At 43.9% G+C, this 115343-nt stretch carries 107 protein-coding genes, 1 rRNA gene and 1 riboswitch (1 of these 109 running past the window's edge); of the genes, 42 read left to right on the top strand and 66 right to left on the bottom strand.

The window, feature by feature from the left end:
- Positions 1 to 2296 carry the 3' portion of a DNA polymerase I gene (gene polA, locus E2K74_RS09580; RefSeq protein WP_151207287.1) on the top strand. It extends 470 nt beyond the left edge of the window, so only the last 2296 of its 2766 coding nucleotides appear in the window; the start codon falls outside the window, past its left edge; it ends in the stop codon at positions 2294 to 2296.
- A 189-nt stretch (positions 2297 to 2485) separates the two neighbouring features.
- On the opposite strand, the gene trpB is transcribed toward polA, so the two are convergent.
- Both trpB and E2K74_RS09570 read right to left on the bottom strand, forming a co-directional pair.
- The gene (trpB, locus tag E2K74_RS09575) at positions 2486 to 3715 is read right to left on the bottom strand and encodes a tryptophan synthase subunit beta (RefSeq protein WP_151207285.1); all 1230 of its coding nucleotides are present in this window, start codon (positions 3713 to 3715) and stop codon (positions 2486 to 2488) included.
- The gene (locus E2K74_RS09570) at positions 3699 to 4340 is read right to left on the bottom strand and encodes a phosphoribosylanthranilate isomerase (protein ID WP_151207283.1); all 642 of its coding nucleotides are present in this window, start codon (positions 4338 to 4340) and stop codon (positions 3699 to 3701) included. Before E2K74_RS09570 ends, trpB begins: the two co-directional genes overlap by 17 nt.
- Positions 4341 to 4484: 144 nt before the next feature.
- Positions 4485 to 4693, top strand: a riboswitch (cobalamin riboswitch).
- A 37-nt stretch (positions 4694 to 4730) separates the two neighbouring features.
- Here E2K74_RS09570 and E2K74_RS09565 point away from each other — a divergent pair.
- The 5 genes from E2K74_RS09565 (at position 4731) to E2K74_RS09545 (ending at position 11538) form a co-directional block, all read left to right on the top strand.
- Complete coding sequence (locus E2K74_RS09565) at positions 4731 to 6581, top strand: TonB-dependent receptor plug domain-containing protein (RefSeq protein WP_151204214.1); 1851 nt, start codon at positions 4731 to 4733, stop codon at positions 6579 to 6581.
- Between the two features lie 95 nt (positions 6582 to 6676).
- On the top strand, positions 6677 to 7261 hold the full coding sequence (locus tag E2K74_RS09560) for a cob(I)yrinic acid a,c-diamide adenosyltransferase (RefSeq protein ID WP_151204215.1): 585 nt from the start codon (positions 6677 to 6679) through the stop codon (positions 7259 to 7261).
- A gap of 141 nt (positions 7262 to 7402) precedes the next feature.
- Positions 7403 to 8116, top strand: a complete 714-nt coding sequence (locus E2K74_RS09555; RefSeq protein ID WP_151204216.1) for a glycerophosphodiester phosphodiesterase — start codon at positions 7403 to 7405, stop codon at positions 8114 to 8116.
- Between the two features lie 397 nt (positions 8117 to 8513).
- Positions 8514 to 9680 (top strand): acyl-CoA desaturase, encoded by a 1167-nt coding sequence (locus E2K74_RS09550; protein ID WP_151204217.1) that lies wholly within the window; start codon positions 8514 to 8516, stop codon positions 9678 to 9680.
- Positions 9681 to 10092: 412 nt separating this feature from the next.
- Positions 10093 to 11538, top strand: a complete 1446-nt coding sequence (locus tag E2K74_RS09545) for a protein adenylyltransferase SelO (RefSeq protein WP_151204218.1) — start codon at positions 10093 to 10095, stop codon at positions 11536 to 11538.
- A gap of 307 nt (positions 11539 to 11845) precedes the next feature.
- Here E2K74_RS09545 and E2K74_RS09540 read toward each other — a convergent pair whose 3' ends face one another.
- The 3 genes from E2K74_RS09540 to baeS all read right to left on the bottom strand — a co-directional run bounded on the left by E2K74_RS09540 (position 11846) and on the right by baeS (position 14793).
- The gene (locus E2K74_RS09540; RefSeq protein ID WP_151204219.1) at positions 11846 to 12352 is read right to left on the bottom strand and encodes a GNAT family N-acetyltransferase; all 507 of its coding nucleotides are present in this window, start codon (positions 12350 to 12352) and stop codon (positions 11846 to 11848) included.
- Between the two features lie 82 nt (positions 12353 to 12434).
- On the bottom strand, positions 12435 to 13121 hold the full coding sequence (locus E2K74_RS09535; RefSeq protein WP_151204220.1) for a response regulator: 687 nt from the start codon (positions 13119 to 13121) through the stop codon (positions 12435 to 12437).
- A 13-nt stretch (positions 13122 to 13134) separates the two neighbouring features.
- Positions 13135 to 14793: a sensor histidine kinase efflux regulator BaeS gene (gene baeS, locus E2K74_RS09530; protein ID WP_151204221.1), complete on the bottom strand. Its 1659-nt coding sequence runs from the start codon at positions 14791 to 14793 to the stop codon at positions 13135 to 13137.
- A 137-nt stretch (positions 14794 to 14930) separates the two neighbouring features.
- On the opposite strand from baeS, the gene E2K74_RS09525 reads away from it, so the two are divergent.
- The 3 genes from E2K74_RS09525 to E2K74_RS09515 all read left to right on the top strand — a co-directional run bounded on the left by E2K74_RS09525 (position 14931) and on the right by E2K74_RS09515 (position 19624).
- Positions 14931 to 15563, top strand: a complete 633-nt coding sequence (locus E2K74_RS09525; RefSeq protein ID WP_151204222.1) for a hypothetical protein — start codon at positions 14931 to 14933, stop codon at positions 15561 to 15563.
- A 292-nt stretch (positions 15564 to 15855) separates the two neighbouring features.
- The gene (locus tag E2K74_RS09520; protein ID WP_151204223.1) at positions 15856 to 17658 is read left to right on the top strand and encodes an acyl-CoA dehydrogenase C-terminal domain-containing protein; all 1803 of its coding nucleotides are present in this window, start codon (positions 15856 to 15858) and stop codon (positions 17656 to 17658) included.
- Positions 17659 to 17842: 184 nt separating this feature from the next.
- Positions 17843 to 19624, top strand: a complete 1782-nt coding sequence (locus E2K74_RS09515) for an acyl-CoA dehydrogenase C-terminal domain-containing protein (RefSeq protein WP_151204224.1) — start codon at positions 17843 to 17845, stop codon at positions 19622 to 19624.
- A gap of 45 nt (positions 19625 to 19669) precedes the next feature.
- On the opposite strand, the gene E2K74_RS09510 is transcribed toward E2K74_RS09515, so the two are convergent.
- Positions 19670 to 19876 carry a hypothetical protein gene (locus E2K74_RS09510; RefSeq protein WP_151204225.1) on the bottom strand — a complete coding sequence of 69 codons (207 nt, stop codon included), beginning with the start codon at positions 19874 to 19876 and terminating at the stop codon, positions 19670 to 19672.
- Between the two features lie 347 nt (positions 19877 to 20223).
- Positions 20224 to 20667 (bottom strand): RcnB family protein, encoded by a 444-nt coding sequence (locus E2K74_RS09505; RefSeq protein ID WP_151204226.1) that lies wholly within the window; start codon positions 20665 to 20667, stop codon positions 20224 to 20226.
- Positions 20668 to 20856: 189 nt separating this feature from the next.
- On the opposite strand from E2K74_RS09505, the gene E2K74_RS09500 reads away from it, so the two are divergent.
- Complete coding sequence (locus E2K74_RS09500; protein ID WP_151204227.1) at positions 20857 to 21309, top strand: hypothetical protein; 453 nt, start codon at positions 20857 to 20859, stop codon at positions 21307 to 21309.
- Positions 21310 to 21358: 49 nt separating this feature from the next.
- On the opposite strand, the gene E2K74_RS09495 is transcribed toward E2K74_RS09500, so the two are convergent.
- Both E2K74_RS09495 and znuD read right to left on the bottom strand, forming a co-directional pair.
- Positions 21359 to 22822, bottom strand: a complete 1464-nt coding sequence (locus E2K74_RS09495; RefSeq protein ID WP_151204228.1) for a phospholipase D family protein — start codon at positions 22820 to 22822, stop codon at positions 21359 to 21361.
- Between the two features lie 106 nt (positions 22823 to 22928).
- On the bottom strand, positions 22929 to 25010 hold the full coding sequence (gene znuD / locus E2K74_RS09490) for a zinc piracy TonB-dependent receptor ZnuD (protein WP_151207282.1): 2082 nt from the start codon (positions 25008 to 25010) through the stop codon (positions 22929 to 22931).
- Between the two features lie 142 nt (positions 25011 to 25152).
- On the opposite strand from znuD, the gene E2K74_RS09485 reads away from it, so the two are divergent.
- The 5 genes from E2K74_RS09485 to E2K74_RS09465 all read left to right on the top strand — a co-directional run bounded on the left by E2K74_RS09485 (position 25153) and on the right by E2K74_RS09465 (position 30458).
- The gene (locus tag E2K74_RS09485) at positions 25153 to 25917 is read left to right on the top strand and encodes a DUF4184 family protein (protein WP_151205066.1); all 765 of its coding nucleotides are present in this window, start codon (positions 25153 to 25155) and stop codon (positions 25915 to 25917) included.
- 171 nt (positions 25918 to 26088) lie between these two features.
- Entirely contained in the window at positions 26089 to 27873 is a 1785-nt protein-coding gene (aspS, locus tag E2K74_RS09480) for an aspartate--tRNA ligase (protein ID WP_151205067.1), read from the top strand.
- Positions 27874 to 27986: 113 nt separating this feature from the next.
- Positions 27987 to 28208, top strand: coding sequence for a hypothetical protein (locus E2K74_RS09475; RefSeq protein ID WP_151205068.1), 222 nt, complete (start codon positions 27987 to 27989; stop codon positions 28206 to 28208).
- A gap of 18 nt (positions 28209 to 28226) precedes the next feature.
- Positions 28227 to 29093 (top strand): lysophospholipid acyltransferase family protein, encoded by an 867-nt coding sequence (locus E2K74_RS09470; protein WP_151205069.1) that lies wholly within the window; start codon positions 28227 to 28229, stop codon positions 29091 to 29093.
- A gap of 426 nt (positions 29094 to 29519) precedes the next feature.
- Positions 29520 to 30458 carry a polysaccharide pyruvyl transferase family protein gene (locus E2K74_RS09465; RefSeq protein WP_151205070.1) on the top strand — a complete coding sequence of 313 codons (939 nt, stop codon included), beginning with the start codon at positions 29520 to 29522 and terminating at the stop codon, positions 30456 to 30458.
- Positions 30459 to 30480: 22 nt separating this feature from the next.
- Here the strand turns inward: E2K74_RS09465 and E2K74_RS09460 are convergent, their stop codons facing one another.
- The 6 genes from E2K74_RS09460 to E2K74_RS09435 are packed head-to-tail and all read right to left on the bottom strand — an operon-like array spanning position 30481 to position 35434.
- Entirely contained in the window at positions 30481 to 31257 is a 777-nt protein-coding gene (locus E2K74_RS09460) for a glycosyltransferase family 25 protein (protein ID WP_151205071.1), read from the bottom strand.
- 47 nt (positions 31258 to 31304) lie between these two features.
- Positions 31305 to 32069, bottom strand: coding sequence for a glycosyltransferase family 25 protein (locus tag E2K74_RS09455; protein WP_151205072.1), 765 nt, complete (start codon positions 32067 to 32069; stop codon positions 31305 to 31307).
- Positions 32070 to 32091: 22 nt separating this feature from the next.
- Positions 32092 to 32862 carry a glycosyltransferase family 25 protein gene (locus tag E2K74_RS09450; RefSeq protein ID WP_151207280.1) on the bottom strand — a complete coding sequence of 257 codons (771 nt, stop codon included), beginning with the start codon at positions 32860 to 32862 and terminating at the stop codon, positions 32092 to 32094.
- A gap of 11 nt (positions 32863 to 32873) precedes the next feature.
- Positions 32874 to 33638, bottom strand: coding sequence for a glycosyltransferase family 25 protein (locus tag E2K74_RS09445; RefSeq protein ID WP_151205074.1), 765 nt, complete (start codon positions 33636 to 33638; stop codon positions 32874 to 32876).
- A gap of 9 nt (positions 33639 to 33647) precedes the next feature.
- The gene (locus tag E2K74_RS09440) at positions 33648 to 34619 is read right to left on the bottom strand and encodes a Stealth CR1 domain-containing protein (protein WP_151205075.1); all 972 of its coding nucleotides are present in this window, start codon (positions 34617 to 34619) and stop codon (positions 33648 to 33650) included.
- 41 nt (positions 34620 to 34660) lie between these two features.
- Entirely contained in the window at positions 34661 to 35434 is a 774-nt protein-coding gene (locus tag E2K74_RS09435) for a glycosyltransferase (protein WP_151205079.1), read from the bottom strand.
- 181 nt (positions 35435 to 35615) lie between these two features.
- On the opposite strand from E2K74_RS09435, the gene E2K74_RS09430 reads away from it, so the two are divergent.
- Positions 35616 to 36785: a nucleotide sugar dehydrogenase gene (locus E2K74_RS09430; RefSeq protein ID WP_151205076.1), complete on the top strand. Its 1170-nt coding sequence runs from the start codon at positions 35616 to 35618 to the stop codon at positions 36783 to 36785.
- A complete protein-coding gene (locus tag E2K74_RS09425; protein WP_151205077.1) occupies positions 36782 to 37804 on the top strand; it encodes an NAD-dependent epimerase in 1023 nt (340 codons plus the stop codon). The genes E2K74_RS09430 and E2K74_RS09425 overlap by 4 nt, the downstream gene beginning before the upstream one ends.
- A 58-nt stretch (positions 37805 to 37862) precedes the next feature.
- Here E2K74_RS09425 and E2K74_RS09420 read toward each other — a convergent pair whose 3' ends face one another.
- The 12 genes from E2K74_RS09420 to mazG all read right to left on the bottom strand — a co-directional run bounded on the left by E2K74_RS09420 (position 37863) and on the right by mazG (position 50201).
- Complete coding sequence (locus E2K74_RS09420) at positions 37863 to 38789, bottom strand: branched-chain amino acid transaminase (protein ID WP_151205078.1); 927 nt, start codon at positions 38787 to 38789, stop codon at positions 37863 to 37865.
- 24 nt (positions 38790 to 38813) lie between these two features.
- Positions 38814 to 41564: a bifunctional [glutamate--ammonia ligase]-adenylyl-L-tyrosine phosphorylase/[glutamate--ammonia-ligase] adenylyltransferase gene (gene glnE, locus E2K74_RS09415; protein ID WP_151207278.1), complete on the bottom strand. Its 2751-nt coding sequence runs from the start codon at positions 41562 to 41564 to the stop codon at positions 38814 to 38816.
- An 88-nt stretch (positions 41565 to 41652) separates the two neighbouring features.
- On the bottom strand, positions 41653 to 42915 hold the full coding sequence (locus E2K74_RS09410; RefSeq protein ID WP_151205371.1) for a sensor histidine kinase: 1263 nt from the start codon (positions 42913 to 42915) through the stop codon (positions 41653 to 41655).
- A gap of 609 nt (positions 42916 to 43524) precedes the next feature.
- On the bottom strand, positions 43525 to 44058 hold the full coding sequence (gene yjgA, locus E2K74_RS09405; RefSeq protein WP_151205372.1) for a ribosome biogenesis factor YjgA: 534 nt from the start codon (positions 44056 to 44058) through the stop codon (positions 43525 to 43527).
- A gap of 2 nt (positions 44059 to 44060) precedes the next feature.
- Positions 44061 to 44330, bottom strand: coding sequence for an HPr family phosphocarrier protein (locus E2K74_RS09400; RefSeq protein WP_151205377.1), 270 nt, complete (start codon positions 44328 to 44330; stop codon positions 44061 to 44063).
- Positions 44327 to 45178, bottom strand: coding sequence for an RNase adapter RapZ (gene rapZ, locus E2K74_RS09395; RefSeq protein ID WP_151205373.1), 852 nt, complete (start codon positions 45176 to 45178; stop codon positions 44327 to 44329). The genes E2K74_RS09400 and rapZ overlap by 4 nt, the downstream gene beginning before the upstream one ends.
- A gap of 19 nt (positions 45179 to 45197) precedes the next feature.
- Entirely contained in the window at positions 45198 to 46046 is an 849-nt protein-coding gene (gene panC, locus E2K74_RS09390; protein WP_151205374.1) for a pantoate--beta-alanine ligase, read from the bottom strand.
- A gap of 1 nt (position 46047) precedes the next feature.
- Positions 46048 to 46857, bottom strand: coding sequence for a 3-methyl-2-oxobutanoate hydroxymethyltransferase (gene panB, locus E2K74_RS09385; protein ID WP_151205375.1), 810 nt, complete (start codon positions 46855 to 46857; stop codon positions 46048 to 46050).
- 52 nt (positions 46858 to 46909) lie between these two features.
- Complete coding sequence (folK, locus tag E2K74_RS09380; RefSeq protein ID WP_151207277.1) at positions 46910 to 47395, bottom strand: 2-amino-4-hydroxy-6-hydroxymethyldihydropteridine diphosphokinase; 486 nt, start codon at positions 47393 to 47395, stop codon at positions 46910 to 46912.
- On the bottom strand, positions 47392 to 48855 hold the full coding sequence (gene pcnB, locus E2K74_RS09375; RefSeq protein WP_151207275.1) for a polynucleotide adenylyltransferase PcnB: 1464 nt from the start codon (positions 48853 to 48855) through the stop codon (positions 47392 to 47394). The genes folK and pcnB overlap by 4 nt, the downstream gene beginning before the upstream one ends.
- 136 nt (positions 48856 to 48991) lie before the next feature.
- Positions 48992 to 49429: a ComEA family DNA-binding protein gene (locus E2K74_RS09370; RefSeq protein ID WP_151204119.1), complete on the bottom strand. Its 438-nt coding sequence runs from the start codon at positions 49427 to 49429 to the stop codon at positions 48992 to 48994.
- Positions 49389 to 50201, bottom strand: coding sequence for a nucleoside triphosphate pyrophosphohydrolase (gene mazG, locus E2K74_RS09365; RefSeq protein ID WP_151204118.1), 813 nt, complete (start codon positions 50199 to 50201; stop codon positions 49389 to 49391). The genes E2K74_RS09370 and mazG overlap by 41 nt, the downstream gene beginning before the upstream one ends.
- A 90-nt stretch (positions 50202 to 50291) precedes the next feature.
- Between mazG and E2K74_RS09360 the strand changes: the two genes are divergently transcribed.
- Positions 50292 to 51062 carry an SDR family oxidoreductase gene (locus E2K74_RS09360; RefSeq protein ID WP_151204117.1) on the top strand — a complete coding sequence of 257 codons (771 nt, stop codon included), beginning with the start codon at positions 50292 to 50294 and terminating at the stop codon, positions 51060 to 51062.
- 19 nt (positions 51063 to 51081) lie between these two features.
- Here the strand turns inward: E2K74_RS09360 and E2K74_RS09355 are convergent, their stop codons facing one another.
- Positions 51082 to 51729, bottom strand: coding sequence for a 4'-phosphopantetheinyl transferase family protein (locus E2K74_RS09355; protein ID WP_151204116.1), 648 nt, complete (start codon positions 51727 to 51729; stop codon positions 51082 to 51084).
- A gap of 234 nt (positions 51730 to 51963) precedes the next feature.
- Here E2K74_RS09355 and E2K74_RS09350 point away from each other — a divergent pair, with 234 nt between their 5' ends.
- Positions 51964 to 52521: a hypothetical protein gene (locus E2K74_RS09350; RefSeq protein WP_151204115.1), complete on the top strand. Its 558-nt coding sequence runs from the start codon at positions 51964 to 51966 to the stop codon at positions 52519 to 52521.
- 57 nt (positions 52522 to 52578) lie between these two features.
- Here the strand turns inward: E2K74_RS09350 and der are convergent, their stop codons facing one another.
- From der to E2K74_RS09255, 19 genes are all read right to left on the bottom strand, one after another.
- Positions 52579 to 53991 carry a ribosome biogenesis GTPase Der gene (der, locus tag E2K74_RS09345; protein WP_151204114.1) on the bottom strand — a complete coding sequence of 471 codons (1413 nt, stop codon included), beginning with the start codon at positions 53989 to 53991 and terminating at the stop codon, positions 52579 to 52581.
- A gap of 166 nt (positions 53992 to 54157) precedes the next feature.
- Entirely contained in the window at positions 54158 to 55306 is a 1149-nt protein-coding gene (gene bamB, locus E2K74_RS09340) for an outer membrane protein assembly factor BamB (protein WP_151204113.1), read from the bottom strand.
- The gene (locus tag E2K74_RS09335) at positions 55303 to 56001 is read right to left on the bottom strand and encodes a YfgM family protein (protein WP_151204112.1); all 699 of its coding nucleotides are present in this window, start codon (positions 55999 to 56001) and stop codon (positions 55303 to 55305) included. The genes bamB and E2K74_RS09335 overlap by 4 nt, the downstream gene beginning before the upstream one ends.
- Before the next feature lie 30 nt (positions 56002 to 56031).
- The gene (gene hisS, locus E2K74_RS09330) at positions 56032 to 57327 is read right to left on the bottom strand and encodes a histidine--tRNA ligase (RefSeq protein WP_151204111.1); all 1296 of its coding nucleotides are present in this window, start codon (positions 57325 to 57327) and stop codon (positions 56032 to 56034) included.
- Between the two features lie 3 nt (positions 57328 to 57330).
- A complete protein-coding gene (gene ispG / locus E2K74_RS09325) occupies positions 57331 to 58452 on the bottom strand; it encodes a flavodoxin-dependent (E)-4-hydroxy-3-methylbut-2-enyl-diphosphate synthase (protein WP_151204110.1) in 1122 nt (373 codons plus the stop codon).
- Between the two features lie 21 nt (positions 58453 to 58473).
- Complete coding sequence (locus E2K74_RS09320; RefSeq protein WP_151204109.1) at positions 58474 to 59265, bottom strand: helix-turn-helix domain-containing protein; 792 nt, start codon at positions 59263 to 59265, stop codon at positions 58474 to 58476.
- Positions 59256 to 60029: a type IV pilus biogenesis/stability protein PilW gene (gene pilW, locus E2K74_RS09315; protein ID WP_373688388.1), complete on the bottom strand. Its 774-nt coding sequence runs from the start codon at positions 60027 to 60029 to the stop codon at positions 59256 to 59258. The genes E2K74_RS09320 and pilW overlap by 10 nt, the downstream gene beginning before the upstream one ends.
- Before the next feature lie 41 nt (positions 60030 to 60070).
- Positions 60071 to 61306 carry a 23S rRNA (adenine(2503)-C(2))-methyltransferase RlmN gene (gene rlmN, locus E2K74_RS09310; protein WP_151204107.1) on the bottom strand — a complete coding sequence of 412 codons (1236 nt, stop codon included), beginning with the start codon at positions 61304 to 61306 and terminating at the stop codon, positions 60071 to 60073.
- Positions 61307 to 61428: 122 nt separating this feature from the next.
- Positions 61429 to 61860, bottom strand: coding sequence for a nucleoside-diphosphate kinase (ndk, locus tag E2K74_RS09305; protein ID WP_035265623.1), 432 nt, complete (start codon positions 61858 to 61860; stop codon positions 61429 to 61431).
- Between the two features lie 110 nt (positions 61861 to 61970).
- On the bottom strand, positions 61971 to 62171 hold the full coding sequence (gene iscX / locus E2K74_RS09300) for a Fe-S cluster assembly protein IscX (protein WP_151204106.1): 201 nt from the start codon (positions 62169 to 62171) through the stop codon (positions 61971 to 61973).
- An 89-nt stretch (positions 62172 to 62260) separates the two neighbouring features.
- Positions 62261 to 62812 carry a phosphatase PAP2 family protein gene (locus E2K74_RS09295; protein WP_151204105.1) on the bottom strand — a complete coding sequence of 184 codons (552 nt, stop codon included), beginning with the start codon at positions 62810 to 62812 and terminating at the stop codon, positions 62261 to 62263.
- A gap of 18 nt (positions 62813 to 62830) precedes the next feature.
- The gene (locus tag E2K74_RS09290; protein ID WP_151204104.1) at positions 62831 to 64111 is read right to left on the bottom strand and encodes a glycosyltransferase family 4 protein; all 1281 of its coding nucleotides are present in this window, start codon (positions 64109 to 64111) and stop codon (positions 62831 to 62833) included.
- A 245-nt stretch (positions 64112 to 64356) separates the two neighbouring features.
- The gene (locus E2K74_RS09285; RefSeq protein WP_151204103.1) at positions 64357 to 64770 is read right to left on the bottom strand and encodes a hypothetical protein; all 414 of its coding nucleotides are present in this window, start codon (positions 64768 to 64770) and stop codon (positions 64357 to 64359) included.
- Positions 64771 to 64782: 12 nt separating this feature from the next.
- On the bottom strand, positions 64783 to 67110 hold the full coding sequence (locus E2K74_RS09280) for a fimbria/pilus outer membrane usher protein (RefSeq protein WP_151204102.1): 2328 nt from the start codon (positions 67108 to 67110) through the stop codon (positions 64783 to 64785).
- A 41-nt stretch (positions 67111 to 67151) separates the two neighbouring features.
- The gene (locus E2K74_RS09275; RefSeq protein WP_151204101.1) at positions 67152 to 67853 is read right to left on the bottom strand and encodes a molecular chaperone; all 702 of its coding nucleotides are present in this window, start codon (positions 67851 to 67853) and stop codon (positions 67152 to 67154) included.
- A 99-nt stretch (positions 67854 to 67952) separates the two neighbouring features.
- Complete coding sequence (locus E2K74_RS09270) at positions 67953 to 68477, bottom strand: DUF4402 domain-containing protein (protein WP_151204100.1); 525 nt, start codon at positions 68475 to 68477, stop codon at positions 67953 to 67955.
- A gap of 868 nt (positions 68478 to 69345) precedes the next feature.
- Positions 69346 to 70362 carry a ketol-acid reductoisomerase gene (gene ilvC / locus E2K74_RS09265; protein WP_151204099.1) on the bottom strand — a complete coding sequence of 339 codons (1017 nt, stop codon included), beginning with the start codon at positions 70360 to 70362 and terminating at the stop codon, positions 69346 to 69348.
- Positions 70363 to 70469: 107 nt separating this feature from the next.
- A complete protein-coding gene (gene ilvN, locus E2K74_RS09260) occupies positions 70470 to 70961 on the bottom strand; it encodes an acetolactate synthase small subunit (protein ID WP_151204098.1) in 492 nt (163 codons plus the stop codon).
- Positions 70958 to 72685, bottom strand: coding sequence for an acetolactate synthase 3 large subunit (locus tag E2K74_RS09255; RefSeq protein WP_151204097.1), 1728 nt, complete (start codon positions 72683 to 72685; stop codon positions 70958 to 70960). The genes ilvN and E2K74_RS09255 overlap by 4 nt, the downstream gene beginning before the upstream one ends.
- A gap of 660 nt (positions 72686 to 73345) precedes the next feature.
- Here E2K74_RS09255 and E2K74_RS09250 point away from each other — a divergent pair.
- The 4 genes from E2K74_RS09250 (at position 73346) to holA (ending at position 78171) form a co-directional block, all read left to right on the top strand.
- The gene (locus tag E2K74_RS09250) at positions 73346 to 73693 is read left to right on the top strand and encodes a DUF4124 domain-containing protein (RefSeq protein WP_151204096.1); all 348 of its coding nucleotides are present in this window, start codon (positions 73346 to 73348) and stop codon (positions 73691 to 73693) included.
- 121 nt (positions 73694 to 73814) lie between these two features.
- A complete protein-coding gene (gene leuS / locus E2K74_RS09245; RefSeq protein WP_151204095.1) occupies positions 73815 to 76436 on the top strand; it encodes a leucine--tRNA ligase in 2622 nt (873 codons plus the stop codon).
- A 193-nt stretch (positions 76437 to 76629) separates the two neighbouring features.
- The gene (gene lptE, locus E2K74_RS09240; protein ID WP_151204094.1) at positions 76630 to 77163 is read left to right on the top strand and encodes an LPS assembly lipoprotein LptE; all 534 of its coding nucleotides are present in this window, start codon (positions 76630 to 76632) and stop codon (positions 77161 to 77163) included.
- 9 nt (positions 77164 to 77172) lie between these two features.
- Complete coding sequence (gene holA, locus E2K74_RS09235; protein ID WP_151204093.1) at positions 77173 to 78171, top strand: DNA polymerase III subunit delta; 999 nt, start codon at positions 77173 to 77175, stop codon at positions 78169 to 78171.
- On the opposite strand, the gene E2K74_RS09230 is transcribed toward holA, so the two are convergent.
- On the bottom strand, positions 78168 to 78617 hold the full coding sequence (locus tag E2K74_RS09230; RefSeq protein ID WP_151204092.1) for a bacteriohemerythrin: 450 nt from the start codon (positions 78615 to 78617) through the stop codon (positions 78168 to 78170). The two genes, holA and E2K74_RS09230, sit on opposite strands and share 4 nt — an antisense overlap.
- A gap of 178 nt (positions 78618 to 78795) precedes the next feature.
- Positions 78796 to 79547 (bottom strand): IS5 family transposase gene (locus E2K74_RS09225; protein WP_413773101.1). Its coding sequence is split into 2 segments (ribosomal slippage): positions 78796 to 79313 and positions 79313 to 79547, totalling 753 coding nucleotides; the frame shifts between segments, so codons are not numbered across the junction.
- Positions 79548 to 80043: 496 nt separating this feature from the next.
- On the opposite strand from E2K74_RS09225, the gene E2K74_RS09220 reads away from it, so the two are divergent.
- From E2K74_RS09220 to E2K74_RS09210, 3 genes are read left to right on the top strand one after another with little or no spacing between them, the layout of a single operon-like run.
- Positions 80044 to 81387 carry an efflux RND transporter periplasmic adaptor subunit gene (locus E2K74_RS09220; protein WP_151207273.1) on the top strand — a complete coding sequence of 448 codons (1344 nt, stop codon included), beginning with the start codon at positions 80044 to 80046 and terminating at the stop codon, positions 81385 to 81387.
- A gap of 2 nt (positions 81388 to 81389) precedes the next feature.
- Positions 81390 to 83366, top strand: coding sequence for a MacB family efflux pump subunit (locus E2K74_RS09215; RefSeq protein ID WP_151207271.1), 1977 nt, complete (start codon positions 81390 to 81392; stop codon positions 83364 to 83366).
- A 10-nt stretch (positions 83367 to 83376) separates the two neighbouring features.
- Entirely contained in the window at positions 83377 to 84801 is a 1425-nt protein-coding gene (locus E2K74_RS09210; protein WP_151207269.1) for an efflux transporter outer membrane subunit, read from the top strand.
- A 55-nt stretch (positions 84802 to 84856) separates the two neighbouring features.
- Here E2K74_RS09210 and E2K74_RS09205 read toward each other — a convergent pair whose 3' ends face one another.
- The 3 genes from E2K74_RS09205 to orn all read right to left on the bottom strand — a co-directional run bounded on the left by E2K74_RS09205 (position 84857) and on the right by orn (position 88561).
- The gene (locus E2K74_RS09205; protein WP_151207267.1) at positions 84857 to 86674 is read right to left on the bottom strand and encodes a tetratricopeptide repeat protein; all 1818 of its coding nucleotides are present in this window, start codon (positions 86672 to 86674) and stop codon (positions 84857 to 84859) included.
- A 98-nt stretch (positions 86675 to 86772) separates the two neighbouring features.
- Positions 86773 to 87543, bottom strand: coding sequence for a ThiF family adenylyltransferase (locus E2K74_RS09200; RefSeq protein ID WP_151204315.1), 771 nt, complete (start codon positions 87541 to 87543; stop codon positions 86773 to 86775).
- A gap of 460 nt (positions 87544 to 88003) precedes the next feature.
- Entirely contained in the window at positions 88004 to 88561 is a 558-nt protein-coding gene (gene orn, locus E2K74_RS09195) for an oligoribonuclease (protein WP_151204316.1), read from the bottom strand.
- 122 nt (positions 88562 to 88683) lie between these two features.
- Here orn and rsgA point away from each other — a divergent pair, with 122 nt between their 5' ends.
- The 4 genes from rsgA (at position 88684) to secB (ending at position 91015) form a co-directional block, all read left to right on the top strand.
- A complete protein-coding gene (gene rsgA, locus E2K74_RS09190) occupies positions 88684 to 89742 on the top strand; it encodes a ribosome small subunit-dependent GTPase A (protein WP_151204317.1) in 1059 nt (352 codons plus the stop codon).
- A 93-nt stretch (positions 89743 to 89835) separates the two neighbouring features.
- Entirely contained in the window at positions 89836 to 90243 is a 408-nt protein-coding gene (locus E2K74_RS09185; RefSeq protein ID WP_151204318.1) for a rhodanese-like domain-containing protein, read from the top strand.
- Between the two features lie 21 nt (positions 90244 to 90264).
- A complete protein-coding gene (gene grxC, locus E2K74_RS09180; protein WP_151204319.1) occupies positions 90265 to 90519 on the top strand; it encodes a glutaredoxin 3 in 255 nt (84 codons plus the stop codon).
- Positions 90520 to 90556: 37 nt separating this feature from the next.
- Positions 90557 to 91015 (top strand): protein-export chaperone SecB, encoded by a 459-nt coding sequence (gene secB / locus E2K74_RS09175; RefSeq protein WP_151204320.1) that lies wholly within the window; start codon positions 90557 to 90559, stop codon positions 91013 to 91015.
- 177 nt (positions 91016 to 91192) lie between these two features.
- Here secB and E2K74_RS09170 read toward each other — a convergent pair whose 3' ends face one another.
- From E2K74_RS09170 to E2K74_RS09150, 5 genes are all read right to left on the bottom strand, one after another.
- On the bottom strand, positions 91193 to 91999 hold the full coding sequence (locus tag E2K74_RS09170) for an enoyl-ACP reductase (RefSeq protein WP_151204321.1): 807 nt from the start codon (positions 91997 to 91999) through the stop codon (positions 91193 to 91195).
- Between the two features lie 127 nt (positions 92000 to 92126).
- Positions 92127 to 92948, bottom strand: coding sequence for a TatD family hydrolase (locus E2K74_RS09165; protein ID WP_151204322.1), 822 nt, complete (start codon positions 92946 to 92948; stop codon positions 92127 to 92129).
- Positions 92948 to 93937, bottom strand: a complete 990-nt coding sequence (locus tag E2K74_RS09160; RefSeq protein ID WP_151204323.1) for an RsiV family protein — start codon at positions 93935 to 93937, stop codon at positions 92948 to 92950. Before E2K74_RS09160 ends, E2K74_RS09165 begins: the two co-directional genes overlap by 1 nt.
- A gap of 67 nt (positions 93938 to 94004) precedes the next feature.
- Positions 94005 to 94829, bottom strand: coding sequence for a hypothetical protein (locus E2K74_RS09155; protein WP_151204336.1), 825 nt, complete (start codon positions 94827 to 94829; stop codon positions 94005 to 94007).
- A gap of 88 nt (positions 94830 to 94917) precedes the next feature.
- Positions 94918 to 96507: a peptide chain release factor 3 gene (locus tag E2K74_RS09150; RefSeq protein ID WP_151204324.1), complete on the bottom strand. Its 1590-nt coding sequence runs from the start codon at positions 96505 to 96507 to the stop codon at positions 94918 to 94920.
- A gap of 908 nt (positions 96508 to 97415) precedes the next feature.
- On the opposite strand from E2K74_RS09150, the gene dusA reads away from it, so the two are divergent.
- Entirely contained in the window at positions 97416 to 98438 is a 1023-nt protein-coding gene (gene dusA, locus E2K74_RS09145; protein ID WP_151207265.1) for a tRNA dihydrouridine(20/20a) synthase DusA, read from the top strand.
- Positions 98439 to 98482: 44 nt separating this feature from the next.
- On the opposite strand, the gene E2K74_RS09140 is transcribed toward dusA, so the two are convergent.
- Both E2K74_RS09140 and coaBC read right to left on the bottom strand, forming a co-directional pair.
- Entirely contained in the window at positions 98483 to 98986 is a 504-nt protein-coding gene (locus E2K74_RS09140; RefSeq protein ID WP_151205454.1) for a hypothetical protein, read from the bottom strand.
- 265 nt (positions 98987 to 99251) lie between these two features.
- A complete protein-coding gene (gene coaBC / locus E2K74_RS09135) occupies positions 99252 to 100526 on the bottom strand; it encodes a bifunctional phosphopantothenoylcysteine decarboxylase/phosphopantothenate--cysteine ligase CoaBC (RefSeq protein WP_151207263.1) in 1275 nt (424 codons plus the stop codon).
- A 113-nt stretch (positions 100527 to 100639) separates the two neighbouring features.
- On the opposite strand from coaBC, the gene radC reads away from it, so the two are divergent.
- Together radC and E2K74_RS09125 are read left to right on the top strand one after the other, a co-directional pair.
- Positions 100640 to 101341, top strand: coding sequence for a RadC family protein (gene radC / locus E2K74_RS09130; RefSeq protein WP_151205671.1), 702 nt, complete (start codon positions 100640 to 100642; stop codon positions 101339 to 101341).
- A 65-nt stretch (positions 101342 to 101406) separates the two neighbouring features.
- Positions 101407 to 102318, top strand: a complete 912-nt coding sequence (locus E2K74_RS09125; protein WP_151207261.1) for a bestrophin family protein — start codon at positions 101407 to 101409, stop codon at positions 102316 to 102318.
- A gap of 72 nt (positions 102319 to 102390) precedes the next feature.
- On the opposite strand, the gene E2K74_RS09120 is transcribed toward E2K74_RS09125, so the two are convergent.
- Positions 102391 to 103242: a PHP domain-containing protein gene (locus E2K74_RS09120; protein ID WP_151205177.1), complete on the bottom strand. Its 852-nt coding sequence runs from the start codon at positions 103240 to 103242 to the stop codon at positions 102391 to 102393.
- Positions 103243 to 103287: 45 nt separating this feature from the next.
- On the opposite strand from E2K74_RS09120, the gene E2K74_RS09115 reads away from it, so the two are divergent.
- The 4 genes from E2K74_RS09115 to mnmC are packed head-to-tail and all read left to right on the top strand — an operon-like array spanning position 103288 to position 106676.
- The gene (locus tag E2K74_RS09115; RefSeq protein ID WP_151205176.1) at positions 103288 to 103899 is read left to right on the top strand and encodes an inner membrane-spanning protein YciB; all 612 of its coding nucleotides are present in this window, start codon (positions 103288 to 103290) and stop codon (positions 103897 to 103899) included.
- A 27-nt stretch (positions 103900 to 103926) separates the two neighbouring features.
- Entirely contained in the window at positions 103927 to 104229 is a 303-nt protein-coding gene (locus E2K74_RS09110) for a YciI family protein (RefSeq protein WP_151205175.1), read from the top strand.
- A 5-nt stretch (positions 104230 to 104234) separates the two neighbouring features.
- On the top strand, positions 104235 to 104738 hold the full coding sequence (locus E2K74_RS09105) for a hypothetical protein (RefSeq protein ID WP_151205174.1): 504 nt from the start codon (positions 104235 to 104237) through the stop codon (positions 104736 to 104738).
- 39 nt (positions 104739 to 104777) lie between these two features.
- Positions 104778 to 106676, top strand: a complete 1899-nt coding sequence (mnmC, locus tag E2K74_RS09100) for an FAD-dependent 5-carboxymethylaminomethyl-2-thiouridine(34) oxidoreductase MnmC (protein ID WP_151205173.1) — start codon at positions 104778 to 104780, stop codon at positions 106674 to 106676.
- A gap of 165 nt (positions 106677 to 106841) precedes the next feature.
- Here mnmC and E2K74_RS09095 read toward each other — a convergent pair whose 3' ends face one another.
- Positions 106842 to 107156 (bottom strand): rhodanese-like domain-containing protein, encoded by a 315-nt coding sequence (locus tag E2K74_RS09095; RefSeq protein WP_151205172.1) that lies wholly within the window; start codon positions 107154 to 107156, stop codon positions 106842 to 106844.
- 91 nt (positions 107157 to 107247) lie between these two features.
- Here E2K74_RS09095 and E2K74_RS09090 point away from each other — a divergent pair, with 91 nt between their 5' ends.
- Together E2K74_RS09090 and E2K74_RS09085 are read left to right on the top strand one after the other, a co-directional pair.
- A complete protein-coding gene (locus E2K74_RS09090; protein ID WP_151205171.1) occupies positions 107248 to 107736 on the top strand; it encodes a YajQ family cyclic di-GMP-binding protein in 489 nt (162 codons plus the stop codon).
- Positions 107737 to 107764: 28 nt separating this feature from the next.
- On the top strand, positions 107765 to 108268 hold the full coding sequence (locus E2K74_RS09085) for a DUF4442 domain-containing protein (RefSeq protein WP_151205170.1): 504 nt from the start codon (positions 107765 to 107767) through the stop codon (positions 108266 to 108268).
- Positions 108269 to 108325: 57 nt separating this feature from the next.
- On the opposite strand, the gene E2K74_RS09080 is transcribed toward E2K74_RS09085, so the two are convergent.
- The 3 genes from E2K74_RS09080 to E2K74_RS09070 all read right to left on the bottom strand — a co-directional run bounded on the left by E2K74_RS09080 (position 108326) and on the right by E2K74_RS09070 (position 110097).
- Complete coding sequence (locus E2K74_RS09080; RefSeq protein WP_218955325.1) at positions 108326 to 108694, bottom strand: acyl-CoA thioesterase; 369 nt, start codon at positions 108692 to 108694, stop codon at positions 108326 to 108328.
- Between the two features lie 74 nt (positions 108695 to 108768).
- Positions 108769 to 109200, bottom strand: coding sequence for a thioredoxin TrxC (trxC, locus tag E2K74_RS09075; protein WP_151205168.1), 432 nt, complete (start codon positions 109198 to 109200; stop codon positions 108769 to 108771).
- Positions 109201 to 110097 (bottom strand): alpha/beta hydrolase, encoded by an 897-nt coding sequence (locus E2K74_RS09070; protein ID WP_151205167.1) that lies wholly within the window; start codon positions 110095 to 110097, stop codon positions 109201 to 109203.
- 125 nt (positions 110098 to 110222) lie between these two features.
- Between E2K74_RS09070 and E2K74_RS09065 the strand changes: the two genes are divergently transcribed.
- Both E2K74_RS09065 and E2K74_RS09060 read left to right on the top strand, forming a co-directional pair.
- Complete coding sequence (locus tag E2K74_RS09065; RefSeq protein ID WP_151205166.1) at positions 110223 to 110558, top strand: TIGR01244 family sulfur transferase; 336 nt, start codon at positions 110223 to 110225, stop codon at positions 110556 to 110558.
- Positions 110551 to 110973 (top strand): beta-lactamase hydrolase domain-containing protein, encoded by a 423-nt coding sequence (locus tag E2K74_RS09060; protein ID WP_151205165.1) that lies wholly within the window; start codon positions 110551 to 110553, stop codon positions 110971 to 110973. The genes E2K74_RS09065 and E2K74_RS09060 overlap by 8 nt, the downstream gene beginning before the upstream one ends.
- Before the next feature lie 152 nt (positions 110974 to 111125).
- Here the strand turns inward: E2K74_RS09060 and E2K74_RS09055 are convergent, their stop codons facing one another.
- Complete coding sequence (locus tag E2K74_RS09055; protein WP_151205164.1) at positions 111126 to 113129, bottom strand: Ig-like domain-containing protein; 2004 nt, start codon at positions 113127 to 113129, stop codon at positions 111126 to 111128.
- Between the two features lie 152 nt (positions 113130 to 113281).
- Between E2K74_RS09055 and E2K74_RS09050 the strand changes: the two genes are divergently transcribed.
- The gene (locus tag E2K74_RS09050; RefSeq protein WP_151205163.1) at positions 113282 to 114661 is read left to right on the top strand and encodes a dihydrolipoyl dehydrogenase; all 1380 of its coding nucleotides are present in this window, start codon (positions 113282 to 113284) and stop codon (positions 114659 to 114661) included.
- A 567-nt stretch (positions 114662 to 115228) separates the two neighbouring features.
- Here E2K74_RS09050 and rrf read toward each other — a convergent pair.
- Positions 115229 to 115343 (bottom strand): 5S ribosomal RNA (gene rrf / locus E2K74_RS09045).

Raw genomic sequence — 115343 nt, 5'->3', positions numbered from 1 at the left:
CGATGGGGTTTTTGAAAAGTTTGGCGTGTGGCCCAACCAGATCATTGACTATCTGACCCTGATGGGTGATGCCTCGGATGGTATTAAAGGTGTACCGGGAGTGGGTGCCAAAACTGCTGCCAAACTGCTGACTGAATATGGCTGCATCGGTAGCATTCTGGAAAATGTCGACAAGATCAAAGGGAAAGTCGGCCAGAATATTAAAGACAATGTCGAGGGCATCACTCTGGATCATCAACTGGCCAGTATTATTTGCGATCTGGATTTGAGTTTTGGCTATGAGGACCTGAAGCTGCAAGAACCGAATGTTGAAGCTTTACGCAATCTGTATACCGAGCTGGAATTCCGTAATCAGTTACAGTCGCTGGATCATCCTCATAACCCGAATAACCGCAATTATAAACAGGCGGCCCAATCTATAACTGCTAAAGCCGCCTCTGAGCCTGAAGAGGTGGATGACCAGCAAGCAACGCTCAGTAGTGAGAATGACCAGCTCGGTAAGGCGACCTATCATACAGTTTTAAATCAGGACGACTGGGACCAGCTATTGGAGCGTCTCAGCACAGAAAAACGCTTTGCTTTTGATACCGAAACCACCAGTCTGGATTATCGCGTGGCGCGAATTGTCGGTTTCTCAGTGGCTTTTGATGCAGAAAATGCCTATTACATCCCGCTGGCACATGATTATGAAGGTGTACCTGAACAGCTCAATCGTGAAGATATTCTGGCGCAGCTCAAACCGATTCTGGAAGATGAGGCGATTCAGAAAATTGGCCATCATCTGAAATACGATGCACATATACTGGAGAATCACGGTATTCATTTAGCAGGCTGGTATTTTGATACCATGCTCGCCTCTTATGTCCTTAACTCGGTTGCAACCCGGCATGGCATGGATGATGTCGCACGTCTTTATTTAAGCCATTTAACCACCACCTATGAACAGGTGGCCGGTAAAGGTGCCAAACAGAAAACCTTTAACCAGATTGAGATTGAGACTGCAACGCACTATGCCGCAGAAGATGCGCATGTAACGTATCGACTTTATGAAGTTTTAAGTGCAAAACTGCAAGCCTATCCGGAACTGGTCAATCTTCTGCACAATATTGAAATGCCGGTAGCACGCGTCCTGACCAGCATGGAAGAAAACGGGATTCAGCTTGACCTCGGCTTTCTGGATCAGTTGAGCTGCGATTTTTCTAAAACCATGCAAGCCTTAGAAAACCAGATCACAGAAATGGCCGGTGAAGCGTTTAATGTCAGCTCTCCGAAACAGGTCGGTGAAGTTTTATTTGAAAAACTGGGTTTAAAAGGCGGTAAAAAGACCGCGACCGGACAATACAGCACCAGTGAAAGCGTTTTAGAAAAACTGGAACATCCGATTGCCGAACTGATTCTGGAGTATCGCGGCCTATCCAAACTAAAAAGCACTTATACCGACGGCCTGTTAAAGCAGGTCAATAATAGCTCACATCGCGTCCATACCAGTTATCATCAGGCACTCACTGCGACTGGCCGTTTATCTTCAACCGATCCGAACCTGCAAAACATTCCGATTCGTACCGAAATCGGCCGTCAAATCCGTAAAGCCTTTATTGCACCCGAAGGTCGCGTCCTGCTGGCAGCCGACTATTCACAAATCGAGTTACGCCTGATGGCACATCTGTCTCAGGATGATGCGCTGGTCGATGCCTTTATTCATGGACAGGACGTACACCGCCGTACTGCTGCCGAAGTTCTAGGTATTCCACTCGAAGAGGTCAGCAGTGACCAGCGTCGTCAGGCCAAGGCTGTTAACTTCGGCCTGTTATATGGCATGTCTGAATTTGGCCTGACGCGCCAGCTCGGCTTTACCCGTCAGGAATCACAGGAATATATCAAACAGTATTTCCGCCGTTACCCGGGAATTTATGAATATATGCAGCGCACCCGTCAGGTTGCTCTGGAACAAGGCTTTGTTGAAACCATTCTTGGACGCCGTTTATATACTCCGGACATTGATGCGCGTAACATGATGGTACGCAAGGCCGCAGAACGTGCTGCTATTAATGCGCCTTTACAGGGCTCGGCAGCCGATATTATTAAAATAGCCATGGTCGAAGTTGACAAAATGCTGCCTAAAGATCAGGCTAAAATGCTGCTACAAGTGCATGACGAACTGGTATTTGAGGTCGATGAAGCCATTGCTGATGAGCTGGCCCCAAAACTGGCTGAGGTCATGCAATCGGTGATTGAAATCTCTGTGCCACTGGTAGTTGAAGTCGGTAAGGGCAAAAACTGGGATGAAGCACATTAATCCGTCATTTTTCTCCTGGTGAAAGCGGAGAAGCATTACAAGCAAGAAGCGGCTATTGATAGCCGCTTCTTGCTTTACTTTATACTGTCTTTAATGAAACAGCACCTGCAATTTTCAGGTGCTGTTTCAAGTTGACTAGAGTCTATGCTGTCCTTCTCAGAGAAGGACTCAAGACAGTTCAAAATCCGATTACATTTCTACCATTTCTACACCATCAATACGCGCGACCGTCATCAAGTCCTTATCTCCACGGCCCGAGACCGTCGCAATAATGATCTGATCTTTCTCCATCGCTGGAGCAAGTTTGGTCACATAAGCCATTGCATGCGAGCTTTCCAGCGCAGGAATAATACCTTCAATTTTGGTCAAATCACGGAAACCCTGTAAAGCTTCCTGATCATTAATCGGCATATAATTGACACGGTGCATATCTTTCAGGAAGCTATGCTCAGGCCCCACGCCCGGATAATCCAGCCCCGCAGAAATTGAATGGGTTTCAATAATCTGACCTTGATCATCAGACATTAAATAAGTCCGGTTACCATGCAATACTCCGACATGACCTGCATTTAAAGGTGCAGAATGCTTGCCGGATTCAATGCCATAGCCTGCTGCTTCAACACCATACATTTTCACGTCTTGATCGTTTAAGAACGGATAGAATAGGCCCATCGCATTTGAACCACCACCCACACAGGCCACCAGTGCATCCGGTAAACGGCCAGCCTGTTCCTGAATCTGACGGCGTGCTTCACGACCGATAATCGACTGGAAATCACGAACCAGTTGCGGATATGGATGTGGACCTGCAACCGTACCAATCACATAATAAGTTGAATCCACATTGGTCACCCAATCGCGCATGGCTTCATTCATGGCATCTTTCAGGGTTTTAGAGCCGCTTTCAACCGGTACTACAGTCGCACCGAGCAGACGCATCCGATAGACGTTCATCGCCTGACGTTTCACGTCTTCTGCACCCATAAAAACCACACATTCAAGGCCCAAACGTGCAGCAATTGTTGCGGTTGCCACCCCATGCTGGCCCGCACCTGTTTCGGCAATAATTCGTTTTTTACCAGACAGTTTTGCCAGCAGCGCCTGACCAATTGTGTTATTAACTTTATGCGAACCTGTATGGTTTAAGTCTTCACGTTTCAAGTAAATTTGCGCACCACCCAACTCTTTCGACCATCGTTCAGCATGATAAAGCGGACTTGGACGACCTACGTAGTAAGCGAGGTCACGGTCGAATTCTGCCAAAAACTGTTCGTCATTTTTCATACGGAAATACAGCTTCTCCAGGTCTTCCAGAGCTGCCATAAGAGTTTCTGACACAAAACGCCCGCCATGAATACCGAAATGCCCGCGTTCATCCGGGAATTGGGTATAGTCAATCACATTATTTTGCTGATCCACGTAGGACTCCTTGCATAAAGCGTTCGATGAGTTGTTGGTCTTTAATACCTTTTGCGGACTCGACACCGCCGCTCACGTCCACCGCATACGCATGTGTGGTGAGAATTGCCTGTTCGATATTGTCAGGATTTAACCCCCCTGCCAAGATCAAAGGAATATTGAGTTGGGGAAATGTGTTCCAGTCAAAGCTGTGCCCGGTGCCACCTTTTAAGTCTGGATGCCATGCGTCTAACAGCACGGCACTGGCCCCTGCCTTCTGGTAGCGTTGAATTTCTGCAACGATATCCAGCTCCGGTTTGACCTGAATGGCCTTGTACCAACGCCGACTTACAGCCTGTGCCATACTTTGGCACTGTTCAGGTGTTTCGTCACCATGAAATTGCAGGATATCCAGCGGCACGGTTTTTAAAAGAAGCTGAATTTCTTCAAGCGTACTGTTCACAAATAGCCCAACCACCTGTACATAGGCGGGTACGGCCTGGATGAGAGCTTCTGCCTGTATCACTGTCACACTGCGCGGACTCGGCGGATAGAACACAAATCCGATTGCATCGGCACCGGCCCGAACAACGGCGTGTACATCTTCAACACGGGTAATTCCGCAAATTTTGGCACGGGTTCGCATCGTTTTTTGGCTCTACATCTACCCATGTCATAGCCGATCTATGAGATTGGGGCGAATCATTGTAATGCAAATTTTTAAACTTGCGTAAAGTTCATACGGATTATTCTCAATTCAGATTGTTTAAATCTGTGTCCAACTTTATACTGCGCACAACTTGCAACAAGTCAAAGCCTTTCGCTTTAGGGAAGCTGGTGTAAATCCAGCACTGCCCCCGCAACGGTAAAAAATGAAAAGCTTATCTTTATAAATCCTGTTGATTTACGCCACTGCATATTCGATGTGGGAAGGTGGATAAGTAAGTAGCGAAATACTGCATTTAAGTCCGGATACCTGCTTGTTGTGTTCTTTAACTCAATCATTCACGGGGAGTGAATGTATGGAGCACATATCATGTCTATTCAATTTCAACCTACTGCCTTGGTAGGTGCAATCGCGCTTGCGTTGGGTTTTACTTCATCTGTGTATGCTACCGAGCAAAAATTTGCACAAGCATCTTTGGATACCATTGTGGTGACGGCAACCCGTTCGGAAGAAAAAATTGAAAATGTACCGGCGCGGATTAATATCATTGATCCTGAAATCATAGAGCAATCACCTATCGCACAATTGGCCGATTTACTCCGCTCCGAAGCAGCAATCAATGTCGTACAGCTTGGCGGTTATGGTCAGCAAACCTCAATCTTCATGCGCGGTACAGATTCAGACCACACTCTGGTCATGCGTGATGGCGTCCGCCTCAATAACGAAGCCAATGGTCTTGCCTCTTTAAACTTTCTAGATACTACCGACATTAAGCAAATTGAAGTACTCAAAGGCCCTGCTTCTGTCCTGTATGGCACGAATGCCATTGGGGGCGTGGTTCAGATTATTTCTCAAACTCCGACAAAACCTGCTGCATTTATAACAACTGAAGCCGGTGAACATCATACCTATAAAAGCCTGATCGGGGCAGATTTTGCACAAGATGATTTCTTTGCACAGCTGCGTGGCCAACGCCTTGAAAGTGATGGAACTCACATTACTGATCATGCCGATGCGACTCCATCTAATTATGATCAAAAAGGTTTTTCTGCCAAAGCAGGAGTGGCCAAAGACCACTATGGTTTCAGCGTGGACTATAATGAAAATGAAGGGACTTCGGTTTATCAAGCTTTTGACTGGAACAGCGCGGGTTACGTCGACAAGGCTCAAGCCTTCAAAAACAACATTACGACTTTAAAAGCATATACCCAACTTAAGCCGACCTTAAGGGCCGATGCACGTATTTCGCGTTTTGAAGACTATCTGGAACAGCTAAACAGTTTTGAAATAACGGAATATACGTCTAACGAATATGAACTCATGCTTAAACAGCAGCTAGGTTCGCGTCAAAACATTACACTTGGCACCACCCATAAAACCCTGGAAACCAAAACCAATAAAGCTGTATCCTCTTTCGATCAGGCTTTGGACACCACAGGTTATTATATTCAGCATCAATATCAATCTGATCGTTTAAGCACCCAAGCTGGCTATCGTATCGAAGATCATGAAAAATATGGTTCCCATAATGTGGCTCAGGCCGGCGCACGTTATCACCTGACTCCGGCTTTCAGTCTCTATAGCAATATAGGGACAGCCTTTAAGGCACCTACTGTTAATGACCTCTATTACGGCTCTTCAGCAAATCCCGATCTAAAGCCTGAAGAAAGCACCTCTTATGAGCTAGGTTTTGACCATCAAATCAATACAGCATGGAACTGGGGAGCTTCTGTCTATCATACCGATATTGATCAACTGATTGACTATGCCTCTACTGCACCGTGGGGCCTCGACAACATTGCAGAAGCTCGTATGCAAGGTGCTGAAGCCTTCCTCAACTGGAAGCAGAATGATTACTTTGCAAAAACCAGCTATCACTATGTAAAGGCAAGTAACGAGATAAGCGATACCGATTTACTTCGTCGTCCACGCCAGACTCTAACTATATCGGCTGGTATTCAAAATGAATTATACGGCCTTAGTGCAGCTCTAATTGCCAAGTCTAAAGCCAAAGACTGGGATACTGCTCAGCATACACCGGGCTATGCCACAGTCGACTTGCATGGTTACTGGAATATCAACCCTAACCTCAAGCTCTTTAGCAACATCCAAAATATTGGTGATGTGGAATATAAGGCAGCTTATGATGGCAGTCTGGATGGGGTATATTACATCAACGGTGGCCGACTCGCCTCTGCTGGTGTTACTTTCAAATATTAAGTTCACAACAGTTTAAATAAATACTTTTGAGAATCATGTCATGCCTATGGCATGATTCTTTTTATTTACCGCATTTAATTATTTTAGGATCTATCATGGGCCACCGTTTAAGTAAAATCTATACCCGCACCGGCGATTCAGGCACCACAGGACTGGGCGATGGCTCACGTGTGGCTAAAGATGATTTACGCATCACTGCACTGGGTGATGTGGATGAGCTGAATGCAATTATTGGGGTATTACGCGCACAAATTTCCGTAAGTTCAATCGAAGATAAAGCCACTTGGGATAAATCCCTGAGTCTGATCCAGCACTGGCTGTTCGATCTGGGAGGTGAAGTCTGCATTCCCAACTTTAATCTGGTACAACCCGTTGCCATTGAATTTCTAGAAAATGATATTGACCGCATGAATGAAGCCTTACCGATGCTGAAAGACTTTATTTTGCCTGCGGGTAGTTTGGTCTGCAGTTTTGCCCATCAGGCTCGTGCAGTATGTCGCCGTGCAGAACGCAGCGTAATGTCGGTTCACTCCCGTGACCAGAATATTCAAGCGGCTTCGCTACAGTTACTGAATCGTCTCTCTGACTGGCTGTTTGTGGCCTCACGTACCTGGCAGCGTGCTGAAGGCGGTTTAGAGGTTCTGTGGCAGAAAAACATCAATGACAGCATCGAAAAGTAAAATTATATTTCAGTTTAGCATCTAAAAATACGCGTCAGATGTAGCTTGAATTTACACAGCATCTGACGACAATAGGGCTTATCATTTTTTGTCATATCGCACACCTATAATGAATTCACCTTCTCAATTTATGAGCAGTCTATGCGCATAATTGGTCATCGTGGTGCGCGTGGCGAAGCACCGGAAAACACGCTTGGCGGTTTTCAGTACATTCAGGATATTGGAATTAGCGCGGTCGAGTTTGATGTACGCCAACTAAAGGACAATGCACTGATCATCATGCATGATGATGACTTTGTGCGCACCACCGGTTTACAAAAACCGCTCTATGAATGTAGCCGTCAGGATCTGTCCTTATATAACCAGGCCGTTAGCTGGTCGGAATGGCATAAGGTTGAAGCCACGCCTCTGCTGGATCAGACCTTAACGATCATTCAGAATTTTGATCATATTGAAGTCGAAGTCAAAAGTGTGGCCTCTGAAGCGGACGCTGAAAAAATCACCACTGAACTCGAACAGCAATTGCAAGGCTTTGAACAGTCTGTCGTCATCACCAGTTTTGACCTCAAAATTCATCAAGCCCTGCAACAACAAAAATCCCGTTTAAAACGCGGCCTTTTAGTCGAAACGGATGTGAAATATCTGGCGATTGATCAGGCACTGCAACTGGGCTGCTGCCAGATTGGCTGGATGGATGAATTAGCCAGCAAAGACATCATTCGGACCACTCAGGCTGCAGCACTTAGCATTAGCGTGTGGACAGTCAATGATGTGACCCGTGCCAAAGAGTTACGCGACTGGGGCATTCAAGGCCTGATTACTGATTATCCCAAATTAATGATGCAGCAACTTTAAAGTGTAATATTACGCTGCTTTTTGATTCAGGTTTATCCATCTTATTTTTTAGAATAAAAATTTCCAAAAATCGGGTTATATTTTCTTTTTCCCCTGTTTTATATCTGTGAATTCAGGATCAAAAGCCAATATTCACTTAAAGTGTTTTAACCCCATAGACAGATTAATAATATTCATAAAGATTAAATATTTAATAGAAAACAACATGCTTTCTTGATGAGAAAAATAACCTCCAAGACCCTCATTATCCTGTTACCGGCCAGTACAATACAATTGTACAATAATGCTAGTGATGGTGCAGGGGGCGTGCTAAGATGAACCAGTTTGCTGCTGTTAAATCAGGCAGTAGTCTCTGCTTTTTGTTATACCTTCCCAGGTTCCAGGAGTGCTGTTGGAGATGAATGCTCCCCTACCTCAAGCCCCAATTAATTGGGTCGCAGTCTTTGCTTTGGTGGTTTTGCCCATTGTCGCTGTGATCGCAATTCCCTTATATGCGTATCACCATGATTTCAGCCTTGCCGCTTGGATCAGCATGTTTGTTCTACTGGGCGTGAGTAGCCTGGGTATTACAGCGGGATACCATCGCCTTTGGGCACATCGTGCTTATGAGGCCACCTTGCCTTTAAAAATCATTCTGATGATTATGGGAACCTTTGCCGTACAGAACAGTATTTTGTACTGGGGTTCTGGTCATCGTACCCATCACCGCCATGTGGATGATGTGGAAAAAGATCCCTATTCTATTAACAACGGTTTCTGGTATGCACACCTAGGCTGGATGCTTCGCGATTATCCTGCCGCGGAACCGAATTATAAAAATGCACCTGATTTGCTGAATGATAAAGTGGTGATGTTCCAGCACAAATATTATGTCCCTCTGGTAATTGCAGTCCATGCTGCCATCCTACTGCCAATTGGCTGGGCTGTGGGGGATGTCTGGGGCGTATTGCTACTGGGTGGTCTGGTGCGGCTGATTCTAAGCCATCACGTAACGTTCTTTATCAACTCGTTGTGCCACATGTGGGGTTCACGCCCATATACCGATGAAAATACGGCGCGTGACAACTTCTGGCTGGCAATTGCGACCTGGGGTGAAGGTTATCATAACTATCATCACATTTTCCAGTACGATTACCGTAATGGCGTGAAATGGTGGCAGTATGATCCAACCAAATGGCTGATCTGGAGCTGTTCAAAACTGGGACTGGCAAAAAATCTGCGCCGTATTCCGAGTTTTAATATCAAAAAAGCAGAACTGGCGATGCGGTTCAAATATGCCGAGCAGGATCTGGCAGTATATGGTCATAACGTGACTGAAGACATGGCCAATGTCAAAAGCAAAATTGCTCTGGAATATGAAGCATTTACCCACACCTTAAATGACTGGGCCAAATTAAAAGAACAGGAAATCCAGATCAAAAGGGCTGCTATGGCAGAGAAAATTCACCAGATGGATGACAAGCTGAAAGTTGAATTCCAGCTGGTGGAACAGCGTCTTTCCCACCATCGTGAGACCCTGAATCTGTTGGTGCGTAATTTAAAGAAAGCGCCGGTGTCACAGTAATTTTATTAACTGTCCTGTTTAGGCGATACAATTCGATGAAGGAGTTTAGAAATAAGCTCCTTCGTTTTTTTTAAGGATCATTCTCCGATTTTAAACCTGGAATTTTAAATTAAGCTGAGTATGGCAAATATGGCATGCGCATTACAGATTTGCGCTTAGAGCTGGAAAATTGTAAGTTTTAAATATTGCGGGGGCTAAAGTAATTCTCGACAAACTTTTAAAAACGATCCTAGCATCATAACTTTTCAAACAAAAGTTTTACCAACTCTACACTGAGCAGCATTTCCCACTTCCCTGCTTTCAAAGAAGCTTTTTTGATTCAACTTTCTCTTACGCATACTTGCTTTTTACAACAGTTTTAAACAGGGTTCTTTGTTATATTGATCTTAATTATTTCATTATCCTGTGCCTTATGCATTTTAATTCCCGTTATCCTCAGCTCCCTGCCCGCCTCTATCACCAGCAAATGCCTTTGCCACTTAAAGGAGCAAAAGCAGGACACTTTAATGCTGCACTCGCAGAACAGTTGCAATGGTCTGAAGAGGATAAAGCACAATGGGTCGAGATTTGTAGTGGTCAAAAAACTTTTGCCGAATTTGAACCCTTGGCCATGGTCTATGCCGGACACCAGTTCGGCCAGTGGGCCGGACAGTTAGGCGATGGACGAGGTTTGCTGATCGCACAGATTTTAGATCAGCAGGGCCAGACCATTGACCTGCATTTAAAGGGAGCAGGAACCACTCCTTATTCACGTATGGGAGATGGCCGCGCTGTACTGCGTTCAGTGATTCGGGAATATCTGGCAGGACATGCTTTAAATTGTTTAGGGGTTGCATCGAGTAATGCCGTCGGTTTTACCTCTTCGGCTCAAGGCGTGCAGCGGGAAAAACTGGAGCCTGGTGCCATGTTACTGCGGACTTCAGATTGCCATATCCGTTTCGGGCATTTCGAATGGATCAATCAATATCAGCCTGAGTTACTGCCTGAATTTACCCAGAAATGTATCGAATGGCATTATCCTGAATGTCTGCAAGCTGAACAGCCGATTCTGGCTTTTGCCACCCAGGTTATCCAGCGTACGGCTCTGATGATTGCCCAATGGCAACTGCTTGGATTCGCACATGGAGTAATGAACACCGATAACATGAATATTACCGGTTCCACCCTGGACTTTGGTCCGTATGGATTTATGGAGCGTTTCCGCCCTAACTGGATTAACAACCATTCAGATTATCAGGGGCGTTATACCTATCAGCAACAGCCAAGCATTGGCCACTGGAATCTGTGGATGTGGCTGAATAATCTGGTTGCGCTGTGTCCTGAAAACTATGACAAAGAACAATGGAAACAGGACCTGGCCGAATGTCTGGAACATTATGAGCCGACCTTCCTTGAGTATTATCGGAATGGCTTAAACCAGAAAATGGGCCTGCCTCGTTTTCATAAAGACAGCTTTGACTGTGCCATGGCATTTTTACGAATTTTGCAAAGTGAGCAACTGGATTACACCCAAAGCTTCATTCGCCTGCAAAATAGGGAATATGATGCAATCAAGGATGATTGTCTGGATCGCCGTCAATTTGAAAGCTTTTTAAGTCTATATAACACGATCCGTGAACATCAAAACCTTGCAGAATTGGATGGTGCAATGGCGCTGGCCAATCCGCATTATATTCTGCGTAACCATATGGCACAGAAAGCCATTGAACTGGCGGAGCGGGATGACTTTTCCGAAGTCGATCGGCTATTTAAACTCTTAAGCCAGCCTTATTTAAAACAGCCAGACCTAGAACAAGCAGAAGATTTAGCCCCCTTACCAAGTGATGTACCAGAAGTCATGGTCAGCTGTTCATCTTAATTTCTTCACAACCCGACTCAAAGCTGTGGATAATTCAAGCATTCTCCACAGCTTTCTTTTGACTTATTTCTAGCGAATGGCTGACGTACCCTTGCCTAAAAACCACTGTGTCTTTAAGTAGAAAATGAGATTGGAACAATAGAAACTATTCTATTAACCGGTGAATGGTATTGAGCAACGGCTTATGTAATGGTTCCATAGAGTATGGAAAAACCATTTTAAAGGAACTTACAGATGAGCAAAGCGTCGCATGCCAGCGCCATGGAGCAAAAAAGACCGAAAGGACATACTCAAACTCAATTGATACTTATTGTGTAGCATTAAATGCTTCGTCATAGAATACCTCCCCTTGTGGAAAATACCCAATAAAACTGATCGCCTGAAAATATTCGGCTGGCACATCTGCCAACCTCAAATCTTTAATCGCTTTAAATCCAAAATGTGCATAATACGCTGGATCACCCAATAGCACACATCCCTGAGCATTGCGGTTTTTTAATTGCTTCAAAGCCGCATTTATCAATGCTGAGCCAATACCGAAGCCTTGACGAGATGGTACAACTGAAATTGGGCCTAAGCCATACCAGCCCTGATCTCCTGAGGATAATCGTACAGGCGAAATCGCCACATGTCCCACAATTTGACAATCATCTGTGGCGACCAATGAAACAGTGAGCTTATTTCTTTTACGCAGTGTATTCACAATAAAATGTTCAGTGTGGCTTGAATACTCTACATGTTCAAAGGCCGCCTGAGTCAGCTCTGCAATCTTTTGAATATCTTCAGCCTGTTCTAGTCGGATTATGAGGGTCATCAATGCATCTCAACTTTTTTCTGCTCATCATAAAAAAGCGAATACCCCCAGTCTATTCGCTTTTCTTTAACAGGCTTGAAGATTAGTCCTCAGGATATTCAAAACGGTAACCCACCCCGTACACCGCCTGAATCCACTCATGACGGTTACCGGTTTCCGCAGCATCCGAAATTTTACGGCGCAGGTTTTTAATATGGCTGTCAATCACCCGGTCTGCGACATCAAAACTGTCCGGATTAATATGATCCAGCAACTGTGCGCGTGAATAGACCTGACCGACATGTTCCAGGAACAGTTCCAGTAAACGGAACTCGGTTGGGGTCAGATTCAAGGCTTTTTGCTGGTACCAGATACGCTGCTGTGATTTATCCATACGGAACAGGTCATTACTTTCCGGCTCCACCTTACGGTCCAGACGGCGAAGTACAGCCTGTACACGCGCCACGAGTTCTTTCGGGCTAAATGGCTTACAGATATAGTCATCTGCGCCCATATTCAGGCCCAGTACCCGGTCAATTTCTTCAGTCCGCGCGGTCACCATAATAATAGGCAGATCCGATTGCTCACGCACCTTACGACAAATCGTCAGGCCATCCATACGCGGCACCATCAGATCCAGAATCATCAGGTTGGGTTTACGCTGGATAAAACTGTTATATGCTTCCTGTCCATCATGAAACATACTGACCTCAAAACCAGCAGCTTCCAGATAGTCTCGCACCAGCTGTGCAAGTTCGATTTCATCTTCAACCAGCATGATATGTTTCATGAATTTATTTCCTTTAAGATTTCATTTGTTTAGGAAAGCTGAGCTTGCAGCGCAAACCACCCAGCGGTGAATGTGCAAAGCTAAGGCTGCCGCCCATTGCTTGAGTAATTTTACATGATAGCGCCAGACCGAGCCCTGTTCCGCCAGTGGCCCGGGTACGCGAATCATCAACCCGATAGAAACGCTCTCCAATCCGGGCCAGTTGCTCATCTGTCAGACCAAATGGACTGTCATCAATATATAAAGTCCACGAGCTGTCATCCTGCTCCGTATGGATATGCACCTGCCCACCGGCTTCAGTATAGCGAATACTGTTACTGAGCAGATTGCCCACAATCTGTTTAAAGCGATCCAAATCCAGTTCCAGTTCTGCCCCCTCGCCTTCGACAGTCACACTCAGCTTGGCCTGTTCAAATTTTGGCTGGAAGCTCATCAGTTCCTGCTGTACCACTTCCCAAGGATTGACCGTGGCACAATAAAATTGCAACTGCTGTGAATCAGCCTGTGCCAGAGCAGCCAGATCTTGAGTCAGCTTTTTCAGGCTCGTCACCTGACCTAGCATCGAGGCAAAATGTTCCGGTGTTGGTTTACGGATTCCATCCTGCATGGCTTCAATCTGAGCCTGCAAGACCGCAAGCGGTGTTTTCAGCTCATGCGAGGTATCTGCCACCCATTGACGGCGCGATGTTTCATGCTGATCCAGAATCACTGCTAACTGGTTCAATTCACTGGATAAATCACCGAGTTCATCATTACGTTTTACTTTGACCTGATGCTGATAATTACCTCGGGTCAGTTCACGGGTACCATTAAGTAAACGCTGGATCGGTTTTTTAAAATAAGTCGCCAACAACAACGCTGCAATCAGACTGGCAAGAATACTTAAACCATAAACTAAAAATAGGTAACGCTTCTGATTACTAAAGAAATTAATACTTAAAGCATCATCCTGATCTAAAACCGGCTTTAAGCCCAAATAACCCACAATCTGCTTATTTACCATAATCGGACGATAGGAAATCTGCTCATCTGAAGCTTCTCCCACCACAAAACGGCGCTTTGCATCATAAAGAGACAGACGCGAACTGAGCCCCAGACGGTCCGGCATTTGAATGAACTGTTTCTTGCCTGCTGGCCGCCCTGCCGATTGCTCCCCCTTATTTTTATGATCGGTTCGGAACGCGCCTTGATTCGAGCTGAGTGGAAATCTCAAACCTTCAAAGGGCTGAAATTGAGAAGGCATATTTGAGGCCAGTATGCGCAACTCTTCCTGATTGACGGGTCGCGGTGCCAAGCTGGGCTCGACCATACTGGACGGCGTAACACTGGCCAGAGTCTGTTCCTGAAAATAACGCTGCTGCAAGGCAATATCATATTGGCGGCGTAACCACCAGCGTGATAAGCGGTCATAATCATCTGGCGCTGCTTCCCCTTCAATTTGCAAAATCTGCGCCTGAATGGCATTGCCCCAGTCCTGATAAACCATATAAACATCTGCAAGGTTTTCAATCACATGATCCAGTTTCTGCATTTCCACATCCGCCACATAGCGGGTGAAGTTGCGTTGCATATTCAGATGCAATACGCCCAGACTCACCGTCGTGATGAGCAGCGTCGTCAACAGCACAGTTAAAAACAGGCGTAAGGCAATCGGAATACGACGAATTTTCAAAGCAAGAATCTCGATTTTTCTTCTGTATTCATCATTGTAACGAACACGGGATTAAAAAACCCTCCATTGTTTCTTCATCTTTATTATTTAATCTTTAAACATTCTAAAAATCAGCTTCTAATAAATGGGGTAGCGAGATGAAAGCAATGACAAAAGTAGGTTTAATCGGTGCCAGCATTGTGTCTATGGGCTTACTCAGCGCCTGTCAATCGACCAGCCAGGTGCCAGACAGCAAAGAACATCCACACATGATGAAACATCATGAGCAGCATGCAGCTAAAAAAGCCCATCAGCTTTCTCCTGAGCAGCGTGAACACTACCGGGCCATGCGCACCGAACGGATGCAGCTGGGCAAACAGATGCAGCAGGCTTGTGAGGGTAAGACCATCGGTAGCACGGTACAAGTGAAAGCCGGCGATAAAACTATTGAAGGCCAGTGTAATATCTTTTTTAAGGCTGACCGCAAAGAGATGAAACAACGTGGTGAATTCCGTGGTATGCGCGGTGAACACCGCCCGATGCAGGGGAATTTCCGTGGCGGTATGAACGGCGCTGACGTATTAACCGATACAAAACGTGCCGAACTGGTCAAACAGTATGATCAATATCTGGCAGAACGCCAGGCTTTACAGACTGCTTTTGCTCGGGCCTGTCAGGGCCAAGCCCCAGGCAAGGCGGTACAGGTTAAAATCGCTGACCAAACCATTAATGGTCAGTGCATGGTGCGCTTTCAACCTAAAGCACCTGTAGCAACAGCTGCATCTCAATAAAAACATGATTCACTAATCAGGCACCTCCGGGTGCTTTTTTATTGGCTGGCATTGTTATGCGTTGACCTTTCCTGCCTCATAAAAACTTACAAAAAGTCTTTACCCTCAATACTTTTGATCATTGATATATACTAATCTTTGACTTTACAGTCACCAAGAAATTCCCTTGAAATGCTTGTACCGCGAGGGAAGATGTTGCAGGATTAGACTCATGCCGATACGTGTCAATGAAGATACGTTGTATTTAATTTAGGATTATAACGCTGGTTAAACCAGTATTGAGGAAACCGATATGCCACAATACAAAGCGCCTTTACGTGATATGCAGTTCGTATTGCATGAACTATTAAATGCTGAAGAACACTATGCAAAACTTCCAGCATTCCAGGACAACGTAAGCCGTGAGTTGGTTGATCAGTATTTAGAAGCTGCGGCTGACTTCTGTGAAAATGAATTATCGCCTTTAAACCAGGTGGGTGACCGCGAAGGCTGTAGCTGGAACGACGGTGTAGTAACGACCCCGACCGGTTTTAAAGAAGCGTATCAAAAATATATCGAGTTAGGCTTCCCTTCTCTTTCTGCCGAAGAACAATATGGCGGCCAAGGCTTGCCAAACTCCCTGGGTATCAGTATTTCTGAAATGGTCGGTACAGCGAACTGGGCATGGGGCATGTACCCTGGCCTGTCTCACGGTGCGGTCCGTACTCTGGAACACCATGGTTCAGACGAACAAAAGAATACCTATCTGCCTAAACTGGTTTCAGGTGAGTGGACAGGAACCATGTGTCTGACCGAATCTCATGCAGGTTCTGATTTAGGTATTATCCGTACCAAAGCTGAACCTCAAGCAGATGGTAGCTATGCAATTTCTGGCGAGAAAATCTTTATCTCTGCTGGTGAGCATGACATGGCTGAGAACATCATCCATATCGTACTGGCTCGTCTTCCTGGCGCACCTAAAGGCACCAAAGGTATCTCGCTGTTTATCGTACCGAAATTCAGTCTCAATGCGGATGGCAGCATAGGCGATCGTAATGGCGTACGTTGTGGTTCCATCGAACATAAAATGGGTATTCATGGCAATGCAACCTGTGTGATCAACTTTGATAATGCCAAAGGCTTCCTGATTGGTCCTGAAAACCGCGGTCTGAACTGCATGTTCACTTTCATGAATACAGCGCGTATCGGTACAGCCATACAAGGCGTTTCGGCTTCTGAAGGTTCTTTCCAAGGCGCACTTGCGTATGCAAAAGACCGTCTAGCGATGCGCTCACTTTCTGGCCCTAAAGCACCTGAAAAAGAGGCAGATCCAATTATCGTACATCCGGCTGTACGTAACATGCTGTTCACGCAAAAGGCATTTGCTGAAGGTGGTCGTGCGCTGGTTTACCTGCTGGCTCAATATGCTGATGTGGTTGAACACGGCACTGAAGAAGCTGACCGTAAGTTTGCCGACAACATCTTGTCACTTCTGACGCCAATTGCGAAAGCGTTCCTGACTGAAACCGGTTCAGAAGCAGCAAAACATGGCGTACAGGTCTTCGGTGGTCACGGCTTTATTTCTGAGCATGGCATGGAGCAGATCGTACGTGATACACGTATTGCCTGCCTGTACGAAGGTACAACTGAAATTCAGGCACTTGACCTGTTAGGCCGTAAAGTTTTGGGTACTCAAGGTGCAATGTTGAAAGACTTCACCAAGATCATCCACAAATTTACCGAAGCCAACAAAGACAACAGTGCACTGACCGAGTTTATTGAACCGCTTGCGGCATTAAACAAAGAATGGGGTGACTTAACGATGCAAATCGGTATGCGCGCCATGCAAAACCCTGAAGAAGTGGGTGCAGCAGCAGTCGATTACCTGTACTTCTCGGGTTATGTAACGCTGGCTTACCTATGGGCACGTATGGCACTGGTTGCGCAGGAAACTCTGGCTGCTGGTACGACAGAAGTTGATTTCTACAATGCCAAAATCACGACTGCCCGCTTCTACTTCAAGAAGATTCTGCCACGCGTTCGTTCACATGTAGATGTGATCGCAACTGGTGTAGAGCCACTGATGGCTTTAGATGCAGAACACTTTGCATTTTAAAGTAATATCTAGCCGATATTAAAAAAGCTGTACTCATGAGTACAGAAATAGCGAAAGGACGGTCATAGCTTTGGCGGTCCTTTTTCTTTATAAAGGATCAACATTTAAATAATTGTTCTCTAAAAACTTGTGCTTTCAAGCTTTAGAAACAACCTACCGAATTGAAAAATAAACAGGTGACACTATGCCAATTTATAACGCGCCGCTTGCTGATATGAAGTTCATCTTAAATGATGTGTTTAATGCAGAACAATTCTGGCAAGCCAATGAAAATCTTGCCCATGTCGATGCAGCAACCGCTGAAGCCATTCTGGAAGAAATGGCAAAGTTTGCGCAAAACGTGATGTTGCCACTGAACCGTAGCGGGGATGAAGAAGGCGCGAAATATGAAAATGGCAATGTGACCACCCCTGCCGGCTTTAAAGAGGCTTTTAAACAGTATGCAGAAGGTGGCTGGATTGGCTTAGGGGCTGATGCTGAATGGGGCGGTCAGGAAATGCCGAAAATGCTGACCGTACTTTCTGATGAAATGCTGTTTGCGACCAACCCGTCTTTCATGCTGTATCCGCTGCTTTCTGTCGGTGCAGGTATGGCCTTAAACAGCTACGGCTCTCAAGCCCAGAAAGAAACCTATCTGCCTAAGATTTATTCAGGCGAATGGTCAGGCACCATGTGCCTAACTGAACCGCATGCAGGTACAGATTTGGGAATTATTAAAACCAAAGCTGAACGCAATGAAGATGGCAGTTATAACATTACTGGGACCAAAATTTTCATTACTGGCGGTGACCATGACCTGGCGGAAAACATTATCCACCTCGTATTGGCAAAAACACCGGATGCACCTGCAGGTTCACGCGGTATTTCTCTGTTCATCGTGCCAAAATTCCTGGTCAATAAAGATGGTACCTTAGCTGAACGCAATCCGGTCGGTCCAGGTTCAATCGAACACAAGATGGGGATTAAAGCGTCTGCGACCTGCGTGATGAACTTTGACGGTGCCAAAGGCTATCTGGTCGGCAAAGAAAATGAAGGCCTGGCTGCCATGTTCGTCATGATGAACTATGAACGTCTGTCCATGGGCATTCAGGGTCTGGGCGCTTCTGAATTTGCTTATCAAAATGCGGCCCAATATGCCACAGACCGCCTGCAAGGCCGCAGCGCATCTGGTGCACAATCTCCAAGCAAACCGGCTGACAGTATTCTGGTACATGGTGATGTACGCCGTATGCTGCTGAATGCACGTGCCAACAATGAAGCTTCACGTGCATTCGCGGTATATGTAGGTCAACAGCTGGACATTACCAAGTTCTCGACCGATCCGGAAGCTGTGAAAAAGGCCAATGACCGTGTTGCGCTATTAACACCAATCGCAAAAGCATATCTGACGGATACTGCTTTCCAGGCCACGCTCGATGCACAGATGGTCTTCGGTGGTCATGGCTATATTCGAGAATGGGGCATGGAACAATGTATCCGTGACCTGCGTATTGCGCAAATTTATGAGGGCACCAATGGCGTTCAGTCTCAAGATTTAATTGGCCGTAAAACCATTAAGTGTAACGGTGAATTCATTGCAGAGTATATTCAGGAAATCCGTGACTTTACCAATGGTTTAGATGCGGATCTTAATTTTATTAAAGATGCCACACTGGATGCAGCGACTGAAGTTGAATCTGTGACCCACTATGTTTTAGCAGCTGCGCGTGAAAATACCGAATTTTCTAACTCCGCTGCTGTGGATTACCTGCACGCTGTTGGCTTGCTGAGCTTCGCTTATATGTTTGCCCGTATTGCCAATGCCGCCAAAGATAAACAGGGCGAGTTCTACCAGAATAAACTTGCACTGGCACATTATTTTGCACAACGCATTCTGCCGGAACTGGCATTACGCATTACCAAAGTAAAAACCGGTGCCGATATCATCATGAATTTCTCTGAAGATTATTTCACAACCCAAGCTTAAAAGAGCACTTAAAAAACGCCTGCATCTGCAGGCGTTTTTTTATGATTAAACTTTCTGAATTAAAATGGTATCTGGCTGCTGCTGAGTTTTACGATTAAGATGTTTGCTCACAATTTTAATTTCCCCATCCGATTCCAGGGACTCACACAATTCCAGCACCTTCTGCATCTCATCCGCTTTGATGCCTGTGCCCAGAATGAGTTTTTTACCTGCTGCAAGTTGACTAATTTTTGTTTGAATTTTATCTAGCACTTTTTTCTCCTATTTATTCAAGATACCGCTCCTACACTATAGCAATTTAGTTTAAAAAAAGCGCAAAAGTTCAAATAATTTTTTATTCAGTTCCTCTATTTTGTGCATGCTCTGTGTTTGCTATTTTCTGCCTCACCTTTACTTTCTATACGCCAATCGAAGGAAAGATGAAATTACCCAGTCACGCGAATCAACGCCCGCCTCCCAGCTAGTTGGCTCCTCGGCTGAGGCGAGCTTTGATTTTATTGATGCAAGATCAAATTTAAAAAAGAATTTTTATATCCGATTTAACTCTGAGCTTTTAATTTGTCCCTCTAGTTTCCTCTTCAATCAAAAGAGATTTCAGCTTAGCGATTGGGTACCAGCACATAGCGCCCATTTTCATAAATCCAGTAAGTTCCCGCAGGAGGTGCCGGCAGTCCCAAACGCTGCCAATCCGTGATCAGGGTATAATTGGAGCTTTCAATTCGGGCCACATTCGGGTCGCCATTGACCCAGCGATAACTATTATTATTCTGATAGATGGTGGTCGGTGCCTGATAACGGATGTTCAGGCCACTTTGGTTGTGGACTGGCGGATAGCCCCAGTGCGGCGGACGTTGCGGATTGTGCGCATTCGGTGGCACAGGTCTATGTGAATGGTGCGGATAATCTGGACGTGACGAAGGATGGTAGGGCTTGTTATATCGATCACTGCTGCCATAACCGGTCCAGGCATTTCCGGCAATAGACAGGCCAGACATAGCAGAACACAGACCTGCCAATACAGCGCTAAATAAAACTTTTTGCATGTACATTCCCCCCGACACCCTCTTGTTTACACTTTAAACAAAAGATCGGGAGAAAATATGAATATTCCGGATTTTTCTACAGTTTTTTGTAAGGCTTCGCGCCTGGCCTCGATTCAACCTGGAGCTTTTCTCAGTGGGGTGTCTGGGTTATGCTAGAATCCATTTTTTAATGGTTTCGAGTTAAATACTGTGTCTGACTTAAGTTTCGATCGTTTGTATGAATATTTTTGTAAAGTCCCGAGTGTTCAAAAAGAACTGATTGAGAGTTATGGCACGGATGGCCAACAGGCCTGGTGGTTTAAATTCCAGATCAATGTCGATCATCCTTTGGCATGGCAAACAGTCCAGGAACTGGGGCATGTCCTGAACTATATTTCCAAAAACGAGCGCTTGCCGACCCAGTTTCTTCCGGTTTCCCCGCCCCCTTATATGAATGGTGTGGCTAAAGATTTTTTGTCATGGGTGATCCAGTGTAATCATGCTGACTTTCCACCCGATGTGGTGTGTGACTGGCTTGAAGCACGTTTGCCCAATCCGGTAGAGAATGAAGAGCAATGGAAGATTAAAACTGATATTAAAGAACTCGATATGATGTCAGATAAAGATTTGGATCAGCTGATTCCGCCAAATCCAGAAAACTAATCTCTTCCTCCTAGCCTTCCCCCTTTCAGGAGAGGGCTAGGAGAAAGCATCAAAATGTCGACCAGCCACTCCACTCCATAAAGCGATACAGCCAGTATTTCAACCCTGAATCATCTGCATATTGCGAATAATCCACACTCTCCTGACGGCCATCCAGATTGAACCAGGCTGTATTAAAGTATTGCAGGGCCTCTTGGAAAACTGCTGCGTCTTTTTGTCCCAGCACACGTATATTGGTTTCCAGATTATAGTTTTTCAGATTACGCGCGGTGAAATTGGCAGAACCCAAAATCATTTCAGCCTGCTGGATATTGGATTTGATTAAAATCTTGCTATGACATTGCTCACCTTGTGTATTGCACCAGCGTACATTGATTCCTGCCTTATGCAGTTCCGAAGCCACCTGACGGTTGGGAATGCCATTTTTTTCACGGCCAAAAGCATCTTTGTTGGGATCCAGCAATACACGCAATTTGACCCCGCGCTCATGAGCAGCGATCAAACTCTTAATGATCTTGCGCTCAGACAGATAGAACATTGCCAGGTCAAGCTGATCATCGGCTTTAGCAGTCTGAATCTGGTTTAAAACGGCATCATAAATCGCCTTTTCAGTCAGCACCTGCACCTGTGGCTGGGTCTTATCAGCTTCAAATTCTCCTGCTATAACCGCAGGCATGCTGGCTTTTGACATCATGCCAACCGTTTGCTCGGTAGCCAGAATATCCAGCGCAGGCCGCCCCCAAACCAGCAAGCCGATATTGGAATGTTTTGAACTGCCATCATGCGGATTCATCGAAGTGACTAAAGCTTTCCAGCCCTGATCTGTATCTACCACCAGGGTTTTACGATGATTGGCCTTAAAATTAAACAGGTCAAAATAACTGCGCAGGGTAATTTTTTCTGTTCCAAACGGATTCGGCAACCAGCCTTTGTCCGGATTATTGCCGACCCCCTGGCAACATAAGTACCAGAAGCCTGACCAGCTTGGATTTGAAGCCCTTAACGGAGTCAGATCCGTTTCAATGACATCGACTCCCTGCTGGCGCAGCTGACGGTAGTGGTCAGCCGACACGCCGCCATAGACCGTATTAATCGGATCGGTAATAAACCTGATTTCGACTTCAGGATGTAATAGCCGCTTATTCACCAGGGCCTGAGTCAGCTCGGTACTGAGCGCCTGATGCTGCTCTTTGGACATGCCAGTTTGCTGATTAAAAAGAAACATATCCAGTACGATCAGAGATTTGGCTTCTTCAATCATCTTCAGCATTTCATTGAAAATCTGCTGATCCAGATGCTGCTTGCCCTGGGCATCCAGATAGGTCTGATCCGCCAGAAACTTCACTTCAGCATGGCGCAGCTTGCCCGTATAGTTAAGCCCTGCTGGCAAGGGTTTATAGCTTTGATAAATCGCTGATGCCAGATAGCCGACGGCTATAATACCCAGAATAAGTACCGCATAACGGCGATTTGACCAGTTGAGTTTATTGTGAATTCGCTGAAAGATACGCATAAGAAAGAACCTAACCTAATCTGCTCAGGCTAGGTTTAATCGGATGATTTTTCAAGTGGATTTCAGTGACAGCTCTTTGATTTGAACTCTCATTTTATCAATACTGCTAGAAATCGTACTGAACGCCGACGCTAAAGTTACGTCCAACCTGAGGAAGATTGGACAGAAATGAACTATGGGAATAGACGTGATCATCCAGCAGATTATTGGCTTTAAAATACACGCGATAGGCATTCTGATTGGCAAGTGTATGGTGATAACTTAACCCCAGATTAAGCATATTGTAGCCCGGTGTTTCATCTTCATCGCTCGCCACCTTATTCTGATCAAACACATGATAATATTCAGCCAGACCTGACCAGCCATCAGCAAAATCGGCTTCCACTTGGGTGCCTAGCCGACCTGCTGGTACACGTGGCGCATCTTCAGCTTCAATCTTGCCACGTACATAGTCACCAAATACGCTCAGCTTATAGCGTTCATTGATCTGATAACCCGCTTGTGCTTCTGTTCCATAAAATCTGGCTTTAGCCTGAGTATACTGAATTCCTTTTAAATTCCCCTGCTGTGCCACTGTTGCTCCATAAATATAATCATCAAACCAGTTATGATAAATATGCACCTGATAGTCCAGCTGATCCCCTTGATAATACAGGCCAAGCTCCAGATTATTTGAGCTTTCTTTTTCCAGATCAGGCTGACCGACTTCATAGCTATTGGTCGCAAAATGCAATCCGTCTGCATACAGCTCCTGAGCCAGCGGCAAACGCTGTTGATGTGAACCCACTAAAGAGAGCTTATAGTGGGGTTTAAATTCCCAGTGGGCAGCTGCCGAAGCAGACAGCCCGGTGCCCGAATAATCTTTCTGCTCAGAATCAACTTTGATTTTTTGATGATCTATACGCGCCCCCAGTTCCAGCTGTACATCGCCGAGCTGTTTATGCTCAAGTGCAAATACGCTCCATTTTTGGGTGCGGGTATCTGCCATCAGTACATTATGATTATGATCTGCCTGGTCATTATGGCCATGTGACTCGGGTGCCGATAAATCAATATCTTGCCTTGAGAACTGGCCTCCAATCACCCCTTCCCAACCTGCCACAGGTACATGCAGTAATTCTAAACGGCTGTCATACCCCCGGCTTTTAAAATTGCTGATGACTGCATTTTCTTCCAGCTCATCATGTTCATAATCGGTAAAACTGGCATGCGCACGTAATTTTTCAAATCCGGCAAACGGCTGTTCCAGTTCAGTTCGCAGATCATAACGCTCAGAGTTCAAGTCGACCCATGGTCCGGCGGCATGATCATGATCATTCTGTTTAGAAGCTGGGCAATGAAAATGATCGCCATGAATTTCACAGCCATGATATTCATGACTATGTCCCGGTAAACCATATTGATCCTGACGGTTGCTATAAGACATCCCGACAAAACCACGGTCATGAACCCATGAGCCACCAACATTGACCGTTTGTCCTTCAGCAAAAGTATTGCCAACCCGACGTTCTTTTTCTAATTCGCCCGCATGCTCATGGAAATAATCCGGAGCAATATAGTCATGGGCTTGATGTTGAGATCCTTCTACACGTAACGCAAACTTTTCCCCCACTGCCGCAGTGACTCCGACACTGGCCAGCTTTTCATCACTGCCCGAGTTATAACGCAAGCCCGCGGTGCCCTCCAGACCATTTTCAGGCAGCTGGGTGGGAATTTTCTGATCCCTGACATTGACCAGACCACCGACCGTACCGGCGCTATATAATAGTGTAGATGGGCCACGTATCAGCTCAACCTGCTTGGCCAGAATCGGATCAACTGTCACAGCATGGTCAGGCGACAAGGTAGATACATCGGCGGTTTCGGAAGCGTGCTGCAATACTTTGACCCGTGGCCCATCCTGCCCGCGAATCACCGGGCGACTCGCGCCACTCCCATACTGGTTGGAATATACGCCGAGCTCATCTGCCAGTGCATCTCCAATGCTGGTCGCACGCTCAGACAAGGCTTTCTGGTCCACAATATGATATACCCCTGCAAAATCTGCTGCGGTCTGGCTCAAGGCAGGTGCTATCACCTGAATAGTCTTTAGCGTTTGCATTCGCGTAGATGATGTTTGTTCTGCCCATACACTCGGTGTCAGCACCGAAAAAATTGACAATGTTATTAAATTCTTGTGAAAAGACATGATCCCAGCTCAAATCGGCTATGTTTGGTTTTGTTATATTATAACATACCAATTGATTTGCAATCTTTTACGATAAATAGCCGCTAAATTTATTACTATGGCACTTCATGATGTTTAAAAATTTTAGTCTGTATTTCAATTTATGCCCTTTACCTTATCTCATGCAGTACTTGCTCCACCCATTTCCTACCTGACCAGAAACCGGTTTCCTGTCGCTGCCCTGGCAATTGGCTGTATGGTGCCGGATTTATATCGTCTCTTTAGTCAGGACAGTTCCAGCACCACACATTTATGGTCCTCGCTGATCTATCATAACTTATGGATTGGCTTGGGCTTCTGTGCGCTGTGGTATTTCATTTATCGACCCGTGATTTACCGCCTGACTGGCATTCAGCATGAACTGAAAATGCACGATTTTTTTACAGTATTTAAGTTTTTTGTCGGCATGTGTCTGGCCCTGATTGTGGGAACAGCCACTCATCTGATCTGGGATGGTCTGACCCATGTCGATTTTCGTACTTTTGCTTTTCATGACTTTTTAAATCAGAAATTACTCGTTTTTGGACACAGTTATCCTCTGCATCGCCTCCTGCAAATTGGTACTTCGTTTTTAGCACTGCCATTTCTGCTGTGGATGAGCTTGCATTATTATCAGACCCATCGGCAATATCTGGCGGTCAGTACGCCGATTAAAATAGCGGGCTCTGGGTTGCTTGGCCTGTCCATCATGACCGGGGGACTCTCGGTCTGGGATTATATGCGTTATATCCCCGCAGAAGTCTGGCAAGCTGATCTGTACTATTTTAGCGGCCGATCCATCAATGAATTTAGCCAAGGTTTTTTAATTGTTTTTAGTCTGGGTTGCTTGCTATTTTTATTGCTGGACCGAAACCGGCGCATGGGCTGATGAACGTCCCTGCTTTTTGTTTATTCCCGCTTATTCACTTTAAAATGCGACTGTTTTTGTCCCAAGTTCTTGTGACTATATGTCCAAAGAGGCATAATCCTAGCTTTGCTTAAGGCGGTACGCTGTTTACGTATACGCTTCCTTAACCCATATAGTTGGATTTTTAACGCTATGATGCGAACTCATTACTGCGGTTCTTTAACCGAAGCTCAAATCGACCAAACTGTAACCTTATGTGGCTGGATACATCGTCGCCGTGACCACGGTGGTGTGATTTTCCTGGACATGCGTGACCGTGACGGTCTGGTTCAAGTGGTTATCGACCCAGATACACCTGAAGCCTTTGCAACAGCAGATAAAGCCCGTTCTGAATTCGTATTAAAAATTACAGGCCGTGTACGTCGCCGTTATGCCGGTACTGAAAATGCCAACATGGTGAGCGGTCAAATCGAAGTTTTGGGTAAAGAAATTGAAGTTTTGGCTCAGTCTGAAACTCCTCCCTTCCCGCTGAACGATGAAAACACCAATATTTCTGAAGAAATCCGTTTAAAATACCGTTTCCTCGACATCCGTCGTCCGGAAATGCTAGACCGTTTACGTTTCCGCTCTAAAGTAACCAACCTGATCCGTAACTATTTGGATGACCATGGTTTCTTAGACGTTGAAACTCCTATTCTGACCCGTGCCACCCCTGAAGGTGCACGTGACTATTTAGTACCAAGCCGTGTATCCAATGGTAGCTTCTATGCACTGCCACAGTCCCCACAGCTGTTCAAACAGTTATTGATGGTGGGTGGTGTTGATCGTTACTACCAGATCGCAAAATGCTTCCGTGACGAAGACTTGCGTGCAGACCGTCAGCCAGAATTTACCCAGATCGACATTGAAACATCGTTCATGAGTGACGATGACATCATGGATTTGATGGAAGGCATGACTGTGAAGATGTTCGATGAACTTCTTGGCGTCAAATTCGACAAGTTCCAGCGTATGCCATATTCAGAAGCCATGCGTGACTATGCTTCTGACAAACCGGACCTTCGTATTCCTTTGAAACTCGTAGATGTTGCTGACCTGATGCAAGATGTAGAGTTCAAGGTATTTGCAGGCCCTGCTAAAGATCCTAAAGGCCGTATCGTGGCGCTTCGCGTACCGGGTGCAGGCGCTTTACCACGTAGCGCGATTGACGAATACACCAAATTTGTCGGCATCTACGGTGCAAGAGGTTTGGCTTATATTAAAGTCAACGAACTTGAAAAAGGCATCGAAGGTCTTCAATCACCGATCGTAAAATTCATCGAGCCAATCGTGCTGGATCTGTTGAAACGCGTGGGCGCTGAAAATGGCGACATCGTATTCTTCGGTGCAGACAAAGCGAAGATCGTGAATGATGCGATGGGTGCACTTCGTGTGAAAATCGGTCATGACTTGAACCTTGCGACTTGTGAGTGGGCACCGCTTTGGGTGGTAGACTTCCCAATGTTCGAAGAAACTGATGATGGCAAATGGACCTCTGTTCACCACCCGTTCACACTGCCAAAATCAAGCGTTGAAGAGGTGAAGAACAATCCGGGTGAAGCCTTGTCTGTTGCTTACGATATGGTATTAAACGGTACTGAAATCGGCGGTGGTTCACTGCGTATCTATACTTTAGAAATGCAAAAAGCGATCTTTGAAGCGCTTGGCATTGATGAAGAAGAAGCCGAAGAGAAATTCAGCTTCCTGTTAAATGCGCTTAAATTCGGTGCACCTCCACATGGTGGTTTGGCATTTGGTTTAGATCGTTTAGTCATGCTGATGACTGGTGCATCTTCAATCCGTGATGTAATCGCATTCCCGAAAACCAAAACGGCTGAATGTCCACTGACTCAAGCACCAGCACCAGTTGAAGCAACTCAACTGCGTGACCTGGGTATTCGTTTACGTGAAAAACCAAAAGCTGAATCTCAAGAATAATTCTTGGCGATTTCAAGTAAAAGCCCTGCAATTGCAGGGCTTTTTTATTACATTGAGAACAGTTCCCAACAGTGGCATAATAGCTTCAGTTTCTATTTTTAGGTGATTTAGCAATGGCGATGCGTCCTGCTGTTCGTAATCGTAGTATTATGCTGATTGTATTTTCTGTGGTGCAATGGCTATTTATGCGCTATATCCTTGCAAATAACCTGTTCCAGTTAGATACCAATGAGCGTATTGTCTATTTCTGCTTAAGTAGCATCATTGGCGCTTTGTTTATTTTTATCGGCTTGATTTATATGGTATTGAAGGGTAATCCGGATAAAGAATCTTAATTAAATACTCTGGATGCCATGTACCTCTTACTCAAAAATTTCTCAAGACTCCCCCTCAGATTGATTCAAAATTTAGCTCGGCTGGCGGGTTCTCTTCTTTATCTGAGCAACTCCTCCGCACGTCGGGTGACCGAAATCAATCTGGCCTCTGCTTATCCTGAACTATCTGAATCTGAACGCGCTGATTTAACCCAGCGTAGCCTGAAAAGTCAGTGCATGACTTATGCTGAATCAATCAAGATTTGGGGTTCTGCACCGGAGTTTGCCCTTGAGCAGATCAAGGTCGTGCACGGGGAAGATATTTTTTTAGACGCGCTGAAAAACCCAAATGGAACTTTGGCCGTGGTTCCACATTTTGGTACTTGGGAACTTTTGAATGTCTGGGTGAACCAACATACCTCACCAGTCATTATGTACAAGCCCAGCAAGAATGAAGATATCAATCGTTTTATGCTGGAAGCTAGACAACGACTGAATGCGACTCTGGTTCCAACCGATGAAACAGGGGTTCGCGCCTTATTTAAACATTTAAAACAGGGCGGATTTGCTGCAATTTTACCGGATCATGTACCTAAAGAGTCTGGCGGAATTTACTCGCCTTTCTTTGGACAAAATGCCTTGTCCTCCACTTTGCTGTCTAAACTGGCAGCTAAAACGCAATGCTCTGTGGTTGGACTCAGTTGTTTAAGACGTGAAGATTTATCTGGTTTTGAGGTGCATGTGCAGACTTTATCTGCAGAGATTAATGCCAAAGATTTGCAGCTTTCAGTCGATACGCTGAATAAAGAAATGGAGCGCATGATTAATGTCGCTCCAGAACAGTATTTGTGGGGGTATAAAAGGTTTAGGAAGGTGGAGGGAAACCAAAATCCATACAAAGCTTAAAGTAAAATCTTACAAGTTTTTTTAAAAAATTTATTATGAGAGAAAAATCTAATAAATTGAGATTTAAACCTAAAAGTGGCATAATTTAAATGTTATTTTTTAGATATAGATTGCCCATCATTATTGTTCGTCCCACTATCCGTAACCTTGGCATTATGCTGATTGTATTTTAAGTCATGGCTATATGTAAACTACTAACGACTTGTTCCATCTAACTACTAATGACTGTATCACCTACTTTTTTTGAATTAGTATCATTGGCGCATTAGCGGTTTTTGCAGGATTAATTTATATGGTATTACAGAAAGATTTGAAGAAATATTAAATACCGTTTCTTTAAAACTTACATCACACAAATAAGCATTTATCATGTAATTTCAAATAAATGCAACTTCTTAATAATCTTTATCAAATTTCGGTTTAAAAATGTCAAATGATTTGAAATTATATTTAAATAAAATTAATGATTTAATTATAGAGAAAGATAATGCTATTTTTTTAGATTATCCCTTATATTTTAATATAGGTGATCTTTTAATCATGCATGGAACAATTCAATTTTTTAAAGAAAATAACATTAATATTAAAAAGTATTTATGCAAAGAAAACTTTTCTATATCAAAATTAAGAAAAGTCATTAATAATAAAACTACAATATTTTTACAAGGAGGAGGGAATTTTGGGGACTTATATACTGAACACCAAAGCTTAAGAGAGGCAGTAATTAAAAACTTTCCCAACAACAGAATTATTATGTTACCTCAATCTGTTCATTTCGAAAAAAATGAGAACTTAGATAAAAGTAAAGAGATATTCAGCCAACATAAAAATTTATATTTACTCGCCAGAGATACTGTAAGCTTAAATATTTTATTAAAATTTTCTGAAAAATCTTTACTCATGCCAGATATGGCTCATTATCTCTATGATGAACTGCCGAAATTAACAAAAATAAAAAATAAAAAATTATTTTTCCTTAGAAAAGACAAAGAGAGCACTGATTTACAAAAAGAATTAATCAATACTCAAAATATTCAGAGTATTGACTGGGATGACTTAATTACTCAACATGATATTAAAGTGCAAAAAAACATAAAGAAAAGAATTAAATATTTTGATTTTTTAGAAATATCAACATTAGATAGAAACATTTACAATCTTTGGGAAAGGAAAAGCTTGGAATTAATTAAAAGATCATGTGAATATTTTTTACAATATGATGAAATTATTACTTCTAGACTTCATGCACATATTTTAGCTGATTTACTCAATATTCCATCTAAAATTATCGACAATCATTATAAAAAAAATAGTCTTTACTACAATGAATGGACTATTTCAAGTAATAAGCATAAACTCTATTAACTATGAAACAAGGTTTAAGCTATTACTTAAACCTTATCTTACAAAAGCTTAATAATATTTGATAAATAAGTCTTGAAACTTCCCTCTTAACTTTACTTATAAAATTTAATTTAACTTTATCTCTCTTAAGATTATCCCTATTAATAGTACGCTCATACTCTAACTGACTTTCCAATCCAGCCACTCCATATCTATCTGCCTGAATACATAATGCCGGAGTCATTTGATAGACTTTATATACCCCATCACTCAAATAACTTTCAAACATAATATGATCTAAGGGCATAGAAACAAGATTATTTTTGATATAATTCAAATAAGATAATGCACCTTTATAAGACAAAATATAACCTGCTGTACCTAAATGTTTTTCTTTCAGTGCTCTAAGATTCCTATGGTGTTGGTATTTATTTATTTTTTTTCGATTAAGCTCCATCAATATACGATCGGAAAAAAATTCAAGTTTAACTATATCGATATCTTTTGGTAGCCAATTAATTTCATCAAGAAAGCCTTTTACGTTCTCACCTAAAAGAATATCATCTTCGAATATAGTAATATAGGGCATATTTTTCTCAACCGCCATATTCCATAGTTCCATATGACTAAAAAAACAAGCCTTTTCACCTGCTGTAAGACCGCTGTCTTTTAATGAAATTCCATACTTATTTTCCAAAAAATCTAGTTGATCAGGTTCAACAGCATTAAAAAATTCAAAATCAATCGACTGTTTACTAAATTCTTCAAAAATATGCTCTCTTCTTTCCAAAGCTGAGGATAAACTAATTACATAATTCACGTTTCACCAATCCTAAAACTTATACCAGAATCAAAAGAAATAATTAATTATATCTTTTTAAAAAAAATTTCTTTTTTATAAGGATATAATATTAACTGTTTGAATAATCGTTTAATTTCTCTAATTATTTTTTGAAAGAGAGAATAACTTATTTTCTCTTTATTTCTCCACTGTAAATTAGAATCAAATTTTTGATTATTTTTATTCAAAATACAATCTTGTATACAAATTACAGGATTTAATTGATACACTGGAAGATTTCCCGATTTTAAATAATGATTAAATAATATTTGATCAATATGATCTAATTCATCCAAGTTTTCTACATATGCTATTAAATCTTTAGCTGCTTTATTCGAAAGCACATATCCACCTGCACCTAAATGTCCTTTAAGCAAAATACCTAAGGTATATTTAGAACCACTTATATTAATTTTCTTATTTTTTTTTAGAAAAATATTCTTATATACTTTTTCAATTTTTATGATATCTTTTTTTATAGGCCATTCCATACTGAGAAAATAATTAGCTTCATCACTTAAGTAGATATCATCTTCGAATATCACTATATAGTTTAAATTTTCTTCTATTACTTTATTCCATAAAGAAAAATGACTTAAAAAACAAGCCGTCTCATTTTCAGTAAGTTTATTTGGTTTAGTATCTAACTTAAACTTTTCTAATAACTTTTTATTCAGAGGCGGTTCAATAGCTTCAAAAAAATTAAAAGGTATACTTTTTGAATTAAATTGATTCAAAATGTGAGCTCTTCTATCTGCTGCGAACTTAAGGCTAATAACATAAGTATTCATAACAAGTAATCTTTCTTTGCAATTATTTAAAACCAACGCTCTTCCCTACTAAAATACACTTTACTTGCTTTAGCACACGCCCAATTTCTAATTGAACTTTTGCCCAACCTTTTTTCTTTTGCTTTTTCATCCGGGCTTTCCGCTCAGCAAGCAAATCACTAGAAAGAATCGTTTTCTTTTCAGGAAAAAGTATCATTTCTTGTATACATAAAGCGGGGGTCATTTGATACACAGAATGAAATTGATGCCGTATAAATTCATTGAACATCACTTGGTCTAGCGGGATCAATTGAATCTGTCCAACATACTGCAAGTATTTTTGAGCACCCTTAAGACTCAAAATATAACCTGCAGTCCCTAAATTCTTCCCCGTGAGTTGAACAATATGACGCATCCCATGTGCTATTTCTGACTTGGTTTTGCCTAGAAAGACCTGATTTGCAAAGGCTTCAGTCTTAATAATATCCCACTTTGGACTGATCCAGGCTGAGTTGTTTAATAATTCAGCAGCAGCCTCACCTAAGTACACATCATCTTCAAAGATAGCCATATAAGGAATTTGCTCATCTACCATTTTTTGCCAAATCGACACATGGCTCATAAAGCAAGCTAATTCACCCGGGCTTAAAAATTCATTCTGAATATTGAGTTGCATTTTTTCAGCTAAAGGACGAGCCAGATCAGGTGTTAGTGCATCAAAAAACTCAAATTCAATATTCTGTTTACCAAACTCTTGCACAATGTGCTCACGGCGAGCAGTGGCACTTTTTAAACTAATTACAATATTTTTCATACAACTTACATTTACTTCACTGACACTAAATGTTTCAGTGCATAACAACGATCACGCCACATCCGTTTTTGTTTTTTGATACCGTGAGAAAGTCCACGCCCTTCTTTTTCTTTACGAGAAATACCTTGCGCTGCAACAGTCCCTAAAATATCACTGTCTAATCCTGCGGGTCTAACCAAAGCGGGCCATACCCCTAAACCTTTCCCATTTTTACTAAGCCAGGTTTGAAAGAATATATCAACAGGCATAGTCATGGTTTTTCCGGCCTGCATAAACGCCTCGGCGCCTTTACGTGACCAGACTAAACCTAGACCACGAATAGGAAAATAAAATGCATGCCACAAACTCATGCCATCAATCTCTGTAATATCTTTGCTCAATTTTTTCTTTTTGGCTGCAATATTAATCAAATACCAATCCAGCTCTTTATGTTGATCCAGATATTCAATCGTACCATCAAGCTTATCTTTAAAGTCTGGATCGATCTTCATATCGTCCTCTAGGACCACCAGATAGTCCGCATCTGTACTTAAAAATTTCTCTGCACAACCATAATGACTTAGATAACACCCCAACTCTGAGTTCATCAGACTACGTCCAAGGGTCTGATTTGCTCCCTGAGCATCGTAGTTTTCGAACTCAGTTAAAGCTTTTCCACGCCCATCGACTGCAGAAAAACGTTCAAAAGGCCAATGGACTTGATTCAGCTGCTGTGTTGCTCGCGCTAGTCGTTCATGACTTCCGTCCAAATTAATGAGATATGTAACAACTTTCATCATGAACCTTTAAACTAAAATTGAATTCGGTAAATAGCCCGCCAGCTTCTGCTGCATTGCTACATTGATCTGTTGAGCAGCTGCAGCGTCCAGCTGGTCTAGGCTTTGAATGCAGCCATATTTAATAGTAGGGTAATCGAGTGCCTGAATAAAATTATTGCGACTATCTTCATTTTTTAGATAGGCCAATTCAATATCAGGCTTGAGTTCAACCTGTTGCTTCTGAATTTTAAGATGATTCATCAGTGAGATTGGATTAAGTTGCTCCACACTACGAAACTTAAACTTGACCTGAGTTTCCAGTAATCGAGGATGCGACAATAAGTAATCTTTCAAAATCTGACGATCAACGATATGTGGATAATGATGGATTTCAAAAAATTTGTTAAAACCTAAAATATCCGCACCCAGCATTTGTGCAATCATATGTTTAGGTTGAATAGGCTTAGCAAATTGTTTATTCATAAACTGGCGATATTTCAGCTTGGTTTTTAAAGCCAGCTTATTCTGCCAATGACCGTAAATTACCAAATGCTCACCTTGTAGAAAGTCTTCAATATGAGCGGTTGAGTTAAAGAAGAAATCATCATTCAGATAAATAAAGTAATCTGATAGTCCTTCAATATTCCAGAGCATACTTTCAATAGACCGAGTATTGAAAGTAGGCAGATATTGCTCATAACCACTAAAAATTTCACGATGATCCACAATCCGGATTTTATCGGCTGAACACAGACCTTGAGCTGCAAACTCATCAATAAACGCGGGTCGCTGGTTATCGGTCACAATTAAAATATTGCGATAAAAAGGCACATATTTCAGGATTGAGGCAACATTGTAATAAATTTCATTATTACTGGCAAAACGGGTATCACTAATCGCATCCGACGCATCTTCACCAGTCAAATACTTATGGCGCTTTTTTTTCAATTCAATATCATTACCATCTACCCAGGCAATCACGATATCAATGTTCTGCATTTGCTTGATCACTTTAAAAAATCAGTCTTGAGCGTACTGGATTATTGCCATGCATCTTTAATCCACTGTGAAGGCAATACATAGCGATACCATTTGCCGCCTCCACCATTAATAGCCTCCGGTGGATTGATTTCCCCATGAAAAATAATAATTTTGGCACCTTCAGGCTTCACTGGCGGCTTGAAATAAGCCATCGGAATCTTTTGTAGACAATGATATTTATAACTTTTACACCAACTATCTGGCCAATAAGTCTGCTGGCCTTCACGATCGACATACCAAGACAGATAAGCCTGTTCATTACGAAATTTTTTTCGAATTTCTTCAAAGTTTTCGCGAAAATAAGGTAAAAGCCCTGGAAAAGCCCCCAGTTTAAAACGGTAAACAGAACTGTTTCCGGTAATCCGCCACGGCCGCTTCCAGTCATGAATAATTAAAAAATCACCGGGGTATGTAAAAAACTCATCAATATTATCAACAATGACAACGTCTAGATCTAAGAATAAGGCATTACCTTGTAGCCCGTATAAATCTGGTTCAAAGGTCGAAAGTTTATTCCAGCCACGTTCAGGACTACCGGGTGGTAAAGCTAATGGTGGAATAGGAAAACATTCAACAGCTGGATCAATGCCCTCAGTACGATCAGTCAGACAGACCATTTTGAAGTCAACCGTCGTATGACGTTTAACCATATTATAGAGACGATTAACATACTCTGCCCCATATTTCGTGCCCCACTTCATGCACAGCACTATATTCTGTTCAGACTGCATTGGAGCCTGATTGGAGAGTGAGTCGTTTACCTTGTCCTGCATGTATTCATCTTCCGCCAGCATTCTACCTCATATAATACCACCTCTAAAGCAAAGTTATCATATTGCTTTTAATGCTTTCATAACACTAAAAATACTTTGTGATATGATGCAATATCGCTTTCGCCAACCTTTATCAGGTTATAGATAAGCTCCTTAAATAAAGAATACAAACCAGGTTGATATGAAAATAGCAGTTGCAGGTACCGGTTACGTCGGCCTTTCCAATGCCATGATCTTCTCACAACATCATGAAGTTATTGCATTGGATATTATTGACAGCAAAGTCGAGATGTTAAACCAAAAAATCTCTCCAATTCAGGATGAAGATATTTCTAAATTCTTGATAGAAAAGCAACTCAATTTCCGTGCAACCACCGACAAAGCTGAAGCTTATCAGCATGCCGACTTTGTCATTATTGCCACACCGACGGATTACGATACCAAGACTAATTACTTCAATACTCAAAGTGTTGAAAGTATCATTGGTGATGTAATTAAGATTAATCCTCAAGCCGTGATGATTATCAAATCTACCGTGCCGGTCGGTTTTACCAAAGCAGTAAAAGAAAAGTTTGATACCGACAATATTATCTTCTCTCCAGAATTTTTACGTGAAGGCAAAGCACTGCATGACAATCTATATCCCTCACGGATTATTGTCGGAGAAAAATCAGAACGTGCTGAGTTATTTGCTGACATGCTGATTGAAGGCGCTATTAAAAAAGACAGCCCAATCCTGTTTACTGATTCTACCGAAGCCGAAGCGATCAAGTTATTTGCCAATACTTACTTGGCGATGCGTGTTGCTTATTTTAATGAACTGGATACCTATGCACAAACCTTTGATCTTGATACCCGCCAGATTATTGAAGGGGTATGTTTAGATCAACGTATTGGCAATCATTATAACAATCCCTCTTTTGGTTATGGTGGCTACTGTCTACCAAAAGATACCAAGCAACTACTGGCCAATTATCATCAGGTTCCAAGCAATCTGATTCAGGCAATTGTCGACTCTAACCGTACGCGTAAAGATTTTATTGCCGATTCAATTCTTGCCAAAAACCCATCTGTAGTGGGTATCTATCGTTTGGTTATGAAAAGTGGTTCAGATAATTTCCGTGCTTCAGCCATTCAAGGTGTGATGAAACGACTGAAAGCCAAAGGCATTGAAATCATTATTTATGAACCCAGCCTAAAAGAAACTGAGTTTTTTAAATCTAAAGTAGTGACCGATCTCAATACTTTTAAACAACAAGCAAATGTCATCATTGCTAACCGTCGCTCAGCAGATCTCAGTGATGTTGAAGAAAAAGTGTATACCCGTGATATTTTTGGAGGTGATGAATGAAAGTCCTTGTAACTGGAGCAGCGGGTTTTATCGGCTTTCACGTCTCCAAAAAACTGCTTGAACGTGGTGATGATGTAGTCGGTTTCGATAATATGAATGACTACTATGATCCTGCTTTAAAACAGGCCCGTGTAGACCACTTGGTTACAACAGCTGAGCAAAGTACAGGGCAGTTTAATTTCATTCATGCCAATTTAGCAGACAAGACAGCAGTGGATCGATGTTTTCAGGAACACCAGTTTGACCGGGTGATTCATCTGGCTGCACAGGCAGGTGTGCGTTATTCTCTTGAAAATCCGATGAGTTATGTCGAAAGTAATATTGTCGGTTTTACCCATATTATTGAAGCCTGCCGCTATGCCAAGACACCCCATCTGACCTATGCGAGCACAAGTAGTGTTTACGGGGCCAACACCACAATGCCGTTTAGTGAAGAGCAGGGCGTGAATCATCCCATTCAGTTCTATGCAGCAACCAAACGCGCCAATGAGTTGATGGCTCATAGTTATAGCCATTTATTCAAACTGCCAACTACAGGCTTACGCTTCTTTACTGTCTATGGTCCTTGGGGGCGCCCAGATATGGCACCTTTTAAATTTACCAAAAACATTATAGAAGGCAAATCGATTCAAGTCTTTAACCACGGCAACCATACCCGTGACTTTACTTTTGTCGAGGATATTGCTGAGGGTGTAATCCGTTCCAGTGACCAAATTGCTGAGCCTAACCTAACTTGGGATAGCAATCATCCAGATCCATCAACCAGTAATGCACCATTCCGGATTTTTAATATTGGCAATAGTACACCCGTACAATTAATTGACTTTATACGAGCTATTGAAAACTCTGTTGGCAAAAAAGCCCTAATCGAAATGCTTCCCTTACAGGAAGGGGATGTGCCTGATACTTTAGCCGACAGTTCTGCTCTTGAACAAAGTGTAGGTTACAAACCTTCTGTTTCTGTTGACGATGGGGTGAAGCAATTTGTGGACTGGTATCGGGATTTTTATCAGATTTAATAAATTCTTCAAGTAATAAAAAAGGACTCGAATGAGTCCTTTTTTATTACTGAGTATCTTATTTCACATAAGTTAACCAGTGTGCATATTTAGGATCTCTGCCCTGAACTGCATCAAAATAGGCTTTCTGGATTTGAGTGGTAATCGGACCACGGACACCTTCACCAATTTGACGGTCATCATATTCACGGATTGGTGTTACTTCAGCCGCAGTACCGGTAAAGAATGCTTCATCAGCAATATAGAACTCATCCCGGGTAATACGGCGCTCTACCACTTCATAACCCAGATCCTTGGCAATAGTAATAATGGTTTGACGGGTAATCCCATCCAGTGCACCACCGGCAATATCAGGCGTATGGATGACGCCATCACGTACCAGGAAGACGTTTTCGCCTGAACCTTGGCATACATAACCTTGTGGATCAAGCAGCATTGCTTCGTCATAACCCGAATGTGCAACTTCCTGATGAGCCAGGATAGACAGGGTATAGTTACCAGAAGCTTTCGCCTTACACATGGTCACGTTTGGATGATGGTGAGTAAATGAAGAAGTTTTCACACGAATCCCCTTCGCCATCGCCTCTTCGCCCAGATAAGCACCCCAGCTCCACGCTGCAACCACAGCATGAATAGTATTGTCTGTTGCCGCAATACCCAGCTTTTCAGAGCCAATAAAAATAATTGGACGTAAATAGCAAGATGCTAATTTATTTTCACGAACAACATCAATTTGAGCTTGTTCTAATGCTGCCTGATCAAATGGAACTTTCATTTGATAGATTTTGGCAGAATTCAATAAACGTTTGGTGTGTTCTTTTAGACGGAAAATAGCCGTTCCATTCGGGGTTTCATAAGCACGGACACCTTCAAACACCCCCATACTGTAATGTAGGGTATGTGTTAATACGTGAGTTTTTGCCTCACGCCAGTCAACCAGTTGTCCATCTTGCCAAATAAAACCATCACGATCAGCCAAATTCATGCCACAAACTCCAATTTTTCACAATTATTCACTCTCCAGCGCAAATGCTGCAGCTGGATCAATCAGTCTTTGCCATAACTTGCAAACGGTCATTCGGGTATCGTGCCAGTCGCTTGCAGATACTTGCATGGATTGATTTGCAAGGGCTAAGCGGTGGCTCTCTGCGCGTTCACGGAGATAAGCTTGAATCAGAGCAGTCGCATCGTTGCTGGATAAGCAACCTGTCTTTGCGGCATCCTCAAGGATTCTTACATTGTCGGAGTAATGGGCGAGATCTTTATTCGTCCCACTCCAAGCCAATACTGCATACTGTGCCATAAATTCGATATCAACGATACCACCTGCATCTTGTTTTAAATGAAAAATTCCATCTTTTTTTTGCTCGTTGGATGAACCGAGATGGTCTTTCATTTTCTGGCGCATCTTCAGTACTTCGGCACGTACATGTGCCTGTTCACGCGGCTGGGTCAGAATCCGGCAGCGTAGCTGCTCAAACTTGTCCCGAAGGCAACGCTCACCGGCAATACTGCGCGCACGCACCAGCGCCTGATGTTCCCACAACCAGGCACTTTTCAGCTGATAATGCTCAAAGGCTTTCAGGCTGGTGACCAGCAGGCCTGCTTCGCCAGATGGACGTAAACGGGTATCGACTTCATAGACGCGGCCATCCAAGGTCTGTGTCGTCATCAATGACATAAACTTTTGCGCTACACGCATCGCAAATTTAAAACCACTGATTGGTTTTAGCCCGTTGGTATCAGCCTGTTCATCCATATAGTGAATAAACACCAGATCCAGATCCGAGCCATAACCGAGTTCAATCCCGCCGACCTTACCATAACCAATCACGGTAAAAGCCATATGATCTAAGGTACAACGCTGGCCTTCCGCATCTAGCGGGAAACCATGTTTTTTCACGGTAATCTGATAGGCCAGCTGTAAGGCAGCATTCACCGATACTTCCGCAATATCCGTGAGGGCATCGGAGACTTTCATCAGTGGACTTTCCGCCAATACATCACTGGCGGCCACCGCTAGTACATTGGATTTTTTAAACAGGCGCAGTACACGCATCTGGTCTTCAATCTGGTCCAATTCAATACGCAGCAATTGCTGGCGTAAAGAATCCTCCAGATCTTGACGTTTAGGCAGTTCAAAATCCATAGATAGAAACTCATCCAGCAAGACCGGATAATGGGTAAGTTCTTCACAAATCCACGGACTGACCGTTGCCATTTTAACCAGTCGCTGTAAAGCGCCTTTACTCTCGATGAGCATCACCAGATAGACGGTACGACGCATCACAGATTCGACCAGCGGCATCAGCCGGACCAATGCAGTTTTCGGTTTATCTGATTTCAGAATCGCTTCGATCAGATAAGGCCAAAAGGTTTTAAGACGCTGAGTGGCCTTGGCAGGTAATTTTTTTAAGGCATGTCCATACCAGAATTCATGCACCAAATTTTTGGCGGAGTCATCCAATACTTCATCAAGTCGCTGTTCGAGTTGGGCAAAACTTTTGATTTCAGGATCTGGCCCGGTTTCCTTAATCAGATGCTCAAACTGATAGGTGACCTTGGCACGTTTCTGATCCAGAACATGCATAAATTCAGACCAGTCTGCAAAACCCAAGGTATCGACCAAACGCTGGCGCAAATCCGGCTCAACCGGCAGACACTGGGTTTGCTGGTCATTCAAGGCTTGAATGGCGTGCTCCACCCGACGCAGGAACAGATAGGCATCTTCCAGATCAGCCACTGCCTGCTCATCCAGCAACTCCGCATCATCCAGATGGTTTAGGTTTACCAGGCACTGACGGTCTTGCAGTTCCAGTTTGGCGCCGCCATAAATCAACTGAAATACCTGCACAATAAATTCGACTTCGCGAATACCACCGGCACCGAGCTTGATATCATCTTCAATATTCCGGCGCTGTACTTCACGCTCGATCATGGCTTTCATTTCACGCATGGCTTCAAATGCGCTGTAATCGACGTATTTACGGAACACAAAAGGACGGGTCATGTCCAGCAGTTCATCACCTTCCGGACTCGGATTGACAATACGTGCTTTAATCCAGGCATAACGCTCCCATTCACGGCCATGCTGACTCAGGTATTTTTCCAAGGCGACATGACTAATGGCCAATGCAGAACCCTCCCCCCAGGGACGCAGGCGCATATCCACCCGAAAGACAAAACCATCGGCTGTAATCTGGTCCAGCAGATGAATAAGTTTTTGCCCCCACAGAATACAAAATTGCTGCACATCAATGCATTTACGCCCATTGCTTTCACCCTGTTCATCAAAGGCGAAAACCAGATCAATATCACTAGAAAGATTAAGTTCTTGTGCCCCCAATTTCCCCATGGCGATGACAATCAGGTCCTGCACCTTGCCGTTATACCCGATCGGTTCACCATATTTGGCAACCAGCGAAATACGTGCAAAATCTTTGGCGACACAAATGGCAGCATCAGCAAAATCGGAGAGTTCGCGGGTGAGCTGAACGACATGGGTGAGTTGATTGGCATCCTGCCAGATCCAGCGGAACATCAAGCGAGCACGGAGCAGACGCAAGGCGCGCATCCATTCAGCTTCATCATGTATTTGCCCGACAGCAACCTGAATCAAGTGATCAATCTCGGTTCTACTCAGGAAACCCTGAAACTGATCAACCGCATAATCCTGCTCTAAGCTGGCCTGATGCTTGGCAAGTACCTGCTCAGCATATTGGCTGGCTCTTAAGGTTTTCTGCAACTGGACGGCGTTCATCGCTCCATTCTTCCCCTGAAACTTTTTGCTTAGTTATAGCAGGAGTTCGATCTCAGGGGGAATGTTTTAGGCGGAAACTGACCTATTTTCAGGATTTTTCTAACTGCCGGTCTTCAATCACCAAAGCCTGGTGTTCATTAATCACTTTCGGCAAATGTACAGTAAAAGTGGTGCCGTGACCTTCTCTTGACTCTACTCTGATCTGCCCCTGATTCAGGTCAATAAAACGTTTACACAGCACCAATCCCAGACCGGCACCTTTCTCTTCGCTCGTTCCCTTGACCGTGACAACCAAATTCGGCTTGAACAGATTTTGTATCTGCTCATCAGTCATACCCAGACCTGTATCCTGAACCGTAATCTTGACTTGCTCACCCTCCATCTCAGCATCCAGAATCACCTGCCCCCCTTGATTTACCGGAGTAAATTTAAGGGCATTGGATACCAGGTTCTGTAATACCGAGGTGATCATATTAATGTCGGCATGGACTTTGATACTTTCCGGAATATTATCGATAAGCTCGATATTCTTTTTCAAAGCCAGGCTCTTCAGCACGTCACAGACAATTTTACTGGACTGCTTCAGCTCATAATTAATTGGATGATAAACAAAGCGTCCACCCTCAGCCATCGCCCAGGTTAATAGGCTTTCAAGCAGATTATAGGTCGATTGAGCCGTGTCATATAAATAGTCAGCAATATTCTGTGCACTGGCCTCATCCAGAGTATCGCGCTCTTGCGACAGGACTTCTGAAAAGCCCAGCAAGCCATGGAATGGCGCTCGCAGGTCATGGGCGATAATCTGAAAGAATTTGGTCTTACTGAAATTCAACGCACATTGCTGTTCATGCAACTCTTTCAACTCATCATATTCTGCACTCAGGCGAATCCGGCCCACCAGACTCTCTGCCAACTGTTTGACCGTGGCCACGTCTTCAGGATCGAAAGGCGCAGCTTCATCATCAAAGAAAACCACTTGCCCTAAAGAGGAATTGGCAGCTTCTTTAAGATTAAAAGCCACCAAGCGCTGATGAGCGACTCCAAGATTTTCAACATACTGGGAAATCTCGGCGTAATCAGGATGCAACTGGGTCACCACATCTGCTTCTTTAAAGGGTAGCTCTTGATCCTGAAGTGCGTGCAGGGCACGAAAACCCTGTGCACAGCTGTACCAGATATAGGGCTCACCATGAAAGCCTAGAATACTGGTTTTAACGCCTAAAATCCTTCGGGAAATCTTACAAAAGGTATCTAATAAGTTATTGGAGGTATAGACACCTAAAATGAGAGATATACGGCACGAGCTTAATTGCTCCGTATTCTGTCCGACCTCTAGCAGTTTTAGTTCCATGTCTGCCTCTATTTATGATAGTTAGTGGAAAAATTAATACGATAGACCAAATTTATACAAGCAATAACAAAGATTCTATACTTTCTAAAGTAGAAAAACTTCCATCATAAGCAAAGAAATTGTTAATTAATTTCTATTGAGATACATTTCTTTGTTAAAACAGCGACCTACGAATATTAAGAAGAGCTTTAAGTAAGTATAACTTTATATACAATATAGTGAAGACAATATTAATTACCTTAATAAGTTCATCTTTTCTCTATATTTCCTCCATATTGATGAACTACAGTAAATAAGAGTATTTTAACAACTGGTCAAAGAAATGAATGATATTTCACCCCTCTAAATCCTGTTATTTAGAGCTCAAAAATTGAGTAACAGGTTGAATTTATAACAACGAAAGCCTTTCTTTTTATTTAATAATACTTAAATAATGCTCCCGAAAACCTCCAGAAGAAAGCAACTTAGGCAATAAGATAATCCACGTTTCTACTACAAAAACTACATTAGTTTACAATTAACCGAAATCTAGCGTTAGCTTCTAAAAATTGGAAACAAGTTTTAACCATAAAAAAAAAGCGGCTACTAAAGCCGCTTTTTGATAAGAAACTAGTTATCCGAGATCAATGCCACCTGCTGCACATAGTTGAATAGCTTCTGCTTGGACTCGGCTAGAGTCGCTTCATCAGCCTGAGCTTTCAAATCGCGGTGAATCCGCAAAACATGCTGGCGAATGGTATGACGCTCTGCTGCATTATAAGTTTTGCTAAAGTCATTAATGACCGGATCACCATCTTTGATCATGCGTTCGACCCAGCGTTGCAGCTGAGCAGTCTTCTTTAAACCCTGTTTTGGGGTTAAATAAGACAAAATTATGCTTTCATCTTCATTCCGCAGCAGTTTGCCAATCCGTTGAAACTGGCGACGGCGTGCCTCATTGGAGCCGATGCTCTGTACATCCAGCAAAGCATCAATCAGACGCTCTTCTACAGGCAGATTTTTGATCTGCTTTACACTGAGCTCAGCCAGCTGTGCGCCCAAAGCAGCCATCCGCTGGACGGCTTTTTTCTGTTCAGTTTTACTTGCACGTCCTTCTAAAGATTCAAAGTCTTCTTCAGTAAAACTGTGCGGTCGACGTGCCACGATTAATCTGCCTCATAAAATTTTGCTGCAAAAAGTGCCTGAATTTCAGATAAGGCCATGTCCTCATCTGCGCCTTCAATCACCAAGCGTAAAGTGGTTCCCTTGCCTGCACCGAGCATCAACAGGGACATGATATTTTTCGCATCTACCAGTTTGTTCGCCTTTCCAATCTGGATACTGGAACGAAACTTGGTCGTTACTTCAATCAGTTTACCAGATGCACGCGCATGTAAACCCAGTTTATTAATCACGTCAACAGTCGTATCAATCATGACCAGTGCTTCATTTCTCGGTGGAGGACTTGAATAGACCATTTTGCCTCAAGCGCTTTTTTTAGTCTATCCACAATATAAACAGAGCGATGCTGCCCGCCGGTACAACCAATAGACACCGTTATATAATGACGATGTCCTTCAGCAAAGGTCGGCAGCCACTTGTCCAGAAAATGATAAATATCCTGAAACATATCTTCGACTTGAGCGCTTTTTTGCAAAAACTCCTGCACCGGCTGATCCAGGCCTGAAAACTTGCGAAGTTCAATTTCCCAGTGTGGATTAGGCAAATGCCGTACATCGAAGACATAATCGGCATCCAGAGGAATCCCGTGCTTATAACCAAAGGATTGTAAGATCAAAATCAGCTGATCGGTCTGTCCCAGTCGGGACAATAACGTATGCTTCAGGTCATGCACACTTTTATCGGTGGTATCAATGTGCACGGTAGAGCGCAGCTGAATCGGCATCAGCAGGATTTTTTCTTCCTGTATGCACTGATTCAGGCTTTTAAAACGTGCAGCCAGAGGATGTGGACGACGTGAAGCACTAAAGCGGGCGATCAACTCCTGATCCTGTGTGGTCAAATAGATGATATCGACCGAGCCATGCTGCTGTAGCTGCTCAAACACATGATTAAACTCTTCCAGATCCGCCCGGGTACTGCGCACATCGACCCCGAGTGCCAGCAATTCCAGATTATTGTCATTGTCCAGTTTTGCTACAATCTCAGGAAGTAAGGCCAAAGGCAAGTTATCAATACAGTAATAACCCAGATCTTCCAGTACCTGCAAAGCAGATGACTTACCTGAACCAGATTGCCCCGTGACAATTAAAATGCGCTTCATGCCCTACCATCCTTTCATCCTAGCCAACTGCGTACTTGACCTGCAAGTTATCGATCAAACGTGTGGTACCGAGTTTTACTGCCACCAATATCACCACATCTTGATTAAACGTCTGAATTTTCTGTAGCTCCAGGCTACGTGCTTCCACATAGTCGACTACAAGTCCGGCATCGGTCAGCGTTTCACGAATGCCTCTCAATACTTGTTCCAGCGTTTGGCCAGCATGTAACTGCTGCTCAGCGGCTTGCAGACTCTGGAAAATCACCGGTGCAGTTGCACGCTCCTGCTCACTTAAATATCCATTTCGTGAACTGAGTGCCAAACCATCTTCCGCCCGTGCAATCGGTACACCAATCACTTCCAGAGGAATATTCAGATCCTGGACAAACTGACGGATCACAGCCAGTTGCTGATAATCTTTTTGCCCAAAGAACGCATAGTTTGGCTGAACAATATTAAACAATTTTGTCACGACAACAGCAACACCATCAAAGTGGCCTGGACGTTGCAAACCGCACAGGTCATTGGTGATCTCAGCTACACTGATATTGGTCAACCGTGGCTTGTTACCATACATCTGCTCCACGCTTGGAGCAAATACGATGTCACAACCGGCTTCCGCCAGGAGCTGCTGATCCTGCTCCAGGGTACGTGGATAGCTATCAAAGTCTTCATTCGGTCCGAACTGGATCGGATTAACGAAAACACTGACCACAACGACATCACATAGCTTACGTGCTTCACGTACCAGATTCAGATGCCCCTGATGCAGATTACCCATGGTCGGTACAAAGCCAATCATTTTACGTGCCGAACGTGCAGGATTCAGTGAAGCTGATAAACCTTGGATGGTTGTTTCTGTTTTCATGTTACAACTCGACTTGGAATGTTTGTTCAGGTGCCGGGAATGAGCCATCCAATACTGCCGCATGATAGGCTTTGAATGCATCCAGAATGGCAGTTGCACCCGATTGCTCTTGCATAAAGTTACGTACAAATTTTGCAGTATGACCAAAGGTCAAGCCCAGCATATCCTGTACCACCAGTACCTGGCCATCGGTCGCTGACCCTGCCCCGATTCCAATGACCGGAACATGCGGGAACAGCTCAGTAATTTCCTGACCCAGTTGCGCAGGTACACACTCCAGTAAAAGTAGTGCAGCACCCGCCTCAACCACCGCCTTGCAATCTGCAATTAACTGATCTGCGGCTGCACGGGTACGTGCCTGTAATTTATAACCGCCAAAGACATGCACCGACTGCGGTGTTAAGCCCAGGTGGACACACACCGGAATACCGTTACGGGTCAATACCTGAACCGTTTCCGACAGCCATGCGCCACCTTCCATCTTGACCATTTGCGCACCAGCCTGCATTACAGTTTTCGAGCTTTGCAAGGCATCATTTAAAGTGGCATAACTCATAAATGGCAGATCGGTCATAATCAAAGCATGCTGATTGCCACGGCGTACCGCTGCCGTATGATAGGCCATATCTTCTACAGTCACAGGCAGTGTTGAGTCGCGACCCTGAATGGACATACCTAAGGAATCACCAATCAGAATACTGTCGACTGCGGCAATTTCCATGGCTTTAGCCATACTTGCATCATAACAAGTCAGGCAAGAAAATTTACGTCCTTCAGCCTTATATCGTCTTAAATCACTGAGACTGATCATGAAGATACTCCTCTATTTTTGAAGTTCTCTCGAACTGCCAATTATTTCAAAATTAAATATTTGCCCAGTTGGTGCGATCGAAGACCGTCAAGGCTGAGTGCTTAACGATGTCAAGGTCTTTTAATATATGTCCATTGAGCTGTAATTCAGGATCAATATCCAGCAGAGGCAGCAGCACGAAGTCGCGCTCCAGCACTCCCACATGCGGCACAATCAAACGCTCATGCTGAATCTGTTCATCGCCATAAATCAGCAAGTCCAGATCCAGCGTACGCTCGCCCCAGTGTCGTAAACGCACCCGGCCTGCTTCCTGCTCAAAGGCCTGCAGCTGATCCAGCAAGTCCAGCGCTGCAAGGTCTGTGACCAGTTGCACCACAGCATTGTAATAGTTCGGCTGGTCCTGTGGACCCATGGGCGGGCTTTGATATAAATGCGACGCTTTGACCGCCCCCAGGCTGGCCAGCTTGTATACGGCTTCTGCTAAAATCTGGCGTGAATCGCCAAGGTTGCTTCCCAAACCGATATAGCTGACTGTCATTGTGTTGGCCCAAAAATAACCTGGCTTAAGTCACGCTGTACACGTTTACGTTTGGTAATCGGGTGATCTGCACCAATTTCGCCACTGGCAGTTAGCTGGGAAACGGATTTACGCTCGGCCTCATATTTGGCTTTACGTACACGACGGTTGCGCGGCTCCGGCTCATTCACCAACGGTTCGATTTCAGTCATTTCCTGAGCCACTAGACGCTGCTCCAGATGCTCTTCCTGAGAAACCTTACGACGGTTTCTGGCACGCTGACGGTTATATTGGGCAATGGCGCGCTCTTTTTCATCACCATTCATTTGCTGGTATTCATCCCACCAGGTGCCCATCCCTTGTGCCGTTGCATCGCCCGATTTTTCACGTAGCAGCAGGAAGTCAAAGCCGGCACGGAAACGCGCATGTCCTGACAAAGCATCAATTTGCTGTGGTTTTGGATTCAGCAGACGGGTTTGCATTTCCCAGACTTCACGAATAAAGGTTTCAGCAAAACGTGGAATGACCGTGCGCGTGGCCTGACGCTTCAGTACATCCAGCCCCGCTTGGGCACGTGCTTCAGCTGCCACCACACCGCGGGAAAGATAAAACTCACAGCGCTCTAAAAATGGCTGCCATAGCAATACCGCATAAAAGAAAGCGGGATTGATGGTTTTACCAATTGAAATACGCTGATCTGTATTTTTTGCTGCACGCTCAATAAACGGCGTAATATCAGGCTGGATATCAGCAAATAACTGACGCCAGATACCAAAATCAATCAGCATCGGCAATACCCGGTTCAAATGCCCCATAGTAAAGAGTTTCTGTGACTCGTCATATAGACGGTGCGGAGAAACGTCACGTAACAGCTGGGTCATTTCCGGCGTAAAAATATCCAGAATGGCCTCATCAATATTGAAATTCAGTTTGGCTGCAAAACGTAAAGTGCGCAGCATCCTGACCGGATCTTCCTCAAATCTTAATGTCGGATCACCGAGCAAACGCAAGGTTTTACTTTTGATGTCCTCTACTGCATGACAGAAGTCCAGCACAATTGCTTTGCGCGGCTGGTAATACAGTGCATTAATAGAAAAATCACGGCGGGCAAAATCCTGTTCGATGGTGCCCCAGTTATTGTCACGCAGGATCATGCCCGCAGCAGAGGTAACTGCTTTTTTAGGCGGCGCACGAAAGGTCGCTACTTCCACCAGTTCACGGCCGGAATAGACATGCGCCAGCTCGAAACGTCGTCCGATAATCCGACAACGCCGTCCGAATACCTCTTTGACCTGAGCGGGTGTGGCATTGGTGACAGCATCGAAATCTTTGGGGTTTAAACCCAGCATCAGATCCCGGACACCACCCCCTACAATATAAGCTTCATAGCCTGCCTTGGTTAGGGCATCAATCACATCGAGAATATAAGAAGGTAATTGAGCGGTTGATAAACCACATTTTGACGCGTGCAAAGTTTGCAAAAGACGCTGTCTCCTACGTCTGAACGTAAATTTTTAAGATGACGCTAATCATATCGCTTACACCGCTAAAGGGCAATTTGATTATCTCATTCTTAGCATTCAGATTGATTGGCAATTCATCGTCTCTTCAGTCTGCTTACAGCCCCAGTCTAGCCTTGTTTTTGGCAAATAAAGCTGGCCCGATTCCCTTGACCAGCTGAATATCTTCAATCGTTTTAAATTTACCGTTTTTCTGCCGATACTCAACAATCGCTTGCGCTTTCTTCTGTCCAATCCCATGCAACTGCTGTAACTGCTCCACATTTGCTCTATTCAGGCTAATTTTATCGGCAACCGAAGTGACTGATAAAGCAGGCTTGGCCAGATAGTAATTACTTTCAGAAGCAGGAGAGATCGCTACTTTCTGTTGTAGACGCGCATCCTGTTGCTGCTGCCGGGTTTTCCATTCCGTATAATTTGTTCCATTTGTTCCCGCTGCTTGAGCAGTAGTCGCAATTGACAGATAACCAAGCCAGCAACCGAGCAGAAGAAAATTAATCCATGTCAGACCTGTTCGAGGTTGTAAGGTGTTCATGAGCAGCCCTTTTTTTTAATTCTAATTTGGCCTGTTCCCAGAGCTGATCCAACTCAGCCAGTGACAGACTTTCCAGGTTTAATTGTTGTTTGTCGGCCTGATCTTCCATCAAGGCAAAGCGAGTCCGGAACTTATGGATCGTTCCCAATAATGCCATTTCGCTTGAAACTCCAAGTTTACGGCCGATATTCACCAATGAGAATAAGCAGTCGCCAAATTCTTCCTGTATTTCATCGGAATTCTGTGCAGCTATGGCCTGCTTGAGTTCGCTTAATTCTTCTTCCAGCTTGCCATACGCACCTGCCACATCAGGAAAATCAAAACCAATTTTGGCTACATTCCGCTGAATCTCATCGGCCTGCTGCAATGCTGGCGCATGCTTGACTTGATCCAGGCGTGAACGGGGTTTGCCCTGCTTTTCTATCTGCTTAATTTTCTTCCATAATACTGACACATCTTCAGGGCTCAGCTGTGCAAACTGCTCGGCCTGAAACACATGCGGATGACGACGAATCAGTTTATCGCTAATCGCCTGCACCACGTCCTGAAAATCGAAAGCACCCTGCTCGCTGTACATTTGCGCCTGAAATACCACCTGTAACAGCAGATCTCCAAGTTCATCCCGCACATCTTCAACATTAGCAGAACGTACCGCTGCCTCTACTTCATACGCTTCTTCTATCGCATATCGGGTTAGAGATTCGGGAGTCTGTTGCTGATCCCAGGGGCATTTTTCACGTAACTCACGCATGATCTGGAGTAATTGTTCCACTTTTTAACACCTCATCTTTACCAAATAGCCGCTTTATTCTGCCTATTTCTTGCTATGCTCAAAAAAAAAGACAATAAGGAGATCAAGCACATGCACAGTATATTGATTAGTGGTGCTGCACAAGGAATTGGTGCCGCGACAGCTGCCCTGTTTTACCAGCACGGCTACAAAGTCGGTATTTATGACATTAACGTGGAGCAGGCAGAACAACTGGCCCAGCAACTCGGTGAACATGCCAAGGCCGGCTTTATTGATGTAACAGATTATGCTGGCTGGGAAGCAGCTTTGAGTGAGTTCGCAGCCTGGGCCGGTGAGATTAATATCCTGGTCAATAATGCCGGTATTTTATATTCAGGTCCTTTTGAAAATACCCCCATTCCATCACATCATCGAACCTTGGATATTAATATCAAAGGCACTCTCAATGGCTGTCATGCCGCTTTTCCCTATTTAAAACAGTCCTCTTTCGCCCGGATCATCAATTTATCCTCAGCATCTGCGATTTATGGTCAGGCTGATTTGGCTTCATATGCGACCAGCAAGTTTGCAGTACGCGGCCTGACTGAAAGCCTGGATATTGAATGGCAACCTTATGGGATTCGAGTCTTGGATGTGATGCCACTTTTCGTAAGTACCGCGATGGTCAAAGATATGCAGGCGGAAAGCATCAAAAAAATAGGCGTGCATTTGAAAGCAGAAGATGTGGCGCAGGATATTCTTAAACTCGCGCAGCTCAAAGATTCCATCTGGCAAGTAACCCACCATCCCGTCGGGTTTAAAAGCCGGTTCTTGTTCCATCTCTCCCAAATAAGTCCCCAGTTCGTCAACCGGATCAGTAATCTATGGCTTGCCAAAAAATAAAAAAATAGTGAATATGCTTTTAGACACCTGGATGAATCTGAATAACTGGAAATTTAAAACCCTTGCATGACTGCTCACTTTGCCAAGCCACGCTAAGCATGCAGCCCACGAGAACATAATTTTGATAAGCATACATTCCTATATCTGGATGTTCGCAGCGCCCACCATTTTGCTCCGGATAGACTTGGGTATTCAACTCATTTAAATTTATCCGAATCCCCAATCCTGAAGCCTTCAAGACAGCTTCTTTCGTGGTCCAGACCTTGAACCAGTACTCTGGATCATAATTCAGCTCCTGCCATTGCCTGAGTTCTTCAGGATGAAAAGCGTGTTGTGCCAAGGCTTCGAAACGAACCTTTCGGTCGAGATCTTCAATATCAACCCCTAAGTTCTGAACCTGATGACTGGTTGCCAGAGCATAGAAATTTCGGCTATGACTATGATTAAAGCTGAAATCTGGATGAGTATGGAGATAAGGTTTGCCGTATTCGGCCAGGCTGAAATCCTGCTGATCAATCACGCAACCCAACTGTGTGGAGAGCAACTGGTTACGATAGCCATAAATCCATTGTTTACGCTGCTGAATATAGTTTTTACGATCCAGGCCCTGTAAATGTCTAAGTCTTGGTGCCAGTGCGATCCAATTAATATGAATAATAGACTTCAAAAATAGTTGCCCTTATAAAAATGTTGCATTTAGAGCTTAAAGTATAAATCAAACTAATTGCCTCTCTGACCAAGAGTCAGGAATACCCGAAAATATACTTTAATAAAACTTAAGTAAAACAATAAAATGTAGTGATTAATTAAAATAACACATGAGCTTTAAAGCTATTTTTAATCGCATAAAAACCCGTTACAATTCAGCTACAATTTTATACATAGAAAAACAGAGGGTCATATGTTTAAGCGAATCATACTTAGCACTGCAATTATTACACTATCATTTTCAACCCAAGCTAGCTCTTGGTTAGAAGCTGCTACAGCAGTTATGGGAGCTAGAAACGGCGCAATCATGGATCAGGCTGAAGCCAATATGGAGCGCAGCCGTTTGCAGGCGAATACTGCTGTTGCACGTGCAGACCGTGCTTATGCTTCTAATTATAATCATGCTTCAAATCAAAATAACGGTGTCTACTCAACCACATACTTAAAAGGTTTAGATTGTACCGATTTGGCGGTAGAAGCGCGCAGTTTTGAACGCAGCTTAGAAGCAAGTCAACATGCCCTCAATCAAGCTAATAATCCTGTTTCTAAATTGGCAGGTATTGCAAGTGGTGCACTCTCTGCGTTTGCAGGCCAGTCTCAAACAGTTGCACGCGCAACTGAAATCACCAATGCTTTTACTGGCAATAACAATCAAAATAATATTGCTGCCTCTCAAGCCGATGCTGACGTAGCTTTAGCTAATCTTGAAAATATCCGTATTTATCAAAAAGCAAAAAAATGTTCAATCTAAAACAGGAACAAATAAAAAAGCCTGCTTTCGCAGGCTTTTTACATTTAAATATGGCGATTAACCACGTTTAAATTTCTTCTCTGCTTTCTTGAATTTCTGTACATAACGACGGCGGCGCGCAGCAGTACGTTCGTCTATCTGTGACTTACGACCTTCAAACGGGTTTTCCGAGGTTTTAAATTCGATTTTTACTGGTGTCCCTTCAAGTTTGTACACTTTACGGAAGACGTTTTCCAGATAACGACGGTAATCCGCAGGCGTTTTATCCACCTTGTTACCGTGAATCACGATCGTTGGCGGGTTTTGTCCGCCCATGTGCGCATAACGCATCTTGATTCGGCGGCCCTGTACCGTTGGCGGCTGATGCGCATCGGTTGCATCATTCAGGATTTGGGTCAGTTTGGCCGGTGATACTTTCAGATGAGAAGAATCATAGGCACGGTGAATCGAAGGATACATCTCACCCACACCAGTACCATGCAGGGCCGAAATCAGGTGAATTTTCGCCCAAGGGATAAAGTCAAAGCGGCGCTCGACATCCAGCTTACATTGCTTGCGATCATATTCAGACATGTTGTCCCATTTGTTGATCGCAATTACCATGGCGCGGCCAGCCTCCAGCGCATAACCGATCAGGTGCAGATCCTGCTCCACAATCCCGTCACGCGCATCCACCACAATCACCACCACATGCGCATCTTTCATCGCCTGCAAAGTTTTCACGATGGAGAATTTCTCGATCATTTCATCCACTTTACCTTTACGGCGTACCCCGGCGGTATCAATCAGGGTGTACTGACGGCCGTCACGCTCAAAAGGAATATAGATCGAGTCACGGGTGGTTCCCGGCTGGTCAAATGCAACCACACGTTCTTCACCCAGCAGGCGGTTTACCAGTGTAGATTTACCCACATTTGGACGGCCGATAATCGCCAGACGCAGCCCGGTATTTTTGTCATGTTCTTCCGGGTTTTCATCTTCAGGCACATCCGCAAGCACATCTTCTAACATCTGCTGCACGCCGCGGCCATGGCTGGCGGCTACCTGTAAAGGCTCACCCATTCCAAGCTTATAAAACTCTACCAGCGCAGCTTCTGCATGTACGCCATCTACTTTGTTGGCGACAAGAAAGACTTTTTTGCCAAGGGTACGCAATTCACGAGCAATCTGTTCATCAGAAGCCAGCAGCCCGGCACGTGCATCGACCACAAAAATGATCATGTCAGCTTCATGAATGGCGGTTTTGGACTGCTCCGCCATGTAGGAGTCGATGCCCCCTTCATTTTCACCAATACCGCCGGTATCCACCACAATAAATGACTTATTCTGGTAGACGGCATCGCCATATTTACGGTCGCGGGTCAGGCCGGCAAAGTCTGCCACTAATGCGTCACGGCTCTTGGTAATCTGGTTAAACAGGGTTGATTTTCCGACGTTCGGACGACCAATGAGCGCAATTACGGGTTTCATAGATTAACCTTTATTCAATATCAGGCAGTCTATAGAGGCCTGCACATCAGAAAGTATAGGAAGATAGCGGGTAAATACCCGAAATAAAACACGGGGCATTGAGTTTTCAATCGCCCCGCGGTTCAAAAAATACGGTTGCGCCTAGTTTAACATAAGGCAAGTAAAATTAACGATTCTGCCAGATGCTCAATGCACCCTTACGTGTCGACACATAGAGTTGATTGTCAATCACACGCAAAGTACGGACTTCCCCTGAAGTTTTGGCACGACCGACAATCTGTCCATTACGTGGATCGATCAGATGCAATACACCCTCCAGATCACCCACCACCAGCTCATTCCCCAGCATCACCGGGTTACTCAGCTGACGATTCAACAACTGGTCATTTTCCCAAAGCGGTTGGCCGGTGGTAATTTCATAGGCACTGATTTTACCATTGCTTTGTGCCACAAATACACCATTTCCAACCACTTCCGGACGTTGAATACTACTGGCATCTTCACTCCAGACCACCTGCTGTGAGGCCAGATCCAGTACCGTCACCTGGCCCTGATAGCTGGTGGTCACGACAAACTGTCCAGCCACCACAGGTTCACCATCAATATCCACCAGACGCTGGATATCTGAACGTCCATCCGATACAGCGACACGGCGCTGCATTTTTGGTACACCACTGATCGCGTCGATGACATAAATATAGGCATTAGCAGAGGCAATCAGGATATTACGTGCATCCAGAGGCACAGGAGCAGCCACACCACGTAAGCTGAACTGTACATTCGGCAGGTTATAGGTCCATACCTGTGTCCCAGTGGTGGCTTCATGCGCATACACCGTACCATCATTACTTACCGTAATGACACGTCCCGCATGAATCAGCGATGGCGCTAAAATGGCACCCGTCAACTGGGCAGTCCACTTTTGCTCACCTGTTTTCTGGTCCAGAGCCAGGAGTTTACCTTTGTTGGTGCCTACCACCACGATTCCGTCAGCGGCTTCTACACCTGCACTCAGGGAGTCTTGCGCTACTTTTTTCTGCCAGACACGTTGCTTGCCATTAAATGCGCTCACTTCACCCTTAGGGTCAATTGCAAAAATCAGCCCCTGGTCTGCACCCAGACGCAGACGCAAAGGATCTGCTGCTTCAGTGGCAGAAACATTGGTCGAAAACACCGGAACCAACGTTTTGGCCTGAGTCAATTTAGGCAATGGATTCGGTTTAACTTCTGGGGCTTTATTGGTTTTACCCGCACAGCCCGCAAGTGCAAGGGTCAAAACTGTCAAGGCACAGGTGATTTTATATGTTCTATTCATTCAGTTTCGTCCACTTGTGTTTCTATAATTGGGCGTTCAATCTCAGGATCATCAACCAGCACGCCTACGCTTTCAAGTTTCATTTGTAAAATTTGACGTTCTTCTTTGCGTTCCATTAATGCATCCCATGCACTTTGATATACTTTTTTCGCATTTTCAATATCATTTTTGGCAACATAAATATCACCACGCACTTCATCCGCAGTTGCCTTGAATGCCGGTTCAGTCACTGCATCTAATGTTTTAAGCGCAACATCATATTTTTTCTGAGCCAGCTGTGCATAGGCCAGACGCAACTTCACCACCTGAATCAGACCTGCATCCTTGACTTTCGAGTTTTCAACTTTCTGCAAGGCCTTTTCAGCGGCTGCATAGTCTTCTTTATCATAAGCCAGTTTTGCCATCACCAGCTGGGTCTGGATGGCCTGAGCAGAATCCGGAGCATCTTTGACAATTTTGTCCGCTGTTTCAGACAGCTTAGCAAATGCATCGCCATCCTGGGCTTGCGCGTCATCCATCAACTGCTGCACCTTAGCAGTCTGCATTTGTGCTTCTGCCAGGTTTTTCTTCTGCCAGTATTCCCATCCGAAAAAGGCAATCAACGCAATCAAAATCCCGGTAATGATTGAAGAACCATACTTTTTCGTAAAGGATTTCAAACTTTCAAGTTGATCATCATCACTCATTGCGCTCATGCGATTACCCTTTTCCTAATGTTTTATCGATTATTTTGAAGAAATTTTAGTACTGAAAAATGCAACAAATTCAGCAAATGGCACATTCGTCTGCTCGGCAGTTGACAACTCCTTGACTGTAAAGCTTTGAGCTTCCAGCTCACGCTCACCGACGATCGCTGCATATAAGGCACCCGCCTGATCAGCCTTTTTCATTTGTGATTTCATTGAGCCTTGTGAGCCCACCTTTAAGCGAATCGCACTGCCTGTGGCTTCAAGCTGATCACGGATCTGTTCAGCCAGCACCAACGCTTTGCCCTGGGAGGCCGGATCAGCAACCAGAAATACTTCACAGTCACGTGTTGGCGTATTGTCTTCAACTTGCTCCAGCAGAAGCAATAAACGCTCTATACCCATCGCAAAACCGACTGCTGGGACAGACTGGTCTGCCTTGCCTTTCAACTGACCAACCAGACCATCATAACGGCCACCGGCACATACTGTACCTTGTGAACCCAAATGCGTTGTGGTCCATTCAAAGACTGTCTTATTATAATAGTCCAGACCACGTACCAGCTTTTGATTAATCACAAAGCTGATACCGGCTTCAGTCAAATACTGCTGTAGCTGATTAAAATGCGCCAGCGTGTCTTCACCCATAAAGTCGTGCAATTTTGGTGCATTTTCCAGAATTGACTGGGTCTTGGCATCTTTAGAATCCAGAATACGCAGCGGATTTGTACTTAAACGGCGCTGTGAATCTTCATCCAGATCGGCTTTATGAGCATCAAGGAATTCCACCAGTGCGGCGCGATATGCTGCCCGCTCATCCGATTCACCCAGCGTATTCAGTTCCAGCTGAACCTTGTCAGCTACCCCCATACGTTTCCATAAACGCGCTGTCATCAGGATCAGTTCGGCATCTATATCTGGGGTAGCCACACCAAAGGTTTCCACTCCAAACTGATGAAACTGGCGGTAACGGCCTTTTTGCGGTTTTTCATAGCGGAACATCGGTCCAATGTACCATACACGCGGTGCTGCACCGCGCAACAGGTTATGCTCCAGCATGGCACGGACGCAACCTGCTGTTCCTTCAGGACGCAAGGTCAATGACTCAGGCGGATTCCCTTTGTCCAGAAAGGTGTACATTTCTTTTTCAACAATATCCGTGGCATCACCAATAGAACGCTTGAACAGATTGGTCTGCTCAACCATCGGCAAACGGATTTGTTGATAACCATACGTATCCATCAAGCTTGATAGATGCTGTTCAAGACGTCTCCAAGCCGGGGTTTGCGCTGGGAGAATGTCATTAAAACCTTTGATTGCGACGATTGAACTCATGATCTACTCAGAAAAACCTGTGCGAATAATCTCTTTAGATTTAGCTTTTTCAAGCTCGGAAACACGTTGACGAACCATTGCCTCGATTTCATCAACCAGTTGATTTGTGTCAATTAAATGGCTTTTTTCACCATTACGGTACACCAGTGAGCGTGGACTTGCACCCACTACACCAATATCGGCTTCTTTGGCCTCACCTGGACCATTGACCTTACAGCCGATAACCGAAACATCCATTGGCACGCGCACATCTTCCAGACGCTCTTCCAGAACCTGCATGACCTTGATCACATTAAATTCTTGACGTGAGCAGCTTGGACAAGCAATAAAGTTAATGCCGTTAGAACGCAGACTGAGTGATTTTAAAATATCAAAACCGATTTTAATTTCTTCTTCAGGCTCTGCCGCCAGGGAAATTCGCATAGTGTCACCGATGCCTTCCATCAGCAGGCCACCGAGGGCAATCGCGGATTTCACTGAACCGGTACGATAAATACCAGCTTCAGTCACTCCCAGATGCAGCGGGTTATCAATTTGCTGCGACAGCAAACGGTACGCATCCATGGTTAAGAAGACATTGGAGGCTTTAACCGAAACTTTGAATTCCTGAAAGTCGAGACGATCCAGAATGTCGATATGGCGCATTGCGGATTCAAGCAGAGCCTGGCCCGTCGGTTCGCCATATTTCTTTTGAATATCTTTTTCCAGAGAACCGGCATTCACTCCGATTCGCATGGAAATATCATGATGCTTTGCAGCAGCCACCACTTCACGGATTTTGGCTTCAGAACCGATATTGCCCGGATTGATACGCAGACAGTCCGCCCCATAGTCTGCAACCGCAAGGGCAATCTTATAGTCAAAGTGAATATCAGCAACCAAAGGCACACTGACCTGCTTGCGGATTTCACCAAAGGCGATTGCGGCCTCCATGGTCGGCACAGATACACGCATAATATCCGCGCCCACATCCACACACCGCTGGATTTGTGCAACGGTCGCATCTACATCACAGGTTTCAGTATTGGTCATTGACTGAATACTGATAGGGGCATCCCCTCCCACATAGACAGAACCCACACGGATTTTACGTGTTGAACGACGCTGAATTGGATTAATAATCATTCTTTCGACCTACTCTCACCCTTAACGTGACAAACGGAATTCTGCTTTTCCGTTCACGGTATATGGAGACAATGAAATACTTTCATTATTTAAACTGAGTGATACGGCAGTGGCATCATCCAGACGAATCTGAAATGGCGGCTCACCACTAAGCTGCAAGGTGGAAGCTTGACGGCCAGTCGCCAATACCTTTCCAGTGGAATCCACGATATGAACCGAGGTTGGACGCTGAAAATCCAGTTTTAACTGGTCGCCCATCATGGCTGTGCCATTATCCAGATTTAGAACTTCAATATGAGAAGATGGGTCTGCGGCAATTTCACTGTCATTCTGGCTGTTATTGCTGGACCAGTTTTGTATGATCGTCGTCAATACCCCCAGAATCACCAGTACCGTCAAGGCAATCAAAATGCGTTTTAACCATTTACGGTTACGATCGCGCTTCGAACCCGGAAGTTTCCCCATAATTTTGATCGGAGAATTATTCAGGGCATGATTGGGCAACAGGCCGGTATCATTCGTATAAATTTCATCAAAACGCTGGATGATGCTAGAAGCATCTACCCCCAGAAACTTGGCATAGATACGATAATAGCCCTTAATGAAAGTGGCTTCAGGCAAAGACTTGTAGTCATCCTGCTCAAGCGCAGTCAGGGTTTTTACCGGAATATTCAGCTCATTGGCTGCATCGTCCAGATCGCGTTGCTGATTGATACGAATCTGACGCAAGTACTCACCTGGACGTTGAACATTTCCTAACGCGTTTGGAGCTACGCTCGAATGATTCGATGGTGAATTAGGATTTACTTCCATACGGCCTCAGTACTGTACTGTAATTGCAAATAACGTTGGTATTCCTGGCTTTCAGGAAAGAGTGCACGCAATTGATTAACCAATACCTGCATTCCTAGCCGATCACCATTGGCACGCGCGGTACGAATGCCAATCCAGAGTGCGCGGGCACTCTGATTTTTCTGTCCCACCCCACGCACAAAATGTTCATACATTTGTGTCGCTGCCGGGAACTGCTGGTTCAGATAAAAAATTTCTGCCAACTCTAACATTGATATATATGAATCGCGATTAGCCTGTAGCGCCTGTTTGAATGTTTTTTCAGCATTCACAACATCGCCAGTTTTCAGATAAATACGGCCCATATTCTCCAGGGCACGAAATCGCTGATCATATCCTAAAGTTGCACCCGCAATTTTAAACTGCTCAATCGCATCATTATAGCGCCCAAGCTGATATAAATAGGTACCGTAATTATTTCGCGCCTGTGCATTTTTCGGGTCGGCGGAAATGGCACGCTTGAAATAAGTCTCGGCTTTTTCCAGATTGAGTGGACTGCCTTCCTGCTGAAGCAGCACACCCATCATCATGTTGGCCTGAGAATCACGCGAATTGCTTTCCAGTGCCTGATCGAGCGCACGTTTTGCTGAATCCAGATCACCTGATTTAAGATATTCTGCCGCCAATTGTGTACGGACTTTAGTGGCTTTTTCCGGGTCTTTCTGACCCAGTTCCGGCGTTTGGCACGCGGTTAATCCCCAAAACCCACACAGCACTGAAATCAAAGCAAGTTTGGATGTCAGATTATTCAATTGGCGACCTCTTGTTATCCTTGTGAGCGCATAATCTCATTTGATTGCGCAATTTTCTTTTTCCACTGCTCCGCTCGACGGGTACGGTCAGCAACCTGTCCGACCAGCTGTCCACACGCAGCATCAATATCATCGCCACGCGTCTGACGAATCGTACACACAAAACCGGCATCAGACAAAGTTTTTTGGAAAGAAATAATCCGGTTACGGCTAGAACGGCCGTATGGCGCATGCGGAAACGGATTAAATGGAATCAAATTGATCTTGCTTGGAAGGTTCTTCAACAATTTAATCATCTGTTGCGCATGTTCAGGATGATCATTCACCCCATCCAGCATCACATATTCAATCGTCACGTGTTTACGCGAACTTTCATTACCATCTTTGGCAATGTAACGCTGACAGGCGGCAATCAATTGTTCGAGTGGATATTTTTTATTGATCGGTACCAGCTCATTACGCAGCTCATCATTTGGTGCATGCAATGAAATCGCCAGGGCCACATCAATATCTTTCACCATCTGATCAATTTTTGGCACTACACCTGAAGTTGATAAAGTCACGCGACGTTTGGACATACCATACGCAAAGTCATCCAGCATCACCCGCATCGCGTTAAGCACGGCATCGTAGTTCAGCAATGGCTCGCCCATGCCCATCATCACCACGTTCGTGACCGAACGTTCACGCTCAAGTACAGGCACATCTTCCATATAGGAATAGTTGGCCATCCACAGCTGACCGATGATTTCTGCCTGAGTCAAATCACGCTGAAAACCTTGTTTGCCGGTAGAACAGAAAGAACAGTCCAATGCACAGCCCACTTGGGATGAAATACACAAGGTACGTCGTAAACCGCTACGATGTTCTGCCGGAATCAATACTGTCTCGACCAGAGAACCGTCACCGTCGCCCACACGGAATACCCATTTACGGGTGCCATCTTTGGAATAGTTTTTATGCACCACTTCTGGCGCTTTAATTTCACAAATCTTTTCCAGTTTTTCACGTAGCTTGCCTGAGATATTGGTCATCTCGGCAAAATCTGTTACAAAAAACTGGTGAATCCATTTCATCACCTGTCCGGCACGGAACTTCTTCTCGCCCAGATCTTCGAAGAATTTTTCCATTTGTGGACGTGACATGCCAAGTAAGTTCACTTTTTCCACAGAATTTTGCTGTGCAGGAGTGGACAGAGATTGTTGCTGGGCATCAGAAACTGCTGATGTAGCGACCACGTCAGTACTCATGTGTATTACCTAAACCATGTCTAAAGATGAAAGGAGAAGCTCAATATCTGAGCAAAAAATTATTCAGAGAATAAAAAAACCAGATAAGTATAATAACACTTATCTGGTTTGAATACTGCGTATTAACGCGTACGTGGAGCAATCTCAGTTTGCGCGAAGAAGTAGTTCACTTCACGATCAGCAGATGCTACAGAGTCAGAACCGTGAGCAGCGTTTTCGTCGATGCTTACAGCGAAGTCTGCACGGATAGTACCAGGAGCAGCTTCTTTAGGGTTTGTTGCACCCAGAATGTCACGGTGAGCAAGAACAGCGTTTTCGCCTTCAAGAACTGAAACAACCACTGGACCAGAAGTCATGAATGCAACCAGGTCAGCAAAGAAACCACGTTCTTTATGCTCAGCGTAGAAGCCTTCAGCTTCAGCTTGAGTCAAGTGTTTCATTTTAGTTGCAACGATTTTAAGACCCGCTTTTTCAAAACGAGCAAAAATATCACCAATGTGGTTTTTAGCAACTGCGTCTGGTTTTACAATAGATAATGTACGTTCAATAGCCATGATCGGCTCCTTAAGTCAATTGTTGACATGAAATTTTGCCGCATTATACCGAATAATGGACTTGTTTCTTCGTTTCAGAGGTAAAAATTTTACTTTTTTCAAGCCAGCAATTAACGGGCTTCGTCAATCCATGCCATTTGAATGCCTTCCAAAAGGCCTTCGGTCGATTTATTCGGGTCATCTTCAAAATCAGGCAGTGCACAAATCCAGGCATGCAGATCGGTAAAGCGAACCCATTGCGGATCAACATCCGGATGCGCTTCATACAATTCAATCGCGATATCGAGGGTATCTGTCCAACGTAAACCCATATCTATTCCTAAGCATATCTAGTGTGATGCTGTACTTTAGCAAATCTGCAAAATTCTGCGAGCCTTTCGCCGGGCTTCTGCTTGATTTTTTACAACACAATATTTAAAAATGGCGCCATACATACAATCGCCATTGCCAGCACGCCACCAAGTAAGGCCCCTACCACCACATCGCTTGGATAATGCAGCCCCAGCACCATGCGGGACAAAGCCACCAAAATGGTAAAGGGCAGCATCAGAAACAGTAATGCAGGCACTACATAACCCAGTACCACCGTAGCCATTACAGCATGTAAGGTATGGCCTGAAGGAAAGCTAAAATGATCCAGCGGATGTTCACCCAAGCGGATCACCTGATGCACCTGATAGGGACGCGGCCGTACCGTCTTGGTTTTAAGGACTTTATAAATTAAAGTTCCTACCGTACTACCTAAAACCAGATAGATAATTTGCAGGCTATATATCAAGCCCTGTACGATCCAAACACTCAACACCATCAGATACCAGAAAATCCCATCTCCAAGGCGGCTGACGATTTTAAAAAAGGTGGTAATACGCTCCGAACGGGAAAAGTGATTAAGATAAACACAGCCTTTTAAATCAATTTCCAAAAACTTGAGTTTTGCATTTTGAAATTTCATTGTAGAGCTCTTATTGTTTTATGCCCTGTATTTTTCAGGTTGAACCACCGAATACAAGGCTTGTTCAAATTGATACACTGGATATTGCCAGCCAACTTCTTCAGCTTTTTGACGTGCCAGACTCCCCATCTGTTGTAGACAGAGCAGATCTGGCAGCTCAAGCATATTCTGTATAAAAGCTTGCTGATTTCCACGTGCACTTAAATAACCTGTTTGACCATGCCGGATATGTAAATGCGCACAGGCATAATCATACGCAATCACTGGCAAACCACTTGCCATTGCCTCTAAAACCACATTACCGAAGGTTTCGACCTGACTGGCAAAACAAAATACATCTGCACTGGCATAAGCCTGTGATAATTTTTGACCCGACAAACTTCCTGTAAAAATAACACTTCCATCCTGATTAAGCCGCTCCAACCTAGCCCGATCAGGTCCATCGCCTACGATGACCAGACGTATATTCTGCTGATACAGCTGGCGCATTCTCAAATACACCTGAATCAAGACATTCACCTCTTTTTCTGGTGAAAGCCTGCCTACATAGAGCATCACGCGAGTCGTGGCAGAGACACCCCAAGCATAACGCAATTCGGGTGAGCGCCACTTTGGTGAAAATGTATCCGTATCGACACCACGGCCTACAACAGCAAGCCGGCAAGTGACCCCAAAATCGGTCAGGGCTTGTGCCGTTTCCTGACTAGGCACACATGTCAGAGCAGTATTGTTATGAAACCACTTTAAATAATTCTGGATCGGTTTAACCAGAAAAGCCAAATCAAAGAAACGGCTAAAATCCTGAAAGGAGGAATGAAATCCACTCGATACCGGGATTCCCTGCAGCTTTGCCACTTGCTGAGCCACCAACCCCAAAGGACCTTCCGTCACAATATGCACCAGATCCGGATAAAAATCCTCAACTGCCTGATAAATTTTTAAAAATTGAGGCCGACCAAACTGTAGATGTGCATATCGGGGAATATGATGCGCCTTGACCAGACATTCAGCATAGGCTTTGAATTCACTACAGGTTTTTTGTTGTTCTGGGCGAATCAATAAGATTTTATGGCCTTGCTTTTGTAAACCTTTACAAAGCTGTAGCAATGAATGTGCCACCCCATTAATTTCTGGTGGCCAGGTTTCGGTCACAATGGCAATTTTTAGGCGGGGACATACCAGACTCTCCAAGGCAGTTTTATAGGGACTGACCGGTCTGCGCTGACCTTTCAAATCAAACTGGATTTTATGAAGAACTGGTCGGTGTTTTAATAATTCTGAGATGGAAGTTTGTGACATCCCGCACCTGTCTAGTTATATTTTTCATTCAGCATAGAAACCGCATATGACTACTTGATGAATCATGAGGCTCAAATACAGTTCCATAACAATATTCATCACTGCCTGTTCAGAGGATGGAATTAAGTGAATATCTGCTTAGACACCAGATACTCACTTACCACGGGTGTCCATTTAGAGTCCTCTCAAGTCTTTCCGGTTTTAGTATCGTCATCAGCTTATTTTTATATTCAAACTCTTAGCATTTAAAAATCGATATCTACTGAGATCTGATCCTGATAATGACCCGCAGGAACACCATTATAAGGATTATCCACCAGTTGAACCGAGACTATATACTTCTGTCTTTGTGTAGGGTTCTGTTTTAATCTCACTCCCCACAAACCACTATTGGCACCACTTAAATTTAATTTAGTTCTTAATTTATGAGGACCATTAGATACATAACTCATGCCGTCCGGACTGATTAAATTCTGACTATTAAATAAAATAGAATAACTGGTATCACATGAAATATTAAAGGAGGTAGCAGCCTGGCTACGCTGATAGCTGGCTAGACGTAATTCTGAATTACTAAAACCATCTATTGAACAATATTTTGCTGCTTCTGTAATTGCACTAACCGATAGGGCGATTATTAATAAAAAGAGTTTTTTCATTTTCTTCTACTCCTACTCACATATAGCTTCTAAAACTTGTTGGTTTGAATTTTGGAACTGATTTTCATTAAGAGTAAATTGGGCCTGGCACTGTTTTCCTCCTTGAGTTTTGACTTTAAGGTTATAGGATCCAGCTTTAAACAAATAGAGATAGACAATACCCTGACTATCCACAAAAGAAGGTTCGCCACTTAAACCATCGACCAGGACTTCAGAACCGATAATTAAATTATTTTGTTGAATATCTTTGATTTTTACCGCAATACGCTTGGTTTTATGAACAGGGAAATTAAACTTATAACCGCGCTGGTCCAATGCAATGAGCTTTTTTGAAGAGTATTCAAAAGTTTCATCCATAGCCAACTGATTCTGGTCAAAAGAAATATCGTAATGAATATAAGGAATAATGTCATGGATAAAGATATAACCTTTATCATTGGTATGGCCAGCGAGTGTTGCTGAACGATAAATATCAAGATTTGGATGCTGATCGACATTGACCAGGGCAAAAGCATTATATGCATATTTAGTTAATGCAACTTTATTACCTAACCAGACCAGAGCTCCTTCAAATAAGGCTTGTGAATTACGTCGATCTTCAAATTCATCATGTGATAACTGTAAATTACCGATACTCGTTTTCCATAAGCCATATGCATTATAATTTACTTCATCATCGCTGCGATTAACGCCTAAAACATAATCAAAACCATTTTGAGTCATCGTCCTATGACTATAACTTAAACTTGTTTCATTATTTTCAGTATCATGATCAAGATAGATTTGTCCTTTGTCTCCCCAATCATAATTAAATGCAATATTGAAACCCTGATCGCCACCTTCACCAAAATCTTTAAAGAAACCGAAGTCTGAATACAGATTTTTTGTTAATCTTTTTGTTGCTCTAATATCAATAATTTGACGGTCATTATCAAAACCTTGATCATTATAGTAAGACTGATAAATGTAGTTAAAGCCCACCCCATCAACAATTTTTAAATTAAAAAAATTAAAATTTAAGGCACTTGAAGTTTTAATACTAGAATCATACAGATCATTGCTCAAATATTTATATTCTTCAGTAAAGTATCGGCTATTCAGGCTATAAGACCAATTTTTAAAACTTCGATTTAATACTAATGAGGCAGCATACCCTTGTTCCTCCTCTTCCTTCGCTTCACTCACTGAAAATGCAGTATCCAAGACAAAATACTTACTCACTCCTTGTGTCCATAAAAAGTCAAAGTTAATTGTTTCTTCACTATATAGAAGATCTCCCCCTAATGTGGTAGAGGAAGTAATACCTCGTCGAAAAAATACTTTTGTAAAAAAGTCACGATAATCATCATCGACATAATCATAATTATATCTTAGCTTCCCTAAGGAAATATTATATTCATTTAGTTTTGGTTTTAATAAGCGACTATTGATATAAATTGGGAAACTTTGAACAGTGCGGTTACCTAGAATATCTTCTACCACCACTTGAGCATCACCAGCCTGATTAAAAATTGCACCTGCAGGTAGGTTATAATTTCCAGGTGTAATAGAATCTCGATAAAGCCTTATCCCATTAATATATAAATCAATGGTTGAAGGTAAGCTTGCGCTGCCATTTAAAGTAGGAGTGTTCCAGTATACGAAGTCTGGCCGATCTGTATAATTGGTTCCAAAACTTAATCCTCCAAACCGGAATGAATTATTAAGCGCATTATAACGACTAGTTGTATCACCTAAAGTTAGGCTTAGAAACTTTTCAGGAAATTCAATATCTAAGGTACTATTTACCCGTAAAAACTGCTGTTCAAACTCTTCGGGATCTTTACGGTACAAAAAAGCATTTTTGAACAACCAGTAATCTTTAAATATACCAACTTCTGAAAACGTATTAAATTCCTGATCCTCTTCATCTCTATTATAAAATAAACTGTAGTTTACGAAGCCTCCAAAATTTGCTTTTTCAGGTGCTGCTACTTCCAAGTCATAAGCAGTTTCCTGGAAATAATTTGAAGGAAAATTAATTTTTATTGCTTGTAAGCTATGGTCATCTTCAAATATAACATCTGGCTGATTTAATAAACAAAAGTCTTTTTTAGTTAAATGGTGTTGAAGTCCCTCAATTCGAATCCCAATTTTATTTAAAGCTTCACACTCTATAAATCTTTTTCCACCTTCTATAAAGGTAGTTGTTTCAGTATTATAATCCAGCCCATTCACCCATATATTTACAATAAAAATTTCCACATTTTCTTTCTGATCTACCTGTTGATTATCTATTGCATTTGTATTTGTTACACCCATACCACACACTATCATTATGAGAATTTTAGTAGCTTTCATAGTATTATCCTTTTACTATTTTTATTCTCTTTAGACCAGCTCTATCCTTTTACAGGAAACTCTAAGTATCCATATTCCTCAACCTTTACTTTTAATTTTAGTTCGCTATTGTTATTCTTAAAGTCACCCAAGTTATACCTAATCTTATTTCCACTTAAAATATATAAAGTCAAATCTTTTTTAAAAACTTCTTTATTTTTATTATCCAATACAACTACCTCAGTAATTTTTGCATGGGATTTTGCTGTATTATCAATATTCAAGTATGCTGAGTTATTTGTTTTTTCTAACTTTATATCAAGTTGAGGCGGCAGTTGCTCTCCAGCAAATAATGGTAATGAAAAATTAAACAAAAAGTTAATATTGGATTTATTTTCAATAGGAGTGACTTCCTTAAAAACAACTCTCCATGATTCTTGTTTTTTTAAATGTAAGGGAGGCTGGCTAAAGCCAATTCTCACAAGCTGCTTGCTTTCAGGCTTTAATTCAAATGTTTTTGGATTAAATAATAAAGTATTATCTTCTACTAAAATATCCTCTCCCTGTTCATCTTGTGTCCATTTAAATGCATTGATTTCAAAAATTTTTGAACTTGCAACCCCACTACTTTCTACACTGATAGTCGTACTTTTCTGTTTCTTAAAATCCTGAATATAAAGTTGTATAGGAGTAAATCTTATTCCCGCAAACAAAGAAGTACTTACTAAGAATAATAAAAAAAATCCTATAATTTTTTTATTCATATTTAACTCCAATTCCATTCAATATAATTTTTATTAAAATAGGAGATGCTTTCCACATCTCCTATTTATTACTTTATATAAGAAATTTTTTTCTTATTATTAGAATTTTACCGCTACAATATAGTTACCGGTATAATTTCCTGCATCTGCATTATCAATAGCGTTACTTGTTACAAGAGCTTTAACATTAAAGCGAACATCTGCATTACCAGTACTTGGTAAAGTAGAACCAGTGTAATCAGAACCTGCTCCATCTTGACGTGTAGTAACCGCAACTGGTACTGAACCTGCGCTACCCGCTAAAGTTGCTGGCGCACTAATGAGTAGGCTATAGCCTGCATTGGTACGTACATCGAAATGTCCATTTGCTGAATAATCACCACCTGGTGTGCCTGCCAATGTCATTGTGGACGTTCCAATATCTAGATCACAATGGCGATCTACTTTCAAATCGATTTTAATTTTTCCGTCACATTTATCTCCACATCCATGTTTACCCGGTTTGTGTGGTTTAGTTGGTTTAGGACCTGGTCTTGCTTCAAGCTCATTTGCATATGCGGCTGTTGAACCAAAACCAACGCTTAATACTAATGCTGCCAGTGCTGCCTGAGTCGTTTTTTTCATGTCTTTCTCCATTCTTTTAAAAAGAATATTTTTGTTTATTTGGTCTCACGGTGAGTAAAACACTCTTATTCTTATGAGCAAAACTACTTACCGTTTTTTTATCTTATTATCATTCGTTTGAAAACATACAAAAATAATACTATTCACAATAATATATTTATTTCGTAGGGATATTTATAAAAACATTATTAGGAGACATAAAATTATAGAGATAGCTAATTAATACCACAGGTGTTACAAATTGTTTTCAATAATTACTTAAAATTTAATATAATCTACACCCCAATATAATTAACACAAGTAACTGAAATACAATAAATTCTCAATAAAAGTAAATTATTACTAAAAGTTTCAAAAATTACACTTCTTAACAAATTGCAGGGAAAAATCATATTTATCTCTCACTTTTTCTTATATTTTTCACACTACATCACACTTTATCTAGAATTTATTTGTTTTTATCGCGTAATCTATCTTTTAATTTCTAAGCTATTTAAAATTTCTTATTCTTGAGCTTTTAAAATCAATCCCTTTATTTAACTATATTGTGAATATTATCTTATTATTTTAAATAATCTGTTAAGACTCTAATTAAATCGATATTCACATGATAATTTATTTAATCTACTCCTATGTTAAATAAACACCAGATAACTTAAATCTCCTGTCCATCAATATTTATTATTTAACTCTAGATCCTAAGCCTTTTACTTTTACACTTTTATTTACTCCCGCTTTAACTAGTATCCTAAAAAATAATTTAGAAAAAACTTCCTTTTTTCATTTCTTATAACTGAAAACTTAAAATAATAAATAAAAAAACCCGCTCAATTCGAGCAGGTTTTTTTATTCAATCAGAAGATAAAAATTAATTCTTTTCTTTATCAACGATTTTGTTTGCTTGAATCCATGGCATCATTGCACGTAACTTGTTACCTGTCACTTCAATACCATGTGCAGCATTTTGACGACGGCGTGCAGTCATAGACGGATAGTTCAATGCACCTTCCTGGATGAACATCTTCGCATACTCACCCGACTGGATACGTTTAAGCGCATTACGCATTGCTTCACGAGACTGTTCGTTGATCACTTCAGTACCCGTTACATATTCACCGTACTCAGCGTTGTTAGAAACCGAGTAGTTCATATCTGCGATACCGCCTTCGAACATCAAGTCAACAATCAGCTTAAGTTCATGTAGACATTCGAAGTATGCCATTTCTGGTGCATAACCCGCTTCAACCAGAGTTTCAAAACCCATTTTAACCAGTTCAACAGCACCACCACACAGAACCGCTTGCTCACCGAACAAGTCAGTTTCAGTTTCTTCACGGAATGAAGTTTCGATAATACCTGTACGACCACCACCTACGCCTGAAGCATAAGAAAGTGCTACGTTACGCGCATTACCAGAAGCATCTTGGTGAATGGCGATAAGGTCAGGAACACCTGAACCACGTTGGTATTCAGAACGTACAGTGTGACCTGGTGCCTTAGGCGCAACCATGATTACGTCTAAATCAGCACGTGGAACCACTTGGTTATAAAGCACAGAGAAACCATGAGCGAATGCTAAAGTAGCACCTTGCTTAATGTTTGGTTCAATGACGTCACGGTAAAGTTGTGATTGGAACTCATCCGGAGTCAAGATCATCACTACGTCAGCTTGTGCTACAGCAGCAGGAACTTCAGCAACTTTAAGACCAGCATTTTCAGCTTTTTTCCAAGAAGTAGAACCTGCACGCAGACCTACAGTTACATCAACGCCAGAATCTTTCAGGTTAAGCGCGTGCGCATGGCCTTGTGAACCATAACCAATGATCGCTACTTTTTTGCTTTGGATGATAGATAAATCACAGTCTTTATCATAAAAAATTTGCATTGCTGTCTCCACTTGAATGCTTATGCTTCCTTTGACCTCAGCCAATGATCTTATTCGTATTCATTGACTGAGATTCTCATTTCACAATGAGTAGAATATGTTAAAAATTAGATAGTTAGAACTTTTTCGCCACGCGCAATGCCAGATACACCTGAACGAACCACTTCCAGAATGGTATTTTCTGCCAAGGCATCAATAAACGCATCAACTTTTTCAGTCGTACCTGCCACTTGAATGGTATAGGTCGTTGGTGTGACATCGACCACCTGACCACGGAAAATATCAGCTGTACGCTTGATTTCGTCACGTGATGAACCTAGTGCTTTGACTTTAATCAGCATGAGTTCACGTTCGATGTGTGCACCTTCAGACAGGTCTACAACTTTAACCACCTCAACCAGCTTGTTCAGCTGCTTGGTAATTTGTTCAATCTTGTGGTCATCACCATATGTAGTGAGCGTTAGACGTGAAAGCGTTGGATCTTCAGTCGGTGCCACATTCAAGGTTTCAATGTTATAGCCGCGCTGAGAAAACAGGCCAACCAAACGTGAAAGTGCGCCCGCTTCGTTCTCTACGAGTACAGAGATAATATGTCTCATGACGTGCGCTCCCCTTTTGATAACCACATATCTTGCATCGACTGACCCGCAACCAACATCGGATAGACGTGTTCACTACGGTCAACCATTACGTTAATAAATACGCATTTGTCGTTAATTGCCATGGCTTCAGCAAGCTTCGATTCAAGCTCATCTGCATGATCAATTTGAATCCCGACATGGCCATAAGCTTCCATTAACTTGGCAAAGTCAGGCAAAGACTCTACATAAGAGCTGGAATGACGACCTTCATAGTTCATATCCTGCCACTGTTTCACCATACCCAAGGCACGGTTGTTCAGACATAGAATCTTCACGTTCAGCCCATACTGCTTACAGGTTGAAAGCTCCTGGATACACATCTGAATAGACGCTTCACCCGTAATACACACCACTTGCTGATCCGGGAATGCAAGCTTTGCAGCCATCGCATAAGGAAGACCAACACCCATGGTGCCCAAGCCGCCTGAATTGATCCATTGACGTGGACGCTTGTAGCGGTAGTGCAATGCACCAAACATCTGGTGCTGACCAACGTCAGAGGTAATGATCGCTTCACCGTTGGTGATCTTGTCTAAAGCACGTACCACCTGTTGCGGTTTCATCGAACCATCAGTCGGTACATCAAACTTCAGGCAGTTGACCTGGCGCCACTCATCAATCTGTTTCCACCATGCCGCAATTGCTTCAGGATTTGGCTTGGAAACATTCATCTGTTTCAACTGGTTCAACATTTCTGTCAATACCGGCTCTACCGCACCCACGATTGGAATATGGGCCATGATAGTCTTTGAAATAGTCGCCGGGTCAATATCAATATGAATGACTTTGGCATTTGGACAGAACTTCGCCGGGTTATTGGTTACACGATCATCGAAACGCGCACCCACACACAGAATCACGTCTGCATTATGCATGGTCATGTTCGCTTCATAAGTTCCGTGCATCCCGAGCATGCCGACAAACTGTGGATCATCGCCAGGGAAAGCCCCTAAGCCCATCAGCGTATTCGTGACCGGGAAGCCCAGCAAATGGGCAAGTTCAGTCAATTGCGCCGAAGCATTGCCCTGAACCACGCCTCCACCCGAGTAAATAATCGGGCGTTTAGCATGAAGCAGTTCGTCAATCGCTTTACGGATTTGTCCGGTATGACCGCGATAAGGCGGCTGATACGAACGCATCTTCACTTTTTCAGGATATTCGTAAGCAAATTTCTCCGCGGGATTGGTCGCATCTTTTGGAATATCTACAACCACTGGACCTGGACGGCCACTCGATGCGATATAAAATGCTTTTTTGATAATCGCAGGAATTTCGCTTGCATGGCGTACCTGAAAGCTGTGCTTCACGATTGGACGGGAAATACCCACCATATCGGTTTCCTGGAAAGCATCTTCACCGATGAGATGGCTTGCAACCTGACCCGACAAAATCACCATTGGGATTGAGTCCATATAGGCCGTTGCAATTGGTGTGACGGTATTGGTTGCGCCTGGGCCTGAAGTGACCAGCACTACACCTGTCTTACCCGTTACGCGCGAGTAAGCATCGGCCATATGACCGGCAGCCTGTTCATGACGTACAAGATAATGATTGACTTTTTCCTGTTGAAAGAGCGCATCGTAAATATGCAGTACTGCGCCGCCTGGGTATCCAAAAACATGTTCAACGCCTTCATCCGCTAATGCGCGAACAAGCATTTCACCACCAGATAAAAGTTCCAACGTGATTCACCCTAATATTATTCACTGCACAAATGGGAGGCATTTGCAGTGTTTCATTTGTTAACTGTCTGCACTGTTATAGCACACAAATTTCATAGTTTTCATAGCAATAGGAAAAAAATCTGATCTTCTTGCTGTTCGAGCAATACAAGATCTAAAACATGTTGGGGTAAACATATTTTGTTGGCTTTGTTCAATTTCTCGGCTAGAAAAATTGCCCATTGCATGACATGACACTTATTCGAAGGGTGATCGATTTAAGGCATATAAAACTATTGCAGCATTCTTGTGTTTTCAGACTCTAAAGTCAAGTTTTAAACACGCTCTCTCTTCCTACTTTTTGACCTGATTTGCTGGTTTTACGTACAATTTAGTCTTGGATTTTTTGTACAGTTCTTACCGATCCAGAAAATATTTATCATTTTCATATTGTTATCTCTTTAATTTTATAAATTTTTAATATGCATTACATAAGAAAAAAGAATGAATTTTTATCTAATTGAATATCATTTTTTATAGATAAACTTTATCTCCTGACTTTTTTCGGTCTTAAAACTTTCTTTTTATTTTTTAATATTACACAATAAATCCAATGACAGCTCCCCCCTTTCTAGAGCAGAAACCATTCAAATAACTCTATTTTTTAAGGATATATAACAAATGAAAAGCACTTTCCTGAAATTAGGTAGTTGTGCTGGTATATTACTCTTTAGTATAACTAGCCATGTTTCTGCAGCGGAATACTATAAATGGGTAGACGCCAAAGGCACCACCCACTACACCAAAACGCCGCCACCAAAGTCTTCTAAAAAAGTTAAAACGGTCGCCACTTATGGCTGGACCAATTCAGCAACAACGCCTTCAGGAACTGGTCAAAATGCAGTTCAACCTGAAAATGGTCATCCAGCCCATGGTCGCCCAAATCCGGCTGGGACTGAAAATGACCAGCAACAACGCGAAGCCAATGAAGCCTTAGAGCGTGGTCAGTCCGAACGCCCATCAGTCTAAGACTCTCTGAAATACCGATTTAGATTTTTCCTGCAGAAACCCGTGCGCAAAATTCACTTTTAGGTGCATTTTGCGCTATGCTGTGCGTTAAATTTTTTAACCATTCTCTTGTATTACGTATATGACTACTCACATTGACCCTGAATATCAAGCCAGTGCGATTGAGCCTCAAGTCCAGCAGGATTGGGAATCTCGCAAAGCCTTTAAAGTTGCCGACACTGTAGAAGGTCCGCGTCGTTATATCCTCTCGATGTTCCCTTACCCGAGTGGCAAGCTGCATATGGGTCATGTGCGTAACTATACGATTGGCGACGTGATCAGCCGTTTTCACCGTTTAAAAGGTGAAACTGTCCTGCAACCAATGGGTTGGGATGCTTTTGGTCTACCTGCTGAAAACGCAGCCATTGCTCATCAGGTGGCTCCGGCAAAATGGACTTTTGAAAATATTGCCTACATGCGTGACCAGTTGAAAAAACTCGGTCTAGCTGTAGATTGGGATCGCGAATTTGCGACCTGTACCCCAGAATACTATCGCTGGGAACAATGGTTATTTGTTCAGCTGTATAAAAAAGGTCTGATCTACCGCAAACTTTCCACTGTGAATTGGGATCCGGTAGACCAGACAGTACTGGCAAATGAGCAGGTGGAAAATGGTCGTGGCTGGCGTTCAGGTGCATTGGTCGAAAAACGTGATATTCCAATGTACTACTTCCGCATTACCGATTATGCCCAAGAACTATTAGATGATTTAGATACATTAAAAGACGGCTGGCCACAACAAGTACTGACCATGCAGCGCAACTGGATTGGTCGCTCACAAGGGATGGATATCACCTTCCCTTCAGCAAATCCTGAGGTTTATGCTGATGGCTTAACGGTATTTACCACCCGTGCCGATACCCTAATGGGCGTGACTTATGTGGCAGTTGCCGCAGAACATCCGATGGCATTAAAAGCAGCTGAAAACAATCCTGAACTTGCTGCATTTATTGAAGAATGCCGTATGGGCTCAGTGGCTGAAGCCGATCTGGCCGTGGCTGAGAAAAAAGGGATGGCAACCGGTCTTTCAGTCAAACATCCGGTGACTGGTGAAGATATTCCAGTCTGGATTGCCAACTATGTATTGATGTCATACGGTTCAGGTGCGGTGATGGCCGTACCTGCACACGATGAACGTGACTTTGAATTTGCCAACAAATATGGCTTGACCATCAAACAGGTCATTGATGCCAAAGGTGCAGAAGACACAGACTTTGATGCGACAGAGTGGCAAGAGTGGTACGGCTCTAAAGCAGGCAAACTGGTCAATTCAGGCGAGTTTGACGGTCTGGATTTCCAGGGTGCATACGATGCATTCCTTGCTAAATTAGAACCAACAGGCCTGGCAAGTTCTAAAGTTCAATTCCGTTTACGTGATTGGGGCGTGTCTCGTCAACGTTACTGGGGTTGTCCAATTCCAATGATTAACTGTGACACATGCGGTCAGGTACCAGTACCTGAAGAACAGCTTCCAGTTGTGCTTCCAACCGATGTGGTTCCAGACGGTTCAGGTAACCCGCTGAACAAAATGCCTGAGTTCTATGAAACCACTTGTCCATGTTGTGGTGGCGACGCACGTCGTGAAACCGATACTCTGGACACCTTTGTAGAATCATCTTGGTACTATGCGCGTTACGCATCTCCTGATTTTACCGATGGTCTGGTCAAACCTGAAGCCAGTCAAACCTGGTTACCAGTGAACCAATATATTGGTGGTGTTGAACATGCGATTCTGCACTTGTTATATGCACGCTTCTTCCACAAACTGATGCGTGATGAAGGTGTGGTACAAGGTAACGAACCATTCACCAACTTGCTTACCCAGGGTATGGTCCTTGCGGATACATACTATCGTGAGGCTGAGTCAGGTAAAAAAACCTGGTTCAATCCAGCCGACATCGATCTTGAACGTGATGATAAAGGCCGCATCATTTCTGCAAAATATCAGGGCGATGGTCAAGATGTCATTGTCGGTGGTCAGGAAAAAATGTCGAAATCGAAAAACAACGGTATCGACCCGCAAGCGATTATTGACCAGTACGGCGCAGATACCGCACGTGTATTCATGATGTTTGCTGCGCCACCGGATCAATCTCTGGAATGGTCAGATGCCGGTGTTGAAGGCGCTAACCGCTTCCTGAAACGTGTATGGCGTTTGGCTGCAGGCTTCCTGGAAAAAAGCAATTCTGCATCTGTTATCGATACAGCAAAACTTTCAACCGCGGCACAAGACCTGCGTCGCAAAACGCACGAAACCATCCAAAAAGTGGGTGATGACATTGAACGCCGTCATGCCTTTAACACGGCCATTGCTGCCATGATGGAATTGTTAAACGCGAATAATAAGTTTGAAGCCAAAGATGACAATGACGTGGCGGTTGCACGTGAATCCATTACCACCCTTCTTACCTTATTGGCTCCGTTTGCACCGCATTTAAGCCAAACTTTATTGGCTAAGTTTGGGATTGAATTGAATTCAACCCTATTCCCGCAAGTGGATGAGTCTGCTTTAACCCGTAATACCCAAACCATTGTGGTTCAAGTCAACGGCAAACTGCGTGGCAAACTTGAAATAGCGGTGGATGCTTCTAAAGATGAAGTTCTGGCACAAGCTAAAGCCTTGCCGGAAGTACAGCAATTCTTGACGGGGCCAACCAAGAAAGAAATTGTGGTACCAAATAAACTGGTGAACCTGGTGGTTTAAAAATCTACCGCTCCCTTACCCTTTCCTAAAAGGAAGGGGCCAATCCCTTCTTTCTCTGGGAGAAGGTTAGGATGAGGGGACAAAAGGATTTCACAATTCCCAAACAAAGCCCGTTGCCAGCCAACGGGCTTTGACTTTACAATCCGTTTCAGGATTTCAAATATTTTCCGCAGGGAAGAATAGAGGACAAAATATGCATTTGGGCAAACGTTTAGCAGCAATTGTTTTAACTTGTGGTCTAAGTGCAGGCTTGGCGGGCTGTGGCTTTCATTTAAAAGGAACTACTTCGAGTTCCGCGCCATTGGCTTACTCCACCATGAGCCTCTCCTTACCTGCCCATACTGAAGAACTTCAGGAAAAGCTTGCAGTCTATCTGGGTGCCGCTGGTATACAGCTAAACAAGGCTCCTAATGCTTATGTATTGCATATATTGGACTATACGCCGCGCCGCTTGGAGTTAAATGGCAAGCTGGTAGAAACCTTGTTACGTTTGAATGTGACTTTCCGTATAGAAGATGCGCAAGGCAAGCCGATTACCGAAGCACGTACGGTGGTAGCAACCCGTACTTATCAATATAATATTGAAACCGTAAACACCGATGACCAGGAACAAAAGTTCTTAAATCAGGTCCTTATTGATGATATTGCCCAGCAGATTGCGCGCCAGATTTCTTCAAATCGGTTACCGCTGGTTAAAGATCGTCCTTCAACTCCGGCTACCCCATAAGATTAAGCGATGAAACTTGACTATCTCCAGGCCCTCAAACGTATTGATGATGCTCGCGGAGCCTGGATATTGCATGGTCAGGAGCCCCTGCTGGAACAGAACCTGCTTGATGCCTTTCGTGCCAGCTGGCAAAAACAGGACATTGAGCGTCAGCGTTATGATATCAGTTCAGTAGCTGACTGGAAAAATGTCTTTAATGCCTTAAATAGTCTGTCTCTTTTTTCCACGCAACTTGCTGTGGAAGTGCATGGCAATATCAAGCCTGATGCGAGTGCTCTTAAATTACTGAAAAGCTATTTGCAGCATAATGAGCACAACCTGCTGTTGGTGGTTATGCCCAAGCAGGACAGTAACAGCCTGAAATCCAGTTTCTTTCAACTGATTGATGCCAATGGGGTGAATGTTTCACTTTCGGCCAATTATCCCAAAGATCGTCAGCAAATTTTGGGAGTAGAAGCGCAAAAGCTGGGCATTCAACTGGCAAATGATGCATGGCAATGGCTGGAGCAGCATCACGAGCATAACCTGCTGGCTGCAAAAAACAGCCTGATGCGGGTCAGTGACACTTTTCCTGAAGTTGATCTGATTCAGATTGATCATCTATATGCCTGCCTGCAAGACCAGTCACGCTATAGTACTTATGATTTAAGTGATGCCTTGCTAAAAGGAGACTTGGCGCAATCGGTAAAAATTTTTCAATATTTAACAGCCTCTGGTGAACCGATGAGCCTGATCTTGTGGAGTATCAGCAAGGAAATGCGTTTGTTGATGCAACTGTTTGAACAACCACAAAATGCTTTGCAACTCGGTATCTGGAAAACCAAGGTAAGTCTATATCAGCAGGCCTTACGTCGCCTCAGTCCACAGGCTTTTTTGGCCTGGCCGCAACTCTTGATCAGCATTGATGCTGCCATTAAAGGGATGTCCAGAGAAAATCCTGAACATCTCATCCTACAGGCCATTGCTGCAATGTGTGGTAAAGACTTATTTTTATCAACCAGCGCTTAACTAAAAAAACGTGCAAACCAGCCTTTGCCTTTTTTCTCTTCCTGTTTACGTAGATAGCTCAACATATTGTCGCGCACTGCATCGACATAGTCTTGATCATCATGTTGAATATGGTTGATCAACCATTTAGACAAAAGGCGATACAAATCTTTTTCAATTGACTCACCCTTCTCAAATTTCAGACGATAATCATTTAATCGTTTAACGAATAATTCATGTATTCCACGATGAGACGGCAAATATTGATAACTGACTTGTTCAAGTAAATTTTCTTCAAAGCTAAAATGCGACTGGGTATAGTCAATTAAGTCATCCAACACCTCTTTGATTTTATCGCGCGCTCCCGTGCTTTTTACCTGTTCCAAAGTATTAATATAATCTAAAATTTGACGGTGCTGATTATCAATCACCTCAATTCCAATATTATAGTTTTCATTCCATTCCATTTTTGAACCCCATCGATTTCCTTAGTAAATTCGTATTATTTTTTACACAAAAACGCCCATATCATCTTTACACAATAAAGACATATTTTTTTTATGGAATTAAATATTACAAGCTTTATTTAGTTAAATCTATATGTAAAACATAGTTTTTTTAGTTTTTAATACTTAGGGCGTGTCCTCATTTGGCTTTACACCAAATAAACATGCAAGCAATGTAAATCATAGACTGATAATTTCGTGCAAGCTTATCAAATCGGGTAGCAATAGCACGGAAATGTTTTAATCTCGCAAATGCATTTTCAACTAAATGTCTTAATTGATATAGATATTTATCAAACTCCTTATTCGACCTCTTACTATTTGATCTCATTGGAATAATGGGAATCATATCCTTATTCTGGGCATATATTCTAATGTGCTCAGCATCATATCCCTTATCAGCAATAAGATAAGTTGCCTCATCTACAGTATCAATCAGTTGTTTTGCAACTTGACTGTCGTGGACGTCACCCCCAGTGATTTTAAAATCAATCGGCAATCCATTCGCGTCGGTTGCAAGATGTATTTTTGTTGTTCGTCCACCACGTGATTGTCCAATTGCTCTTTTGAAACCATGCCGAGCTCCACTTGCATGTTGATGCACGCGTATGTAGCTTCCGTCAATAAATACCCATTCTTGATCCAGGACGCCTCGTAATCTAAAAAAAATTTATCCCACAATCCCTTGCTTGCCCAACGATTAAAGCGATTGTAAGCAGTTTGCCAAGGACAAAATTCTTGGGGAATATCCCGCCATGTGGCGCCTGTACGCAGTTTCCATAAGATCGCTTCCATGATATTTCTACTATTCTTTGAACAGTAGCAACCATGTAATCGCATAGTATCTTGAATTTTCTGCCAGATATCATCGGTAAGAAGAGTGCGTGCCATTGAAAATGTAGAAATAAAAATAACTCAAAGGAGGATTTTAAGTATTTAAAACCAATTCTTCAAATGAGGACACGCCCTAGTCTTTAGTCTAAAATATTGACTAACAATTAAGCAGACCAGAGACAAGGTAGACTTATCTTTACAACAAAGATCACTTTAAAAATCTCAGTTATTTTTTTATACATAGGCTTAACTTAGCGCGATTTCAGTTTTTTAGTCAGGGCACAGCTTTCCCCCGCCTAAGCATCATTTTATAAAATAAGCCTGAAACCAAGCTGGTCAACTACCTCATGTTTAGACCAGCAAGACTCAAGTAAGTTCTTCCAATGATGAGTTGGGCTGATCAATAAACTCTATAAAAAATTTAAGTTTTTATTTATTGTTGTACCCAGCAGTAATAGAAAATAATTCTCATTATAAATTAAAAAGTTCACGATTTATCCTAGTTTCTCTTTTATAATCGGCCCTTATCTTCTGACCAGAATCTGTGTTTATCATGCCAAAAATAAAACCAACAAAACTGATCATGGCAGCAGTGATTGCCATTGTACTTATTACCGCTGGATGGTATTTCCTGAAACCCAAAGAACAGCCACCCCAATTTATTACTGCGGAAGCAAGTATCGGCGATATTGAAAACTCGGTACTGGCAACCGGGGTGCTTGAAGCCACCAAAATGGTCAGTGTGGGTGCTCAGGTATCCGGTCAGGTTAAAAAAATGTATGTGCAGCTGGGTGATCAGGTCAAACAGGGGCAGCTGATTGCACAGATTGATTCAGTGCGTCAGGAGAATGATTTAAAAACGGCTGAAGCAAGCATTAAAAACCAGATGGCACAGCTTGCTGTAAAACAGGCCAATCTGGCCAAGGTTGAGGCTGAATATCGCCGTCAGGACATTATGTATGCACAGGATGCAACCTCACGTGCGGAGTATGAAGCGGCTCTGGCCAGTTATAAAATCGCACAGGCAGATATTAAGGCCATCAATGCCCAGATTGAACAGTCGCGTTTGACCTTGGCCACCGCCAAAGAAGATTTGGGCTATACCCAGATTGTTGCGCCGATGGATGGCACTATTGTGGCGATTGTGACTGAGGAAGGTCAAACGGTAAACGCCAATCAGAGCGCACCGACCATTGTCAAACTCGCGCAACTCGACACCATGACCATTAAAGCCGAAATTTCTGAAGCTGATGTCATGAAAGTCCAGGAAGGTCAAAGGGTGTATTTCACCACTTTGGGAAATAGTGACAAGAAAATTTATGCGCAATTGCGTCAGGTCGAGCCTGCTCCCAATTCAATTAATACCGAATCCAATAACAGCACAGGCTCTTCTTCAAGTACGGCGGTCTATTATAATGCCTTGTTTGACGTTCCCAATGAAGACGGCAAACTGCGTATTGATATGACGGCGCAAGTGTATATTGTGCTGGATGAAGCACAAAATGTCTTGACCATTCCGGCAGCTGCGATTCAAAGCTCGAACCGTCCCCAGCGCCAGAAGCGTGGTGAAGGCAGTCGTAACACCGAAGGTCTAGCTGCACCTACCGAAGCCCAGGACAAATCACGTGATGCAACAGGTGAACGCCCTGCCCGTTTGCAGCTCTCTGATGCTGAGCTTGCCCTGATTGAACAAGGCAAGGCACAGCGTGCCATGGTGCGTCTTTTACAGGCAGATGGTACAGCGAAACTTACCCCTGTGCTGATTGGCCTGAATAACCGAGTCACGGCCCAAGTTCTGAAAGGTTTGAAACGTGGCGATCAGGTGGTCATTGCCGACGGTTCTGACACCTCAAATGACAGTGCAAAACGTGGCAGCCGTGGCCCAATGAGAATGTAAGCATGAATCAACAACAGCAACCTCTGCTTGAGGTCAAGAATCTGGTTCGTGAATTCCCTGCGGGTGAAAGCACGGTCCAGATTTTAAAAGGGGTCAATCTGGAGATTTATCCGGGTGAACTGGTGGCGATTGTGGGCCAGTCCGGTTCCGGCAAATCGACGCTGATGAATATTCTTGGCTGTCTGGATCAACCGACTTCGGGCAGCTATAAAGTCAAGGGCCGGGAAACTCGCAAGCTCGAAGCGGATGAACTGGCCCAGCTGCGCCGTGAATATTTTGGTTTTATTTTCCAGCGTTATCATCTGCTGGGAGATTTAAATGCCGCAGGCAATGTCGAAGTGCCGGCCATTTATGCCGGTGCAGATTCCAGTAAGCGTCATGAACGTGCAGCGAAATTGCTGACAGATCTGGGGCTGGGTGAAAAAACCCAGAACCGCCCTAGTCAGCTTTCCGGTGGTCAGCAGCAGCGGGTTTCAATTGCCCGGGCTTTGATGAACGGCGGCGATGTCATTCTTGCCGATGAGCCTACCGGTGCACTCGACAAGAATAGCGGTATTGAAGTCATGCGTATTCTGCGTGAACTGAATGCCAAAGGTCATACCATTATTCTGGTCACGCATGACCATAACGTGGCCAAAAATGCGACGCGTATTATCGAGATTTCAGACGGCAATATCATTTCGGATCAGCCGAATGTGCCTGAAATTGATGATGGCTTTGAAAAACAACGTCTGGTCTATAATGAACACAAGAAAATTTCCAGCTGGCGCTCGGCCGTAGACCGTCTTGGCGAAGCCTTCCGCATGGCCTTGCTGGCAATGAATGCACACCGCATGCGAACTTTCCTGACCATGCTGGGGATTATTATCGGAATTGCCTCGGTTGTCTCGGTCGTCGCGCTCGGGAACGGTTCACAGAAACAGATTCTGGAAAATATCAGCAGCCTGGGAACCAATACCATTACCGTATTTCAGGGGCGAGGCTTTGGAGACAATTCCAGATCATCCCAAGTCAAAACCTTGATTCCGGCGGATGCAGACGCTTTGGCAGAGCAGCCCTATGTGGATGGCGTCAGCCCCTCCGTCAACAGCAATGTGACCGCACGTTATAAAGAAACTGAAGCCTCGATCACTGTGAATGGTGTGGGCGAAGACTTCTTCTATGTACGCGGGATGAGCTTTAAATCTGGTCAGCCTTTTGATCATGAAAGTGTGGTCGAGCAGGCCCAGGACGTGGTAATTGATACCAATACTCAAAATACCTTCTTTAAAGATGGAAGTAACCCGATTGGTCAGGTGCTGCTCTTGGGCAGCGTACCCAGCCGGATCATTGGCGTAATTGATGCGCAAAAAGGCATGATGGGCAATAATGACACACTAAATGTCTACCTGCCTTACTCCACCGTCATGAGCCGTATGCTCGGTCAGTCCAATGTACGTCAAATTATTGTACGGATTAAGGATGAATATCCGAGCGCAGCTGCTGAAAACGCCATCCTGAGCCTGCTGGTTCAACGTCATGGTGCGCAGGATGTATTTACCCAAAATGCGGACAGTATCCGCGAAACCATTCAGCAAACCACGCAGACCATGACCTTGCTAATCTCAGCAATTGCCGTAATTTCACTGGTAGTAGGTGGAATTGGGGTCATGAACATCATGCTGGTTTCAGTCACCGAACGGACTCAGGAAATTGGGGTCCGTATGGCCGTCGGAGCACGTCAAAGTGATATTTTGCAGCAGTTCCTGATTGAAGCCGTCTTGGTCTGTATTCTGGGCGGAATTTTGGGGGTACTTTTATCGCTGGGAATCGGTCAACTGATTACCCATTTTGCCGGAGATACTTTCCAGATGGCTTATTCGACCACCTCGATTGTCGCCGCCTTTGTCTGCTCCAGCCTGATTGGTATTGTGTTCGGCTTTATTCCGGCACGTAATGCGGCCCGTCTTAATCCGGTCGATGCACTTTCTCGAGAATAAGGAATCTGATATGCACCTGACTCTTACCAAACTGGCCAGTGCCCTGATTCTAGGAAGTTCACTGGTCGGCTGTGCCGCAGTAGTGAAAACACCGTATAAGCAACCTGCCGTTGAATTGCCGAACGGCTTTCAAAACAGTAAGGCCTTAAGCCAGCACATCCATGCCGACATTCTGGCGGATCAATGGTGGACTTTATTTAAAGATCCGCAATTGAACGATCTGGTCAATGCAGTGCTGGCAGCCAATAGCGATTTGGCAGTGGCCGGCATCAACTTACAGCAGGCCCGCATTCAGGCCAGACAGACTCAAAGCCAGCAAGGTCTCCGGATTGGAGATGCGCGAATCTCGACCGGGCATCAATTTAGTCTGGAGGGGGATGGCGATCGCTCAACCGGTATTTCACTAGGCTACCCGGGCCTGAGCTATGAACTGGACCTGTTTGGTAAACTGGCCAACCAGACCGAAGCCGCACGCTGGGAAGCCTTGGCATCTGAAGAGGACTTGCAGGCCACAGCGCAAAGTCTGATTGGAACCACGGCACAACTGTACTGGCAACTGGCCTATCTGAATGAACGGCATGCTGTGGTACAACAAAATCTGGCCACTGCACAGCGTACTTCAGATCTGGTCAAAGTCCAGTATCGGGCCGGTGCCGTATCGGGTCTGGAACTGACGCAGGCTGAACAGGCCATTCAAAGCCAGCAAGCCACTTTAAGCCAGATTGAACAGCAACGCGTGGAAACCCGTACCAGTCTGGCTGTGCTGCTTAATATGCCGGTACAGCAGCTTAGCCTGCAAGAACCGAGCCGCCTGCCAAGTATACAGTTACCTGATATTGAAGCAGGACTGCCAGCCAGCCTGTTATCCCGGCGTCCTGATCTGCGAGCCACCGAGCTGCGTTTACGCAAAGCGCTGGCCAACAAAGATGCCAACCGGGCCAGCTATTATCCATCGATCAGCTTGACCGGCAGTCTAAGTACAGGGGTAGGCGTAGGGAGTAGCAGCTCACTCTCCAGCGCCCTGAAAAATCCGGTTGCCACTTTGGGTGCCGGTCTGACTCTGCCGTTTCTGCAATGGAATGACATGAAACGTGATTTACAGGTCAATGAACTGGAATATGAAAAAGCGATTCTGCAATACCGTCAAACCCTGTATGAGGCTTTTGCCGATGTGGAAAATGCCCTGTCCAATCGTACTGAGCTGACCAAACAGGTCGCGTTACAACAACGTAATGTCGAACTGGCAGAACGTACAGAACGTCTGACGGAAGTGCGTTATCGAAATGGAGCAGTGGCCTTAAAGAATCTGCTAGATGCACAAGAAACCACACGCAATGCGCGCCTGTCTTTGGTACAGACCCGACAAAGCCAATACAATGCTTATGTAACCTTGATGCAAGCTTTAGGTGGCAGCCCGATCAGGCAAATACCTTAAAGAAGCATTTTTTCTATAAAAAACCGCTGTTCAGATAGCGGTTTTTTTGCGTTGCTTAGCCGACATGCAGATAGGCATTAATATGCTTGAGCAGCTCACTTGAAGGCTGATGTCCCAACAGGCTGGCTTTTTCCAGCCATTCGCGTGCCGTGGCAATATCACGCTCCACACCAATTCCTTTGGTATATAAACGTCCTAGATGACCATAAGCATCTGCATTTACCTGCGCCGCGGCCTGACGATAATAATCCATAGCCTGATCCAAATCCGGGGTGACTCCTACTCCCTGCTCCATCGCCTCTCCCAGCGCATTCAACGCCAAGGCATTGTGCTGGCTGGCAGCCTGCTGAAGATACTTCAGTCCTGTGGCCAGATCTTGCTCCACCATCTTGCCTTTCAGATACATCAAGCCCAATTCTGCCTGAGCTTGTACATGACCCAGCTGAGCGGCCTGATGGAGATAACGTTTGGCCAATTCGTCATGGAGCTCAAAGACCGGATGAAGCTCCGAATAGGCCTGATACAGAAACCAGGCGGCTTCCGCAGAACCTTGGGCAACCGCCTGATTCAGATATTGCACAGCCTTTTCTCGTGTCGGAAGCGGATATTCCGGCTGGCTATAAAAACGTCCGACCATATAAACCAAACTCGCTTCTGATTCAGCCTTGAGCTGCTCCTGCTGGGCAACTGCTTGAATCATCCGGGTGGCTCTGGCGGTATCTTTGGCAACACCGACTCCATTTAAATAGCAGAGTGCCTGCCCCATCTGGTTAAAATTATCATCAGGCTTCATTGCTGCTGCACTTTGATAAAGCCGGAAAGCTTTTTCCGGCTCATGGGCAACTAGATAAGATTCAAAATATAGTGCCGCAATCAGATTAAGTGCCTGCGGATGCTGGCTCTGGCCTGCTTTAGACCAGTAACGAAAAGCCATGGTCTGATTTTTATCGACATACCAGCCATGAAAATAGGCCAGACCGATTAAGGTTTTAGCCTGGGCATCTGTATGTTCTCTGGACTGCTGCAACAGATGCTGAAACACCCGTTGACGCTGGTCAGTATCAATCCAGCCCAATAAAACACCAGCATAATAATCATACAACCTGCTCTGGTCGCCTAAATGAATACAGCGCTTAATAAAATACAGCGCCTGTTTGCGGTCCTGCGGTAAAATTTTGCCGCGCGCATACGCATCAGCAATCTGCTGATTGGCCATCAGATGATCCTGCTGTGCGGCCAGAAACAGGTAATGCATGCCTAAACTTAGGTCCTGCTGAGCACCCTCCGCCAGATAGTGCTGTGCCAGCTGATACTGTGAATTGGCATGACCCTGCCTGGCATGTTGAACCAAAAGTTGCAGCCGTTGCTGTTCTGCTGCGCCATGGTCAGTTTCAGTCAGCTCGCTCATACGATACTGGGCATCCAGATGACCACGAGCCACCGCATGCCGATACCAGTACAAGGCTTTTTCAGGATCATTCACATGCTGAGGATGACCATCGTACATTTGGCCCAAATGATAGGCAGCTTCTTCACTTCCCAAACTGAAAGCTTTTTCCAACAAGCTGATGGCTTTTTCTGAATTCTGCTCACGCCCCTGCGCCTTTAAATGCATCAAGGCCATACCGACATAGGCCTGCGGCCATTCCTGCTGCTGTGCCAGGCTCTGATAAATCTGATAGGCACGTTCATGGTCCGGATGATCAGAATCAGCAGCTAAACGTGCCGCATGCTTGAGCTGGGCGTCCATCTGCTCAATCCATAAATCATGCTGCACAGCCTTGGCCTGATCACGTTGGACCGGATCAGGACGCTTCCACATCCAGAAGGCTAAAGCAGCAATCCCCAAAATCAGCACTAGCAAAAACCACATAGTTGCTCCAAGACATTGTTTTTGTTATGTGTATAAAATCATTATTGTAAATTTAACATAAACTACAGCCTAGGCTCTGTGTTTTTTAAGTGGCCTAATCAGGCTTTACTGCGCTTCGCATCAAGTTTTTTCAGTACTTCTGAGACGGCGATCATGGCAAAGCTGGAGGTCACCACAACAGCTGAGCCATAACCCCCACAGCGCAGACCAGCACTGGCACATACCTCGGCACCTGAGAATGGATTATCAATTGAATAGACACAGGTGATGCCAAATTTTTCTTTAGGCTTTTTACAGATACCTTTGGCACGTAATTGGGTACGTAATTTGGCCAGCATCGGATCCTGTTCGGTCCTGGACAAATCAGCCACGCGAATTTTTAAAGGATCTAATTTCCCGCCGGCACCGCCAGAAACAATTAAAGGTAGCTTGTTAAAACGGCAATGCAGCATCAGCGCCAATTTGGCTTTGACGTCATCAATACAGTCCAGAATGATATCAGGCTGTCCAGCCAGCAGCTCTTTCACATTTTCAGCTGTGAGGTAGTCATCAATCAGATTCACCTTGATACGGGGATTAATGGCCCGGCAACGCTCCGCCATAATTTCAATTTTCTCACAGCCCAAGGTGGTGGTCATGGCCGGTAACTGACGGTTGATATTCGATGCTGCAACCACATCCATGTCGACCAGGGTCAGCTCGCCAATCCCGGTTCGTGCAAGTGCTTCAACCGCCCACGAACCCACCCCGCCAATACCAATAACCATCACATGACTATTTTCATAATGATGAAAGCTGTCCTCGCCATAAATCTTGGCCACACCGGCAAAACGGCGTTCATATTCATCATCTTGAAGCAGATCAGTCATAGGTCATCTATAGCAATAAAAATACTCGATCATTTTAGCAAAATCCGCTTTTTTTTACTGCCATTAAATGTTCAATCCATTTCAACGATCATCAGCTCTGATGAGCACGCCAACCTGCCCACAACAAATGAAATATCAGCAACCCATTAAGCAGCTGTCATCTAGCTAAAGAGGGTGAAAGGTCATGCTATTTATCACCTTCTGGGTTGGAAGCTTCTGTGCAACCTGCTTTATTTTTATTTTCTGCCTCGCCCCAAACACACAACCCCATTCTCACAGTAGTCTCATTCGCTTAGGATGATTTGGCTTTGTCATCTTCGCCATAATGAACACAGCCTCATCTGATTGGGTTATTGCTCCTGTGGGTTTGTTTTGATCGCATTGAATATTTTCACTCTAGAAAAAACGCGCTCAACAAAATAAAAAAAGAGGCTTAAGCCTCTTTTCATGTCACTTGAACTTAGTCTTTATTCATAATGAAAAAATATTCACGGTAATATTTCAGTTCGGCAATCGAATCACGAATGTCATCCATCGCCAGATGCGAGGCATTTTTCTTAAGACCGCTCATGATTTCAGGACGCCAGCGTTTGGCCAGCTCCTTGACTGAAGAGACATCCAGATTACGGTAATGAAAATACTGTTCCAGCTCCGGCATCAGACGGTGCAGGAAACGCCGGTCCTGACAGATCGAGTTCCCACACATTGGTGATACTTTCGGATTCACCCATTTTTTCAAGAATTCAATGGTTTCCCGCTCGGCATCCTGCGCCTTTAATTTACTGCGGCGCACACGTTCAATCAGACCGGACTGGCCATGTTGACGGGTATTCCATTCATCCATCGCATTCAAGATACGATCTGACTGATGCACAACCAGCACAGGACCCTCAGCAAGAATATTCAGGTTATCATCCGTCACAATGGTGGCGATTTCAATAATCTGATCATTGTCAGTGTCCAGACCTGTCATTTCCAGGTCAATCCAAATCAGGCGGCTATCCGGTGTGCTGCTCATAAATTGTGTGATCTAATCAGTTTAAAAATAATATAGTAGCAAATTTCCTGCGACTTGGCTGTATTCACCCTCGGCTTCATGCTATTTTTGCCTTCTCGCACCCATGGTTTTTTAGGAATTGAATGGCTTTAATCCGTAAGCGTCGTTTGACCGAACAACAGCAGCGCCGTATTCAGAAACAGCAGAAAACGCGTCAGGAAGATCTTGATACCTCCCAGGACCTGGAAGGCTTAGTGGTACAGCATTATGGCCGCCAGCTCGAAGTTCAGACCTTGTCGGTACCTGAGCCGCATCCTGAAAAACCTGTGGTCGCCGATGGTGAGCCGGAACCGTTCTGGAAACCCATTGAACCAGACAGTGTCTGGCGCTGTCATACCCGGACCAACCTCGAACTTTTGGTTACCGGCGACCGGGTAAAATGGCAAGCCGATCCGAATACTGGTCTCGGAATTATCACCGCGATTCATCCGCGTAAATCCTTATTGACCCGTCCTGACCGTTATCACAAGGTCAAACCGGTGGCAGCCAATATTTCCCTGATTGTCATTATATTTGCACCGCTGCCTGAACCTGCCCCGGGTTTAATCGACCGCTATCTGGTCGCCTGTGCCGACGCTCAAATTCCGGCATTACTGGTGTTGAATAAGTCCGACCTACTTAAAGAGCAGGACCCTATTCTGGAACTATTGAATGAATACAAAGATTTAGGCTATGAAGTGATGCAGACCCAGTCGGATGGAGACCTATCTGCATTAACCGCCCGCTTGAATGATGAGACCGTCGCCTTTGTCGGTCAGTCTGGTGTGGGTAAAAGCACTTTAATCAATGCCATCGTACCGGATGCGGCACAAAAGACCAATGTGATTTCTGAAAACTCAGCGCTGGGGCAACACACCACGACCTCGACTCGCCTGATTCCTTTTGGTGAAAATGCAGCCCTGATTGACTCACCGGGAATCCGTGAATTTGGTTTATGGCATCTGCCTTTGGAAAAGATCCCCAGCGGCTTTCCAGAAATTGAAAATCTGCTTGGTCACTGCCAGTTCCGGAACTGTACCCATAAACACGAAAAGCAGTGTGCCCTGCGTAAAGCAGCAGCAGATGGTGAAATTTTGCCCCGCCGACTAGAAAGCTATCTGCGTTTAATTGATGAAATCACGGAAGCACAGCAAAAAAATTAATTTTCTTAAGCCTTAGCCCTTGAAGCGGTGATTTTGATCACCATATTTATGAGCTATACTCTTGGCAATTTCAAAATTGTAATTAGGTGGATTGTGGAACGTTGGTTCGAGTTTATGGGGAATCACCCCTTCTTGTTTGGAACACTCGCGGTACTCGTGGTTTTATTCTTCATTATCGAAGGTCAACGTAACGGTCGTAAAATTTCCCCGCAATCGCTGGGCATTTTAGTCAAAGCCAAAAATGCCATGCTGATTGATTTACGTGATGGCAAAGATTTTCGCGAAGGCCACATCAGTGGGAGCCGCAACATTCCCTATAGCCAAATTACAAAACATCTTGATGAGTTAAAAACATCTGATCGCCCGCTGGTGTTCATTTGTAATCTTGGGCAGGTTGCAGGTTCTGCACTCCAGCAGGTCGGTCATGCAGATGCTTATCGTCTTGATGGCGGAATCAGCAACTGGAAAGCTCAAGGTTTACCTCTAATTAAAAGCAAATAATCTGCGAACAGGAGATTGACCATGGCTGAAGTCACTATTTATTCGACAACTGTATGTCCGTATTGTGTCCGTGCAAAACAGCTCCTTGAGCGCAAAGGCGTTGCATACAAAGAAATCAATTTGTCGAATGAAGCACCTGAAGTACGTATTGAATTGATGCAGCGCACCAATCACCGTACCGTGCCACAAATTTTTATCAATGAACAATTCATCGGCGGTTTTGACCAGCTTTATGCGTTAGAGCGTGAAGGCAAACTTGACGATTTACTGGCTTAATTTACTAAAATCATTATTTCATATTAAGGATTAAAGAATGAGTGAAGAACAACAAGCTCAACCACAACTGGCATTAGAGCGCATTTACACTAAAGATATTTCTTTTGAAGTTCCTGGGGCGCAAGTTTTTACCAAGCAATGGCAACCTGAGTTAAATATCAATCTGTCTTCTTCAGCAGAAAAAATTGATCCGACTCATTTTGAAGTGGCTTTAAAAGTGGTCGTTCAAGCCAATAATGAGGGCGAGACTGCGTTTATCGTTGATGTGACTCAAGCCGGTATTTTTCTGGTCGATGGCGTTGAAGAAGAACGTTTACCTTATATTCTAGGTGCTTACTGCCCGAACATTTTGTTCCCCTTCCTTCGTGAAGCCGTGAATGACATGGTTACCAAAGGTAGCTTCCCGCAGTTACTGCTCACTCCTATCAACTTCGATGCTGAATTTGAAGCCAACTTGCAACGCGCGCAAGCGACTGCGGTTGAAGGTCAAGCTTAATCGCTTTTCCCGGATATTAAAAAAGACCGCTTGTGCGGTCTTTTTTATTTCTTTTTTCCCTCTCCTTTTAGGAGATGAGAAACATTGTGTCGCAAAGGGAGAGGTAAATTAATTATTTAAAATTCTAGAACCCTTCTCTCTAACTCTCTCTCAAAGGGAGAGAGAATTTAATGCATTTTACTCAGCATCCAGCATCAATTCTGCGCTCATACCAACGGTATTAAAACCGGCATCCACATACAAGATTTCACCCGTAATTCCTGAAGCCCATGGAGAACACAGGAATAAGGCCGCATTACCCACTTCTTCAATGGTAACGTTACGTTTTAGCGGTGCCACTTTTTCATTCAGATCCAGCATTTTACGGAAAGACTTGATACCTGAAGCTGCCAGTGTACGGATTGGACCGGCAGAGATTGCATTTACACGAATACCTTCTTTGCCCAGGCTTGATGCCAGATAGCGTACACCTGCCTCTAAAGACGCTTTGGCCATCCCCATTACGTTATAGTTTGGCATCACGCGCTCAGAACCTTGATAAGTCAGAGTCAGCAGACAACCCTGGCGTGCTGCCAATAACGGCTTTGCAGCACGCGCCATGGCTACAAAACTATACGCACTGATGTCATGAGCAACATTAAAACCTTCACGGTCTGTCACCTGGGTAAAGTCACCATCCAGAGTATGGGCAGGTGCAAAACCGATAGAGTGAACCACACCATCAAGACCGTCCCAATGCTTTGCCAGTTCAGCAAAGGTGCCTTCAATTTCAGCATCTACGGCCACATCACAAGGAAACACTAGTTCAGAACCAAATTGTGCGGCAAAGTCATCAACACGTTTTTTCAGTTTTTCATTTGGATAGGTAAAAGCAAGTTCTGCACCTTCACGATGTAAGGCTTGAGCAATACCAAAAGCAATTGATAATTTACTTGCAATACCTGCGATCAAAAAGCGTTTACCCGCCAAAAGTCCTTGTGCCATGTGAATCTCACTCAAAATAATTTAGAAGCATAATGCCAAGTCTCTGGCATTTTAGAAATTGCATAATGCATCTTTTTTTAGACCTGATGAAAGGAAGTCAAATTTCCGGCTGGTTCAAACCCTTACACTAGAGCGCTAAATGCAAGGCTTGATGGCTATTTTTCCACAGCTGTTCAGCCAGCTGCTCTTGATCCATAGCTAAGCTTTGCGCCAGTCCTTGCAGTACATAAGGTAAATTGGCCGGGGTATTGCGGGTTCGATGCTGCGTAGAAATTTGACAGCATAAGGGTGTCATATCGGGACAGTCGGTTTCCAAAACAAGGTGTTCAGGACCAATTTCCTGAACTACGGCATGGAGTTTTTTAGCATTGGGATTGGTAATCTGCCCGGTCACCCCAATTTTAAACCCCAGTTTAATAAAGGCCTTGGCTTCCTCTATGCCGCCACTAAAAGCATGGGCAATACCGCCCAAACGGAATTGCTGCCGTTTTAAGATCGCCAGAGTTTCTGCATGGGACTTTCGGATATGCAGTAATACCGGCTTGTCAAACTGCTGTGCCAATTCAAGTTGCGCTACAAAAAAATGCTGCTGCTTCTGAAAAATTGCGTCCTGCTTGTGCTGCTTTAAAAAGGTATCGAGGCCAATTTCTCCAATTGCTACACAATCTTCAGTGCTGAGCAACGCTTCTAAATCTGCCAAATGTGAACTTTGATGCTGCTCAATATAAAATGGATGCAGCCCAGGAGCCAGATAACTCCGCGGCGCATCCCGCAATTGATTGAGAAAGCGCTGGCTGTGCAGCAAGTCCTGAAATCTGGACTGGACAAAGCCGATCAAAATTAACCGCTCTACCCCCATCGCTTTGGCGGCATAGGCCAACTGTTCCCGATCCGAATCAAAGTCGGGAACATCAAAATGGGTATGGGTATCAAACAGCGAATAAGACATTAAGACTGGGCTTTACTGTCACGGGCCGCACTGGCCGCTTGCTCATTTTCGACTTCAGCCTGTGGTAAATAGGCTGTTTTCAAGACCGTTTGTAATTGATCATAAGGAATGGTTAAGCGCGGCAATCCCACCACATACGGACCAATTTCGTATTCTCCATATTGCAGAATCAAACCTTGAGTCGATAAATAGAAATTATCCGATAACTTAAATTTCCATGCCTGTTCATATTCCTCAACATTGCTGGCCAGTTCAGAATCAATGACCCACTGTTTAAAGGCTTCGTGGGCTTTCTTTTCCAGAGCAGCCTTTTGATTAGGCGCTAAAATATCCTGCAATTCGACAATTTTTTTCTTTTCCAGATCAAAGTTATAGTAGCGCTGCGAAGAGGAACCGTGCGCCCCGCCCAAATAACTGCTGGAATTTAACACCACGGTTGCCAAAGGCTGATTGGCATTCAGAATTTTCGGTTTAATCATCAGGCTAATTTGATGACTGGAACCTAAGTCTTTCAGTTCCTTATCTAAAGATAAAAATGTTTCTACATACGGAGTAACCTGTTTTTCCAGTTGCTGTTTTGGAGTTTCAATGGCAACCGAGGCGGCCGGCTCATCTGCCTGAACTGGACTGGAGGCTGCTGACTCTTCCGCACTTACTGCCGGCGGATTGGTCTTCAACGACTTGGCGGAAATATCCAGAGTCTGATCCAGACGTTTTAAAATTTGCTGATCAATAAATTCATCAATAAAAGGCTGGTTACTGGAAAGACGCTCGATGTTCATTTCAGGGCAATTATTCCCCTTACATTCTGGTAGATTTAAAGTTAATTTTTCTACATCCCCAGCCAGTTTTAATACCTCAGCCTGAGCCATAGTCTGTGATTGAGTTACTTTATCCTCTTGAGGTTCAGTATTTTTAGGCTGGCATGCTGTTAGTGCCATTGCTGCTGCAAGAAGACTGAGGCTAAAGATGGTTTTATTTTTAAGCATAATGCGACCTATAACTTAAACTGGTTAAATGAACTTCGACTCAATATCGGTATTTTACGACGTCTGATTAAAACATATGCTGATAAGCCTCAGCTTTCAATATCTGTTGCGTTTGTTCTTTGCTTAAATAAATATCCAGCTGATTGCCATCTTGTACAGTTTCATGGGTACGATAATGCAAACCTATACCCTCTTGATCAAAGAACCAGTCTGCCTGTCCCCAATACAATTTTTTGGGTGCCTGCTGTTTGACTTCAGCCTTTTGCTCTTGTAACCACTTTTGATACGCTTGTTGCACAATGTCATTCATAGCCACTTGCTGTTTGGGTTCAAGAATATCCAGCACAGTGACCGTTTTCTGTTTTTTACGATCTGCCACAAAGAAGTAATAACGTTCTTTAATGCTCACGCCTTCCTGTTTTGTATCTACTCCCAACTGCATCAGGACATATTGATTACGCTGATAGGCAATTCGGGTATACATCGACAACTCATAGGCTTTATTACTGGAAAATTCAGCCTGCCAAGCATCCGATTTTTTTACATAGGCATTGATAGCCTGCTGTAAGCTCATATCCTGTTTAAGCCCAATCTGGTCCTGAATCACCTTCGCCTGACTTTTGGCAATCCATTGATTTAACCAGGCATCTTCGGTATGGACGGTTTGAATAGCCAGATTAATACAATGCTGGGTTTCGCAAAAAGGCAAAGCGATGTTTGCGTCTTGCTCCTGAATGTTTAAGTACGGTAAAACCTCAGCTTTTTCGGTCGCAGCAGCCGATTTTGCAAACTGTTCGTGCGAATCGGATTGTTGTTTTTTAGTATCACAGGCACTCAGTATCAGACCAATCGTAATGATTGATGCAGCCCCTATTTTCCCCTGTATGCCCATCACTCTTTCTTCTCAAATAGCTCATTTATCTTAATGATTCTACATAATAAAACAGCTTCATAAAGAAGCTGTTTTATTTTTGCTGCGTTTAATGTTCACGTGTCGCCTTGAACTGAATATCCGGATAACGCTCTTGCATCAACTGCAAGTTCACCCGACTAGGTGCCAGATAAGTTAAATGTCCACCGCCATCGAGGGACAATTGATCATGGGCTTTTTTCTTGAATTCATTGAATTTCTTTTCATCATCGCAAGAAACCCAACGTACGGTATTAATATTTACCGGCTCATACACACAGTCCACCTTATATTCTTCTTTCAGACGATAAGCTACTACATCAAACTGCAAGACACCGACTGCGCCCACAATCAAATCATTATTGATTTGTGGCATAAACACCTGAGTTGCCCCTTCTTCGGAAAGCTCTTTTAGACCTTTTTGCAGCTGCTTCGACTTCAAAGGATCTTTTAAACGCACACGACGGAACATTTCAGGTGCGAAATGTGGAATACCGGTGAAGCGTAAATTTTCACCTGAAGTAAAGGTATCGCCGATCTGAATAGTTCCATGGTTGTGTAAACCAATGATATCCCCAGGCCATGCCTCTTCCAGCTGTTCACGCTCCCCGGCCAAGAAGGTCAATGCATCACTGATCCGTACATCTTTACCCAGACGGACGTGATTCATTTTCAAGCCTTTTTCATAGCGTCCTGAACAGATCCGCATGAAGGCAATACGGTCACGGTGTTTCGGGTCCATATTGGCCTGAATTTTAAATACAAATCCACTAAAGCCTTCTTCAGTCGCTTCTACAACTCGCTCATGGGTAGGATGGGCCTTAGGTGGCGGTGCCCATTGAATAAAAGTATTCAATACATGGTCTACCGCGAAATTACCCAATGCTGTACCAAAAAGCACGGGGGTTTGTCGGCCAGCCAAAAACTCCTCATGGTCTAATGGATCATTGGCCATTTGCACCAGCTCCAAGGACTCTTCAAAGGCCGCAAAGGCAAGCTTACCCACTTTTTCACGCAAATCGGCATGGTCATAACCATCACGGATTTCAATATCGGTAATGGTCGAGCCAAAACCGGCCTTGTAAACATAAAATTTATCTTCAAGGATGTTATACACCCCGGCAAAATCACGCCCTGTGCCCATTGGCCAGGTAATCGGCACACAGCGAATTTTCAGGACACTTTCAATTTCATCCAGTAACTCTAAGGGTTCACGGATTTCACGGTCCATTTTGTTGACGAACGAAATGATTGGCGTGTCGCGCATACGACACACTTCCATCAATTTAATGGTTCGTTCTTCGACTCCTTTTGCCCCATCAATTACCATCAATGCCGAGTCAACTGCCGTTAAGGTACGATAGGTATCTTCCGAGAAATCTTCGTGTCCCGGTGTATCCAGCAGATTAATTACATGATTTTTATAAGGGAACTGCATCACAGAAGTGGTAATGGAAATACCGCGTTCTTTTTCCATTTCCATCCAGTCAGACGTTGCACCGCGATCTGACTTACGGCTTTTTACCATCCCGGCAACTTGAATCGCCTTACCCCATAACAGCAGCTTTTCCGTCATGGTGGTTTTACCCGCATCGGGGTGGGAAATAATCGCGAAGGTTCTGCGGGCCGCGACTTCTTTAGCGAGTTGATCTTTAAACATAGGGAATCTTCAATATGTACACAGTTTTGCACACACTTATAATGCGTGCCCAGACCGTGAAGTAATAACTTAAAATTGGCGTAATTATATATGAATGCTTAACCCGCATCCATGACTCAAACCAAGTTGAGTGAAATAGACATTTATTCAGGCGCATAAACTTTGGAGATAAGACGTTTAGGCTCTATTTAAAGTCGCTAAGATTCGTAAATTAAAGTAGAAAATGATGCAGGATTTTATCTACTGAATTTCCATCATCTTGAGATATTTTTTATATAGTCTTCTGATCTATGAGTTCTCACTAAAATTCAGTGATCCCGCTTGATCAAGCTAAAAGCCCCCTTACCAATCGCTTCAAAAAAGCTAAAGGAACGCCCTGCCTCAGCACAACGCTCCTTTTAGATAATTAACTGCAAATAGTGTCGAGTTTGAACATTAACCGCTAATAATCTGGCTATGAATTAAATTGTGTAAATCTGATGCAGACTTACTGTCAAGGATTAACAAATCTGCCCAATCAGGTACTATGCCGCCATTTACAGTAGCATCATCAGGATCGATTTTTAGCACCGCCTTGCCATTTTCATCACCGTCAGTTTTACTGTATTCAGCAAGATTGGATTAATCCGCAAATCAAGTATTGAAGAAATCAGCGTCACCTTCAACTTGATCATTGGCTGCATCATCAGCCACCCCATTAGCCAGCCTGCGCGATGGCGCTAATTAGCCGAATCCTCCGGCTTTCCTGGCTGCTGTTTTGTGCTGTAATGGATTCTCTTATTTACATCATGAACTATTTTTTGATTATGGTGTAAAATTCACTGGGAATGCGACTGACCCATTCATCAATATAGCTTTACACAGATTTGTGCGAGTTGCGAAAGATAGATTAAAGGCATGATGTTTAAATGACGATTCACTCCAATATTGAAAACACTCCATCTCCACGAATCAGTGTTGCCCCGATGATGGATTGGACCACCAAAGATTACCGTTTCTTTGCGCGTCTGTTTAATCCAAATGTCATTCTATACACAGAAATGGTCACTACAGGTGCCATCATTCATGGAGATAGCAAACGCCATCTGGATTTTAATCAGGAAGAACATCCGATCATATTACAACTGGGTGGCTCTAACCCTAAAGATTTGGCCACCTGTACCAAAATGGCACAGGATTGGGGCTATAACGAAGTCAACCTGAATGTCGGCTGCCCAAGTGACCGGGTACAGAATAATAAAATTGGTGCTTGTTTAATGGCAGAGTCTGATCTGGTGGCTGAATGTATTGATGCAATGCGTAATGCTGTTGAGATCCCTGTGAGTGTCAAACACCGCATTGGTATTGATCATATGCAGTCTTATGAAGAAATGCTGCATTTTGTTGATACCGTGGCGAAAACTGGTTGTAACAACTTTATTGTGCATGCACGGATTGCTTTGTTACAAGGACTTTCTCCCAAAGAAAACCGCGAAGTGCCTCCGCTGCGTTATGAAGATGTCTACCGTCTGAAGCAGGACCGTCCAGACCTCACCATCGAAATTAATGGCGGGATTAAAACCTACGCCGAAACACTTGAACACCTCAAGCATGTGGATGGGGTCATGATTGGCCGCGAAGCCTACCATAATCCTTATCTGCTGGCTGAACTTGGCCAATTGTGGAATCTGGAAGCGCCAGATCGTTTTGACATCATGCAAGAGATGTTGCCTTATATTGCCCGGCGTATGGCTGAAGGCGCACCTTTATCGATTATTAGCCGTCATATTCTAGGCCTGTTCCAAAATCTGCCAGGTGCACGTAAATGGCGTCAGGCGTTAAGCGGCGGCAATGCCAAAACCCTGAAAGATGTAGAAACGGCGCTGGTCAATATTCAGGAAGCGATGCAGCGTACTGAAGACTATGTACAAGCGCATCAGGTCGAAGCCTAAAAATACAAAGCACCGCCCCCGGTGCTTTTTTAGCATCCAGCCAACTATTGGCTATAAGCGGTGATATTGCCTACCGGAATCGGCTCTACATTATCAGAGGCTGAATGTAATACCGCTTCTACCGCCGGATAAGAGTTCGTCCCCGATTCAAGAGTAGTCGCTTCATTAACAGGCTCTAGGGACGCCGCCAGCTGTGCCAGCTCCCGATCCAGTTGCTGACGATATTTTTCAATCTCAATCTCATCAATAAAAGTAAAAGCATCTTTTTCAATGGACCAGTTGTAGCCTCCACCAGCCTTGGCAATCTGCACCTCGATCGGATACTCATGCCCCTGATAGCTCAACTGTGAAATGGCCTGAAAGCCATTGCCGGTACGCTGGACAATTTTTACCTGCAGCACTTTTAAATGATAATCCTGATAATCGGGATTGGCATTAAATTCACGCTGCATTTGTCCCTGAATATTGCGGGCCAGTTCCTCAGTCGATATAAAATAGCTGCATCCTGCCAGACAGGCGATCATAAATCCCATCATGATTTTTTTCATATCGCCCTCTTTGTGATTCCTTCCAACTGCATTTTATCTGTGTCACACTTTTTATCTTCAGATTATTCTGTGATCTATTCTATACTTTTGCTGCGCCACGGATATATCCATCCTTGGTCTATAACCTTAAGTTATAGTTAATCTATTTAACTTAAATTACGCCATTTTTAAAGTTAAACCTATGCTAAAAATTTACATAAAAAATCCCTGATCAACTCAGGGATGTTTAGCAGACGAAGTGTTAATCGATCCTATGAATATGCTATTAAAAATCTTCTTCTACAGCAGGATTATGATGTAAGGCAGTATGAATCGCCTCTACCAGCTGTTGTGCGATTTCCTGTTTGGAAGCTTTGTCCAGATCACGCTTGTCCAGATGATAGTGCTCGGCAAAAAACACGGTCATGGCATTTTCATCTGAAGCAAAACCGATATCTGCGCGTGAAACATCATTACAGGCAATCATATCCAGCTTTTTCGCAACCAGTTTCCCCGCGGCATATTCTTCAATATTACGGGTTTCTGCGGCAAAGCCGACCATAAATGGGCGCTTTTCCTGCTGGGCAATCGTAGCCACAATATCCGGGTTTTTCACCAGTGCGACATTCAGCTCATCACCGGCTTTTTTAATTTTATGCTCGGCCACCTGCGCAACACGATAATCAGCCACTGCTGCAGTCGCAATAAAAATATCACAGCCCTGCTCTAGCATCTGCATACTCTCATTCAGCATTTGCACCGCAGAGGAAACATTTTTACGTTTGACCCCATTCGGCGTATCCAGACTGACAGGGCCTGCGATCAAGGTCACGTTTGCTCCTGCTGCATAACAGGCTGCAGCCAGTGCAAAGCCCATTTTCCCGGTACTGTGGTTAGAAATATAACGTACCGGATCAATCGCTTCACGCGTCGGGCCAGCAGTAATGGTGACCTGTTTACCGGCCAGCATGCCAAATTTTTCTGCAATTGTACGCTGGGCCTTGTGAAAATATTCGGTGACCTGTTGAGCCAGCTCTTCCGGTTCCGGCATACGGCCAAGGCCGACATCACCACAGGCCTGTGAGCCTGCATCCGGCATGATCACATGCACGCCATCTTCAATCAACGTCGCCAGATTACGCTGCGTCGCTTTGGCGGCCCACATCTGCTGGTTCATGGCAGGCGCCACCCAAACAGGGGCATTCGTTGCCAGATATAAGGTACTCAACAGGTCATCAGCCAGACCTGCAGCGAATTTTGCCAGAGTGTCGCAACTGGCCGGTGCAACCAGTAACAGGTCAGCCCAGCGGGCCAGCTCGATATGCCCCATGCCTGCTTCGGCTTCAGGATCCAGCAGTTCAGTATGCACAGGATTGCCCGACAACGCCTGAAAAGTTAAAGGTGTAATAAAAGCTTGTGCCCCCCGGGTCATGACAACCCGCACATTAAAACCGGCATCTTTCAGACGGCGAACCAGAATGGCACTTTTATAGGCAGCAATACCGCCAGTGACTGCTAAAATGATATTTTTATGAGAAATTACACTTAGATCAAAGCTCACGAACAGCTTTCCTTTCTGTTGCAGTGGGGCTCACAATAGCATTAAATAATCACATTCCCAAGAGATGCGCTTGGGGGAAAACCAATAATTCATAATAAATAAGTCTAATCATCATGCAATTTTCTATAAAAAACTGGCCAGAACAGGAACGGCCACGCGAACGTTTAATTCAATATGGGGCAGAAAGTTTATCCGATGCCGAACTGCTGGCTATTTTTCTCCGTTCAGGTTCACAGCAGCATTCAGCGGTCGAACTGGCACGTGTATTGATTCAGCATTTCGGGCATTTAACCGCCCTGCTGGATGCCCCTTTACAGGAGGTCAGCCAGTTTCATGGAATAGGTATCAGCAAATACACCCAACTAATAGCGGTCAAGGAATTGGGACGGCGTTATATTGCTGAGCATCTTAAACAGGATGCACTCGAACTCAGCAACTCCAAACGGCTAAGAGATTATTTACGTTTTGAATTGCTGGGAGAAAGCCAGGAGGTATTTGCCGTGCTGTGTCTGGATGCCGGCTTGAGAAAAATCAGTTTTAAAAAACTGTTTTATGGCTCCATTAATGCATGTGATATTTCCATTAATCAACTGCTACGCTATGCCATTACCCAGCAGGCAACCTCAATTGTTATTGCTCATAATCATCCCTTGGGCAGAGCCTATCCGTCTCAGGCAGATCTCGACTTAACCCGACAGATTCAGCAGGCCTGTCAACTGGTTGACATTCATTTGATTGATCATTGTATTATTGCACTCGAGGGCTGTTTCTCCTTTGCTGAGCAGCACCTCATCAAACCTGAAAGAACACCCTGAATAGCACTTGACAAAGCAGGCACAAGTTCCGAAGATCATGAAAAAAACTGTGATGATTCCAATAAATGATCGTACGTGACCAGCCCAGCCTGTTTAAACTGCTATTTTCCTGGCGGGGGACAATTTTACCGAAGGTTCTGCCCCCTTTAGGTGTGGTCATGCTGATCTCGGCCATTGTCGGCGGATTGGCGCATATTGGTTATCTTAATTTTCCAGAATTACCGCTGAGCGGCTTTACCGTGATCGGGGTCGTGCTCTCTATTTTTCTTGGTTTCAAAAACTCGGCCTGTTATGACCGCTGGTGGGAAGCACGCAAACTCTGGGGCATTCTGATTGCCAACGCTCGGCACTTTGACCGCGACTGCCGAATGCTGTCGCAAGGCCGCCGTGAAAGGGTGATTCAGCATGTGATTGTTTTTGCCAATGTCCTGCGAGATCGCCTGCGCCACCAAACAGCGAACCCGACCGAACTGGTTGAAACCAGTGGCATGAGCCAGCAGGCCATTACCCAGCTGTATCAGCAAGCCAATGCCCCGCAGTATACGCTGAGCCTGATTCAATGGGAGCTGATGCAGGCACTCAAAGAAGGTGAAATTTCTGACGTGATTTATATGCAGATGAATGATCATGTGGCCGAGCTTAGTATTGTACAAACCGGCTGTGACCGGATTGCAACGACACCTTTGCCTTTTGCCTATTCGGTTCTGCTCAACCGTACCGTCTATTTTTTCTGTTTTATTTTACCCTTTAGTCTGGGTTCAACCCTCGGCTTGCTGACCCCCTTGCTGGTGGGAATTCTGGCTTATACCTTTTTAGGTCTGGATGCCTTAAGTTCAGAAATTGAGGAGCCTTTTGGCACACAGAGTAATGACCTGCCCTTGGACTCTATGGTGCGTACGATTGAAATTGAACTGCTAGGAACTTTGGGTAAACCGACGCCACCACCAATTAAAGCTCAAGATCATAATTTGCTTTAATGTCTTTCCTGGTGTTTTCTCTACTCTTGCACCCTCTCAGACTCGCGGAGCAGCTAGAAATTGAGGCAATAACTAAACAAAACTCTCCCAGATCCCGACCTGCCCTGGTTTTAAACTCGGCACATTCCCCAGTTTAATCCAGGGCATATGGTCACCGTGAAAATCACTACCTATTGATACTTTGAGCCCATGCTCTGCAATCATTCGGTCTACCATCTGCCGGGTTGAAGCTGGGTCAATTGCGGGCGGTAGCTCTACGGCATCACCACCAAACTTGGCAAAGATTTCGATCAGGTAACGGATATTGGTCGCAGATAAATCATATTTGGTCGGATGTGCCAGCACCGCAAAACCGCCGCTTTCATGAATCACCTGAATGGTGTCTTCAAGATTCAGGCCATCAAATTTGACATAGGCTTTTTTGCCTTCCTTGATATATTTATCAAAGGCCTGTTGCGGGCGGGTCACAATCCCCTTCTCTACCAGCGTTTTGGCAATATGTGTCCGTGTTACCCGATCCGGAACTTGGTCCACTTTGGCAAGCACATCTGCATAAATATCCTGACCAATTAAAGGAATCAGCAGATCGCAAATCTGTTTAGAGCGTTCAGCCCGGATTTTCTTTTGTTGATTGAGCGCTTTTTGTAAAGGGGCCAGATCCTGCATGTTTAACCCAACAATATGCACACCATAATTTTTCTTGGTTGCAGGACGTGACCACTGGCTGGAGATTTCAACTCCAGAAACAATCTTAATCTCATGATTTTTAGCGGCTTCTTGAGCCAGCGTCAAACCATCTATGGTGTCATGATCGGTCAGGGCCAAAGTATGGATGAAATTGCCCGCCGCAGCGTCAACCAATTGCTGTGGACTAAAAGTCCCATCAGAAATATTACTATGTGTATGTAAATCTACGCCGTGCATCTCTATACTATAGACATTTATTTGATCAGATTTAGATACTCTAACATGAAAGCACTTTTAGACTTTGTGCCACTCATTATTTTCTTTTATTTATATAAAACTGTAGATCCAAAAGACACTGACCATCAACTGCTACAACTGATCGGTTCTGCTGGAGGTGTCGACAATAATAATATTCTTGTTGCGACCACAGGCCTGATCATCTCTATGCTGGTCGTCTACGGTGCCTTATTCGTCATGCAGAAATTCCGTCTGGACAAGCAGCAATGGATTGTACTGTTTATGACGGTAATTTTTGGTGGCATTACCCTGATCCTGAGCGATGATTTCTATATCCGGCTAAAAGCCGTTTTGCTGAATCTGGTCTTTGCCGGGGTGTTTTTCTTGTCGCCATGGTTTAGCAAAGATAAAAAGCCATTAATCCAGCGCCTGTTTGGTCCTGTCTTCAATTTAACCGATAAAGGCTGGGTCAAACTCAACTATGCCTGGGTAGGGATGTTTGTCTTGATGTCATTTTTGCATACCTTTTTCGCCTACTTATGGATGGATGGAAAATATTGGGGCGAATTTACCGCATTTGGTGACATGATCGTGATGTTTTCCTTTATCATTATTCAGTTTATTGTATTGCGTAAATACTTTAAAACCGCTGAATAAGTCCAACTACAAACCAAGAGAGCCAGCATGCCGTTATTTGTTGTGAGCTGCACCGATCAAGAAGGTACAGTTGAAAAACGCCTCGCAATTCGTCCCCAGCACCTTGCCCGTTTACAAAAACTCGATGACGAAGGCCGTCTGATTGTGGCAGGTGCCATGCCTAAAGACCCGGCCAATCCTCAAGCGGGCTTTTATGGCAGTACCATTATTGTCGACTTCGATAATCGTGAAGCACTGGATGCCTGGTTACAGGATGAGCCTTTCCTGAAAGAAGGGGTCTACGCACACATTGACGTCAAGCCATTTAATAAAGCATTTCCTCAAGGATAAGGTTCATGCGTGTTGTTACTGCCAGTATGCTTGGCCTATATTTTATGATTGCTCCGGTGTGGGCGGTTGAGGTTTTACCTGCACCCGCCATTCAGGACCATCAGACAGTAGCAGCGCCAGAGACAGCGGTCCAAACCCAGTCCACTGCAAAGCCTGTAATTCTCCCGGCTGTAGCCACTTCTGCCCAGACCAGTCCAGCCGCTGAAAATAGGCCTTTAACTGCAGAGGAAATTGCCCGCAATAAGGTTCAGCAAGAAGCCAGGGTCAAAGCCTTGGTCAAAGATCAGGCCACCCGTTTACAACAGCTGGAAGAAGCCAATCTTGAAGCCTTGGCCCAGAATCAGGAATTACAGTTAAAGAACGATAATCTTGGTGTTCAGGTTCAGGTCTTACAAAGCGAACGTAGTGCCCAGATGTTCCTGTATGGTGCTGCAACGCTGGCTGTCGGCGTACTACTGGGCTTCCTGATTGCCAGCTATGTTTATACCAAACGTCGCCGACAATGGTAAGCTACCACTCTCTTTGACATAGTAAAGGTTGTGCCCGTTTTGTCTCATGCAATTCAAACCGCCGATCTGGATTGGCAACTGGTCGATGGCATTGATGTGCCTGTCTCCAAGCAGTTTGGTGATGTGTATTTTTCTAAAGATAATGGCTTATTAGAAACGCGGCATGTGTTTTTAAATGGCAATGACCTCACCACTCGCCTGACAGAACTCAAAGCTTTTGAATATTTTTGTGTAGGCGAAACAGGATTTGGTACAGGTCTCAATATTCTGGCACTGTGGCAGCTCTGGCAACAGCTTCGACCTGATAATCAGAGTCATCTGCATGCCATTTCAGTCGAGAAATTCCCTCTGTCCAAACCGGATCTGATCCGGGCTTTACATGTCTGGCCTGAACTCAAACCACTGGCGGATCAACTAATTGCCCAATATCCGATGCCTCTGGCGGGCTGTCATCGCCTGAGCTTTCCTGAGGAGCGGTTTAGTCTGGATCTTTGGCTGGGAGATGCACATGAAGTCTTTCCTGTCATCGAAAAAACCGCGCCGGTAAATGCCTGGTTTCTGGATGGTTTTGCGCCCTCCTGCAATCCGGATATGTGGGAAGAAAACGTTTTAAAGCATATTGTGCGCCTATCAGAGACAGGAACCACCTTTGCATCTTTTAGTGTGGCAGGCGTATTAAAGCGCGGCTTAAAAAATCACGGTATTTCTATTTCCCGTCCCCGCGGCTTTGGCCATAAACGTGAAATGCTAAAAGCCATCTGGAAACCTGCTGAAAAGAATGACAGTCCGTCAGAGTCGGATATTGCTCAAAAAAAAACTGAATCAAAACCTGAGTTAAATACCCAGCCCCGCCAGATTGCCGTAATTGGCGCCGGAATTGCAGGCTTGAGTGCGGCATGGGCATTCGCTCAGCGCGGTCATCAAGTCTCAATTTACGACCAGTCAGCGCCACTTGCAGGAGGATCAGGCAATCCTCTGGCCTTACTAAACCCCAAACTCGGTCCAATTGAACAAAGCAGCGCACACCTGATGACGCTGGCATGGCAATATGCCCTCAATCATTATCAGAGCTTTAAAGCTTTTCGCCCGATTCAGGTCAGCCAGCTGGCTTTGAAAAAGCCTGAGCAACTGCTCAGTTTGGCAGATGAATATCCAGCAGGCATTCTGGCCCTGCAAGCGGTGGAATCTCAAGAGCTACACAGCGAATATCCTAGTTTAAAACTTCTGGCAGCTGGTGCTGTTTCGCCGCACCAGCTACAGGAGGAAATTCTGCAACATCCTAATATTCATTATGCACAGGCCAAAATCAGCCGCATTGAAACAGCCACCAACACTCAGCTGTTTACAGATCAGCAGTTCCTCGGGGAGTTTGATCATGTAATTGTCTGTACGGCGCGAGAAAGCCAGCAGTTCTTCACAGATTATCCGGTACTCAAACCGATTCGAGGCCAAGTCAGCTGGGTAAATAACCAGAACCAGCCCTTAAACCTAAAAACCGCCTATAGTTATGGCGGCTACTGTATGCAGCTGAATCATGAACAACTGCTGCTTGGAGCTTCTTTTCATCCAAATCGCGAAGACACAGACGTACTGACAGAAGATCATGTGCATAACTATGAACTTATCCACAGTGTCTTCCCCGAATATGCCCAATCACTGCCAGCCGCTGAGACCTGGCAAGGCCGTGCCTCGGTACGGGCACAAAGTCAGGATTATTTTCCGCTACTGGGTCAAATGCATACCGGAGAAGAAATTTACAGTTTCGCGGGACTGGGTTCCAAGGGTTTTCTGTTTGCGCCATTATGCAGTGAAATTCTGGCAGCCCAGATCCTCGGAGAGGCGTGTCCTGCTCCGTCTGATCTCGTCAAAAAACTCAGCGTGACGCGTTTTCAGAAAAAAGTGAAAGCTAAAAAACCATATTTCAAGCCGCAAATATAGAATCCTGTTTTAAAGGGCTCTCCCCTCCCCTATGGGAGAGGGCTAGAGTGAGGATCTTATTTTATTGTGAAGATATTTCACCTCTCCCTGCTCCTTTCTAAAAGGAGACGGAAAATATTACCCCCATTAAAAAAGCGCCTGACGGCGCTTTTTTGACAAAGTCAATCATGCACTCTGTTCTAAGGGCATACCTGCTTCACGAGCAGCACGGGTTCCCCCCATCAGAATGACATATTCACGTGAATTGTCGAAAGCTTCTAACTTCTCAGCTGCACGTGGTGCTTTGCTTCCACCGCCACATAAAATATAAATTGGTTGATCCGCCGACACCTGAGTCAGGCTGTCTGCTGAAAGATCGTTAATGGGCTGATTCACTGCCCCTTTCACGTGTGCTTCAGCATAAGCACTTGCATCGCGTACATCCCAGATTACGGCATTTTCTGGGAACTCAAATGTTGTAATTTCTTGTTTACGGATCATTGCGCACTCCTTTGATATAAACAACACTTGGCAAATGAAGAAAACATCCCTAGCATCTCAGATATTCTTTCCATTTGTAAAGGTCTAAACCATGCCTTCTTTCGATATTGTTTCAGAATTAGAAATTTTTGAAGTAAATCATGCAGTTCAAAACACTCAAAAAGAAATCGGAACACGTTTTGATTTCCGTGGACAGGAGGTTTCAATTGAACTGAATGAAAAAAACAAGGAAATCAAAATTATCACTGAGAGTGATTTCCAATGTGAGCAAGTGTATACCATGCTGGAAAACCACTTCTATAAGCGTAAAGTCGACATTCAGGCGCTTGATCCGCAAAAAATGACAGCTTCTGGTAAAAATGTGATTCAGGTCATCAAGCTTAAAGATGGTCTTGACTCTGATACTGCGAAAAAAATTAATAAAGCCATTAAAGAAAGTGGCATTAAAGTGCAATCTTCAATTCAGGGTGACAAGATTCGTGTGACCGACAAGAAACGCGATACCTTGCAACAATTGATGGCATTCCTGAAGGAACAGCAATTCGGTTTGCCTTTACAGTTCAACAACTTTAAGGATTAAGACAGCGTCCTGTCTGGCTGAGGAAATTATGGCACATCGCAATCGACTGACGAAACTGGTTCAAGCCACATCAAGACTACCTCAAGGTATTCGAACCACCTTACTGAGTAAAACTTTTGGCCGGATGGTGCCCATGGTGGGGTCGGCCAAAATCCGCTATCAGCACATCAGTGCGTCCAAGGTGGTCGTGAGCATCGCCAATCATAAAGCCATGCAGAACCATATTGGTCAGCTCCATGCCTGTGCCATGGCCTTGCTGGCAGAAACTGCAACTGGTTTTGTCACGGCGATGAACGTTCCGGATAGTGCCATCGTGCTCATCAAAAGCCTAAAAGTGGATTATAAGCGGCCCAGCAAAGGCGCCATGACCGCAGTGGCTACCCTAACTGCTGAACAGCAGCAATTGATGCAAAATTCAGACAGAGGGGAAACGCTGGTTCGGGTCATCATCACCGATGAGTCTGGTGAGGAACCGATTCAATGTGAAATGCTTTGGGCCTGGGTGGCCAAGAGCCAGCTGAAGAAAGCCTGATTTCATCGTAAACCAAAAAAATCCCAGACAATGGGCTGGGATTTTTTTACTTTCTATTCAGTTCTGTCGAGATTCTAAAAACTTCTGTTTTGCTTCTTCCGGAATCAGGCGTTTATTGCCTTTGACATCCACTGCGACAAAGGTAAATACCCCTTCTGTCACCCGTACAGGTGGACGCGAATCATCGTGACTATCCCATACCTCAATTTCCATCTGGATAGAGGTATTACCCACCTTTAAAATCTGGGTATAACAGCTAATCACATCACCCACTTTTACTGGAACCAAGAAGGTCATCTGGTTGATTGAAATAGTAGCACAACGACCTTTACTAAAACGCTCGGCATGAATCGCACCGGCTAAGTCCATTTGTGAAACAATCCAGCCACCAAATACATCTCCGCTCCAGTTGGTATCCGCAGGCATTGCAATGGTCTGCAGGGAAAGAATTCCCTCTGGTTTAATATGAGAATCTGACACTTGAACTCCAGGCTTGTGAATTAGGATGAGGCATTTAACTGCTGATCAAGCCATTTTTGTAGCTCGCTTGAGCGTAATGCACCGCTTATTCTAGCAATTTCATCCGTTTTATTCATCAACACCAGCGTCGGAATACTCCGCACATTAAATGCAGCACTTAAACGTGGGTTGGCTTCGGTATCGATTTTGGCAAACACAACATTAGGATATTGCTGGGCAACATTGGTAAAATGCGGTGCCATCATTTTGCAAGGACCACACCAGTCTGCCCATAAGTCAATCAGAATCGGCAGGTCACTATGGGTGACAAACAGACTGAAATTCTGTTCATTCAGTTCAATCGGGGCCAAGGGAACCAGCGCCTGATGACATTGACCACAGGCAGGATTCTCCGTCAGCTTCTCTTCAGGCACACGGTTTTTGGCCTGACATTCTGAGCATACAATGATCATCTAACGCACTCCAATATGTTGATGTAAGAATTCTAATTGGGTCGAAATCGCTTTTTCAAACCATTCTCCATGATAAATATCAAAATGTCGCATATTCCACTCATGATATTGTACAAAAGGAGCAATATTGGTCGCTGTTTCCCTACTGGACTCAATCGGTATCAGACTATCTTGCTGAGCCGCAATAAAAAGCGCAGGCACCGCGATCTTACGCACATCCAGAATAGGACGATAACGGATTAGCTTAAAGAACGCCCGTGCCGGAATATAGCCACTCCAATAATAATCCGGATTTACAATGGAGAGATAGCCCTCATAACTGTCCGGGGTCGGTAGAAAACACAGTCCCTGCCGGTCAACCACGGGTAAAGTTCTGGGTGCCATGCCGACCTTTGCTCCCATATAATCCTGACTGGAAATTTTCAGGGCTTTGGGCATTTGCTGTAAGGGATAAAGTTTGGCACTTTCGGCTCCATCCACAAAAGGTACCTGGACCATCACCGCCTGAATATTTTTTAACTCTGCTGCAAGGGTTAATACATGCCCGCCACTTAGCGCAGTTCCCCACAGTACAATACGTTTGGCATCAATAGATTTACGTGTGTGTAAATGGTTAATCATCGTACGCCAATCATCAAGTTGAGCCCGGATTGATACCAGCTCACGTGGGCGACCCGTACTTCCTCCCCAGTAGCGATAATCAAAGAGTACCACCGCATAACCGGCTTTGGCAAAACGCTGTGCGTATTGGATCAGTTTAAAGTGGCGTAAAGCCGCCAGACCGTGAGCCATGAGGATGACAGCGGGCTTGTCGATCTGTTGAGGACGATAGAAATCTGCAGCAATCACTTCCTGACCGCTTTTGACATACAGTGGTTCGACTGTATAAGCGTACATACGCGGCTCCATTGCGTTATTTTATAGTTGTAATCGTTTATAAAGTTTTCAGAACTAGACATCATATTTTCAGCTTAATGCTATCATAAAGCATATCAAGATAAATGCGATAATGGAGTGACATCATGAGCGAAAATATAGGCTTTGCAGGTCAAATTGGTCCTGAACATATTGATCAGGTGGTGGAAAAAGGTTTTAAATCGATTATTAATAACCGTCCAGACATGGAAGGCGGCCCTGAACAGCCCTCCAGTGTCCAGATTGAGGAAGCAGCGCGTAAGGCGGGTCTGGATTATGTATTTCAGCCTGTGGTCGCGGGCCAGATAAGCGAACTTGATGTACGCACTTTTGCCAATCATTATAATGAGTTGCCAAAACCGATCTTGATGTTCTGCCGTACAGGTAACCGTTCCAATAATTTATATCAACTGGCAAAACAGATGGACTTGCTGGATGACTAAGTCCTTCTGGTACAAAGCTTTACTGCTGATGAGTTTGAGCTGCGCTTCTTTAAGTTTTGCAGCCAGTGACTTAAGTCGCGCTTTGAACTCAAATGTCAGCATAACAGGTCAGATGACATCGGCTAAGTTTGAACAGTTATTAAAAGATGGTTTTAAATCGGTGATTGTTAATCTTCCCGATCAGGAGCCAGGAAATAAGGTAAGTGTGAGCCAGTTACGTTCAATTGCGGAAAGGTCTCAGGTAAGCGTGATCTACCAGCCTGTAGTAAGTGGACAGATTTCCCAGGCTAATATTGAAGAGTTTGCCCGCTATTATAATGAGCTGCCGAAACCGATTTTAATGGTGTGCCGTAGCGGTACACGCTCGGCAGTACTCTTTAATCAGGCAAAATCTCAGGGGTTAATTCATGAATAAGTTATTGCTGATTGTATGCCTCAGTTTGACGTTTGTCGGTTGTAGTTCGATGAACCTGAAGCCCACTGTAGGAGTCAGTGTGGGAACTTCGATTTAATTTTTAAATCTAATCCCCCCATAAAAAACAGCGCCGAAGCGCTGTTTTTTTATTTTTAACGAATTATATATTCTTGTTTCGTGATTTGCCCTGTAGGAGCTGTCACAGTAAGAACCAAACTATCCCCTGAGTCACATTCTTTTAAACGATAAGAATAATTCACTTGTGAACTTGAAGCGAAGGTTGAAGGTGTTAACAGATTAAATACCGATGGTACTGTTGCATTACCACTCCACAGCTCAACTGAACAAGACTTTTGATTGTCTTTCGTATTATCTTCTGCCTGAACTGCAACTGTCGTGCCTGTAGGCATCGGAACTGACCGTGCACTATTACCAAATAACTTAAAATTAAAGTTTGATTTGGTATCTGTTACAGTTAAGTCTGCGATGGTTGGAATATCATTACTAAATGAGAATACAAGTTGTTGGCGAATGACAGCTGACAATTCAGTGCTACATGTACCTGAGATATTTGGCTGAATAAATGTACTTGCCGCACATGTATTCCCGACAGCACCACGCTTATAAAGAAACTCACCTCGCGCAGCTTCAAAAATTGTATTTTCATTATCATCACGGAAGAAGTCACCAATGTTACTCGTTAACTCATCTACACCAGCCGTATATACGTTATCTGAATCTTTATCAATATAGGACTTATCGCCTTCAACATAAGCTAATACTGTTACACGGTTATCCGCAGGGCGTGGATTTTGAGTTTGTAAAACAACACTACATTCACCATCAACTGTTGAACAGTTTGGCTCGATGCTACCGCCTTCAGTAACAAAACTCACGACTGTTCCATCAGGAACTTTATTCCCGACACGATCACGCAAACGAGCTACGACGGTCGCTTTATCGCCATCAATATCCCATTGCAATGCATTCTTAGTAACTGACAGACTTAAACCATTCTGGGTAACACGTCCAGTTGCAACTGAAACATCCTTGGTTAATGCTGTGACGCTAGGATCGCTAACTAAAGTCGCTTTCAATTCCACAGGACCTGGTAGACTGCCTGGGAATATATCTATAACAATTTTACCGTCATCATTTGATTTAATAACTTTTTTTACTTTGTTATGTAATGTAATGAAACTCAAATCACGTGGTGCATAAATTAATTCTACCAAAACATCCTGGTTTTTAGCAGGTAAGTTATTTGAATACACGGTGAATTCAACTTTACCCGATGCACTTGAACCACTATTTGCAGCACCTAATTTTACTTCACCCGAACTATATACGAGTGAATTAGCTTTAATCGGATTAATCGTAATATTTTGTGTTGTTGTGGTTGCCCCATTATTCGCAGAAATCGTAATCACTTGCGTACCCGAACACAACTGACCACTTGTTGAAACTCCAGTATATGTCGTTTCAACTAAACCTTGATTTGAACTCACTGTACTATTAGTGAATGTCCCACAATCTGCTTTAAAACTTACTTGAACATTGTTTTGTGCAATATCCGTTAAACTATCAACAGTGCTTAAACTGATTTTAACAGAGCCGCCCGCATCAATACTTAAATGATCAAATGTTAAATTTTCAAATTTGGTTTTAATAGCTTCTACAGAAACATAGGTATCATTCGTATTTGCTGTATTTTCATTCAGCTCTGCATTGGCAGAAATTTTAAAAATACCTGTTTTTGTTTCATCTGTTGGCTTAATACCAATCTTTGCAATACCTTCAGCATTCGATAGAACTGTGGCATTAGAGGTTTCAAATGTAATATTTTCACCTGTAAACGTTACAAGTGCCCCACTGACTGGCCGGCCATTTTGGTCAGTTACTTTTACGCCTGCACTGGCACCAAGGAGCGTTAATACTGTAGTTGCTTGATTATTACTATCTACTAACTCAACATTGGTAATATTCAATTTAGCTACAACCGGTGCTTCTATCCCATTATCAGTATTTGATCCATTACCATTATTTGACCCACTTCCATCATTATAATACCCATCACTACCACCACCGCCACAACCGGCCAATATTAGTGCAAAAGTAAGAGCAGATAATTTAATACCTAATTGTTTATTAATCATTCAAATTCCCCAAGACCCTCTATTATAGGGTTTGCTATCAATCTTTATTTAATTTCGTGTTATGTAATCATAATTATGGTTTTATGTAAATAAAGGTAAGCTAAATGTTTTGTATGCTAGCTTATCAATAATGATTTTAGTAAGAGTAACAAATGTACGATCTCATTATCATTGGCGCTGGAACTGCCGGAATTTCAGCCTATAAAGAAGCCATAAAATATACTCAAAATATCCTGATCATCAATGATGGCCCATGGGACACCACTTGTGCCCGTGTCGGATGTATGCCAAGTAAAGTTCTGATTTTATCTGCCAACCGCATGCATGAAATGCAACAACATGAAGGTTTAGGATTAACTGCACAAGTTAAAATAGACACCTCCCAAGTGATGCCGTATGTACAGCAATTACGAGACCGCTTTACCCGTGCAACCTTAAAAGATGTCGACTCATGGAAAACTGAACATAAAATTTCAGGCCGCGCCGAATTCATTGATGCCAATACGGTTCAAGTCAACAATCAATCTTATCAGGCAAAAAGCTTTATTCTTGCTGTAGGAACAACGCCAAGCATCGATCAGGAATTGAAAGAAAAACTGGACAAGCGGCTTATCACGACAGATGAGGTCTTTGAACTGGAAAAACTGCCAAAATCCTTAGCCGTGATTGGCAGCGGTGTCATTGCCGTCGAGCTTGCTCAAGCTATGCACCGTTTAGGGGTAAACACCCATATTTTTGCACGCAGCCGAAGAATTGGTGCACTCAGCAGCCCTGCTTTGCAAAAGCTCGCACAGGAGGAGCTAAGCAAAGAGTTAAACCTACATTTTGAAACTTTGCCAAGTGATTATCAAAACACTGAAAATGGGGTTGAACTAAGCTATATGGAAAATGGTAGAAATCAAACCTTAATAGTGGACTGTGTAATGGCGGCAACAGGTCGTAAAACACTCCTGAACACATTAAAACTTGAAAATATTCATCCCGATTTTAAAGACTTAAAAAACTTGCCTGTAGACAGCAAAACCAAGCAATTGTCTGATTTACCGATTTATATTGTCGGCGATGCATACACTTCCACCCCCATTCAGCATGAAGCGGCTCATGAAGGCAAACATGCTGCTAAACACTGCCTAAGGGCAAATCCTGATCAAGAGGTCAAAACATTAACGCCTTTAGGTATTGTTTTCTGTTCACCTGAAATGGCGATGCTGGGACAAAATTATAAACAGTTAAAAGATCGCAACATTGAGTTTGTGACAGGATCTATTGATTTTAGAAAACAGGGACGCGCCATTATAAATGCGAAAAATCAGGGAGCTGCTGAGATTTATGTTGATAAAGGCTCGCGTAAAGTACTCGGTGCAGAATTGTTTTGCCATGAAGCTGAACATTTAGCACATTTACTGGCGTGGATGGTAGATGAAGCGCTTACTGTTGATGATTTACTAGATAAGCCTTATTACCATCCAACGATTGTTGAAGGCCTGCGAACTGCTCTAAAGCATGCCCGAAGGCAGCTAGATTCACAATAATAGTTCAGCTATTTTGAGCTTCAACACACGCCCTAAACATTTTGTATGTGCAATCCAGCGATCCAAACAGCGCTATGCTGCAAGTAACTCCAAATTACCTGCAGCACTAAGTTGCTTCAAAGATGCATACTGTATAAATTGCTCTCGCACAGGTACTCTCAACCCATCAGAGTAATCTTTTAAATTGCTCAAACCCACACAAAAAACAAAAATTCACTTTAATTTCAATTATTTATAATTATCAACATAGTAGTCTAGAATACTTAAATAGTCTAAAGCCACTTGATGGATAGCTGAGTCCGAATCATTAAAGCATAGTTAATTGATCCCGATCACTTCGCCACCTACTGATGTAGACCATTTTTTTTCACATACGCTAAATTGATATTAATTTCATTTTTTTAATGTGTTTTAAAGATTCTCAAACATATTGTATCTTGTCAATTCAGCAACGGTTTGCACCGATGCCATTGCAATTAGTTCACTTGATCAGCGTATTTTCCTTTTTATTTTTCTTTTTATAAAAATAAATCCCCCTGCTTTTTAGCAGGGGGATTTTGAATAATGAGCTGGCGATGACTTACTCTCACATGGGTAACCCCACACTACCATCAGCGCAAAGAGGTTTCACTTCTGAGTTCGGGAAGGGATCAGGTGGTTCACTCTTGCTATGGTCGCCAGC

The organism is Acinetobacter sp. RF15B (assembly GCF_007558235.1).
Lineage (GTDB): Bacteria > Pseudomonadota > Gammaproteobacteria > Pseudomonadales > Moraxellaceae > Acinetobacter > Acinetobacter lwoffii_C.
Note: the sequence above shows the minus strand (reverse complement) of the source record. Positions and strands in the feature narration are given on the sequence as shown.

What these genes read in the sequence shown, in the direction of transcription:
- E2K74_RS09570 (WP_151207283.1), bottom strand. Translation starts at nt 4,340, where the DNA reads ATGCGAACCCGTGCCAAAATTTGCGGAATTACCCGTGTTGAAGATGTA.
- E2K74_RS09565 (WP_151204214.1), top strand. Translation starts at nt 4,731, where the DNA reads ATGTCTATTCAATTTCAACCTACTGCCTTGGTAGGTGCAATCGCGCTT.
- E2K74_RS09560 (WP_151204215.1), top strand. Translation starts at nt 6,677, where the DNA reads ATGGGCCACCGTTTAAGTAAAATCTATACCCGCACCGGCGATTCAGGC.
- E2K74_RS09555 (WP_151204216.1), top strand. Translation starts at nt 7,403, where the DNA reads ATGCGCATAATTGGTCATCGTGGTGCGCGTGGCGAAGCACCGGAAAAC.
- E2K74_RS09550 (WP_151204217.1), top strand. Translation starts at nt 8,514, where the DNA reads ATGAATGCTCCCCTACCTCAAGCCCCAATTAATTGGGTCGCAGTCTTT.
- E2K74_RS09545 (WP_151204218.1), top strand. Translation starts at nt 10,093, where the DNA reads ATGCATTTTAATTCCCGTTATCCTCAGCTCCCTGCCCGCCTCTATCAC.
- E2K74_RS09540 (WP_151204219.1), bottom strand. Translation starts at nt 12,352, where the DNA reads ATGACCCTCATAATCCGACTAGAACAGGCTGAAGATATTCAAAAGATT.
- E2K74_RS09535 (WP_151204220.1), bottom strand. Translation starts at nt 13,121, where the DNA reads ATGAAACATATCATGCTGGTTGAAGATGAAATCGAACTTGCACAGCTG.
- E2K74_RS09525 (WP_151204222.1), top strand. Translation starts at nt 14,931, where the DNA reads ATGAAAGCAATGACAAAAGTAGGTTTAATCGGTGCCAGCATTGTGTCT.
- E2K74_RS09520 (WP_151204223.1), top strand. Translation starts at nt 15,856, where the DNA reads ATGCCACAATACAAAGCGCCTTTACGTGATATGCAGTTCGTATTGCAT.
- E2K74_RS09515 (WP_151204224.1), top strand. Translation starts at nt 17,843, where the DNA reads ATGCCAATTTATAACGCGCCGCTTGCTGATATGAAGTTCATCTTAAAT.
- E2K74_RS09505 (WP_151204226.1), bottom strand. Translation starts at nt 20,667, where the DNA reads ATGCAAAAAGTTTTATTTAGCGCTGTATTGGCAGGTCTGTGTTCTGCT.
- E2K74_RS09495 (WP_151204228.1), bottom strand. Translation starts at nt 22,822, where the DNA reads ATGCGTATCTTTCAGCGAATTCACAATAAACTCAACTGGTCAAATCGC.
- znuD (WP_151207282.1), bottom strand. Translation starts at nt 25,010, where the DNA reads ATGTCTTTTCACAAGAATTTAATAACATTGTCAATTTTTTCGGTGCTG.
- E2K74_RS09485 (WP_151205066.1), top strand. Translation starts at nt 25,153, where the DNA reads ATGCCCTTTACCTTATCTCATGCAGTACTTGCTCCACCCATTTCCTAC.
- aspS (WP_151205067.1), top strand. Translation starts at nt 26,089, where the DNA reads ATGATGCGAACTCATTACTGCGGTTCTTTAACCGAAGCTCAAATCGAC.
- E2K74_RS09475 (WP_151205068.1), top strand. Translation starts at nt 27,987, where the DNA reads ATGGCGATGCGTCCTGCTGTTCGTAATCGTAGTATTATGCTGATTGTA.
- E2K74_RS09470 (WP_151205069.1), top strand. Translation starts at nt 28,227, where the DNA reads ATGTACCTCTTACTCAAAAATTTCTCAAGACTCCCCCTCAGATTGATT.
- E2K74_RS09465 (WP_151205070.1), top strand. Translation starts at nt 29,520, where the DNA reads ATGTCAAATGATTTGAAATTATATTTAAATAAAATTAATGATTTAATT.
- E2K74_RS09455 (WP_151205072.1), bottom strand. Translation starts at nt 32,069, where the DNA reads ATGAATACTTATGTTATTAGCCTTAAGTTCGCAGCAGATAGAAGAGCT.
- E2K74_RS09450 (WP_151207280.1), bottom strand. Translation starts at nt 32,862, where the DNA reads ATGAAAAATATTGTAATTAGTTTAAAAAGTGCCACTGCTCGCCGTGAG.
- E2K74_RS09445 (WP_151205074.1), bottom strand. Translation starts at nt 33,638, where the DNA reads ATGAAAGTTGTTACATATCTCATTAATTTGGACGGAAGTCATGAACGA.
- E2K74_RS09440 (WP_151205075.1), bottom strand. Translation starts at nt 34,619, where the DNA reads ATGCAGAACATTGATATCGTGATTGCCTGGGTAGATGGTAATGATATT.
- E2K74_RS09435 (WP_151205079.1), bottom strand. Translation starts at nt 35,434, where the DNA reads ATGCAGGACAAGGTAAACGACTCACTCTCCAATCAGGCTCCAATGCAG.
- E2K74_RS09430 (WP_151205076.1), top strand. Translation starts at nt 35,616, where the DNA reads ATGAAAATAGCAGTTGCAGGTACCGGTTACGTCGGCCTTTCCAATGCC.
- E2K74_RS09425 (WP_151205077.1), top strand. Translation starts at nt 36,782, where the DNA reads ATGAAAGTCCTTGTAACTGGAGCAGCGGGTTTTATCGGCTTTCACGTC.
- E2K74_RS09420 (WP_151205078.1), bottom strand. Translation starts at nt 38,789, where the DNA reads ATGAATTTGGCTGATCGTGATGGTTTTATTTGGCAAGATGGACAACTG.
- glnE (WP_151207278.1), bottom strand. Translation starts at nt 41,564, where the DNA reads ATGAACGCCGTCCAGTTGCAGAAAACCTTAAGAGCCAGCCAATATGCT.
- E2K74_RS09410 (WP_151205371.1), bottom strand. Translation starts at nt 42,915, where the DNA reads ATGGAACTAAAACTGCTAGAGGTCGGACAGAATACGGAGCAATTAAGC.
- E2K74_RS09400 (WP_151205377.1), bottom strand. Translation starts at nt 44,330, where the DNA reads ATGATTGATACGACTGTTGACGTGATTAATAAACTGGGTTTACATGCG.
- rapZ (WP_151205373.1), bottom strand. Translation starts at nt 45,178, where the DNA reads ATGAAGCGCATTTTAATTGTCACGGGGCAATCTGGTTCAGGTAAGTCA.
- panC (WP_151205374.1), bottom strand. Translation starts at nt 46,046, where the DNA reads ATGAAAACAGAAACAACCATCCAAGGTTTATCAGCTTCACTGAATCCT.
- panB (WP_151205375.1), bottom strand. Translation starts at nt 46,857, where the DNA reads ATGATCAGTCTCAGTGATTTAAGACGATATAAGGCTGAAGGACGTAAA.
- folK (WP_151207277.1), bottom strand. Translation starts at nt 47,395, where the DNA reads ATGACAGTCAGCTATATCGGTTTGGGAAGCAACCTTGGCGATTCACGC.
- E2K74_RS09370 (WP_151204119.1), bottom strand. Translation starts at nt 49,429, where the DNA reads ATGAACACCTTACAACCTCGAACAGGTCTGACATGGATTAATTTTCTT.
- E2K74_RS09360 (WP_151204117.1), top strand. Translation starts at nt 50,292, where the DNA reads ATGCACAGTATATTGATTAGTGGTGCTGCACAAGGAATTGGTGCCGCG.
- E2K74_RS09350 (WP_151204115.1), top strand. Translation starts at nt 51,964, where the DNA reads ATGTTTAAGCGAATCATACTTAGCACTGCAATTATTACACTATCATTT.
- der (WP_151204114.1), bottom strand. Translation starts at nt 53,991, where the DNA reads ATGAAACCCGTAATTGCGCTCATTGGTCGTCCGAACGTCGGAAAATCA.
- bamB (WP_151204113.1), bottom strand. Translation starts at nt 55,306, where the DNA reads ATGAATAGAACATATAAAATCACCTGTGCCTTGACAGTTTTGACCCTT.
- E2K74_RS09335 (WP_151204112.1), bottom strand. Translation starts at nt 56,001, where the DNA reads ATGAGCGCAATGAGTGATGATGATCAACTTGAAAGTTTGAAATCCTTT.
- hisS (WP_151204111.1), bottom strand. Translation starts at nt 57,327, where the DNA reads ATGAGTTCAATCGTCGCAATCAAAGGTTTTAATGACATTCTCCCAGCG.
- ispG (WP_151204110.1), bottom strand. Translation starts at nt 58,452, where the DNA reads ATGATTATTAATCCAATTCAGCGTCGTTCAACACGTAAAATCCGTGTG.
- E2K74_RS09320 (WP_151204109.1), bottom strand. Translation starts at nt 59,265, where the DNA reads ATGGAAGTAAATCCTAATTCACCATCGAATCATTCGAGCGTAGCTCCA.
- rlmN (WP_151204107.1), bottom strand. Translation starts at nt 61,306, where the DNA reads ATGAGTACTGACGTGGTCGCTACATCAGCAGTTTCTGATGCCCAGCAA.
- ndk (WP_035265623.1), bottom strand. Translation starts at nt 61,860, where the DNA reads ATGGCTATTGAACGTACATTATCTATTGTAAAACCAGACGCAGTTGCT.
- iscX (WP_151204106.1), bottom strand. Translation starts at nt 62,171, where the DNA reads ATGGGTTTACGTTGGACAGATACCCTCGATATCGCGATTGAATTGTAT.
- E2K74_RS09295 (WP_151204105.1), bottom strand. Translation starts at nt 62,812, where the DNA reads ATGAAATTTCAAAATGCAAAACTCAAGTTTTTGGAAATTGATTTAAAA.
- E2K74_RS09290 (WP_151204104.1), bottom strand. Translation starts at nt 64,111, where the DNA reads ATGTCACAAACTTCCATCTCAGAATTATTAAAACACCGACCAGTTCTT.
- E2K74_RS09285 (WP_151204103.1), bottom strand. Translation starts at nt 64,770, where the DNA reads ATGAAAAAACTCTTTTTATTAATAATCGCCCTATCGGTTAGTGCAATT.
- E2K74_RS09280 (WP_151204102.1), bottom strand. Translation starts at nt 67,110, where the DNA reads ATGAAAGCTACTAAAATTCTCATAATGATAGTGTGTGGTATGGGTGTA.
- E2K74_RS09275 (WP_151204101.1), bottom strand. Translation starts at nt 67,853, where the DNA reads ATGAATAAAAAAATTATAGGATTTTTTTTATTATTCTTAGTAAGTACT.
- E2K74_RS09270 (WP_151204100.1), bottom strand. Translation starts at nt 68,477, where the DNA reads ATGAAAAAAACGACTCAGGCAGCACTGGCAGCATTAGTATTAAGCGTT.
- ilvC (WP_151204099.1), bottom strand. Translation starts at nt 70,362, where the DNA reads ATGCAAATTTTTTATGATAAAGACTGTGATTTATCTATCATCCAAAGC.
- ilvN (WP_151204098.1), bottom strand. Translation starts at nt 70,961, where the DNA reads ATGAGACATATTATCTCTGTACTCGTAGAGAACGAAGCGGGCGCACTT.
- E2K74_RS09250 (WP_151204096.1), top strand. Translation starts at nt 73,346, where the DNA reads ATGAAAAGCACTTTCCTGAAATTAGGTAGTTGTGCTGGTATATTACTC.
- leuS (WP_151204095.1), top strand. Translation starts at nt 73,815, where the DNA reads ATGACTACTCACATTGACCCTGAATATCAAGCCAGTGCGATTGAGCCT.
- lptE (WP_151204094.1), top strand. Translation starts at nt 76,630, where the DNA reads ATGCATTTGGGCAAACGTTTAGCAGCAATTGTTTTAACTTGTGGTCTA.
- holA (WP_151204093.1), top strand. Translation starts at nt 77,173, where the DNA reads ATGAAACTTGACTATCTCCAGGCCCTCAAACGTATTGATGATGCTCGC.
- E2K74_RS09230 (WP_151204092.1), bottom strand. Translation starts at nt 78,617, where the DNA reads ATGGAATGGAATGAAAACTATAATATTGGAATTGAGGTGATTGATAAT.
- E2K74_RS09220 (WP_151207273.1), top strand. Translation starts at nt 80,044, where the DNA reads ATGCCAAAAATAAAACCAACAAAACTGATCATGGCAGCAGTGATTGCC.
- E2K74_RS09215 (WP_151207271.1), top strand. Translation starts at nt 81,390, where the DNA reads ATGAATCAACAACAGCAACCTCTGCTTGAGGTCAAGAATCTGGTTCGT.
- E2K74_RS09210 (WP_151207269.1), top strand. Translation starts at nt 83,377, where the DNA reads ATGCACCTGACTCTTACCAAACTGGCCAGTGCCCTGATTCTAGGAAGT.
- E2K74_RS09205 (WP_151207267.1), bottom strand. Translation starts at nt 86,674, where the DNA reads ATGTGGTTTTTGCTAGTGCTGATTTTGGGGATTGCTGCTTTAGCCTTC.
- E2K74_RS09200 (WP_151204315.1), bottom strand. Translation starts at nt 87,543, where the DNA reads ATGACTGATCTGCTTCAAGATGATGAATATGAACGCCGTTTTGCCGGT.
- orn (WP_151204316.1), bottom strand. Translation starts at nt 88,561, where the DNA reads ATGAGCAGCACACCGGATAGCCGCCTGATTTGGATTGACCTGGAAATG.
- rsgA (WP_151204317.1), top strand. Translation starts at nt 88,684, where the DNA reads ATGGCTTTAATCCGTAAGCGTCGTTTGACCGAACAACAGCAGCGCCGT.
- grxC (WP_151204319.1), top strand. Translation starts at nt 90,265, where the DNA reads ATGGCTGAAGTCACTATTTATTCGACAACTGTATGTCCGTATTGTGTC.
- secB (WP_151204320.1), top strand. Translation starts at nt 90,557, where the DNA reads ATGAGTGAAGAACAACAAGCTCAACCACAACTGGCATTAGAGCGCATT.
- E2K74_RS09170 (WP_151204321.1), bottom strand. Translation starts at nt 91,999, where the DNA reads ATGGCACAAGGACTTTTGGCGGGTAAACGCTTTTTGATCGCAGGTATT.
- E2K74_RS09165 (WP_151204322.1), bottom strand. Translation starts at nt 92,948, where the DNA reads ATGTCTTATTCGCTGTTTGATACCCATACCCATTTTGATGTTCCCGAC.
- E2K74_RS09160 (WP_151204323.1), bottom strand. Translation starts at nt 93,937, where the DNA reads ATGCTTAAAAATAAAACCATCTTTAGCCTCAGTCTTCTTGCAGCAGCA.
- E2K74_RS09155 (WP_151204336.1), bottom strand. Translation starts at nt 94,829, where the DNA reads ATGGGCATACAGGGGAAAATAGGGGCTGCATCAATCATTACGATTGGT.
- E2K74_RS09150 (WP_151204324.1), bottom strand. Translation starts at nt 96,507, where the DNA reads ATGTTTAAAGATCAACTCGCTAAAGAAGTCGCGGCCCGCAGAACCTTC.
- dusA (WP_151207265.1), top strand. Translation starts at nt 97,416, where the DNA reads ATGACGATTCACTCCAATATTGAAAACACTCCATCTCCACGAATCAGT.
- E2K74_RS09140 (WP_151205454.1), bottom strand. Translation starts at nt 98,986, where the DNA reads ATGAAAAAAATCATGATGGGATTTATGATCGCCTGTCTGGCAGGATGC.
- radC (WP_151205671.1), top strand. Translation starts at nt 100,640, where the DNA reads ATGCAATTTTCTATAAAAAACTGGCCAGAACAGGAACGGCCACGCGAA.
- E2K74_RS09125 (WP_151207261.1), top strand. Translation starts at nt 101,407, where the DNA reads ATGATCGTACGTGACCAGCCCAGCCTGTTTAAACTGCTATTTTCCTGG.
- E2K74_RS09120 (WP_151205177.1), bottom strand. Translation starts at nt 103,242, where the DNA reads ATGCACGGCGTAGATTTACATACACATAGTAATATTTCTGATGGGACT.
- E2K74_RS09115 (WP_151205176.1), top strand. Translation starts at nt 103,288, where the DNA reads ATGAAAGCACTTTTAGACTTTGTGCCACTCATTATTTTCTTTTATTTA.
- E2K74_RS09110 (WP_151205175.1), top strand. Translation starts at nt 103,927, where the DNA reads ATGCCGTTATTTGTTGTGAGCTGCACCGATCAAGAAGGTACAGTTGAA.
- E2K74_RS09105 (WP_151205174.1), top strand. Translation starts at nt 104,235, where the DNA reads ATGCGTGTTGTTACTGCCAGTATGCTTGGCCTATATTTTATGATTGCT.
- E2K74_RS09095 (WP_151205172.1), bottom strand. Translation starts at nt 107,156, where the DNA reads ATGATCCGTAAACAAGAAATTACAACATTTGAGTTCCCAGAAAATGCC.
- E2K74_RS09090 (WP_151205171.1), top strand. Translation starts at nt 107,248, where the DNA reads ATGCCTTCTTTCGATATTGTTTCAGAATTAGAAATTTTTGAAGTAAAT.
- E2K74_RS09085 (WP_151205170.1), top strand. Translation starts at nt 107,765, where the DNA reads ATGGCACATCGCAATCGACTGACGAAACTGGTTCAAGCCACATCAAGA.
- E2K74_RS09080 (WP_218955325.1), bottom strand. Translation starts at nt 108,694, where the DNA reads ATGCCTGCGGATACCAACTGGAGCGGAGATGTATTTGGTGGCTGGATT.
- trxC (WP_151205168.1), bottom strand. Translation starts at nt 109,200, where the DNA reads ATGATCATTGTATGCTCAGAATGTCAGGCCAAAAACCGTGTGCCTGAA.
- E2K74_RS09070 (WP_151205167.1), bottom strand. Translation starts at nt 110,097, where the DNA reads ATGTACGCTTATACAGTCGAACCACTGTATGTCAAAAGCGGTCAGGAA.
- E2K74_RS09065 (WP_151205166.1), top strand. Translation starts at nt 110,223, where the DNA reads ATGAGCGAAAATATAGGCTTTGCAGGTCAAATTGGTCCTGAACATATT.
- E2K74_RS09060 (WP_151205165.1), top strand. Translation starts at nt 110,551, where the DNA reads ATGACTAAGTCCTTCTGGTACAAAGCTTTACTGCTGATGAGTTTGAGC.
- E2K74_RS09055 (WP_151205164.1), bottom strand. Translation starts at nt 113,129, where the DNA reads ATGATTAATAAACAATTAGGTATTAAATTATCTGCTCTTACTTTTGCA.
- E2K74_RS09050 (WP_151205163.1), top strand. Translation starts at nt 113,282, where the DNA reads ATGTACGATCTCATTATCATTGGCGCTGGAACTGCCGGAATTTCAGCC.